Origin of the sequence: Tepidimonas taiwanensis, assembly GCF_020162115.1 — a bacterium.
Lineage (GTDB): Bacteria > Pseudomonadota > Gammaproteobacteria > Burkholderiales > Burkholderiaceae_C > Tepidimonas > Tepidimonas taiwanensis.
In genome coordinates this window covers 1,020,511-1,132,941 of the sequence record NZ_CP083911.1, presented here as the reverse complement: position 1 = coordinate 1,132,941, position 112,431 = coordinate 1,020,511, and the positions used below count along the sequence as shown (strand labels likewise).

Below are 112,431 nucleotides of genomic sequence, written 5' to 3'. Positions count from 1 at the left end.
GCGGCGCTGTTCGTGATGATCGCGGTGGGGGTGGCCCACGCCGCTCGCCAGGCGTGCGGTGACGGCGGGATGGGGGCCCCGTTGGGGTGGTGGGCGTTGACGCTCGCGCCGCTGCTGTGGGACGCGCCGCGCACGCTGACCCACAGCCTGTTGGCGACGGCTTGCATCGCGGTCTTGGTCGCGCTCTCGATGCCCCTGATCGTCGCGCCCGATCGCGCCGTGTCCCGTCGCCGCTGGGGGCTGATCGGCCTGGTGGCGGCCGCTGCCCTGCTGGCCAAATACAACGCGGTACTGGTGTTGGCGGGATGGTCAGTGACCGCGATGACGGCGTGGTGGCTCGACGGGCGCTCGTGGACGCGCTGGCGCGAGCGGGTGGTCCGCCACAGCCGCGGGCTGCCCTGGGCGTTGCTTGGCCTGCTGCCGTTCGGTCTGCACGTCGCCTGGGTCTGGGGACAGCGCTCGCAGGTCATCGACCCCATCCGGGCCAAGATGCAGGCCCCCACCGGAGGAGGAGGGGGGGTGCTGCTGGCGTTCGCGGAGGCGTGGCTGGCCACCGTGGGCACTGCAGTGCTCGTCGCGGTGGTGGCCGTGGTGGTGTCCGGCCGCCGCCAGCGGGGTGTGGTGCTCACCGCCAAGGGGGGCGGTGTCGGAGGCGGTGCCGCGACCGCCACGTCGTCGTTCTGGCTGGCGCTGCTGCTGGGTTACATGGCCGCGGTTGTCGTGGCTGTCGCTGTGCTGTCGTTGTCGGCGGGGCTCAGCGATATCAAACTGCGCTGGGTGATGCCGATGGCGGTGCCGGCGGTGGTGCTCGGCGGCGTCGCGTTACTGCGCGCCCGGCCTGCGGCCGCGACCGTGCTGCGGCGCGTGTCGGCTGCCGTGGTCGTCGCGTCACTGGTGTTGCTGGTGTGGCGTCCGACGCTGCTGGCGCAGCAGGGCCGCGCCTCCTGGAGCCAGCTGTCACCGGCGGCCGTGGCGCGTCGGCTCGATGCGATCGGTGCCGGGGGCGCCGTGGTGATTGCCGACCCGATCCACTTGGCGGGTGCGCTGGCGATACAGCGTGCGGCTGACATGGTCGTTTATCCCGGCAGCAGCCGCTTGGCCATCGATGCCGACCGTCCGGTCTGCGCGTTCTGGTGGGTCGGGACACAGCCGATCACGTCCTTCGCCGACCCTGAGAGCCCGACCGTTTACCGCGTGTCGGCCCCGAATACGATGCGCTGGCATGCCCACACCGACGGTCGTGCGCCGGGGGTTCTGTACGCGCAGGCGGTCACCGCGGCCAACGGCCCCTGTCCGACGCTGGGGCAGGTGTACGATCGCCTGCCATGAAAACCAAGCACGCGCCCCTGTTCATCACGTTCGAAGGCATCGACGGGGCCGGAAAGTCCACCCACATCGCGACGCTGGCACAGCGCCTGCGGGAGGCCGGGCGCACCGTACGGGTGACGCGCGAGCCCGGCGGCACGGCGTTGGCGGAACGGCTGCGTGAGCTGCTGCTGCAGGAGCCGATGGACGCGCTGACGGAGGCGCTGCTGATGTTTGCCGCGCGGCGCGATCATTTGGTGCGCGTGATCGAGCCGGCGCTCGCGGCTGGCGAGGTCGTGCTGTGCGACCGCTTTACCGACGCGACGTTCGCGTACCAGGGCTACGGGCGGGGCTTCGATCTGGTGGTGCTGGAGACGCTGGAGCGGTGGGTGCAAACGACCGGCACGGGCCTGCGGCAACCGGACCTGACGCTGTGGTTCGACGTGCCGCCGGCAACGGCGGCCGCCCGCTTGGCCGGCGCGCGCCAGCCGGACAAGTTCGAGGCCGAGCCGCTCGCGTTTTTCGAGCGCGTCGCAGCCGGCTACGCGCGGCGGGCGGCGGGGTCGCCCGAGCGCGTGGTGCGCATCGACGCGGTCCAGGACGTCGCGGGCGTGTGGGCGCAGGTGGAGGCGGTGTGCCGCCAGCGAGGGATGTGGTGATGGCGCTGCCACCGTGGTTGCAACGTCAATTGCGCGCGTTGTTGTCCCTGCGGGGGCACGCCGTGCTGCTGGCGGGGGCACCCGGCCTCGGGCAATACGAATTGGCGCTGGCGCTGACGCGCGCGTGGCTGTGCGAGCACCCCTCCGGCGACGGCGCGTGCGGTGCCTGCGACTCGTGCCACGCGATCGATGTGCGCGCGCACCCCGATCTTTTCGTGCTGATGCCCGAACAGCAGGCGATCGACCTCGGCTGGCCCTTGGACCCGGTCACGCAGGAGCGCATCGAGCGCAAGGAAATCAAACCCAGCCGCCAGATCCGCGTCGACGCTGCCCGCGCGGCCGTGGCATTCGCGCAGCTGTCGCACACCCGACCGCAGGGCCAAGTGTTGCTGATCCACCCGGGGGAGCGCCTCAACGTCGAGTCGGCCAACACCCTGCTCAAGACGCTGGAGGAGCCACCCGGACGGGTGCGCTTCGTGCTCGCAACAGAAGCGGCGCATGCGCTGCTGCCCACCATTCGCAGCCGCTGCCAGACGCACACGATGGCGTGGCCCACGGAAGCCGAAGGCCGGGCGTGGCTCGCGGCGGAGGGGGCCCAGGAGTGCCCGGGCCTCACCGATGCGGACTGGGCCGCGTGCTGGCGCATGGCCGGCGGGCGGCCGGACGAGGCGCTGGCGTGGGCGCGGCTCGGGGTCACGGAGCGCGTCTGGCGCGCGTTGCCGCGCCAGCTCGCGCAAGGCGATGCCGCCGTGATCGGTGACTGGCCCCTCGCGCGGCAAGTGCAGGTGCTGATGCAGCTGTGCCACGACGCGATGGCGGTCGCCGCCGGGGGAAAGCCGCGCTATTTCGACGCGGCGGCGCTGCCACCTGTGCCTGCTGTAGCGCGGTTGTCGGCCTTCTGGCGGGTGTTGCAACAGGCGTGGCGCACGGTGGAGCATCCCTGGCAGCCAGGCCTGTGGACCGAGGCCTGGGCCCAGCGCACCGCAGCGGTGTTTGCGCCGGGCGCCGCTGCCGGTGCGGCGCTACACTCGTGCCCATGACGACGGTTTCAGCAACAGAAGCGGGTGCCGGCACGTCGCCGCGTCCGACGGTCATCCAGCTCTCGATCAAGGAAAAAGGGGCGCTCTACGCCGCCTACATTCCCCTGTTCAAGGAGGGGGGCATTTTCGTGCCCTCGTCACGCCAGTACACCCTGGGACAGGATGTGTACGTGCTGCTGACGTTACCGGAGGACCCGCAGCGCTACCCCGTCGCGGGCAAAGTGGCCTGGATCACCCCCGCCGGGGCCACCGGCGCGCGCACGCAAGGTATCGGCGTGCGCTTTCCGGACGATGAGAAGTCCCGCGCGCTGCGGGCCCGGATCGAGGAAATCCTGGGAGCCCACCTCGCTTCCGACCGCCCCACCCAGACCCTCTGAGCCTTCCGCGGCCGCATGTGCCGCGGCGATCCCAAGCGATGTACACGGATTCCCACTGTCACCTGGATTTTCCCGAACTGCAGGCCCAGTACGACGAGGTGCTGGCGGCGATGCGGCACGCGAACGTCACCCGCGCGCTGTGCATCGGCACGACGCTGGAGCGCTTCGACGACGTGCACCGGCTGGCGATGGCGGCACCGGCCGAGGGGCCGGCGCTGTGGGCGACCGTCGGCGTTCACCCGGACAACGAGGGGGTGGCGGAGCCGACGGTCGAAGGGCTGATCGCCTTGGCCCGCCGTCCGCGGGTCGTGGGGATCGGCGAGACGGGGCTGGACTATTACCGGCTGGGCGACCGCACGGTGGCGGACATGGGGTGGCAACGGGAGCGTTTTCGCGTGCACATCCGCGCCGCGCGGCAGCTCGACCTGCCGCTCGTCATCCACACCCGCAGTGCCAGCGACGACACGCTCGCCATCCTGCGCGAAGAGGGCGGCTTTGCCGGAGCGGGCGCTGATGGACTGCCCGTGGCGCGCGGGGTGTTCCATTGCTTTACCGAAACGCGCGAGGTGGCGCGCGCCGCGCTCGACCTGGGGTTCTACATCTCGTTTTCCGGCATCCTCACGTTCAAGAACGCGGCCGCGCTGCGGGAGGTGGCGCGCTACGTTCCGCTCGACCGCTGCCTGATCGAGACCGACAGCCCCTACCTGGCACCGGTGCCGCACCGGGGCAAGACCAACACCCCCGCGCTCGTACCGTTCGTCGCCGCGGTGCTGGCCGACATCCAGGGCGTCACGGTCGAGGCCGTGGCCGAGGCCACGAGCGCCAACTTCGAGCGGCTCTTCACCCGCGTGTGCGCGCCGTGACCGCCGTACGTCTCTCGTTTCGGCATCGTGCGTGGCCTCGCGCATTGCGGGCGTGGTTCGCCGGAGGGATGTGCGCGGTCGTCATGCTGGCGCTGCCCGCCGCCGCCTGGGCACAGGCGAGCTACGACCGTTTCATCACCGCCCTGGTCCGCGACGACGTCAGCACCGTCATCGCGTTGCAGTTGCGCGGGCTCGACATCAACACGCCGGATCCGGAGCTCAACCCCCCGCTCGTGCTCGCGCTGCAGCGCGACGCGCTTCACGTCGCGCGCCACCTGGTGGAGCAGCGCGACCTCGACATCGAGGCGACCAACCCCGCGGGCGAAAACGCGCTGATGATCGCGGCGCTGCGTGGACACCTCGACATCGTGCAGGCGCTCATCCGGCGCGGCGCGCAGGTGAACCGACCCGGCTGGACCCCGCTGCATTACGCCGCCACGGGCAAGTCGGACCAGGCCCTGGCGATCACGCGGCTGTTGCTGGAACACCACGCTTACATCGACGCCGAATCGCCCAACCGCTCCACGCCGTTGATGATGGCCGCCCGCTATGGACGCGCGGAGGTGGTGCGGCTGCTGCTGGAGGAGGGGGCCGACCCGACACTGCGCAACCAGCTCGGGCTGGATGCCATCGATTTTGCGCGGCAGGTCGGCCGTGAGACGATCGTGGAGCTGATCGCGGCGGCCATACGCGCGCGACAGCCGCGCGGTCAGTGGTAACGACCATTTCACCGAGGAGAACGGACGATGTCGACACCGGTCACGCGCCAGGACCATCGGGATCTGTTGGGCGGGCTGCTGATGGCGGCCGTCGGTTTCGCGGCCGCGTGGTACGCGTACGAGCACTACGAGTTGGGCTCCCCGCGCAGCATGGGGCCGGGGTTCTTCCCGTTCGGGTTGGGCATCTTGCTCGGCATCCTGGGGGTGCTGATCGCGCTGCCGGCGCTGGTGCGTCCCGGCGAGCGGCTACGCCTCGCATGGGGGCCGCTGGGGAGCGTCGTCGGCTCGATCGTGCTGTTCGCGCTGCTGCTCAAGACGGCGGGGCTGATCGTGGCGTGCGCGGCCAGCGTCCTGGTGGCGTCGCTTGCCGACCGGACGATCACGTGGCGCGGCCGGCTGGTCGCGGCCGCCGTGATCGCCGGGCTGTGTTGGCTGGTTTTCATCGTCGCGCTGGGCATGGTGTTGCCGGTGTGGCCCTGGAGCCCCTGATCCCCCACCCATCGACGACACCACGAGGGTTCCCCCATGGACATCGCCCAAGGCCTCTGGCTCGGCCTGCAACAGGCCATGCAGCCGATGATGCTGCTGTATTGCTTCGTCGGCGTTTTCATCGGCACGCTCATCGGCGTGCTGCCCGGTATCGGCGCGATGGCGACGATTTCGCTGCTGTTGCCGGTGACTTACCACATCCCCCCGACGGCTGCCATCATCATGCTCGCCGGCGTGTACTACGGCGCGCAATACGGCGGCTCGACGGCGTCGATCCTGCTGAACCTGCCGGGCACGCCTTCGTCGGCGGTGGCGTGCCTGGACGGCTACCCGATGTCCAAACAGGGCAGGGCGGGGGTGGCGCTGTTCATGACGACGATCGCCTCCTTCGTCGGCTCGATGCTGGGCATCGCCATCCTGGCAGGGTTCGCCCCGGCGATCGCAGAGCTGGGGCTCAAGTTCGGCCCGGCGGAGTATTTCGCGATGATGTTGCTGGGGCTGGTGGCGGCGTCGACGCTGGCGTCCGGCTCACCGCTCAAGGGCCTGGCGATGGTGGTGTTGGGGCTGCTGCTCGGCACCGTCGGCACCGATGTCAACTCGGGGCAGGCGCGCTACGAGTTCGGCATCCCGGAGCTGATGGACGGCATCAACATCGTCGCGCTGGCGATGGGGCTGTTCGGCATCGCGGAGGTCGTCGGCTCGATCAACCAGCCGCGCGAGGGCCAGATCAACGACCGCATCACGTGGCGCTCGATGCTGCCCACGCGGGCGGACTGGAAGGCGTCCGTGATGCCGATGCTGCGTGGCACGGGCATCGGCAGCTTCTTTGGCGCGCTGCCGGGCACCGGCGCGTCGATCGCGTCGTTCATGGCCTACGCCACCGAGAAAAAGATCGCGCGCGACCCGTCGCGCTTTGGCAAGGGGGCTATCGAGGGGGTGACGGCGCCGGAGGCAGCGAACAACGCAGCGGCGCAGACGGCCTTCGTGCCGACGCTGTCGCTGGGCATTCCCGGTGACGCCGTGATGGCGTTGATGCTGGGGGCCCTCATCATCCACGGCATCCAGCCCGGCCCGCTGCTGATGACCAACCAGCCGGACCTGTTCTGGGGCCTGATCGTGAGCTTTGGCATCGGTAACGTGATGCTGATGATCCTGAACCTGCCGCTGGTGGGCATGTGGGTGGCCATCCTGCGCATCCCGTACAGCGTGCTATACCCGGCGATCCTGGTGTTCATCGCGCTGGGGACGTACAGCGTCAACAACAATACCTTCGACATCTACATGGTCGCGATCATCGGGCTGGTCGGTTACGTGCTGGCGGTGCTGCGATTCGAGGCTGCGCCGCTGATGCTCGGGTTCGTGCTCGGGCCGCTGATGGAGGAAAACCTGCGCCGCGCGCTGCTGCTGTCGCGCGGTGACCCGATGGTGTTCGTCGAGCGCCCGATCAGCCTCGGGTTCATCATCGCCTGTGCGGCGCTGCTGGGCTGGAGCCTGTGGGGGATGCTGCGCGCCACGTTGCGGGCGCGTGAGCGGGCGCTGGACCAAGCATAAAGCGTGGCATGTCCGCGCCGGTAGCCCTTGGAGGCCATCGACGGTGATCACGTGAAAGTTCTACAATTTGTATTATGTTAAGTCGTGGCCGCGATAATGTTTCGGGCGCTGTTCCAACAGAGGGAAAACCATACCCGCCCGTGCCTCCGGGCGTGTCTACAATGTGAATATGTTCAACTTCGGGTGACCCCCTCATGAAGCGTCGTCACATTCTGCAGACCCTCGGGCTGGCCACGCTGCTGGCCACCGGTGCGGTTCAGGCCCAAAGCAACGAGCTCAAGGTCGCGATCGATGCCACCTACGAGCCGTTCACCTACAAAACCCCTGACGGTAAGCCCACCGGTTTCGACGTCGACATCGCCGAAGCGATCTGCGCCAAGCTCAACCGCAAGTGCGTCTTCGTCGAGCAGGTCTGGGACAGCATGATCCCGGGCCTGCAGGCGCGCAAGTACGACGTCATCATCAGCTCGATGTCGATCACGGACGACCGCAAGAAGGTTATCGACTTCAGCGACAAGTACTACAAGACGCCCAGCGGCATCGTCGTCAAGGAAGGCACGCCCTACACCGGCCCCGCGTCGCTGAAGGGCAAGAAGATCGGCGTCCTCAAGGGCAGCACGCAGGAGAAGTACGCGATGGGCGAGCTCAAGCCCGCCGGCGTGCAGGTCATCCCCTACGAAGCGCAGGATCAGGTGTACCTCGACATCAAGGCCGGCCGCCTGGACGGCACGGTCGCCGACAAGGTGGAGGTGTACGGCGGCTTTCTGCGCAAGCCCGAAGGCAAGGGCTACGGCTTCGTCGGCCCCGACCTGTACGACGTGAAGTATTTCGGTTACGGCGTCGGCGTCGGCATGCGCAAGGGCCAGGACAAGCTCAAGGCCGACATCAACGCCGCGATCAAGGCGATCCGCGCCGACGGCACCTACGACAAGATCGCGAAGAAGTACTTCGACTTCGACCCGTACGGCAACTGACCCGTGACGCGGTGAGCCCGGCGCGTCGCCCGGTTGCTGGGCCGGGCGGCGCGTTTTTCGTTGGCCCATGCTGGACTACATTCCCGCCATTCTGCAAGGTGCGCTGCTGACGGTGGCGGTGTCGCTGCTGTCGCTGGTCGTCTCCATCGCGCTGGGGTTGCTCGGTGCCACGGCCAAGCTGTCGGGCCGGCGCGCGCTCGTCGCCCTCGCCACGCTCTACACCACCGTCGTGCGCGGTGTGCCGGAGCTGGTGCTGATGCTGCTCGTGTTCTACGGGGGCACCATCGGCCTCAACGCGCTGCTCGAGGCGCTCGGCCATACCGAGCCAGTCGACATCAACCCCTTCGTCGCGGGGGTGCTGACGATCGGGTTCATCTACGGCGCGTACATGACCGAGACGTTCCGCGGGGCGATCCTCGCCATTCCTCGCGGCCAGATGGAAGCGGCGTGGGCGTTCGGCATGGGGCGGCTACAGACGTTCGTGCGCATCACGTTGCCGCAGATGGTGCGCTACGCCCTGCCCGGCTTCACCAACAACTGGCTGGTGTTGATCAAGAGCACCGCGCTGGTCAGCCTCATCGGTTTGAAGGACATGACGTTTCTGGCCAAGCAGGCGTCTGCCGCCACACGCGAGCCGTTTTTCTTTTTCCTGTTCGTCGGCGCGCTGTTCTTGATCTACACCTCGGCGTCGCTGTGGGCGCTGCGCCGGCTCAACGACCGCTTCAGCCTGGGGGTGCGCCGTGCCACCTCGTGGCAGGGTTGACGTGACGGGGCCGATGCCGTGAACTGGTCGGTGATTTTCGAGCCCGCCCAACTGCAGCTGTATGCGCAGGGGCTGGTCACGACGCTGAAGCTGCTGGTGAGCTCCGTCGTGGCGGGGGGCGTGTTGGCACTGTTTCTCGCCCTCGCGCTCAACAGCCGCCACGCGTGGCTGCGCTGGCTCGTGGGCAGCTACACCTACGTCATCCGCGGCACGCCGCTGCTGATACAGGTGTACCTGATCTACTACGGGGTCGCGCAGCTGGAGTGGATTCAGGCCCGCTGGGACGAGATCTGGCCGTGGACGTGGTTCAAGGAGGCCTTTTTCTGCGCGTGGCTCGCGTTCACGCTCAACACCGCGGGCTACACCGCCGAGATGCTGGCCGGCGCGATCCGCGAAACCCCGTACGGGGAGATCGAGGCCGCCCGCGCGATGGGCATGTCGCCGCGTCAGGTGCTGTGGCGCATCGTGATGCCCAGCGCACTGCGCCGCACGCTGCCCGCCTACAGCAATGAGGTGGTCATGATGCTGCACAGCACGAGCCTCGCAAGCACGGTGCCGGCGATGACCGACCTGACCGCGGCGGCCAGCCGCGTGTACTCGGACTTCTACCTGCCCTTCGAGGCGTATCTGTTCGCCGGGGCGATTTATCTGTGCATCACGTTCCTGCTGGTGGGGCTGTTCAAGCTGGCTGAGCGCCGCTACCTGGCCCACCTGGCACCGCGCCGATCCTGAATGGACGTCCGTCACCACCCCCTGCCCCGCACCAGCCTCGGCAGTGCCCGTTCGGTCACCAGCCTGCACTTCGGCACGCCGGGGGCACGCCCCAAGGTCTACGTCCAGGCCAGCCTGCACGCGGATGAGCTGCCGGGCATGCTGGTGGCGCACCATCTGCGCCAGCGGCTGCTGGCGGCCGAAGCCGACGGCGCGCTGCGTGGGGAGATCGTCCTCGTTCCGGTGGCCAACCCGATCGGGCTCGCGCAGCGCATCGACCATCGGCCAATGGGGCGCTTCGAGCTCAACACCTCGGAAAACTTCAACCGCGGCTACCCCGATCTTGCCCGCGTGGCGTTCGAGCGGGTCGGTCGTTCGCTGGACGCGGACGCCGCCGCCAACGTGCAGCGGGTACGCGCGGCGGTCGTGCAGTGGTTGGCCGAGCAGGCCCCGGTGACCGAGCTCGAGGGCCTGCGTCTGACGCTCTTTGGGCTCGCCGCGGACGCCGACGTGGTGCTCGACCTGCACTGTGACAGCGAGGCGGTCGTGCACCTCTACAGCGAGACGGCGTGCTGGCCGACGCTCGAGCCGCTGGCGCGCTGGCTGCAGGCCGAGACGGTGCTGGTGGCGGACTACGGGGCCGGTGGTCAGCCGTTCGACGAGCAGCTCTCGGGGTTGTGGTCGCAGCTGCGCGCCCAGCTGGACGCGGCGGGCATCGCGGCACCCCTGCCGCAGGCTTGCGCGAGCGCGACCGTCGAGCTGCGCGGCGAGGCCGATGTCGATCACACCCTGGCCGCGCGCGACGCGGATGCGATCTGGCGTTACCTGCAGCACCTTGGCGCGGTGGCGGGGGATCCGGGGCCGATGCCCGCGCCCCGCTGCGAGCCGACGCCGCTGGCCGGGTCCGAAACCCTGAAGGCCCCCTGCCCCGGCGTGCTGGTGTTTCTCGCCCCCGTCGGCGCGGCGCTGCGGCCCGGCGACGCGGTGGCCGAAATCCTTGACCCGATCGACGGGAGCAGCGTGACGCTGCGCACCGCACACGGCGGGCGCCTCTACGCACGGGCGCGTGAGCGCTACGCGCCGGCAGGCCTTACGGTCGCGAAAGTCGCCGGCCGCACGGCGTTTCGCACCGGCATGCTGCTGTCCGAATGAACCCCCTCCCGACTGACTGATACGCTGCGATGAGCGACGCTCCCATCAAACTCCAGGTCGATGACATTCACAAGCGCTACGGCACGCACGAGGTGCTCAAGGGCGTTTCGCTGACCGCGCGCGCCGGCGACGTCATCAGCATCATCGGCAGCTCCGGCTCCGGCAAGAGCACGTTCCTGCGCTGCATCAACCTGCTGGAAAAGCCCCACGCCGGCCGCATCGTCGTCGCGGGGGAGGAACTGCGCCTCAAACCCGGCGCCGATGGCGAGCTGCACGCCGCGGACCCCGCGCAGCTGCAGCGCCTGCGCACGCGGCTGGCGATGGTGTTCCAGAATTTCAACCTGTGGGCCCACATGACGGTGCTGCAGAACATCATCGAGGTGCCCATCCACGTGCTGAAGATCCCGCGCGACGAGGCCGTGGCCACGGCGCGCAAATACCTCGACCGCGTGGGGCTCAAGGGGGTCGAGGACCGCTACCCCGCCCACATGAGCGGCGGGCAGCAGCAGCGCGTCGCGATCGCGCGGGCACTCGCCGTCGAGCCGGAAGTGATGCTGTTCGACGAGCCCACCAGTGCGCTCGACCCCGAGCTCGTCACCGAAGTGCTGCGGGTGATGCAGGGCCTGGCGGAAGAACATCGCACGATGGTGGTCGTCACGCACGAAATGGGTTTCGCACGCGAGGTGTCCAACCACGTGATCTTCCTGCACCAAGGGCGCATCGAGGAACAGGGCGACCCGAAGCAGGTGCTGACGAGCCCGCGCAGCGAACGGTTGCAGCAGTTCCTCAGCGGAAACTTGAAATAATCACGATATCCCGTTGTATCAAAACGGGATATTGGGCGATCACAGGAACCGGTCCAGCAGCCGGCGGCTGTGCCGGTCGAGTTCCAGCGGACGGCGGATCAGGTACTGCACCCCGTGGCTGTCCTGGATCAGCAGCACGTCGCGGGCCAGGCGCCGGATGTCCTCCTCGCCCTTGAGCACGAAGCGCGTGATGCCACGGTCCGTCTCCACCGTCCACGTGCTTGGCGTGGCAAAGGCGCTGACCTCCAGCAGCCGCCGAATCACCGGGGTGAATTCGCGTTCCTGTAACGCCTCCTCGATCAACGCACGGGTCGGTGTGTCTAGCACGTCCAGCGATGGGATGAACGCCACCTCGTGCCCGTCCGGGCCGACCAGCGACACGTAGCGGTCTGGCGCTTGGATCGGGAACGCCCGCACCGGTACGACGCCTTCGACCCACTCGCCGCCAGGCGCGCGCCACGCGAGCCGACCCAGCGGGGTGCGGCGCAGCGTCCACGTCGGGTTCGGTTCCACTTCGGTCGTCATCACGTCAGTCCTTCAGCCATTCGCGCTCGGCTTCGGCCTGCCGCGCCTGCGCCTGATACAGGCGCCAGTACGCGCCCTGCCGCGCTATCAGCTCGTCGTGGGTGCCCTCCTCCACCTTGCGGCCCTTGTCCATCACGACCAGCCGGTCCGCCCGGCGCAGCGTGGAGAGGCGGTGCGCGATGGCGATCGTCGTGCGGCCGCGCACGAGGTTGTCCAGCGCTTTCTGGATCTCTTTCTCGGTTTCGGTGTCCACGCTCGCCGTGGCTTCGTCCAGGATCAGGATGCGCGGGTTGATCAACAGGGCGCGCGCGATGCTGATGCGCTGGCGCTCGCCGCCGGAGAGCCCCTGCCCGCGCTCGCCCACCAGCGAGTCGTAGCCTTGCGGCAGGCGCAGGATGAACTCGTGCGCGTGCGCGGCGCGGGCGGCGGCGATGATCTCCTCGCGCGTGGCGTCTGGCTTGCCGTACGCGATGTTCTCGGCGATGGTGCCGAAAAAGAGGAACGGCTCCTGCAGCACCAGGCCGATGTGGCGACGGTAGTCGGCCACGCGCAGGCGGCGGATGTCCACCCCGTCGACCAGGATGTCCCCTTCGGCCACGTCGTAGAAGCGGCAGATCAGGTTGACCAACGTACTCTTGCCCGAACCGCTGTGGCCCACCAGCCCGATCATCTCGCCCGGGCGCACCTCGAGGTTCAGCCCCTGGATGACCGAGCGGTTGCCGTAGCGGAAGCTCACATTGCGCAACTGGATGTGCCCACGAATTTCGGGCAATGGCACCGGGTCGGCGGGTTCCGGGACGCTGGAGACGTGGTCCAGAATGTCGAAGATGCGCTTCGCGCCAGCGGCGGCTTTTTGCGTGACCGAGACGATGCGGCTCATCGAATCCAGCCGCGTGTAAAACCGCCCGATGTAGGCCAGAAACGCCGTGAGGACGCCCACGGTGACCGAGCCACGCGCGACGAGCCAGATCCCAAAGCCCCACACCACCAGCAGGCCGACCTCGGTCAGCAGCGACACCGTCGGTGAAAAGAGCGACCACAGGCGGTTGAGCCGGTCGTTGACCTCCAGGTTGTGGCGGTTGGCCTCGCGGAAGCGCTGCGCCTCGCGCCCTTCCTGCGCAAAGGCTTTGACCACGCGGATGCCGGGGATGGTGTCGGCGAGCACGCTGGTGACTTCGGCCCAGACGCGGTCGATCTTTTCGAACCCGGTGCGCAGCCGGTCGCGCACGACGTGGATGAGCCAGCCGATCAGCGGCAGCGGCAGCAGCGTGGCCAGCGCCAGCGTCGGGCTGATCGAAAACAGGATCACCGCCGTCATCAGGATCATCAGCACGTCGGTGGCGAAGTCCAGCAAGTGCAACGACAGGAAGATGTTGATGCGGTCGGTTTCGGAGCCGATGCGCGCCATCAGGTCGCCGGTGCGCCGGTTGCCGAAATACTCCAGCGACAGGCCCAGCAGGTGCTCGTAGGTCGTGGTGCGCAGGTCGGCCCCGATGCGCTCGGACACCAGCGCGAGGATGTAGGTCTTGGCCCAGCCCAGCCCCCACGCGAGCAGCGCCGCGCCCAGCAGTCCGCCCAGCAGCATCGCCACCAGGCCGACGTCGATCGGCTGCCCGTTCTGGTACGGGATCAGCACGTCGTCCATCAGCGGGATCGTCAGATACGGCGGCACGAGCGTCGCCGCGGTGGCCGCGAGCGTCAGCAAAAAGCCCGCCAGCAGTTGCCAGCGGTACGGGCGTGCGAAGCGCCACAGGCGCAGCAGCGTCAGCGTCGATGGGGGCGTGTGGACCACCTGTGCGCACACCGCGCACTCGTCATCGTCCGGCTCCATCGGCGCGTGGCACGCCGGGCAGTGCAGTGGCGTCGCCTCTTGGTTGGGCAGTTCGCTGCCCGCCGCGTCGCGCACGGCTTCGAAGCGCTCGATCAGCCGTCGGGCCGCGACCTGCCGGCCGAGCGTGTAGCGCCACACCGCGAGCCGCTCGGCCGGCTGACCGTCGCGCGCCTCGCGCACGAGTTCCAGCGCGGCCACGCCGTTGTGGTCGCTCACCCACAGCGCGAGGCCACGCTCGATCGGCCAGCACCGCGGCGCCGCCTCCGGAGCGTCCGCCCAGCACAGCGTCCGCCCGGCGATCCACAGCAGCCCGTCGCGGAAATGCAACTGCGCATCCAGATCGACCTGCAGCCACACGCCCTCCTCGCCCGCCGCGGCCGGTGTCTGCTCGACGGCGCGACGCCACGCGGCCGGCAATCCGGGCCAGGCCGTCGTCGGGGCGGTGGAGGGGGATGGATACGACATGTTGCAATTTCCGGGGCGGTCGGCGTCACGGGCGGTGAACGAATCCCTCACAATAGCGAACCGTGCCGACGCGCGGGCGACGCATTCTACGGCGCCATGGCGGCCTTGGATCGTGCCCGGTGCATCGCGCAGCCATTCCGCCCCGACCACCACGACCCTCCATGTCGCACAAGACCATCCGGATCCTGCGCATGCACCACCTGCGCGGGCCCAACCTCTGGACCTACCGGGCCGCGATCGAGGCGCTCATCGACATCGGTGAACTCGAAGACAGCCCCTCCAACACCGTCCCCGGCCTGTACGAGCGCCTGACGGCGTGGCTGCCCGGGCTCGTCGAGCACCACTGCGGGGTCGGCGAGCGTGGCGGCTTTCTGCTGCGGCTGCGCGAGGGCACGTGGCCCGGCCACATCATGGAGCACATCGCCATCGAGCTGCTCAACCTGGCGGGCATGGCAACGAGTTTTGGGCAGACGCGCTCCACGTCCCGGCGCGGGGTGTACAAGCTCGTCATCCGGGCGCGGCAGGAGGAAGTCGCCCGACAGGCGCTGCTGGACGCGCGCGACCTGCTGATGGCGGCCATCGACGACCAGCCCTACGACGTGGCGGCAGCCGTCAAGCGGCTCAAGGGCCTGATCGACCGCCACGCGCTGGGGCCGAGCACTGCGGCCATCGTCGATGCGGCCACGGCGCGGCGCATTCCCCACATCCGGCTGACGGAGGGCAACCTGGTGCAGCTCGGCTATGGGGCGCGGCAGCGCCGGATCTGGACGGCCGAGACCGATCGCACCAGCGCCATCGCGGAGACGATCTCGCGCGACAAGGACCTGACCAAGCGGCTGCTGGCCGAGTGCGGTGTGCCGGTGCCGGAGGGGCGCGTCGTCACCAGCCCCGACGATGCCTGGGAAGCGGCGCAGGATATCGGCCTGCCGGTCGTCGTCAAGCCGGTGGACGCCAACCACGCGCGCGGCGTGTCGCTCGACGTGCGCACGCGCGAGGAGGTGGAAGCCGCCTACGCGCTGGCCGAGCGCGAGGGCTCCGAGGTGATGGTCGAGCGCTACATCCGCGGCCACGAACACCGGGTGCTGGTCATCGGCGGGCGCGTGGTGGCGGCGTCGCGCGGCGAGCGGGCGGTGATCGTGGGCGACGGCATTCACACGGTACGGGAACTCATCGAGCGCGACATCAACAGCGACCCCCGCCGCGGCGAGGAGGAAGAGTTTCCGCTGGACACGATCCGCCTGCCGGAAAACCGCGACGTGATGCTGGAGCTGCGCCGCCAGGGCCTGACGCCCGAGAGCGTGCCGGAGGCGGGTCGCGAGGTGCTGGTGCAGCGCACCGGGCTGCTCACCGACGACGTCACGGACCTCGTCCACCCGGACGTGGCCGAGATCGCCGGGATCGCCGCGCGTGTCGTGGGGCTCGACATCGCCGGGATCGACCTGGTGGTCGAGGACATTGGCCAGCCGCTTGCGGCCCAGGGCGGCGCGATCGTCGAGGTCAACGCAGGACCGGGGCTGTTGCCGCACCTCAAACCGGCCAACGGCAAGCCGCGGCCGGTGGGCGAGGCGATCGTCGAACACCTGTTCCCGGGCGCTGAGGACGGCCGCATCCCCGTGGTGGGCATCACCGGCACGCGCGAGACGACCGCGCTGGCGCTGCTGGTGGGGGCGCTGCTGCAGCGCAAGGGGCCGGCCACCGGCGTGTCGTGTGGCGGGCGGCTGTATCTGCAGATGCACCCGGTGGATGCGAGCGTTCCCTCGGATTGGGAAGCGGGCCAACGGCTGCTGATGAACCGCTGCGTCGAAGCGGCGGTGATCGAAACCTCCCCGCGCTGCATCCTCGACGAAGGACTGCCGTACGACCGCTGCCTGGTGGGCGTGGTGACCGACGTGCCCGAACCGCAGGGGCTGGAGGACCACGACATCCGCACGCGCGACGACATGCGCAAGGTGCTGCGCACGCAGGTGGACGTCGTGCTGCCCCAGGGCTGCGCCGTGCTCAACGCCGACTGCGAGGTGTGCGCTGGGCTGGCCGAGCTGTGCGATGGGGACGTGTTGCTTTACAGCACCGATCCGCGCCACGCCCTCGCAGAGGCGCACATCGCCGATGGCCGCCGCTTCGTGACGCTCGACGGGCAGCAGGTGGTGTTGCTCCAGGGCAGCCGCCGTACGCCGTTGCTGTCGCTGGAGCAGCCGGGTGTGGCGGCGCTGCTGGGCCGCATCGGCGTGCCCACGCTGCTCGCCACGCTGGGCACGGCCGTGGCGCTAGACCTGCCGGCCGAGCTGATCCGTGCTGGTATCGAGACCGCCGCGCCCCTGCTGGACACCCTCTGACGCTTACGCTGCCCCACCCCGCCCATCGCCATGGACATCATCCGCCTGCGGGCCCTGCGCGGCCCCAACCTGTGGAGCCGCTACACGGCCATCGAAGCCACCGTCCGCTGCGAGCCGCCCGAGTTGGATTTGCATCAGCTCCCCCACTTCGAAGAGCGGCTGCGCGAACGCTTTCCGGAGCTGGGCGTGTTGCCGGAACCGACCGCGGACGGCGTGGTCACGATGGCGCACGCGCTGGAGATCTGCGCCCTGGCGCTGCAGACGCTGGCGGGCTGCCCGGTGAGCTTCAGCCGCACCATCGCCGCGCCCGAGGGTGGCGTGTACCAAGTCGTCATCGAGTACACGGTCGAGGAAGTCGGCCGCCTGGCCTTCGAGACCGCTGTGGCGTTGCTACAGGCGGCGCGCGATGACCGGCCGTTCGACACGCCGGGTGCGATCGCGCGCTTGAAGGAGCTGGACGAGGACCTGCGCCTGGGCCCCTCCACCGGCTCCATCGTCGAAGCGGCCGTGGCGCGCGGCATCCCCTACCGGCGCCTGACGACGGGCAGCCTCGTGCAGCTCGGCTGGGGCAGCAAGCAGCGCCGCATCCAGGCGGCGGAGTGCGACACGACCAGCGCGATTGCCGAGTCCATCGCCCAGGACAAGGAACTGACCAAAAAGCTGCTGCACGCCGCCGGCGTGCCGGTGCCGCTCGGGCGGCCCGTGCGCGACGCCGAAGACGCGTGGCGCGCGGCGCAGGAGCTGGGGGGCGCCGTCGTCGTCAAGCCCCGCGACGGCAACCAGGGCAAAGGCGTGACGGTCAACATCCAGACGCGCGAGCAGGTGCTGGCGGCCTTCGAGGCGGCCAGCCACTACGGCAGCGAGGTGATGGTCGAGCGCTACCTGCCCGGCATCGACTTTCGCCTGCTGGTGGTCGGGCGCCAGCTCGTGGCGGCCGCCCGGCGCGATCCGCCGCTGGTCATCGGCGATGGCGTGCACACGGTGCGGGAACTCGTGGACGCGGTCAACGCCGATCCGCGCCGCGGCGACGGGCATGCCACGCCCCTGACCCGCATCCGGCTCGATGACATCGCCATCGACCGGCTCGCGCAGCAAGGTTTGACGCCCGAATCGGTACCGCCGCGCGGCATGCGCGTGGTGCTGCGCAACAACGCCAACCTCTCCACCGGCGGTACCGCCACCGACGTCACCGACGAGGTGCACCCGCTCGTCGCGCAGCGGGCGGTGGCCGCCGCCGTCACGGTGGGGCTGGACGTGTGCGGGGTGGACGTGGTGTGCCAAAGCGTCGTGCAGCCGCTGGAGGCGCAGCAAGGGGGCATCGTCGAGGTCAACGCCGCCCCGGGGCTGCGCATGCACCTGAGCCCCTCGTTCGGCAAGGGGCGCAACGTCGGCAAGGCGATCATCGACCACATGTTCCCGCCGGGCGAGGATGGCCGCATTCCGCTCATCGCCGTCACCGGCACCAATGGCAAGACCACCACCGTGCGGCTGACCGCGCACCTGCTGCGGCAGCGCGGCTGGCGCGTGGGCTTTACCGACACCAACGGGGTGTACGTCAACGGCCGGCAAATCGACAGCGGCGACTGCAGCGGCCCCAAGAGCGCGCGCCGGGTGCTCGCGCACCCGGATGTGGACGCGGCGGTGCTGGAAACCGCGCGCGGGGGCATCCTGCGCGAGGGGCTGGCGTTCGACCGTTGTCAGGTGGCGGTCGTCACCAACATCGGTACGGGCGACCACCTGGGCCTGAACTACATCACGACCGTGGAGGATGTCAGCGTCCTCAAGCGCGTGATCGTGCAAAACGTCCCGGTCGGCGGCATGGCGGTGCTCAACGCGGCCGATCCGCACTGCGTGGCGATGGCGGAGTTCTGCGCCGGGCAGATCACGTATTTCGGCCCGTCGGCGCACCATCCCGTGATCGCCACCCACCGGGCATTGGGCAAGCGCGTCGTGTTCGTGGAGGACGGCCACATCGTCGCGGCCGAAGGCGGGTGGCAGGTCCGGGTGCCGCTGGCGCAGATTCCGCTCACCGAAGGCGGGGCGATCGCTTTTCAGGTCGAAAACACCATGGCCGCCATCGCCGCGGCCTGGGCCGTCGGCGTGCCGTGGGAGGCAATCGCGCGCGGGCTGGAGACCTTCACGGCGGATGCCCACACCGTCCCCGGGCGATTCAACCGGTTCACCTACCGCGGTGCGACGCTGATCGCCGACTACGGCCACAACCCGGACGCGATTGCCGCGCTGTGCCGCGCCGTCGAGGCGATGCCGGCCGGCAAGCGGGTGGTGGTTATCAGCGCCGCCGGCGACCGGCGGGATCAGGACATCGTGGACCAGGCCCGGCTGATCGGCCAGGTGTTCGACGAAGTGGTGCTGTTCGAAGACGCGTGCCAGCGCGGCCGCGCCGACGGCGAGGTCATCGCGCTGCTGCAGCAGGGCCTGCAGGGTGCGCCGAAGACCCGCTGGCAAACGGCCATCCGCGGCGAGTTCGTGGCCATCGACACGGCGCTGGCGCGCCTGCAGCCGGGCGATCTGTGCCTGATCCTCGTCGATCAGGTGGAGGAAGCCTTGGCGCACATCGCGCGGCGGGTGGCGCAAGCCGACAAAGCGCCTGCGGCGGCAGGCTGAAGCGGCGGCAGCCAGCATCAGAGCGCCTTCCCACGGGCTGCGACGCCGAAGCGGTTGGGGAGGCAGGCCCAACCGTCGGCAGCACCCCGGCTGCCTTCAGCGAAAGGTGTGCGACGCGCAGCGCGGCGTGCTTCAGTCCCAGAACAGCAGCACCTCGCGCTCCTGGACCACCGCCTCGATGCGGCGGCCGACCGGCAGGATCACCTTGGTCGGGACATGCCCAAACGGCAGGCCCGTGAGCACCGGCACGTCCGGCAGCTGCGCGCGCAGCCAATCGACCACCGTGGCGAGCCGGAAACCCCGGTCGTGCGGCGTGAGCGTGAAGCGGTTGAACGCGCCCAGCAGGATCGCCCGCTGGCGGCCGAGTACCCCGGCGAGCAGCAGTTGCGTCAGCAGCCGCTCGATGCGATACGGGTGTTCGCCGACGTCCTCCAAAAAGAGCACCCCGTCCACCACGGCCGGCAGGTAGGGTGTGCCCACAAGACCCGCGAGGATCGACAGGTTGCCGCCCCACAGAACGGCGTCGTGCAGGTGCCACGCCTGCGCCAGCGCGGGATACGCGCGCAGGTCCGCCAGCGGCAGCCGCCAGCCCGTCCCCTCCCCCACGCCTTGCGCGAGGTCGTCGAAACACGCCATCGTGATCTCGTCCGGCGTGTCGGTGGCCCAGTCCTCCATCAGCGCCGGGCCTGCCCAGGTGAGCGTGCCCCGTTGCGCCAGCACGGCCATCTGCATCGCGGTGAAGTCACTCAAGCCCACCCAGGCCATGCCGCGCTCGACCGACGCGGCGATCGCGTCGTACGGCAGGCGCGGCAGCAGGCGCGTCAGGCCATAGCCGCCGCGTGTGGTCAGCGCGATATCGGCGCCGCTTGCGGCCGCCCGGCCGATCGCGGCGAGCCGCGTCTCGTCGTCCCCGGCAAAGCGCTGGTGGCTGGCCAATACAGCCGGATCTACTTCGACCGCGTGGCCGGCGGCCTCCAACCGCCGCAGCGCGCGCCGGAACGCAGCCCGGTCACGCACCGCGCCGCTGGGGGAATACACGTAAAGATGCGCCATCACGCGATTATCCAGCCAGCGCCGCCAGCGCCTGCGGCCCCGCTCGGTGGCCCCGGTCGGGAAACGGCGCTCCCAGCCAGTCCGCCGCCGGGGGCAGCAGCGCGTCGGGCCCCACCGGGGTGACGCCGTGCAGCCGCGGCCCCAGCGTGGCCTGCAACGCGGGCAACAGCCAGTCCGCGCCGGGCGCCAGCGCCAGCCGGCACGCCCCCACACCCAGCGCCTCCAGCCATTCGGCCAGCACGGCCGCATGGCGCTGCGGCGTGTGCCACGCTGTCTTCTTCGGCTTGTCGCTCTGGCCAAAGCCGATTAGATCGGGCACGAGGCAGCGCTCGCCACGTTCGCGCGCGCCGACCAGCCAGGGCAACCACTGCGGCCACCACGCATCCGGTCCGTGCAGGCACACCCACGGCAGCGGCGCATCGGCGGGCCCCACGTCCAGCCAGTGCAGGCGCAGTCCCGCCAGTGCGGGCAAATCTTGCCGTGTGTGCGAGGCGGTCACCGGAATCCCCAACGCCTGCGCCCGCTGCCAAACGGCCGCGAACGCCGCGTCGGGTGTGCGCAGTGCGTCCGAGCGCAGCGGTTGCGCACTGGCGCGTTGGCTCGCCCGCCGACGTTGGAAAAATGCCTGCATCAGCGCCGCGGCCGCCTCGGCCATCACCCCGCCCTGCACGGTGGTGTGGGCGTTGAGGCGCCGGTCGGCAAACAGATCGACCACCGAGCCCGCCGCCCCGGTGCGCGGCTCCGGCGCCCCGTACACCACGCGCGCCAGCCGTGCGTGCAGCGCTGCCTGCGCGCACATCGGGCACGGCTCCACCGTCACATACAGCGTGCAGCCCTCCAGCCGGTAGTTGCCCAGCGCCTGGGCCGCCTCGCGCAGCGCGACGATTTCGGCGTGCGCCGTGGGATCATGGCTCGCCACCGGCTGGTTGTGCCCACGGCCGATGACACGCCCCGCGTGAACGACCACGGCACCGACCGGCACCTCGCCGCGCTCGGCCGCCCGGCGCGCCAGCGCCAGCGCCTCGGCCATGTGGAGTTCGTCCTGGGTTGTCACATCGTGGCGTCGGGTGACTGTTCGCGCGGCAGACCCAAGCGGTCCTTACGGTCCAGATAGACGGCGGGCGCCAAATAAGCGTGGGGTCCCAGAAATGTCACCACTGCCCAGGGCCGCGCCTGCAGATGCCGCCCGTGCGGATTGCCTTTGGCGACGTGACCCAACAGGACCCAGCCGCCCTCATGCTCCTGCAGGTGCAGCGCAAGGTGGGTCACGAACGGCAGACCGTCGTGGTCCGCGCTGATGAGGCTGGCAAACGGGTGCGCACGCATCAGCTCGGCTGCGATGGCGGGATCGTCACAGCGAAACTGTGGTGGCAGGTACATCCGACCAGTGTAGCAGTAGTGGACGATCGCGCCGCGTTCACCCACGACACCACAAAGAAATGCTTTGCGAGCCCAACCTGGGGGTCATATCTTACGCAGTCGTTCCAGCAAATCCGGGAGCGCGATCTGAACCGTGTCCCAAACCACCTCCAGGTTGATCTCGAAGTAACCATGGGCGATACGGTTGCGCATGCCGCGCATCGCGCGCCACGGCACCTCCGGATTCTGCTCGGCGAATGCCGCGTAGCCGTCCATGATCTTGGTGGCTGCCTCGCCGATGATGAGGAGGCTCATGATGACCGCCTGTTGCGTGCGCTTGTCCGCCAGAAAGTCATCCTTCCTCATGCCTTCGACAAAGCCGCACGCGTCGGCCGCCGCCTGTCGCATGTGAGCGAGGTAGTCGTCCAGGCGACTCGGCGTCATAGGGGCCTAGCCTGCGCCAGTGCCTGTTGGCGGAATCGGAGTGGCAGATCCCCCGGTGTCAGTACTTCGACCCGCACCCCGAGCAAGGCTTCCAGTTCTCCTTGCAGATCACCCAGATCGAACAGGGTCGTACCGGGAAGGGCATCCACCAACAAGTCCAGATCACTGCCTTCCCGGTCGGCGCCATGGAGGACCGACCCAAAGACACGCGGATTCGCCACGCGAAACCGACCGACTGCTGCGCGCACGGCCTCACGTTTTTGGTCAAGGGCAACGGAAGGTCTCATCGGCGTGCCTCCATCATGAACGGGCGAATCGAAACCCTTTTCATGATAAACCCCAAACTCCCGCTAGGCGTCGCCGACTGCACGATACCAACCAGGCGGTCATCCCCCCGGAGGGTTCACTCCCACTCGATCGTCGCCGGTGGTTTGGAGCTGACGTCGTAGGTGACGCGGTTGATGCCGCGCACCTCGTTGATGATGCGGCTGGAGACGCGCTTGAGCAGGCTGTAGGGGAGTTCGGCCCAGTCGGCGGTCATGAAGTCGCTTGTCTGCACGGCGCGAAGTGCCACGACGTAGTCGTAGGTGCGGCCGTCGCCCATCACGCCCACGCTCTTGACGGGCAGGAAGACCGCAAAAGCCTGGCTGACCAGGTCGTACCACGGTTTGCCGGTGTTGGGCTCCAGCGTCGAGCGCAACTCCTCGATGAAGATGGCATCCGCGCGGCGCAGCAGGTCGGCGTACTCTTTCTTGACCTCACCCAGGATACGCACGCCCAGCCCCGGCCCCGGGAAGGGGTGCCGGTACACCATGTCGTGCGGCAGGCCCAGCGCCACGCCCAACTCGCGCACCTCGTCCTTGAACAGGTCGCGCAGGGGCTCCAGCAGCTTCAGGCCGAGTTGCTCTGGCAGGCCGCCGACGTTGTGATGGCTCTTGATGGTGACGGCTTTTTTGCTCTTGGCGCCACCGGACTCGATGACGTCGGGGTAGATCGTGCCTTGCGCGAGCCACTGCGCGCCCTTGGAGCCCGGGCGCGCGGCCTTGAGCTTTTCGGCCTCGGCCTTGAAGACGTCGACGAACAGGCGGCCGATGATCTTGCGCTTTTGCTCCGGATCGGTGACACCGGCGAGCTCGCGCAGGAACAGGTCGCTCGCGTCGACGCGGATGACCTTGGCGTGCAGCTTGCCGGCGAACATGTCCATCACCATGTCGCCCTCGTGCAGGCGAAGCAGGCCGTGGTCGACGAAGACGCAGGTCAACTGGTCGCCGATGGCGCGGTGGATCAACGCCGCCGCCACGGACGAATCCACCCCGCCCGACAGGCCGAGGATGACCTCTTCGTCGCCCACCTGCTCGCGGATGGCGGCGACCGCCTCCTCGATGTGGTCGCGCATGATCCAGTCGGGCTTGGCCCCGCAGATGTCGAGCACGAAGCGCTCCAGGATCGCCCGGCCCTGCACCGTGTGCGTGACCTCCGGGTGGAACTGCACGCCGTAGAAGCGCCGGGTCTCGTCCGCCATGCCGGCGATGGGGCACGCGTCGGTGCTGGCCATGAGCTTGAAGCCCGGTGGCATCTCGACCACCTTGTCGCCGTGGCTCATCCAAACCTTCAGCATCCCGTGCCCTTCGGGCGTGTGGAAGTCGGCGATGTCGCGCAACAGCGCCGTATGACCGCGCGCGCGCACCTCGGCGTAGCCGAACTCGCGCGTCTGCCCCGCCTCGACCCGGCCGCCCAGCTGCTGCGCCATGGTCTGCATCCCGTAGCAGATGCCCAGCACCGGCACGCCGAGTTCGAAGACCGCATCCGGCGCCTTGTCGTCCACCTCGTAGACGCTGGCGTGGCTGCCCGAGAGGATGATGCCCTTGAGCCGTCCGTCCGCGGCGTACTGGCGCACCCACTCACTGCTGACGTCGCAGGGGTGCACCTCGCAGTAGACGTGCGCCTCGCGCACACGGCGCGCGATCAGCTGCGTCACCTGCGAGCCGAAGTCCAGGATGAGGATTTTGTCGTGTTGCATAAGCGAGTGGAGGGAATGCGGTGTCCGTTGGAGATCGAGACATCCGGTCAGCAACCGGGGGCGGCTCAGCCCGATCGTCGCGGCATGGTCCCGATCATCTGTGCGGGTGTCAGAATGGCAAAGCAACCCATGGCCTGGGCGGCGGGCGCCAAGGTCAAAAGATCATCGTCACCCGTGACCAGGGCGTCCGCATGAGCATCGAACGCGAGTTCCAAAAAGATTTGATCGTGTGGATCGCGGCACACCAGTCCTTTGCGTTGTGCGTCGTTGGCACCGGCGGGTAACGGATGCGCCTGTGCATGCGGCAACCACTCCGCGAGCACCACGCCAATCTCTGGTGCAGTCAAACGAAATTTCGGGTATGCGAGCACGCGCGAAACTTCCTGAACGGTCTGGCGGCAAACGACCGGGATGATCCGTCCCGTTTGCCACGCCAAGCGCAATGGTGCCAACCGGCCCGCACGAAACAACAGCGCCGACAAGACGACGTTCGTGTCGAAAACGACGCGCGGTGCCGCAGTTGAACCCGCCGTCATGATCGGTCAGCCGCCGAACCGCGTCCCCACTGCACAGCGGCGTCAAGATCCTCCTCGGTCAAGCCCAGTGCTTCGAGTTTGTCCCACACCTTGTCCATGTGCGTGAGCTGAACCGGCGTCAGCACGATGCGGCCGTTCTCCACGCTAACGTCGTAATACTCAGCCGCCGGGCATCGGGCCAACACCGACCGCGGTAACGTGATCTGGTTTTTGCTCGTCAGCTTGGTCAGCACGGCCATCTCCACTGGTTTCGACGCAACACCGATGCCGGCCGGGGGGTGACTCAATCCAGCCGGTAGTTCGGCGCTTCCTTGGTGATCTGCACGTCGTGGACGTGGCTCTCGCGGATACCGGCGGCGGTGATCTCGACGAATGCCGCCTTGTCGTGCAGCTCGGCGATGGTGGCGCAGCCGCAGTAGCCCAGCGCCGCGCGGATGCCGCCGGCCATCTGGAAGATGATCGCAACGACCGAGCCTTTGTAGGGCACGCGCCCCTCGATGCCCTCGGGGACGAGCTTGTCGGCGTTGGGGTTGGCGGTCTCGTCGTTTTCCTGGAAGTAGCGGTCGGCGCTGCCGGCTTTCATCGCGCCGATCGAGCCCATGCCGCGGTAGCTCTTGTAGCTGCGGCCTTGGTACAGGATGACCTCACCGGGCGCTTCTTCGGTGCCGGCGAACATGCCGCCCATCATCACGCTGTGCGCACCCGCGGCCAGCGCCTTGGCGATGTCGCCGGAGTAGCGGATCCCGCCGTCGGCGATCAGCGGCACGCCGCTGCCCTTGAGCGCCTGCGCGACGTTGTCGATCGCCGTGATCTGCGGCACGCCCACGCCTGCGACGATGCGCGTGGTGCAGATGGACCCCGGCCCAATGCCGACCTTGACCGCGTCGGCACCCGCATCGACCAGGGCGCGCGCGGCTTCGCCGGTGGCGATGTTGCCGCCGACCACCTGCACCTGCGGGTAGTGCTGCTTGACCCAGCGCACACGGTCGATGACGCCCTTGCTGTGGCCGTGCGCGGTGTCCACGACGATGGCGTCGACCCCGGCACGCACCAGCGCCTCGACGCGCTCCTCCGTCCCCGGGCCGACGCCGACCGCCGCCGCCACCCGCAGGCGGCCGTTCTCGTCGCGCGCCGCGTTGGGGAAGTTGAGCTGCTTCGTGATGTCCTTGACGGTGATGAGCCCCTTGAGCTCGAAGGCGTCGTTGACGACCAGCAGGCGCTCGAGCTTGTGCTTGTTGAGCAGCGCCTTCGCGGCCTCGGGCGTCGTGCCTTCGGGGACGGTGACGAGCCGCTCGCGCGGGGTCATGATCTCGCGCACGGGGGCGTCCATGCGCGTCTCGAAGCGCAGGTCGCGCCCGGTGACGATGCCGACGACTTTGCCGCCCTCGACCACCGGAAAGCCCGACACGCCCAGCTCGTCCGAGAGCTTGGCCACCTGCCGCACGGTCGTGTCCGGCGTGATGACGACCGGGTCGCGCAGGACACCGGATTCGTAACGCTTGACCTTGGCCACCTGCGCGGCCTGCTCCGCGACCGAGAGGTTCTTGTGGATGACGCCGATACCACCCTCCTGCGCGATGGCGATCGCGAGGCGCGCCTCGGTGACGGTGTCCATCGCCGCCGATACGAGCGGCAGGTTGAGCGTGATATCGCGGGTGAAACGGGTGGCGAGCGACGTGTCTTTGGGCAGGACCTGCGAGTACGCGGGCACCAGCAGAACGTCGTCGAACGTCAACGCTTTTCCGAGCAGGCGCATGGGGATGGCTCCAAAAAGCGTATTGTATTCGCCGGTCCTGCGCCGCCGCTCCATGCTCACCGCCGTGGGCGGCGCGCAAACAACCCCGCCGCCCGCGCGCCCTGCTGGCGGAAGCGCTCGCGCCGCGCGACCTTGGGGTCCACGCGCAGCGCCCGCGTGACTTCGACGCGGTCGTCGTCGCGCAGCACGGTGTCGGGCGGTACGCGCCGGCCCCAGATGCTGAGCGCGCGTGGATCGGCCTCCAGCGCCGCGATCGCGTCGGCCCAGCCGGTCTCCCGCACCGCTTGCGCCGCAGTGGCGCCCTGCGGCAGCGTCACGGTGTGCTCGCGCACGTCTTGCGGTCCCGGCGACCAGACGACGGTGACGCGCACGCAGGCGCCGGCCTCAGCCCTCATGCGCCGTACACCTGGTCGGCGCGTTTGACGAAGGCGTCCACTAGCGAGTCGGCGACGCGGTCGAACACCGGCCCGACCAGCGCCGCCAGCACGCTGCTGGAAAACCCGTACACGAGCGCAAAGTCGATGCGGCACGCACGCTGGCTGTCGTCCCCGACGGGGGTGAAGCGCCAGTCCCCCTCCAGTTGGGAGAACGGCCCTTCGACGAGCTGCAGGTGGATGTGGCGGTCGGGCTCGTGCACGTTGCGTGTGGTGAAGTGCTTGTGCACGCCGCCGAAGGCCATGCCGATGGTGGCCACCATGCCGTCGGGCGTGCGCTCGACGACACGGCCGTACTCACACCACGGCAGAAAGTCGGGATAGTGTTCCACGTCGCTGACCAGCTCGAACATTTCGTGCGGGCTGTGCCAGACGAGGACGGACTTGCGGACGGTCTTGGGTTTCATACAATCGTCGGCCCTGCCGCGATTGTAGGTCCCATGTCCGCCACCAAGCCCAAAACCGCCACCGACGGCCGCATCGCCGAAAACAAAAAGGCGTTTTTCAACTACCACATCGAAGAGCGGCACGAAGCCGGCATCGTGCTGCAGGGGTGGGAGGTCAAGGCCATCCGCGAAGGCAAGGTGCAGATCACCGAGGGCTACGTCGTCGTGCGCGACGGGGAGCTGTACCTGATCGGCTGCCTGATCCACCCGCTGCGCAGCACCTCCACCCACATCCGCGCGGACAGCGACCGCACGCGCAAGCTGCTGATGCACAAGGCGGAGATCCGGCGCTTGATCGGCAAGGTGGAGCAAAAGGGCTACACCCTCGTGCCGCTGAACCTGCACTGGAAGAACGGTCGCGTCAAGTGTGAAATCGCGCTGGCGCGCGGCAAGGCGCAACACGACAAGCGCGACACGATCAAGGAGCGCGAAGGCAAACGCGAGGTCGAGCGCGCGATGAAGCAGCGCCTGCGCTAGCGGGAAGCCGCGCCCGAAGTCCCACCGGCGACGCCGGGGCAGTACGCGCGATATTCGGGCAGGGGGCGGCGGGACACCGCTCCCTACCCCACGCCGGACGGCCCCAGCCGGTGGTTCAGAGATCGCGCAGCGGGTGCGCGTGGGCGGGCCAGGGGCTGACGAAGAAGCCCTCCACCATCGCGGGCGTGACGTCCTCGATGCGCGCGGGGTTCCAGCGCGGCTGGTGGTCCTTGTCCACCGCGAGCGCGCGGATGCCCTCCACCGTCTCGCTCTGGGCGGGGCCGCGCCCGAGGTGATGCGGGTGAAAGCAGTGCCGCACCATGTCGCGCTCCAGGCGCAAATCGTCGGCCAGCGACAGCGTGCGGGCGCGGCGGATCTGCTCCAGCACCACGTGCAGCATCAGCGGGCTGCGCTGGCGCAGCAGGGTGAGCGCGTCGGCTGCGGCCTCCGTCCCGGCGGCCTGCAGGCGCTCGACGATCCCGGCCACGGTCGGCGCGCCGAACGCGGCTTCCACCTCCGCGGCGAGGGGCGCGACCGTGCGCTCACCGGAGAACCGCCAACCCGCCTGTTGCATCCAGTCCCGCCAGCACGTGGCAAAGGCGTCGGAGGTAGTACCCGGCATCGTCGCCAGCGCCTCCCACGCCCGCGGCAGGTCGGCCGCCGGTGCCACCACGTCGGCCAGCCCCCACGCCACCGCCGCGTCGGCCCCGATCACGGCACCGGTCAGGCCCAGGTATTCGCCGACATGCCCCGGGCAGCGGCCGAGGAAATACCCGCCCCCGACGTCCGGAAACAGCCCGATGTTGGTCTCGGGCATCGCCATCTTCGTGCGTTCGGTGACGATGCGACACGAGCCGCCCTGGCTGATGCCCATCCCACCGCCCATCACGATCCCGTCCATGAACGCCAGGTACGGCTTGGGGTAGGTGAAGATCAGGTGGTTGAGGGCGTACTCCTCGGTGAAGAAATCCTCCAGCCGCGCGTCACCGGCCAGCGCCGCCTGGTGGAAGAAGCGAATATCGCCACCCGCACAAAACGCCCCGAACGGCCCCTCCTTGCCGCTGCCGCGGATGGCCACCGCGACGATACCGGGGTCGTCACGCCACGCGCGCAGCGCGTCGGCGAGCGCGCGGATCATCCCGATGTCGAGGGCGTTGAGCGCGCGCGGCCGCTGCAGCGTGATGCGCCCCACCCCGTTGGCGGTGCGCTCGATATGGACATGGGCATGCGATGCATCGGTCATCGGGTCATCTCCTTGCGATAGGTCAGCCACAAGTTTGCCAGCAGCGCCCCGAGCACCAGCGCCCCGCCCTGCCACACCGCGGGTGCCGGCACCTCACCCGCGCCCAGCCACGCCAGCGCGATGCCGAACAACATCTCCAGCAGGCCGAGCAGCGAGACCTCCGCCGGTTTGAGCACGCGCGCGCGCACCACCGCCAGCACACACGGCACGGCGAGCTGCCCCAGCCCCAGCCCGGCGAGCCACGCCACGTCGTGCGCGCTGGCGCGCAGCGGCCACGCCAGCGGCAGCGTCACGCCCCCTCCCGGCTGGCGCGCTTGCGCTCGTGCTCCTTCAGGTAGCGCTTGCGCAGGCGGATGCTCTTGGGCGTGATTTCGACCAGCTCGTCGTCTTCGATGAACTCGACCGCGTACTCCAGCGTCAGGTCGATCGGCGGCGTGAGCTTGATCGCGTCGTCCTTGCCGCTGGCGCGGAAGTTGGTGAGCTGCTTGGTGCGCACCGGGTTGACGACGAGGTCGTTGTCGCGGCTGTGGATGCCGACGATCATGCCCTCGTACACCGGGTCACCGGGGCGCACGAACATCCGCCCGCGGTCGTCCAGCTTGCCCAGCGCGTAGGTGACGATCTCGCCGTCGTCCTGACTGATGAGCACGCCGTTCTTGCGCCCGCCGATTTCGCCCTTGTACGGCTCGTAGCCGTCGAAGATGTTGGACATCAACCCGGTGCCGCGCGTGAGGTTGAGGAACTCGGTCTGAAAGCCGATCAGCCCGCGCGCCGGGATGCGGTATTCGAGCCGCACGCGCCCGCGCCCATCGGGCTCCATGTTGACCAGCTCGCCCTTGCGCTCACCCAGCGCCTGCATCACGGCCCCCTGGTGCGGTTCCTCGATGTCCACGGTGAGCAGTTCGATGGGCTCGTGCCGCACGCCGTCGATTTCCTGAAACACCACGCGCGGCTTGGACACGGCCAGCTCGTAGCCCTCGCGGCGCATGTTCTCGAGCAGGATCGTCAGGTGCAGCTCGCCCCGGCCGGAGACTTCGAACACGCCGTCCTCGCCCGTCTCGCGCACGCGCAGCGCGACGTTGCTTTGCAGCTCGCGCTGCAGGCGGTCCCAGATTTGCCGGCTGGTGACGAACTTGCCCTCACGCCCCGCCAGCGGCGAGGTGTTGACGCAGAAATTCATCGTCAGCGTCGGTTCGTCGACCTTGAGCATCGGCAGCGGCCGCGGATCGAGCGGGTCGCACACCGTCACGCCGATGCCGATGTCCTCGATGCCGTTGATCAGCACGATGTCGCCGGGGCCGGCGCTGTCGGTGAGCACGCGCTCCAGCCCCTCGAAGGTCAGCACCTGGTTGATGCGGCCCTTGCGGCGGGGACCGTCCGGCCCCTCACACACCAGCACCTCCATGCCGCCGCGGATCGTGCCCGCGTTGATGCGTCCGACGCCGATGCGCCCAACGTAGGACGAATAGTCCAGCGACGAGATCTGCAGTTGCAGCGGGGCCGCCGGGTCGCCGCGGTGTTCGGGCACGTGCCGCAGGATCGTCTCGAAGAGCGGCGCCATGTCGGTGCCCCACGCCTGGCCGGGCTCGCCTTCGGTGAGCGAGGCCCAGCCGTTGAGGCCCGAGGCGTACACCACGGGGAAGTCGAGCTGCTCGTCCGTCGCCCCCAGCTTGTCGAAGAGGTCGAACGCGGCGTTGATGACGTGGTCCGGTCGCGCGCCGGGCTTGTCGACCTTGTTGACGACGACGATGGGCTTGAGCCCCAGCGCCAGCGCCTTCTTGGTCACGAAGCGCGTCTGGGGCATCGGGCCTTCCTGCGCGTCGATCAGCAGCAGCACGCCATCGACCATGGAGAGCGCCCGCTCCACCTCGCCGCCGAAGTCCGCGTGACCGGGGGTGTCGACGATGTTGATGTGCGTGCCCTGCCAGCGCACGGCACAGTTCTTCGCAAGGATCGTGATGCCGCGCTCGCGTTCGAGGTCGTTGCTATCCATCACGCGCTCGCCTACGGCCTGGTTCTCGCGGAAGGTGCCGCTCTGGCGCAGCAGCTGGTCCACGAGGGTCGTTTTGCCGTGGTCGACGTGGGCGATGATCGCGATATTGCGGATCGGGGGACGGGTGCTCATGGGAAACTCGGTTGCAGGGATTGGGCAATTTCGGTGGGCGACAGCAGCCGCACCGGGATCAGTTCGCCGGCGACACAGCGCGCCGTGCCCAGCAGGGCACGCGGCCGCTCGCCAAAGACGGCCACCAGCGCCGCATCCGGCCAGGGGCCGCGGCGGCGCAGGCCGCTCAAAAACCGCCCCGCGTCGCGCTCGCCGAGCGCGACCGTGGGCAGTCCGCGCAGCAGCGCTTCGGTGGGCAACAGGTGCCGCTGGCGCTCCTCGGGCGGCAGGGCTTGCAGCGCGTCCAAGGTGATGGCGTCGTCGAGCGACAGGCCGCCGGTGGCGGTGCGGCGCAGCGACAGCAGGTGTGCGCCACAACCCAGCGCGGCGCCGATATCCTCGGCCAGCGTGCGCACGTAGGTGCCTTTGCTGCAGCGCACCGTCAGGCGCAGCGCGGCCGGATCATCGGCGACGGGCTCGAGGGTCAATGCGTGGATCGTGACCCGGCGCGGGGCGCGCTCGACCTCGATGCTGGCGCGCGCGTATTCGTACAGCGCCTTGCCGTCCTTTTTGAGCGCGCTGTGCATCGGGGGAATCTGCTCGATCTCGCCGGTAAAGCGCTGCGCCAGCGCCCGCAGCCGCTCGGGCGCGAGCATCACCGCATCCACGGGGGCGACGGTCACCACGTCTCCTTCCGCGTCGCCGGTGGTGGTGCGCACGCCCAGGCGCAGCGTCGCCTCGTAGGCCTTGTCGGCGTCGAGCTGCAGCTGCGCAAACTTCGTGGCCGCGCCGAAGCACACCGGCAACAGGCCGCTGGCCAGCGGGTCGAGCGTGCCGGTGTGGCCGGCCTTTTCGGCGGCGAGCATCCCTTTGGCGCGCGAGACCGCCGTTTGCGCCGACAGGCCCACCGGTTTGTCGAGCAGCAGCACCCCGTGCACGGGGCGCCGCGGCACCCGTGCACGGGGCTCGGCCGTCATGTCGCGTCCTCGTCCTTGCCGCGCGAGGCGACGGCCTTCGCGATCAGCGCGTTCATGTCGGCCGCGCGCTCGATCGAGCGGTCGTAGATGAAGTGCAGCGTCGGCACGGTGTGGATGTGCAGCCGCTTGAACAGCGCGTTGCGCAGGAACCCCGCCCCCTGGTTGAGGGCCTCCTCGGTTTCCTGGGGGTCACCGACCAGCACGCTGAAATACACCTTGGCGTGGGCGTAATCGGGCGTCACCTCCACCGCCTGGATCGTGACCATGCCAATGCGCGGGTCCTTGAGCTCGCGCGGGATGAGCTCGCTCAAGTCGCGCTGGATCTGATCGGCCACCTTCAGGCCGCGGTTGGGGATCTTGCGTCGCACCATCGGGGTGATCCTCACAGCGTGCGGGCGACTTCCTTGATCTCGAAGAACTCCAGCACATCGCCTTCCTTGATGTCGCTGTAGTTCTTGAGCTTGATGCCGCACTCGAAGCCTTCTTTGACCTCGCGCACGTCGTCCTTGAAGCGCTTGAGCGACTCCAGCTCGCCGGTGTAGACCACCACGTTGTCGCGAATGAGGCGGAAGTGCGCGCTGCGCGTGACGTAGCCCTGGGTGACCATACAGCCCGCCACGGTGCCGATCTTGGAGGCGACGAAAACACTGCGGATCTCGGCCATGCCGATGACCTCCTCGCGCTTCTCCGGCGCCAGCAGCCCCGCCATCGCCGCCTTCACGTCATCCACCGCGTCGTAGATGATGTTGTAGTAGCGGATCTCGACGTCGTTGGCTTCGGCCACCTTGCGCGCATTGGCGTCCGCGCGCACGTTGAAGCCGATGATGACCGCCCGCGAGGCGATCGCCAGGTTGACGTCCGACTCGCTGATGCCGCCGACACCGGCGTAGACGAGCTGCACCCGCACCTCGTCGGTCGAGAGCTTGAGCAACGCGGCTGACAGCGCCTCCTGCGAGCCCTGCACGTCCGCCTTGATGATGATCGGCAGCGTCTTGACTTCGCCCGCCGCCATCTCGGCGAACATGTTCTCGAGCTTGGCGGCCTGCTGCTTGGCAAGCTTGGTGCTGCGGTATTTGCCCGCGCGGTAGGTGGCGATTTCGCGCGCGCGGCGCTCGTCGGCCATCACCATGAACTCGTCGCCCGCCTGCGGCACCTCGGCCAGGCCCTGGATCTCCACGGGAATCGACGGGCCGGCTTCCTTGACCGGGCGGCCGTTCTCGTCGAGCATCGCGCGCACGCGGCCGTAGGTCTGGCCGGCGAGCACGACGTCGCCGACGCGCAGCGTGCCCGATTGCACGAGGGCGGTGGCCACCGGGCCGCGCCCCTTGTCCAGGCGCGCCTCGATCACCAGGCCCTTGGCCTTGGCGTCCACCGGTGCCTTGAGCTCGAGGATCTCGGCCTGCAGCAGGACGTTTTCCAGCAGTTCGTCGATCCCCTGCCCGGTCTTGGACGACACGCCGATGAAGGGCGAGTCGCCACCGTACTCCTCGGGCACGACCTCCTCGGCGACCAGCTCCTGCTTGACCTTTTCCGGGTTGGCGTCGGGTTTGTCGATCTTCGTCAGCGCCACGACGATCGGCACGCCGGCGGCCTTGGCGTGCTTGATGGCCTCACGCGTCTGCGGCATCACGCCGTCGTCAGCCGCCACGACCAGGATGACGATGTCGGTCGCCTGCGCGCCACGGGCACGCATCGCGGTAAAGGCTTCGTGACCCGGCGTGTCGAGGAACGTGACGACGCCGCGCGGGGTTTCCACGTGGTAGGCCCCGATGTGCTGCGTGATGCCACCGGCCTCGCCCGCGGCCACCTTGGCGCGGCGGATGTAGTCGAGCAGCGAGGTCTTGCCGTGGTCCACGTGGCCCATCACCGTGACCACCGGCGGGCGGGGCTTGGCCTCGCCCTGGTACAGCACGGCTTCCTCTTCCGAGAACGCCTCCGGGTCGTCCAGCGCCGCGGCCACGGCCTTGTGGCCGAGCTCCTCGACCACGATCATCGCGGTGTCCTGATCCAGCGACTGGTTGATGGTGACCATCTGGCCGAGCTTCATCAGCACCTTGATGACCTCGGACGCCTTGAGTGCCATCTTGTGCGCCAGCTCCGACACGGTGATCGTCTCGGGCACGTGCACTTCGATGACGCGCTGCTCCACCGCGGCCGGGGCCGACGAGCGCTCGTCGCGCCCACCCTTTCCGGGCTTGCCCTTGGGGCCGGCGCGCCAGTTGCTGCCGCCGCGGCCTGCGCCGCTGTCGCCGCGGGTTTTCAGCTCCTTCTTCTTGCCGGCTTCGTCCTTCCAAGAAGACGACAGCGCCTCAGACTTGATTTCCTTCTTCGCGGGCGCGGGTGCCGGGGTCGCGGCGGCCTTGCCGGGTGTGGCCGCGGGTTTGTGCAGCGTGCCCTTGAGGCCAGGGCGGGCTTCGGCCGGTGCCGCGGGCTTGGGCTCTTCCGGCTTCTTGGCCACCAGCACCTTGCGCGGCTGGGCCATCATGGCGCGGATCGCTTCCGCTTCGGCCAGTGCCTTGCGACGGCGCTCCTCAAGCTCGCGCGCGCGGGCCTCTTCGGCAGCGCGCTCCGCTTCCAGGCGCGCGCGCTCGGCGCGTTCGGCCTCGGCCCGCTCGGCCGCTTCGCGGGCCGCGTCGGCGGCCGGAGCCTCGGCCGCGGGTTCGGTCGTTGCCCCGCCGGCTGTCTCCGTCACCGCCGCACGGGCGGCCATCGCCTCGCGTTCGGCGCGGGCGCGGGCCTCGGCCGCCTCGCGCGCCAGGCGCGCTTCCTCGGCCGCGCGGGCCTGGGCTTCCTCGCGCTCGCGGCGCTGACGGGCCAGCGCTTCCTCTTCCTGGCGCAGCTTTTCGGCTTGCAGCCGGGCTTCTTCCTCGCGGCGCGCCAGCTCGGCGGCGCGGGCCGCCTCTTCGGCTGCAGCCGCTGCGGCATCGGCGCTGCGCTCACCGGCACCTTCCGTGCCCGCGTCCTCGTCGCGCTTGATGAAGGTGCGCTTCTTGCGCACCTCCACCTGGATGGTGCGCGCCCGCCCAGTGGCGTCCGCCTGCTTGATCTCGGTCGTGGAGCGCTTGGTCAGCGTGATCTTGCGCCGCTCCTGCCCCTGCGTGCCGTGGGCGGCCTTCAGGTGCGCGAGCAGCCGCTGCTTGTCCGCTTCGGTGACGGGATCGGACCCGGCGTGCTTGGTGACCCCGGCGGCGGCAAACTGCTCCAGCAGCAGCGAGACGGGTTTGTTGAGTTCGGCGGCGAATTCGGCGACGGTGTTGCTCGACATAGGGTGTCCTTCTCCTCGGCTGGGCTGCTCATGAACGCGCGTCCGACGCGTCGTCGGCGAACCAGTGTTCGCGCGCCTTCATGATCAGGGCCGTCGCTTCCTCGCGGCTTTGCCCCGTGATGTCCATCAGTTCGTCGACCGCCAGGTCCGCCAGGTCGTCGAGCGTGTGCACGCCGGCCTCGGCGAGCTTGGCGATCAGGTCGGTGTTGAGGCCTTCCAAGTCGCGCAGGTCCTGCGAGACTTCCTCGACGCTCTCTTCCTTGGCGATTTCCATCGTCAGCAGCGCGTCCTTGGCGCGGGCGCGCAGCTCGTTGACGGTGTCCTCGTCGAAGGCTTCGATTTCGAGCATTTCCTGCAGCGGCACATAGGCCACCTCCTCCAGGCTGCTGAAGCCTTCCTCGATCAGGATGTCGGCGATTTCCTCGTCGACGTCGAGCTTGCTCATGAACAGCTCGCGCAGCGCCTGGCGCTCCTGCGCCTGCTTCGCCGCCGACTCTTCCGCCGTCATGATGTTGATCTTCCAGCCCGTCAGCTCGGAGGCCAATCGGACGTTCTGGCCGCCACGGCCGATCGCGATCGCGAGGTTTTCCTCGTCCACCACGACGTCCATCGCGTGGCGCTCCTCGTCGACGACGATGGACTGCACGTTGGCCGGCGCGAGCGCGCCGATGACGAACTGTGCCGGGTCGTCGCTCCACAGCACGATGTCGACGCGCTCGCCGGAGAGCTCGTTGGTGACCGCGTTGACGCGCGAGCCGCGCACACCGACGCAGGTGCCGATCGGGTCGATGCGGCGGTCGTGCGACAGCACCGCGATCTTGGCCCGACTACCCGGGTCACGCGCACACGCCTTGATCTCCAGCAGCCCCTGCTCGATCTCCGGCACCTCCTGACGGAAGAGTTCGATCATGAACGCCGGCGACGCGCGCGACAGCAGGATCGGCGCGCCGCGCAGCGTCGGGTCGACCTCGATGATGAGCGCGCGCACGCGGTCGCCGGTGCGGAAGTTCTCCTTCGGGATCATTTCGCTGCGCTTCAAGCGCCCTTCGACACGGCCGCTCTCGACGATCACGTCGCCCTTGTCCAGGCGCTTGACCGTGCCGACGAAAATCTTGTCGCCACGCGAGAGGAAGTCGTTGAGCAGCATTTCGCGCTCGGCGTCACGGATCTTTTGCAGGATGACCTGCTTGGCCGCCATCGCGCCGATGCGCCCGATGGGCACGCTCTCGATCGGTTTTTCGATCACGTCGCCGACCTGGATGCCCGGGTATTCGTCGACGACGTCCGAGTACAGCTCCTCGGCGTCCGGATTCTGCAACCCGGCTTCGTCCGGCACGACCTTCCAGCGGCGGAACGTCTCATACGCACCGGTGTCCGGGTCGATCGAGACGCGGACATCCACGTCGCCGCCCAGCAGCTTCTTGGTGGCCGATGCGAGCGCGGACTCCACCGCCCCCAGCACGACGCGGGGCTCGACGTTCTTCTCGCGCGAGATGGCATCGATCAACATCAACATTTCGCGATTCATGGCTCTGGCCTACCTTTCACTGCCTGCTTGTGTCATCCCTGGCCGGCAGCGCCGCGCGCACGCCGTCCCTTGAAATCCACGATGGGCGCCAGCCGCGCCTCCCGCACCTCGTCGAGCGTGAACCCGAGCACCTGCACGGTGGTGGGTTCGCCGCGCCGACGTGCGGGTTTGGCGCCGCCCGGCGGGGCCGCTTCGTCTTCGAGGAGTTCGAGCTGCCACGTCCCCGGGGCCTCACCGGCGCGCAGCGTGCCGCGGAATTTCTTGCGGCCGGGCGCCACCGCCCCGCCCGCCGCCGCGCCGATCGGCGCGCGCAGCGTGACGTCCACCACCTCACCGACGAAGCGTTCGTAGTCGCGCGGCTGCCGCAGCGGCCGGTCGATGCCGGGTGAGCCGACCTCCAGCCGCTTGTAATCCACGCCTTCGACTTCCAACACGTACTGCAGCTGACGCGTGACGCGCTCGCAGTCGTCGACGGTGATGTAGCGCTCCTGCGGCGCCGCCGGGTCCCACGGCCAGTCGATCGTCACGCGCAGCAGCCCCCCGGTGGACCGCTCCAGATCCACCAGCTCATACCCGAGCCCGACCACCGTCTGCTCGATCACCTGTTGCCAACCCATGCGCGCTGCGTCCACCCTCGAAGTTGCGTGACCAAAAAAAATGGGCCGGTGTGCACCCGCCCATTCGGTCGTGAGCTGCTATTCTAGCACCGCGGTCTGCGATTGTGTACCGCCCAACCCCCTCTTTTGCCAGCGGAGGCCCTGCCCATGATCGACGTCTATTCCTGGCCGACCCCGAACGGACACAAGGTCCATATCGCGCTGGACGAATGCGGCCGGCGGTGCAGCGCGGGCTGGCGGTGCTGGCCGATGCGCGCAAGCCACTGGACGATCGCGCGCGGCAGGTGCTCTTCGGCACGGCGCAGGCGGCCAAGCCGTGACGCCTGCGTCGGACGCAATGACCCGGTACAATCGCCGCCTGTCGTCGGAGCGTAGCGCAGTCTGGTAGCGCATCTGCTTTGGGAGCAGAGGGTCGAAGGTTCGAATCCTTTCGCTCCGACCATCCATTCACCCCTGCCGTCCGTAGCTCAGCTGGATAGAGCAACGGCCTTCTAAGCCGTGGGTCGGGGGTTCGAGCCCCTCCGGACGGGCCAGCCGCCCACGCACGCAACGACGCCATGACAGTCACCATCAAGGATGCCGCCGGCATCGAAGGCATGCGCACCGCAGGGCGGCTTGCGGCCGAGGTACTCGACTACCTCGCGCCCTACGTGCGCCCGGGCGTCACCACCAACGAGCTGGACCGGCTCGCGCACGACTACATCGTCAACGTGCAGCGCGCCGTGCCGGCACCGCTGAACTACGCACCCAGCGGCTACACGCCCTACCCCAAGAGCATCTGCACCTCGGTCAACCACGTCGTCTGCCACGGCATCCCGAACGACAAGCCGCTCAAGAAAGGCGACATCGTCAACATCGACGTGACGGTCATCAAGGACGGCTGGCACGGCGACACCAGCCGCATGTTCTTCGTCGGCGACGTCGCGCCGCACGCGCGGCGGCTGTGCCAGATCACCTACGAGGCGATGTGGAAAGGCATCGCGATGGTGCGCCCCGGCGTGCACCTGGGCGACATCGGGCACGCGATCCAGAGCTATGCGGAAGCCGCGGGCTACAGCGTGGTGCGGGAGTTCTGCGGCCACGGCATCGGCCGCAAGTTCCACGAGGACCCGCAGGTTCTGCACTATGGGCGGCCGGGCACCGGAATGGTGCTGCAACCCGGCATGACCTTCACGATCGAGCCGATGATCAACCAGGGCCGGCGCGAGATCCGCGAGCTGGGTGACGGCTGGACCATCGTCACCAAGGACCGGTCGCTCTCCGCCCAGTGGGAGCACACGGTGCTGTGTACCGAGGACGGCTACGAGGTGCTGACCTGCTCACCGGGCATGCCCGCGCCGCCGGCGTTCGTCACCCCGGCCGCATCGGAGGCGTGACGGCGCGGTGCCCGCGGACCGGTGCGGCGTGGCTGGCCCAACGCTTGCTTGCGCTTGCGTCATGCGCTCCCCCTCCGCTTCCACCCCGCCCACCGCACTGGATCTGACCGCGCTGCGCCAGCGCTACCGCGACGGCAAGGCCGCGGTGCTGGCCGCGATCGAAGCGTTGCCCGGTCGCTCGCGGGGCGTGCGCGGCTGGCTGCGGCGGCTCAGCCGTCTGACCGACGAAGTGCTGCACACGCTCTGGGCGCACGCGGGGTTACCGCCCACGGCGGCGCTGGTGGCGGTTGGCGGCTATGGCCGCGGCGAGTTGTTCCCGTATTCTGACGTCGACGTGCTCGTGCTGCTGCCCGACGGGATGCGCCCGGACGCGGACCCGACCGTGCAAGCGGCGCTGGAGCGCTTCATCGGCCAGTGCTGGGACGTGGGGCTCGAAATCGGCTCCAGCGTGCGCACGGTTCCCGAATGCCTGCAGGAAGCGGCCGCCGACATCTCGGTGCAAACGGCGTTGCTGGAGGGCCGCTGGCTCGCCGGCAGCCGGGAGCGTTTCGGCGCCCTGGCCCGGGCGATGGCCGAGCACATCGACGCGCGCACCTTCTGCCGCGCCAAGATTTTCGAGATGCAGCAGCGCCACCAGCGCTACGAAAACACCCCGTACGCGCTGGAGCCCAACTGCAAGGAATCACCCGGCGGCCTGCGCGATCTGCAGGTGATCCTGTGGGTGGCCAAGGCCGCGGGGCTGGGGCACACGTGGGACGAGCTCGCCCGCCGGGGGCTGGCGACGGCACGCGAGGCGCGCCAGCTCAAGGCCAACGAGGCGTTCCTGAGCCTGATCCGCGCCCGATTGCACGTGATCGCGCGCCGGCGTGAGGACCGGCTGGTGTTCGACCTGCAGACGGCGCTGGCCACCTCCTTCGGCATCGAAGCGGAGGGTGTCGGCACGGAAGGCAACCGCGAGCTGACCGCGCGTCGGGCGCGTCGGGCCAGCGAGCGGCTGATGCGACGCTACTACTGGGCCGCCAAGGCGGTGACGCAGCTCAACCAGATCCTGCTGCTCAACATCCAAGAACGCCTGGAGCGCGACGAGCGCGGCAACCGCCAGCCCCGGCGCCTCAACGAACGGTTTTTCGACAAAGACGGCCTGCTGGAAGTCGCGAGTGACGACCTGTACTGGCGCGAGCCGCACGCAATCCTCGAAACCTTCCTGCTCTACCAGCAGATCCCGGGCATCAAGGGCCTGTCGGCGCGCACGCTGCGCGCGCTCTACAACGCGCGTGCGGTGATGAATTCGGCGTTTCGCCGCGACCCCGTCAACCGCCGCACCTTCGTGCAGATCCTGCAGCAGCCGCAGGGGATCACGCACGCGTTCCGGCTGATGAACCAGACCTCGGTGCTCGGGCGCTACCTCTGGCCGTTCCGCAACACGGTCGGGCAGATGCAGCACGACCTGTTCCACGTCTACACCGTGGACCAGCACATCCTGATGGTGCTGCGCAATATGCGGCGCTTCTTCATGCCGGAGCACGCGCACGAGTACCCCTTCTGCTCGCAGCTGGCCGCGGGCTGGGACAAGCCGTGGGTGCTGTACCTGGCGGCGCTGTTCCACGACATCGGCAAGGGCCGCGGCGGCGACCACTCCGAGCGGGGGGCGCGCGACGTCGTGGTGTTCGCCCGTCAGCACGGGCTTGCGAAAGAGGACACGGAACTGGTGCGCTTTCTGGTCGCGGAGCACCTGACGATGAGCCGCGTCGCACAAAAGGAGGACTTGAGCGATCCGGCCGTGATCGAGGCGTTCGCGCGGCGCGTGGGCGACGAGCACCGCCTCACGGGCCTGTACCTGCTGACCGTGGCCGATATTCGCGGCACCAGCCCGAAGGTCTGGAACGGCTGGAAGGCCAAGCTGCTGGAGGACCTGTACCGCGCGACGCTGCGCGTGCTGGGCGGCGGCGCACCCGATCCGGACGCCGAGGTCGAAGCCCGCAAGCGCGAGGCGCTCGCGGCGCTGGCCCTGCACGCGCTGCCGCACCAGGCCCACCAGTCGCTGTGGTCACGGCTGGACGTCGGCTACTTCATGCGCCACAGCGCCGACGAGATCGCCTGGCACACGCGGCATCTGTCGCGCGCGCTGGCGCAGACCGGCGCGGCCGGGGCCGGCGCCCCCACGGTGGTGCGGGCGCGCCTGTCTCCCGCCGGCGAGGGGTTGCAGGTGCTCGTGTTCACCCCGGATCAGCCCGATCTGTTCGCGCGCATTTGTGGCTACTTCGACCAGGCGGGCTTCTCCATCCTCGACGCGAAGATCCACACTACCGCCGACGGTTACGCGCTCGACACGTTCCAGGTCACGACCGACACCCTGTCGGAACATTACCGGGAGCTGGTGGCGATGGTGGAAAACGGCCTGCCGCGCGCGCTCGACCCATCGACGCCGCTGCCGCCGCCCGGGCGCGGGCGTGTGTCGCGGCGGGTGCGCAGCTTCCCGGTCGTGCCGCGCGTGCAGTGGCAGCCGGACGAGCGGGGCCAGCGCTGGCTGCTGAGCCTGAGCGCCGCCGACCGCAAGGGGCTGCTGTACCGCATCGCCGCCGTCTTCGCGCGCCATCAGGTGCAGGTGCAGCTGGCGAAGGTCACGACGCTGGGCGAGCGGGTGGAAGACACCTTCGTCGTCACCGGCCCGGGGCTGCACGTGCAGCGGGAACAGGCCCAGCTGACGCAGGATTTGCTGGCGGTGCTGGACGAGCCCTGAGGGTCTGGCGTATAGTGGGGTGGCGACACGACGGTGTCGGCGATGCGGGTGCCCGATACCCGTGCGACACCCGCCTTGGCAACCGATCGTAGGGAGTAGAGTATGCGTCTTCGTTTCGCCTCCCCCATCCCGGACCGCCCCCACCGCAGGGGTCCGCGCGGTGCCTTGATGGCGTTGCTGATCGCGCTCACCGACGTGCCCGTGCGTGCCGAGGTGCCCGCCATCTTTCGCGATGCCGATCTGGCGCTGGGTGAACAGCTCATCCGCCAGCACCGCTGCACCGAATGCCACGCGCAAAAAGTGGGCGGCGATGGCAGCGCGATGTACCGGCCGCTCGGGCGCATCAACACGGCCGGGCTGCTGCGCGGCATGGTCGAGCAGTGCAACGCGGCGCTCAACCTGCAGATGTGGCCCGAGGAGGTCACCGCCGTGGCCGCGGTACTCAACCGCGACCACTACCGCTTCAAAGACTGACCGGCGACGGCGCCGGATCCCCGGCTAGCAGCGCGAGCAGCCCCGCCTCGTCGATCACGGCCACGCCCAGTTCGCGCGCCTTGTCGAGCTTGCTGCCCGGCGCGTCGCCGGCGACGACCCAGTCCGTCTTGCGGCTGACCGAGCCGCTGACCTTGCCGCCGGCGGCCTCGATGCGGGCCTTGGCCTCCTCGCGCGACAGCGTCGGCAGCGTCCCGGTCAACACGAAGGTCTTGCCGGCCAGCGGCAGCGCGGCCGCGTCGTCGGTGGCACCGTCGTGCTCGGGCCAGTGCACGCCACAGGCGCGCAGCTGCTCCACCACCTCGCGGTTGTGCGGCTGCTCGAAAAAGGTGCGCACGCTGCGCGCCACCACCGGCCCCACGTCCGGCACCGCCTGCAGCGCCTCGACGCTGGCGTCCATGATCGCGTCCAGCCGCCCGAAATGCCGCGCCAGGTCGCGCGCGGTGCTTTCGCCCACGTGGCGGATGCCCAGCGCGAACAGAAAGCGCGCCAGCGTCGTCGATTTGGAGCGCTCGATCGCCGCCAGCACATTGGCCGCGGACTTCTCGGCCATGCGCTCGAGTCCGACGAGCGCCGTCAACCCCAGCCGGTACAGGTCGGCCACGGTGCGCACCAGGCCCGTGTCCACCAGCTGATCGACCAGCTTTTCGCCCAGCCCTTCGATGTCCATCGCGCGTCGTTGGGCAAAGTGCAGGATAGCCTGCTTGCGCTGGGCCGGGCAGTACAGGCCCCCGGTGCAACGGTGGTCGACCTCGCCCTCCTCGCGCACGACGGCGCTGCCACAGGCGGGGCAGGTGGCGGGCATCTCGAACGGCTCACCGCGCGGCTCGGGCAGCGGCGGCGCGACCGCCACCACCTCCGGGATCACGTCGCCGGCGCGGCGCACGATGACCGTGTCGCCAACGCGCACATCCTTGCGCCGCACCTCGTCGGCGTTGTGCAGCGTGGCGTTGGTCACCGTCACCCCGCCGACGAACACCGGCTCCAGCTTGGCCACCGGGGTGAGCTTGCCGGTGCGGCCGACCTGCACGTCGATCGCCAGCACGCGCGTGAGCTGCTCCTGCGCCGGGTACTTGTGGGCAATGGCCCAGCGCGGCTCGCGCGTGACGAAACCCAGCCGCCGCTGCCAGTCCAGCCGGTCCACCTTGTAGACGACCCCGTCGATGTCGAACGGCAGCCGGTCGCGCTGCGCGCCGATGGCGCGGTGGTATGCCGCCAGCGCCTCGCCCCCCGCGCAGCGGCGCGCGAGGTCTGACACCGGAAAGCCCCATGCGCGCAGCGCTTGCAGCACCTGCCAGTGGGTGTCGAAATTCGGCCCGCCCGCCTCCGGCGGCGTGACCTCGCCCAGCCCGTAGGCAAAAAAGCTCAGCGGCCGCGACGCGGCCACCGCCGGGTCGAGCTGGCGCACGGCCCCGGCCGCGGCGTTGCGCGGGTTGACGAAGGTTTTTTCGCCGCGCTCGCGCTGGCGGGCGTTGAGCGCCTCGAAATCGTCGCGGCGCATGTACACCTCGCCGCGCACCTCCAGCCGCGGGATGCGGCTGCCGTCGCCCTGCAGCCGCAGCGGAATCTGGCCGATCGTGCGGATATTTTGCGTCACGTCCTCGCCCGTCTCGCCGTCGCCGCGGGTGGCGGCGCGCACGAGCACGCCGTGCTCGTACAGCAGGCCGATCGCCAGCCCGTCGAATTTGGGCTCGGCGACATAGTCGATCGGCGGATCGTCCGGCCCGAGGCCCAATTCACGCCGCATGCGCGCGTCGAACGCCAGGGCGGCTGCCGGCTCGGTGTCGGTTTCCGTGCGGATCGACAGCATCGGCACCGCGTGCCGCACGGGGACGAACCCGTCCAGCACGCGGCCGCCCACGCGCTGCGTCGGCGAGTCCGGCGTCACCCACTCGGGGTGACGCGCCTCGATCGCCTGCAGCTCTGCGAACATCCGGTCGTACTCGGCATCCGGGATTTCCGGGTCGTCGAGCACGTAGTAGCGCCACGCGTGGTGGTGCAGTGCCGCGCGCAGCGCCTCCAGCCGCTGCCGCTCGCGCGCCTCGGGGGAGGCCGCATCCGGTGCAGTGTCGGACGGTGCGAACAGATCTGCCTGCGCGGCGGGGGCGTGCGGTGACGTGGGGCGGGACATCGGCCGCGATTATGCCGCCCGGCGCGGTGCCGCTGGCACCCACGGGGGCGCTCCCCCGGCACTCCTCCGCCCACCGTGTCGTGTACGGTCAGCCGCTGGCGCTCCAGCGCGTCGCCACCAGCCGCTCGGGCGTCAGCGCCTCGTAGCGCTCGCTGTCCGACAGCGTGCGCAGCACCCGCAACACGTGGTGGAAGGACCGTTCGTCGAGCGAACCGTCGACCATCCACGACTCGCGCGTGTGGGTGACGACCGTCACGAACATTCCCGGATCGCCCGCCAGGTCGGCCAGATCCGCGTAGGGCACCAGATCCATGGCGCTGGCCGTCTGCAGCCAGCGCCCGGCCCGCTGAACCGCCCGCACCAGCGCCCGCAGCGTGGGGCCGTGTTCGGCGATGTCGCGCGCGGACGCGCTCAGACACGCACACACCACCGGGCCGCCGAGCAGCCGCTGGCTCTCCGCCGCGTACCGCGTATCGCTGAGGACGCGGATCGCTCCCGCCTGCTGCCAGCGCGTCAGCAGCGGATCGCCGACGCACACCGCGTCCACGTCCCCCTGCACGAGCGCAGTCTGGGCTTCGTCGGCGTCGGTCCACAGGACGAGCTGCCCCGGCCGGGGGCGCACGCCGTGGGCCAACAGCACCAACGACGCGACGTAGGCCGCCATTGGATCGTGCGCGGCCACGCCAATGCGCCCGTCGCGCAGCCGGGCCGCGACGCCGGCGTCCGCGCCGTTGCTCGCATGGCGCAACGCAAAGCCGAGCTGCGGCGTGCGCGCGAGCCCCCAGAAGGCGCGCTCCGCTTCGCCGTCGAGGTTCTGCCGCAACACGAAGTCGATACCCCCGGCGTGGACCCGGGGCCCGGATCCCGGTGCCACCGCGGCGCCGGGCCGCACGGCGCGGACCTGCAGCCCCTCGGCCGCGGTATACCCCAGCCGCAGGGCCAGCCGCACGGCGAGGGTTTTCCAGGGGGTATCGGCCGGCCATGACAGCCACACCGGCTGCGCCGCCTGGGCGCGCCGATACAGGGGGGGCAGCGCCGCTGCCGCGGCCGCCGCCACGCCTGCCCGCACGCATTGCCGTCTGTCCACCTTCGCCCCCTTCGGACCGTCGACGAACGGTCCCTGCCATGAGGGTACGCTGGGGCACGGGCCGTGGCCATCCGGAAATGCCCGATCAGGGAAGACCCGTGGGCGTTTCCCTCAGCGATGCACGACGGGCCGAAGACGGCGACACCGTGCGCCGGTACCCTGCGCCGCCGTCAGCGCCGGTCCGCCAGCGCGTGGGCGATCGTGCCCAGGTCGACGAACTCCAGCTCGCTGCCCACCGGGACACCGCGCGCCAGCCGGGTGACGGTGAGTCCCAGCGGACGGGCGAGCTGGGCGATGACGTGCGCGGTCGCCTCCCCCTCGGCGGTGAAGCTGGTGGCAAGGATCACCTCGCGCACCGGTGGCGGGGTCTGCAGCCGCTGCAACAACGCCCGCACGCCGATGTGCTCCGGCCCGATCCCGTCGAGCGGGCTCAAGCGCCCCATCAGGACGAAATAACGCCCCTGGTACGCACCCGTGCGCTCGAGCGCCGCCTGGTCGGCCGGTGTCTCGACGACGCACAACTGCGCCGCCTCACGCGTCGGGTCGGCACAGGTGGGGCAGACCTCCTCTTCGGCAAAGGTGTGGCACAGCGCGCAGTGGCGCACCCCCGCCACCGCGTCCTGCAGCGCCTGTGCCAGCCGCAGCGCCCCTTCGCGGTCGTGCTGCAGCAGGTGGTACGCCATGCGCGAGGCAGAGCGTACCCCGATGCCCGGCAGGCGCTGCAGCGCCTGCACCAGGCCGTCGAGCCGTCTCGAGGCAGGCGCGGTCATGGGCGCGCGTTTGCCGAAGGTGTCAGAACGGGAACTTGAGCCCGCCGGGCAGCCCCGGCATGCCCGCCGTGACCTTGGCCATGCGCTCCTGCGTCGTTTCCTCGACCTTGCGCACGGCGGCGTTGAAGGCCGCGGCGACCAGGTCTTCCAGCATCTCCTTGTCGTCCGACAGGAGGCTCGGGTCGATGCTGACGCGCTTGACGTCATGTTTGCCGGTCATGACGACCTTGACCAGGCCGGCGCCGGCTTCACCGGTGACCTCCATCGCGGCGATCTCCTCCTGCGCACGGCGGAGGTTGTCCTGCATGGCCTGCGCCTGCTTCATCAGGCCGGCGAGTTGTCCCTTGTTGAACATGGTGGGGCCTTTCTTTCCAAAAATCTCTACACGGTACCGGCGTCGGCCGGTCCCTCGTCGACGGGCTGGATGCTACCAGCGACGAGCGTGGCATCCCAGTCGCGCATCAGGGCCTGCACCAGCGGATCGGCCTGGATGGCCGCCTCGGCCGCCGCCTGGCGGGCGCGTCGCGCGGCCGCGCGGCGCTCCGCCGGCGCGTCCGGCGCGGGGCCGACTTCGGTTTCCAGGCACCAGCCGGGGCCGAACCCCAGGTGGTCGGCGAGCACCGCCCGCAGCCGCTCGCGCGCCGTGCCCTGCGCCAGGGTCGCCTGCGGCACGCGCAGCCGCCACACCGCGGGCGATCGCGCCACCAGCACCGACTGCAGCGCCAGCTCGCGCACCAACGCCTGAATGCGACCCGCCGCCTCCAGCGCGTCGACGAGGCGCTCCCACGCATCGGCCAGCGCCTGGGACGACTCGGGGATCGAAACCGATAACGAAGCCGAAGCCGAAGCCGAAGCCGAAGCCGGAGCCGGAGCCGGAGCCGGGGTCGGAGTCGGCGCTGCATCGTCCCACGGCGGCGTCTCGGCTGGGGTGGCCGGTTCAATGGCCGGTCCGGGGACGGCGGCACCGGTGGCTGGGGCAGCAAGCGGGCCGTCCGGCCCCGGCATCGGTGCGGTCGGGGGCTCCACGGTGGCGGGTGCGACGGCCGCTGCGGGAGGGAGCGACGGGGGCGACCCACCGGGTGCCGGCTCAGTCGCCGGCGTCAGGCTTTTTTTTTGAGCCGGGCTGTCGGGGGTGAACGCGAGTGCTCGCAGCAGCACCATCGTCAGCGCCGCGTACTCGTCGGGTGCCAGGCCCAGCTCCGCGCGGCCGTGCAGGCACAGGCTGTAGAGCAGTTGCGTCACGTCCGGCGCCAACGCCGTCGCCAGCGCGTCCAGGCGCGCGCCGTCCTCGTCCCCGCCGTCGTCCGCCGGTGCCTGCCCCGTCCACTGCCGCACCGCTAGGCGCTGCAGCGTGCCCGCGAGCTCCTCAAGCACCGCGGCGGGCGCGACCCCGTGTTCACGCATCGCATCCACCTGCGCGACCAGCGCCGCCGCGTCCCGTGCGGCCAGCGCCTCCAGCAGCGTCAGCACTGGGGCCGTTTCGACCACGCCGAGCATCTGCCGCACGGCCGCTTCGCTCAGCCGCCCGCCGCCGTAGGCGATCGCCTGGTCGGTCAGGCTGAGCGCGTCGCGCATCGACCCCCGTGCCGCCCGGGCCAGCAGCCGCACCGCCCCGGTATCCGCGGCGATGCCCTCGGTCTGCAGCACGCGCTGCAAATGTTCCGCCACGGTCTGCGGCGCCATCGGCCGCAGGTTGAACTGCAGGCAGCGGCTCAGCACCGTCACCGGCACCTTCTGCGGGTCGGTGGTGGCCAGCACGAACTTGAGGTATTCCGGCGGCTCCTCCAGCGTCTTCAACATCGCGTTGAAGGCGGTGTTGGTGAGCATGTGCACTTCGTCGATCATGAAAACCTTGAAGCGCCCCTGCACCGGCTTGTAGATGGCCTGCTCCAGCAGCGTTTGCACCTCGTCCACGCCCCGGTTGGAGGCGGCGTCGAGCTCCGTGTAATCGACGAAGCGGCCGGCGTCGATCTCGCGGCAGGCGTCGCACACCCCGCACGGGGTATCGGTGATGTCACCTTGCCCGTCCGGCCCCGTGCAGTTGAGTGACTTGGCGAGGATGCGCGAAACGGTCGTCTTGCCCACGCCGCGCGTGCCCGTGAACAGGTAGGCGTGATGCAGCCGGCGCGCGCGCAGCGCGTTGCCCAGCGCCTGCACCACGTGCTCCTGCCCGACCATTTCGGCGAACGTCTTGGGTCGGTACTTGCGGGCCAGGACCAGATACGACATGGCGGGGATTCTAGCGGTCGCATACAATGGCACCCGACGGGCCTTCCCGCATGGTCAAGTGGCCAACCGGGTCAGGTGGGGAACCAAGCAGCCCTAACCATGTAGCCAGTGCCGGGGTCGAGGCTCGTCACCTCCCCTTTTCGATTGCAACCGACCCGACACCCGAGGCCCCTTCACCATGGCGAGTGACCTGATCAAGCACGTGACCGATGCCACCTTCGAAGCCGACGTCCTGAAGTCGACGACGCCGGTGCTGGTGGACTTCTGGGCCGAGTGGTGCGGGCCGTGCCGCATGATCGCGCCGATCCTCGACGAAGTGGCGGCGGCGTACCAGGGCAAACTGCAGGTCGCCAAGGTCAACGTGGACGAAAACCGCAGCGTGCCGGCCCAGTATGGCATTCGCGGCATTCCCACGCTGATGCTGTTCAAGGACGGGCAGCTCGCGGCCACCAAGGTCGGCGCACTGAGCAAGGCCCAGCTCACCGCTTTCGTCGAACCCTTCCTGGCCTGACGCCGCTCGTGAGCGCGACCCGGCAGCGTGACCGACGCCGCCGGTGGTCATTTTGATGCCATAATCCCCATATGGATGGTCGGCCTGCGGGCTGACCGATCCGGTCCCGATCGGCCACTGCCCGGTCGGCCGACCCATCGATTCAGCCGGCGCGCCCGGCCCCCTTGGTCACTGTCCAACCCTTCGAGCGCATGCCCGCCCGACCGGTCTGCTCCGGTGCGCTGGCCATCCCGCTTTGGAGTTCCACCCCATGCACCTGAACGAACTGAAGGCCCTGCACGTCTCGGAACTGCTGAAAATGGCCGAGGCGCTCGAAATCGAGAACACCGGCCGCATGCGCAAGCAGGAGCTGATGTTCGCGATCATCAAAAAGCGCGCCAAGGCGGGCGAGCAGGTCTTCGCCGACGGCGTGCTGGAGGTGCTGCCCGACGGTTTCGGCTTCCTGCGCGACCCCAGCGCCAGCTACACCGCCAGCACCGACGACATCTACATCTCCCCGAGCCAGATCCGGCGCTTCAACCTGCACACCGGGGACATGGTCGAGGGGGACGTGCGCATCCCCAAGGACGGCGAGCGCTACTTCGCGCTCAACAAGCTCGACAAGATCAACGGCCTGCCGCCGGAGCAGAACAAGCACAAGATCATGTTCGAGAACCTCACGCCGCTGTTCCCGAAGGAACAGATGAAGCTCGAGCGTGAGGGCCTCAAGAGCGAGGAAAATATCACCGGCCGCATCATCGACATCATCGCACCGATCGGCAAGGGCCAGCGCGCGCTCATCGTCGCGCCACCCAAGAGCGGCAAGACGGTGATGATGCAGCACATCGCGCACGCGATCACCGCCAACTACCCGGAGGTGATCCTGATGGTGCTGCTGGTGGACGAGCGTCCCGAAGAAGTCACCGAGATGCAGCGCACCGTGCGCGGCGAGGTGATCGCCTCCACGTTCGATGAGCCCGCGGCGCGCCACGTGCACGTCGCCGAAATGGTGATCGAGCGCGCCAAGCGCCTCGTCGAACTGAAGAAGGACGTCGTGATCCTGCTCGACTCGATTACGCGCCTGGCGCGGGCCTACAACAACGTGCTGCCCTCCTCCGGCAAGGTGCTCACCGGCGGCGTGGACGCCAACGCGCTGCAGCGGCCCAAGCGCTTCTTCGGCGCTGCACGCAACGTCGAAGAAGGCGGCAGCCTCACCATCATCGCCACCGCGCTGGTCGATACCGGCAGCCGCATGGACGAGGTGATCTTCGAGGAATTCAAAGGCACCGGCAACTGCGAGCTGCACCTGGACCGCCGCCTGTACGAAAAGCGCGTCTTCCCCTCCATCCAGCTCAGCCGCAGCGGCACGCGCCGCGAGGAGTTGCTGCTGCCGCCCGAGATCCTGCAGAAGACCCGCATCCTGCGCCAGTTCTTCTACAACATGGACGAAATCGAGGCGATGGAGATGGTGCTCAAGAGCATGAAGCAGACGAAGAACAACCAGGAGTTCTTCGAACTGATGCGCCGTGGCGGCTGAGGCCCAACGGCGGGCTGGCTATAATTTCTACTTTTGCAGCAAGTGCGCCGGATGGGCCGGCCGTGGCTACTGCAGCAGGAAGCGACCATGAAAGAAGGCATCCACCCGAACTACCGCGAAGTCTGCTTCGTGGACCTGTCCAACGGCAGCCAGTTCATCATTCGTTCGTGCGCCAACACGAAGGAAACCATCAAGCTCGACGACGGCCGCGAGCTGCCGCTGTTCAAGCTGGAAACCTCGAGCGAATCGCACCCGTTCTACACCGGCACGCAAAAGAGCGTGGACACGATGGGTGGCCGCGTCGAGAAGTTCCGCAGCCGCTACGCGCGCGCCGGCAAATAATCCCGGCCGACACACCGGCCATGTCCCGCCATGGCACAAGGCGCGGCACACTGCCGGCGCCGTCAAAGCAGCCTGCGGGCTGCTTTTTTATTGCCACGCGTTGGTGTAGGCTGCCCCGTCGTGGATCGCCACCCGCCCCCGTCCGCCGTGTCACCGCCCAGCCCCGCCCTCGTCACCGCTGACGCCGCCCGCCGCCTGCCGCGCTGGGTGCCGTGGCTGCTGGTCGTTGCGTACGTGCTGCCGGGCTTCTGGGGGCGCGATCCCTGGCGGACCGAGGACCTCGCCGCCTTCGCCGTGATGCTCGACATGCGCGCGGGCGGCCCCTGGCTCGTGCCGCAGGTGCTGGGCGAGGCGGCCGCCACGCTGGCCTGGCTGCCCTACTGGCTGGGCGCGGCGGCGATGGCCGTGTGGCCCGAACCCGCGGTCTGGGCAGCGAGACTGCCGTTCATCGCGCTGCTCGTACTGACGCTGGCCGCCACCTGGTACGGCACGTATCGGCTGGCGCGCCTTCCGGCGGCGCAGCCGCTGCGCCTGGCCTTCGGTGGCGAGGCCCGGCCTACCGATTACGCCCGCGCGGTCGCTGATGGTGCCCTGCTCGCGCTGGTGGCGACGCTGGGCCTCGCATTGCTCGCGCACGAGGCCACGCCGACCGCTGCACAGCTCGCCTTCACGGCGCTGCTGTTTCACACCGTGGCGGGGGGTATCCCTCCCGCCGCGAACGAGGGGGGCGGCCGGACGTGGCCATCCATGCTCGCGTGGTGGGTGGCCGCGTGGGGGCTCGCGCTGTCCGGCGCACCGGTGTTGCTGCTGGCGCTGTCGGCAGCGGCGCTGATATGGTGGTGGCGCGCCGGTCGGCGTGGGGCGGCGCTTGGCTGGGCCGCCCTCGGCAGTGTCTCAGCGGTCGCAGTGGCCCAGCTCCTCGCGGTCGGCGCGGGGCGTGCCACCGAGTGGTGGGTGCCGCGCTGGACCCCATGGACCCACCTATCCGAATGGATCAGTCTCGGGCGGCTGCTCGCGTGGTTCTGGTGGCCCACGGCGCTGCTGGCGCTGTGGGCGCTGTGGCGCTGGCGCGGCCGCTGGCGCGAACCGCACATCGGCTGGCCGCTGTCGGTGGTAGCCATCGTCCTCGCGGCCACGCTGCTCGACGGCGGGGACGAGCGCACGCTGCTGTTGTCGCTGCCGGCGCTCGCCGCCTTGGCGGCCTTCGCGCTGCCGACGCTGCGGCGCGGCGTCAGCGCGTTGATCGACTGGTTCGCCGTGCTCTTTTTCAGCGGCGCGGCGGTGATCATCTGGATCATCTGGGTCGCGATGCAGACGGGCGTTCCGCCCAAACCCGCTGCCAACGTCGCCCGGCTCGTCCCGGGGTTCGAAGCCTCGGTCGAATGGTCGCTGCTGCTGCCGGCGCTGCTGGCCACCGTGGCATGGGGTGGCATCATCGCCTGGCGCGTGGGCCGCTACGCGCCGGCGTTGTGGAAGGGCCTGGCGCTGTCGGCGTCCGGCGTGACGCTCAATTGGCTGCTGCTGATGACGCTGTGGCTGCCGCTGCTCAATTACGGCATGGGGCAGGCACCGGTCTCACAGCGCATCGCGGCCCTGGCGCCTCCCGGAAGCTGTGTGCTGGTGCACGGGCTGGACGCCGCACGCATCGCCGGGCTGCAGTACCACGGCCGTCTGCAGGTGCGGCGAGCCGGACAGCCGGGCGGCGAAACCTGCGCGCTGCTGGTCGTCAATCCGCGCGACTACCCGTCGCTCACGCGGGCGGTCGACCTCACCGCCTGGACCCTGCGTACCGAAGTCCCCCGGTTGCGAGAAAACCGCGAGCGTTGGTTGGTATTTGAGCGCAAGCCGTAACACCGGCACAGCAGCTCCTCGCGGTTTCGAGAGAACCGCGAGCGCTGGTTGGTATTTGAGCGCAAGCAGTAATGCCGATACGCAAATCGCCGCGGTTTCGACAGAATCGCGAGCGTTGGATGGTGTTTGAGCGCTGGGACGCGCCGCTCATTTCGCGGCCGTGAGGGCCGGCGCGGCGGGGGCCGCGAGGCCGGGTTCCGGTGCGATCCGCCGCACGCGGGCGGGCGGCAGGCGCAGGCGAAACGTCGACCCTTCGCCCAGCCGGCTGTCGATCGCGAGTTGCCCGCTGTGGCGCTGGATGACGTGTTTGACGATTGCGAGCCCCAGACCGGTGCCGCCGCTGTCGCGGGATCGGCTGCGGTCGACGCGGTAGAAGCGCTCCGTCAGGCGCGGCAGGTGCTCCGGGGCGATCCCTGGCCCATCATCGGTAACGTAGATCTCGAGTTCGTCGTCAGCCAGCAGGCGCCAGCCGGCTTCCACCCGGCCCGTGGACGGTGTGTAGCGCACCGCATTGCTCAGCAGGTTGCCGATGGCGCTGAGCAGCTCGCCGCGTGCGCCTGCGACTTCGACGGGGGGCCCTTCGACGAGGACGAGCGACTGCTGGCCCGCGTGCAGCACGTCGGCGAGCGAGCGCGCCTGCGTGAACGCTTCGGCCATCACGTCCGCGATCACCACCCAGTGGCTGTCGTCGGGTATCGGGCTGCCCTCCAGGCGCGACAGCATCAGCAGATCGTCGATCAGCGTCTGCATCCGGCGCGCCTGCTGCTGCATCAGCTCCAGATAGCGCGCGCGCTCGCCCTCGGTCAGCGCCAGGTTCTGCAGCGCCTCGATAAAACCGACGATGACCGTCAGCGGACTGCGGATCTCGTGCGAGACGTTGGCGACGAAGTCGCGCCGCATCGCCTCGGCCAGCTCCACCGCGGTCACGTCACGGGTCAGCAGCAGCCGCCGCCCCTTCGCGTACGGAAAGATCTGGATCGCGATGTGCTGCGGGTGACCGGGCCGGGCGTGGCGTCCGTCGATTTCAAGCGGCTGGCTGAAGTCCCCCCGGTTCAGGTAGGCGATGAACACGGGGTCGCGCACGAGGTTGCGGATGCGCTGTCCCAGATCGCGCTTGGCGTCGAATCCCAGGTGCTCGCCCGCCATCAGGTTGCACCACTCGATTGTCCCCTCCTTGGACAGCAGCACGACACCGTTGGGCGAGGCCTGGATCGCGGCGAGAAACTCCTGCAGGCGGGCGTTGCTCTTGCGCGCCTTGCGGTTGGCGACCTTGAGCGCGCGGCGTGTCCGGTCCACGATTTCCCCCCACATGCCGTCGAGCGCCGGCGCCTGGTTCGGTGACGGATCGCGCAGCCAGCGCAGGATGCGGTTGGCCTGCACCCGGTCACGGGCCAGCCACACCAGCGCCCCGGCGACGCCCCCGGCCACGGTCGCCGCGGACGACGACGTCAGCAGCGTCGACAGCGTCCCGCCGGCCGCGGTCCAGAACGTCAGGGCAAGCGCGCGACGCATGGTGGGTCTCAGTCGGTCGCCGTGGCCGGCCGCAGCGCCTGGGCGGAAAAGCGGTACCCCGCCCCGCGAACGGTTTCGATCGCGACCCCGGCAGCCCCGAGGGCCTCGCGCAACCGCTTGATGTGCACGTCCACCGTGCGCTCTTCGATGAAGACGTGATCGCCCCAGATCCGATCCAGCAGCGTCGCGCGCGTGTGCACCCGCTCCGGGTGTTTCATCAGGTAATGCAGTAGCCGGAACTCGGTCGGGCCGAGCTTGAGTTCGCGCCCGTCGAACGACACGCGGTGGGCCGCGGCGTCGAGCGTCAGCGACCCGACGGTGACCGTGTCGGACACCGCCTCGGGTGCGCGGCGGCGCAGCACCGCCCGGATGCGCGCCAGCAGCTCCTGCGCCGAAAACGGCTTGGTGACGTAGTCGTCGGCGCCCGCGTCGAGTCCCTGCACCTTGTCGGACTCCTCGCTGCGCGCGGTCAGCATGATGATCGGCAGCGTGCGCGTGCGCTCGTCCGCCCGCCACGCGCGCGCGAGCTGCACGCCGCTGCCACCGGGCAGCATCCAGTCGAGCAGCACGACGTCGGGCAGCACCGCATCCACCTCGCGCTGGGCCGCCTGCGCGTCGAAGACGACGATCGGGGCAAAACCGTTGTGGCGTAGGTTGACCGCGATCAGCTCCGAGATCGCGGGTTCGTCTTCGACCACGAGGACACGGGGCAGTTTTTTCATTTCAGCGCGGACTCCCGCTCTTGCGGCGAGGCGTGGCGGATATCCTTGCCCATCGCGACGTACACCGCGGCTTCGGCAATATTTTTGGCGTGATCGCCCACGCGCTCGACCGCTTTGGCCAAAAAGAGCAAGCTCAGGCATGGGGTGATCATGCGCGGGTCTTCCATCATGTAAGTGATGAGCTTGCGCACGAACCCCTCGTACATCACGTCCAGCCGGTCGTCCTCCTCGATGACCTTCAACGCCGCCGACACGTCCAAGCGTGCGAACGCGTCGAGCGTCGCGCGGATCGAGTCGGCGGCCATCTTGGCCGCGTTCACCAGGTCGTCGATCGGCAGCGCGCGCGGGGCACCGGCCTCGATGAACTCCTGGGTCAGGCGGGCCACACGCGCGGCCTCGTCGCCTGCGCGCTCGAGGTTGACGATGACGCGCGAAACGCCCACGAGCAAGCGCAAATCGCGCGCCGTCGGCTGGCGCCGGCTCATGACCGATGTGATCTCGCGGTCGATCTCGATCTCGAGTCGGTTGACCCGCTCTTCCAACTCCAGCACCTGCTGGATGGCCCCGTGGTCGTGCTGGTACAGGCCGCGGATGACGCTGCGCAACTGGGACTCGACCACACCGCCCATCTCCAGAACCTGGGTGGAAATGCGGTTGAGTTCTTCGTCGAATTGGCTGGAGAGGTGTTTTTCCATGGAACGATACCGAGAATGAGGCCGGCGCCACGACGCCAGGCAAACGATGGACGGCGCGCCCGGTTAGCACTCACCGGTTGTACGCGCTTTGTATGACAACACCGTGACATTGTGCCGCGTGCCGGCAGCACCAAACAACCGCTACCACCGCGCGTCGCCGTTGTCACAAAGCCGTCACAAAGCGTGGGTATCGTTGCGCTCGCTCTCAACCGCAACCCTTGGAGGTTCTATGCAGCACACCCTCACCTCTCGACGCACGTGGGCGCTGGGCGCCGTTTTGGCGGGCGCCCTGTTGTCGCCGCTGGCGCATGCCAATTTGGTGAAGGTGGACGGCTCGTCCACCGTGTTCCCCATCACCGAGGCCGTGGCCGAGGATTTCCAGAAGGCCACGCAAGGCAAGATCAAGGTGACCGTCGGGATCTCCGGTACCGGTGGCGGTTTCAAGAAGTTCTGCCGCGGTGAGACCGATATCTCCAACGCCTCACGCCCGATCCTCGAGCAGGAGATGAAGGCTTGCGCGGAGGCCGGTATCAAGTTCATCGAACTGCCGGTTGCGTATGACGCGCTGACGGTCATCATCCACCCGAAAAACACGTGGGCCGGCGAACTGACCGTTGCCGATCTGAAAAAAATGTATGAGCCCGCCGCGCAGGGCAAGGTCAACAACTGGAACCAGATTCGTTCGACCTTCCCGAACGCGCCGCTGAAGCTGGCGGGAGCGGGCGCTGACTCGGGCACCTTCGACTACTTCACCGAAGCCATCGTCGGCAAGGCCAAGTCCAGCCGCGGCGACTACCAAGCCACCGAAGACGACAACGTCACCATCCAGTACGTCTCGCGCGACGTCAACGCGATCGGTTACCTCGGGCTGGCCTACTACCTGGAAAACAAGGACAAGGTCAAGGCGGTGGCGATCAAGAAGGACGACAAGTCGCCGGCCGTGCTGCCCTCGCTGGAAACCGTCAACAAGGGCACCTACCAGCCACTGTCGCGCCCCATTTTCATCTACGTTAGCACCAAGGCCGCGGAGCGTCCCGAGGTCAAGCAGTTCGTTGAGTATTATCTGAGGAACGCTGCGAAGCTGTCCAAGGAAGTGGGTTATGTGGACCTGCCGGCCAAGGCGTACGAGCTGGCGCTCGACAACTTCCGCAAGGGCAAGGTTGGCACCGCGTTCGGCGGGCACGCCGAAGTCGGTGTCAGCGTCGAAGAGCTGCTCAAGCGTGAAATGAAGCACTGACGCCCGGACAGCGATCCGGGCCGTTGGCACCGGGCGTGGGCCATCCAGTCCCGTCCGGTGCTTTTCGTTGCGCGATCACACCACACCACCATGGCCGAGGCATCGACCCGATTGCACATCAACCGCCAGCGACAGGCCCGTGAGCGCCTGATCGAAGGTATTCTTTTTCTTGCCGCGTCCTCTGCCGTCGCGGTCACCGTGGCCATCGTCGTCATTTTGCTGTACGAGGCGGCCGGCTTTTTCCAGCACGTCTCGATCGTGGAGTTCCTGACCAACACCCAGTGGACGCCCATGTTCGAGAACCCGCAGTACGGCATCCTGCCACTGGTAACGGGTACGCTCGTGACGGCGGGGGTGGCGCTGTTGGTGGCCGTTCCAACCGGCGTGGTGGTGGCGATTTACCTGTCGGAATTCGCGCCTGCCGCCGTGCGGGAGACCATCAAGCCGTTCCTCGAACTGCTCGAGGGGGTTCCGACGGTGGTCTACGGCTACTTTGCACTCTTGTTCGTGACGCCGCTCCTGCAGCGCCTCATGCCCGATCTGCCGGGCTTCAACATGCTCGGCCCCGGCATCGTCATCGGCATCATGATCATCCCTTACGTGTCATCGGTGTCGGAGGACGCGATGCGCGCCGTGCCGATGCACCTGCGTGAAGGCTCGTACGCGATGGGCGCGACGCGTTTTCAGACCGCCACGCGCGTGGTGTTCCCGTCGGCCATCTCCGGCGTGCTCGCGGCGTTCATTCTCGGTATCTCGCGAGCGATCGGCGAGACGATGGTGGTGGCGGTCGCGGCGGGTCAACAGCCCAACTTCACGTGGGATCCCCGTGAACCGGCGGCGACCATCACGGCGTACATCGTGCAGGTCGCGATGGGTGACCTGCCGCACGGCAGCATCGCGTACCAGAGCATCTTCGCCGCTGGGCTGGTGCTGGTTCTGATGACGCTCGTCTTCAACATCATCGGCCACCTGTTGCGCCGTAAGTTCCGCGAGGCCTACTGATGCAAGCCGCCGAACTGCAAACCCTGCGCCAGCAGATCGCTTGGCGCAAGCGTTACGACATCTGGTTTGGGATCCTGGGCCTGCTCGCCACCATGGTGGGCGTGCTGACCCTGGTAGCCCTGTTCGTCGATCTCATCATGGACGGCTACGGGCGTCTGTCGTGGCAGTTCCTGACCAGCTTCCCCTCCCGGCGGGCGAGCGAGGCGGGCATTCTGTCTGCCTGGGTGGGGACGGCGCTGGTGATGCTGGTGACCGCCGCCGCGGCCATCCCGCTGGGGGTGGCGGCCGCGGTCTACCTCGAGGAATACGCACCCCGCAACTGGATCACGGACATCATCGAGATCAACGTGACCAATCTCGCTGGCGTGCCGTCGATCATTTACGGGCTGCTGGCGCTCGGCTTGTTCGTCTACCTGCTGGACTTCGGGCAAAGCATCCTGTCGGCCGGATTGACGCTGGCGCTGCTGATCCTGCCGGTCATCATCGTCGCGACGCGCGAGGCCCTGCGGGCCATTCCCATCGGCATACGCGAAGCCGCCTACGCCCTGGGCGCGAGCAAGTGGCAGGTCGTCTCGCACCACCTGCTGCCCTACTCGTCCGGTGGCATCCTCACCGGCATCATCATCGGCATGGCGCGTGCGATCGGTGAAACCGCACCCGTGATCACCATCGGTGCATTGACCTTCATCGCGTTCCTGCCGCCCCTGCCCTTCACCACCGACCCGGCGACCGGCGCCACCGTCGGACCGTTCGAGTGGCTGTTCGCCCCCTTCACGGTGCTGCCGATCCAGATGTTCAACTGGGTGTCGCGCCCGCAGGCGGCCTTCCTGGAAAACGCTGCGGCCACCGGCATCGTCATCATCATTGCGACGCTGGCGATGAATGGCATCGCGATCTGGCTGCGCTACCGCATCCGCAAGACGATCAAATGGTAATGGCTCACGACATGAACATGCCCACCCACCCCGTGGTCGGCCCGCTCAAGGCCGAAACGAGCGGTTTCCACTTCTACTACGGCGACCATCACGCGCTGCGCAATATCGACATGCCGGTGGGCGACAAGAAAGTCACCGCCATCATCGGGCCGTCCGGCTGCGGCAAGTCGACGCTGTTGCGCAGCTTCAACCGCATGCACGATCTGTATCCCGGCAACCGCTACGAGGGCGAGATCCGGCTGTATCCGGACAACGTCAACATCATCGAGCGCGGCGTCGATCCGATCGAGGTGCGCATGCGCATCGGCATGGTGTTCCAAAAGCCCAACCCGTTTCCGAAGTCGATTTTCGAGAACGTCGCCTACGGCCTGCGCGTGCGCGGCGAGAAGCGCCGCTCGGTCATCGAGGAGAAGGTCGAGGAAGCACTGCGCGGCGCAGCGCTGTGGGACGAAGTCAAAGACCGGCTCGACAGCCTCGCCACCAACCTCTCGGGTGGCCAACAGCAGCGTCTGTGCATCGCGCGCGCGCTCGCGGCCGATCCGGAGCTGCTGCTCTTCGACGAGCCGACCTCGGCGCTCGACCCCATTGCCACCGCCGGGATCGAAGAGTTGATCGGGCAGATCAAGCACCGCGTGACCATCCTGATCGTGACGCACAACATGCAACAGGCGGCGCGGGTGTCGGACTTCACGGCCTTCATGTACATGGGCGAGCTCGTGGAGTTCAGCCCGACGGAAGAGCTGTTCGTCAAGCCGAAGAAACAGCAGACCGAGGACTACATCACGGGCCGCTTCGGCTGACGGCCGCTTGGGCGCCCGAGCGCCCGTGACGGGTTTGCTATGCTGGGGCCTGTCTCTACGGAACCCCACATGCAAGACGGAACCCTCCTCGCCGCGCTGGACCTCGGCTCCAACAGTTTTCGCCTCGAGATCGGCCGCTACCACGGCGGTCACATCGAGCGCGTCGAATACCTGAAGGAGACGGTTCGCATCGGCGCCGGGCTGGACGAGTCCCACAACCTCAGCCGCGCGGCGATGGAGCGCGGCTGGGCGTGCCTGGCGCGCTTCGCCGAAAAACTGCGCGGGTTCGAGCGGCGGCAGGTGCGCGCCGTCGCCACGCAGACCCTGCGCGAGGCGCGCAACCGCGACGTCTTTCTCGAGCGCGGGCAGGCGCTGCTCGGGTTCCCGATCGAGGTCATCGCCGGACACGAGGAGGCGCGCCTGATCTACCAGGGGGTCACGCACTTGCTGCCGCAGTCGGACGAGCGGCGGCTCGTGATGGACATCGGCGGCCGCTCGACCGAAATCATCCTCGGCCAGGGTTACAGCCCGCAGCGCATGGAATCGTACCCGCTGGGCAGCGTCACGTGGTCGACGCGCTATTTTCCGGAGGGGCGCTTCACCGAACGGGGGCTGCGTACCGCCATCGTCGCGGCGCAGGCCGTCCTCGACCAGGCGCTGGAAATCTTCGTGCCGGGGCAGTGGGACACGGTTTACGCGAGCTCCGGTACGGCGGGGGCGCTGTCCGAGATCCTGACGCTGGCCGGCTTCGAGCCGGGGCTGATCACGCGCGAGGGGCTCGACTGGCTGGTGCAGCGGCTGCTGCGGGTCGGCCGCGTCGACCAGATCCGGCTCGAGGGGCTGAAGGACGACCGGCGCCCCGTGCTTGCCGGGGGCCTCAGCGTGCTGCTCGCGGCGTTCGAGCTGTTCGGCTGGCGCGTCGTGCACCGGGCACAGGGGGCGCTGCGGCAGGGGGCGCTGTTCGACCTGATCGACCGCGCGTCGGACCAGACCGACGCGCGCGAGCGCACCGTGCGCTGGCTGGCCCAGAAATTTGCCGTCGATGCGGCGCAGGCCGAGCGGGTGCAGCGGGTGGCTACCGCGCTGTTCGAGCAGATCGCCACGCCCGACCCCCGCAACGGCCGCTATTCGCAAAAGCTGGCGTGGGCGGCGCGGCTGCACGAGATCGGCGCCCACATCTCGCACACGGATGCGCACAAGCATGGCGCCTACATCCTCGACCACGTCGATGCGCCCGGGTTCTCGCTGGCGGAGCTGCACCGGCTGAGCCTCCTGGTACTGGGGCAACGCGGCAAGCTGCGCAAGGTCGAGTCGGCGCTGGACGACGAGCTGTTCGTCAAGCAGCTCATCAGCTTGCGGCTCGCGGTCATCCTGTGCCACGCGCGCAAAGACCCGGATATGCCGGCGTTGCAACTCCGACAGGGCCCCGGCCCGGTCTTTACGCTGCGCAGCATCGCGGGCTGGGCGCAGCGCTACCCGCAGTCCGCATGGTTGCTACAGGAGGAGGCGCACGCCTGGGAGCGCGCGCCGTGGAAACTGCGCCTGGCGTTGGCGTGACCGCGACGGCCCTACCCTGCCATCGGCCCTCGCGCTCCGCGTACCCGTCGCACCCGATGGGGCGAGCGACGTGCGGGCTTACAGCAGCTCCGGCGTCTGCACGCTCAGCAGCACCGTCTGGCCGACGCCGTCGCGCTCGCGGTGGCGCAGCCACCACACCGCGCCCTTGCGCACCGAACACTCGCCGCTGGCGATGCCCAGCAGCTGCGCGATCACCCGCCCGAGCGTCGGCTGGTGCCCGATGATGAGCACGGGCTGTCGCGCGTGGGGCCACTGCGCCACGTCCAGCAGCGCCTGCGGCGACCCGCCTGGCGCCAGATCGGGGTGCACGCGGTAGCGCCGCCCCAGCGCGAGCGCCGTCTGCTCGGTGCGCACGGCCGGGCTGCTGAAGATGCGCACGCCCTCCGGCAGCCGCCGCTCCAGCCAAGCGGCGACGCGGGCCGCCTGTTTTTCCCCCTTGGCCGTCAGGCGGCGCGACAGGTCGTCCCCGCCGCCCTCGTCGGTTTCGTCCAGGTCCTCGGCCTCGGCGTGCCGCCACAGGATCAGGTCCATCGCCGTTCACCCCCGGGTGCCGTAGCGTGTCATCAGCGTCCCCTGCGCCGACGGCACGCCCGCGCGGGATCCCTTGGGCAGCGTCTCGATGGCCTTGACATAGTGACCGTCGGGCTGCAACAGCCAGGCGTCGCGCTGGTCGTTCAGGTACAGGCGCAGGCATTCGTCGATCAGCCGCTCGCGCAGGTGCGGATCGCGCACCGGCCACGCGAGCTCGACGCGGCGCAGCATGTTGCGGTTCATCCAGTCGGCGCTGGACAGCCACAGTTCCTCCTGGTCGCCCCAGCGGAAGTAAAACACCCGCGAGTGCTCCAGAAAACGTCCGATGACCGAGCGAATGCGCACGTGCTCGGTGAACCCGGGCACGCCGGCCGGCAGGATGCACGCGCCACGCACGATGGCGTCGATCTGGACCCCTGCCTGGGACGCCTGCACCAATGCGCGTGCCAGCGGCTCGTCGGTCAGCGCGTTCATCTTGAGCATGATCTGCGCCGGCTGACCCGCGCGCGCGGCCTCGATGCACGTCTCGATGCGTTCGAGCAGCCCTTTTTGCAGGTGGAACGGCGCCATCCACAGCCGGCGCAGCTTGGGCAGGCGGTTTTGGCTCGCCAGGTGGTGGAACACCGCGTCCACGTCGGCGGTGATGTCTTCGTCCGCAGTGAAGTAGGAAATGTCCGTGTAGAGCTTGGCCGTGCCCGGGTTGTAGTTGCCCGTCGAGAGGTGGGCGTAGCGCACCAGGCGGCCTCCCTCCCTCCGGGTGACGAGCAGCATCTTCGCGTGGGTTTTGAGGCCCACGACGCCGTACACGACCTGGGCCCCGACCGACTCCAGCCGCTCGGCGTGGTTGATGTTGGCCTCCTCGTCGAAGCGCGCCTTCAGTTCGACCACCGCCGTGACCTCTTTGCCGCGGCGGACCGCCTCGCGCAGCAGCTCGGTCATTTCGCCGCGCGTGCCGGTACGGTAGATCGTCTGCTTGATCGCAAGCACGTTGGGGTCTTCCGCCGCCTCGCGCAGGAAGGCGAGCACCGCGTCGAAGCTCTCGTAGGGCTGGTGGATGAGGACATCGCCCTGTTTCAGCCGCTCGAAGAAGGACTGCCCGGCCGGCAGCGACACCGGCCAGCCCGGCGTGAAGCGCTCGAAACGCAGCGCCGGGGCGTCGATCTGGTCGACCAGCTGGTTGAGCCGCACGAGATTGACGGGGCCCGGCACGCGGTACAGGCTCTCGGGGGGCAGCTCGAACTGCTCCAGCAGAAAATCGGCCAGAAAGTCCGAGCAGCCGGCCGACACCTCCAGCCGCAGCGCTTGCCCGAAGTGGCGCTGCTGCAACCCCAGCCGTAGCGCGGTGCGCAGGTTTTTCACTTCCTCCTCGTCCAGCGCCAGGTCCGAGTGGCGCGTGACGCGGAACTGTGAAAACTCGAGCACCGTCCGCCCCGGGAACAGGTCCGGCAGGTGCGTGCGGATGATGCTGGAGATGGAGACGAAATGCTGCTGCTTGGAGCCGGCCACCGGGGGCATGGCGACGAAGCGCTTGAGCGCCCGCGGCACCTTGACGATCGCGATCTCGTTTTCGCGCCCGAAGGCATCCCGCCCACCCAGCCGGACGATGAAATTGAGCGACTTGTTGGCCACCTGCGGGAACGGGTGCGACGGGTCGAGCGCCACCGGCAGCAGCAGGGGCTGCACCTCGTTGACGAAATACTCACGCACCCAACGCCGCTGGCGCGGGTTGCGCTGGCCGTGGGTGATGATGCGGATGCCGCGCTTTTCCAGCGCGGGTAGCAGCTCGTCGTTATAGAGCGCGTACTGGCGCGCCACCAGCGCGTGGATGCGATCGGTGAGCGCGCGGAAGGTCTCCACTGTCGCGATCCCGCGCTGCTCCTGCGACATGCGTGCCGCGTGGTGGGGGGCGAAGCGCACCTCGAAAAACTCGTCCAGATTGGACGAGACGATGGCCAGAAACCGCAACCGCTCCAGCAGCGGCACCTCGCGCCGGCAGGCCCAGTCCAACACCCGCTCGTTGAACGCCAGGATGCTCTGGTCGCGGTCGAGAAACGCGTGGCGGGTCGATGGGTGGGCGGGGGTTTGTGACATGGTCAAAGTCTATATCACGGCCGACTGCGGCCGGGGTGGACGGTGGATCGGGCGACGATCACGAAATCACCACTCCCGCCCCTGGTCTGACGCAAGCCCTCAGCATCCATCGCCGAGCAGGTGTCGCCGGTACCGCGCCGGCAGATCCGACAGCCGCATCATCATCGGCAGATCCGCGGTGTTGAAGTCCGGGTCCCACGCCGGCGGTCCCAACACCTTCGCGCCCAGGCGCAGATACCCCTTGACCAACGGCGGCGGCTCCACCGGCAGCGTGTCGTCCAGCGCCTCCACGGGCAGCGGCACGCGCGGCCGGACGTGGTACTCCACGGGGGCGAGGTAACGCTCGCGCACCTGGCGCCAGATGCTGGCGGCAGCGTGCCCGCCACCCGCCATGCCGTGCGGCCCCTCGTGGTGCATGGGGATGCTGGCGCAGCCGATCATGATGTCGAGGCGGTTGCGCTGCATGAACTCGGCCAGCGCGGCCCACAGCGCCATGATCACGCCCCCGTGCCGGTGGGCGGGATGGACACAGGAGCGTCCCAATTCCACCGTGCGGTCGCGCAGCGAGCGCAGGCGCGTCAGGTCGAACTCGGTGTCGCTGTAAAAACAGCCGACGCGGCTGGCCTGCACGGGCGTGAGGACGCGGTACGTCCCGACCACGTCCCCCGACTCGCGATCACGCACCAGGAGATGTTCGCAGTACTCATCGAACAGGTCCACGTCGTGGCCCGGCAGCGGCGTGCGCAGCCGCGCCCCCATCTCCAACGCGAAGACCTCGTACCTCAAGCGCTGGGCGGCGCGGACTTCGTCGAGGTGGCGCGCCCAGACGACCTCCAACGGTGTGTCGGCACGAGGCGCTTCCACCACGCCCGGATGAAGCCACCTCCCGGCCGCCCGGCCGTGGGGGGGCTCCCCCGTCGAAAACAGGTGCAGGGTGGGGGTCGGCAGCTCTTTCATCGATGACTTCTCCACGGGGTCGTCGCGCGCACTGACGGGTGACTCCACGCAGGCCGCGGTGCGTGGACCATTGTGAAAAGCCGCCGTGACGGTACCTTGACCGTTTCATGTCAAATCGACGACCGATGGTGGCGCGACCGGCCACCGCAGGCGGCTCATGGCGGGCGGGCCGGAAACGATGCCATGCCTGTGGACCGGCGCAGCCTTACCGGTCGTCGCCCCCGCTCTGTGCGATCGCGCGGTCTGTGCTAGCCTTTGCATCGAGCAACCGTGACCGCGCGCCCGTTCTTGCCATGTTCGCCCGCCGCCGCCCCGTCCACATCGGTCTGTCGGCCCGCATCTTCCACCCGGAAGCGGGCGGCACGGGGCTGCGCAGCAAGACACTGCAGGTGCTGGAGCAGTCGGTCGCGCAGTGGGCGGCGTCGCGCGAGACGCTGGTGCTGATGATCCCTTCCGTGTTGCAGGACGGCGCGCTGCAGCGCAGCAGCATCCGTGTGCGCGATTACGCGGCTTATCTCGACGGCCTGATCCTGCAAGGGGGCGCGGACGTCAGCCCGCGCGCGTATGGCGAGGAGCCGCTCAAGCCCGAGTGGAGCGGCGACCCCGTGCGCGACGCCTACGAGCTGGAGCTGGTGCACGAATTTCTGGAGGCCGGCAAGCCGATCCTCGGCATTTGCCGAGGCATGCAGCTGATCAATGTCGCGTTCGGCGGCAGCCTGTACCAGGACATTCCGACCCTGCTGCCAGAAGCGATCGCGCACGAGACGCCCCACTACGACCGCCATCGACACGCGGTCGTCCTTGCGGAGGGCAGCTGGCTGCAGCGCTGGAACGGCGCGCTGCCCGGCCGCGAGGTGGTGTCGGTCCACCACCAAGCCGTCAAGCGGCTGGGACGCGACCTGATGGTGGAAGCCTCCGCACCCGACGGCGTGATCGAAGCGATCCGACACACCGGCCGGACTTTCGTTTATGGGGTGCAGTGGCACCCGGAGTTTCACGCGCTCGATGATCCGGCGCTGCTCGACCCGACACCGATGCTCGACGCGTTTCTGGCGGCGGCGCGGGGTTGAGTAGCCCGCCTTGAAAGCGGGCACGCCGGCACCGACCCACCGGCGCGGTAGCCGCCCACCGGCAGCGTCAGGCCGGGGTCGCAGCCGCCACCAGCCGCTGCGCCCAGGCGTTGGCGCGCGCCTCGTCGCGTGCCTCCACCATCACGCGCAGCACCGGTTCCGTGCCGCTGGCGCGGATGAGCACGCGGCCGTCCGCACCCAAGTCCGCCTCGGCCGCGCGGATCGCGTCGGCCAGCGCTGCGTTGGCTTTCCAGTCCACGCCGGACGCGAGGCGTACGTTGCACAGGACCTGTGGAAACAGCGTCACCCCGCGCAGCGCGTCGGCCAGGCTGCGCTGCTGGCGCACGCACGCCTGCAGCACCTGCAGCGCCGAGACGATCCCGTCGCCCGTCGTCTGCTTGTCCAGGATGATCAGGTGCCCCGAACCCTCGCCCCCGAGCAGCCAGTGGTGGCGGTGCAGTTCCTCGAGCACGTAGCGGTCGCCCACCTTGGCGCGCACGAGACGCACGCCGCGGGCGGCCAGCGCCTGCTCCACGGCCATGTTGGTCATCAGCGTGCCGACGACGCCGGGCACGACCTCGTCGCGTCCCAGCCGGTCATCGGCCAGCAGATACAGCAGCTCGTCACCGTTGAACAGCCGGCCGCTCGCGTCCACCATCTGCAGGCGGTCGGCATCGCCGTCGAGCGCGATGCCCAGATCCGCCTCGTGCGCACGCACCGCGGCGATCAGCGTTTGCGGGTGTGTCGCCCCGACGCCGTCGTTGATGTTGCGCCCGTTCGGGCTGCAGCCGATCGGCACGACATCTGCCCCCAGCTCGTGGAATACCGCGGGTGCGATGTGGTACGCCGCGCCGTGCGCGGCGTCGACGACGATCTTGAGCCCGCGCAGCGACAGTTCCGTGGGAAAGGTGCTCTTGCAAAACTCGATGTAGCGCCCGGCGGCGTCCTCGAGCCGCCGCGCGCGCCCCAGCGCCGCCGAATCGGCCCACTGCGGCGCGTCCTGCAGCGCCGCTTCCACTGCCAGCTCCCACTCGTCCGGCAGCTTGGTACCCTGCGCGCTGAAAAATTTGATGCCGTTGTCGGGGAACGGGTTGTGGCTGGCGCTGATGACCACGCCGAGGCTGGCGCGCTGCGCCCGCGTCAGGTACGCCACCGCGGGCGTCGGCACCGGCCCGAGCAGCACCACGTCCACGCCGGCGGAATTGAAGCCGGACTCGAGGGCGGACTCCAGCATGTAGCCGGAAATGCGCGTGTCTTTGCCGATCAGCACGGTGGGGCGAGCCTCGGTGCGGCGCAGCACCTGCCCCACCGCGTGCGCCAAGCGCAAGGCGAAGTCTGGCGTGATGGGTGGCTGTCCGACGGTGCCGCGTATGCCGTCGGTGCCGAAATAGCGTCGCGTCATGGGGATTCCCTCCGGTTTTCTCTTTGGTTCAAGGCCAGCCAGACTTTGAGCGCCTGCACCGTGGGGGCGACGTCGTGCACGCGCACGATGCGCGCACCACGCTCCACCGCCAACAGCGCCGCCGCCACACTCGCGCCCACACGCTCGCGGGCCACGTCCACCCCCGTGATGCGCCCCAGCGTCGATTTGCGCGACCAGCCGGCGAGCAGCGGGTAGCCCAGCGCCAGCAGTTCGTCCTGCCGCGCGAGCAGGTCGAGGTTCTGTTCGACCGTTTTGCCAAAGCCGATGCCGTAGTCGAGCACGATGCGCTCGGGCGCGACGCCGCGTGCGCGCAACGATGCCGCGCGCTCGGCCAAAAAGTCCCGCACCACCGGCACCGCGTCGCCTTCCATCGGCCGCACCTGCATGTCCTGCGGCTGGCGGTACATGTGCATCAGGCACACCCCGCACGTGGGGTGCGCCGCCACCACCGCCTCGGCCGTGCGGCCGTCGGCCCCGGTGCGCCGCAGCGCCCACACGTCGTTGATGATGTCGGCCCCGGCGTCCAGACAGGCGGCCATCACCTCGGGCTTGTAGGTGTCGACGCTGATCGGCACGCCCAGCCGCACCGCCTCGCGCACCACGGGCAGCACGCGCGCGAGCTCCTCTTCCAGCGGCACGGGCGGTGCGCCCGGCCGGGTGGATTCGCCACCGATGTCCAGCATATCGGCGCCGTCGCGCAGCAGCGCCTCGGCGTGGCGCAGCGCGGCGTCACAGTCGGTCAGTGCCCCCCCGTCCGAAAACGAGTCCGGCGTGACGTTGACGATGCCCATTACGCGCGGGCGCGAAAGGTCGATACGGAAGCGGCTGGTCTGCCAGACCGGCGTCGGGCTGGCGGATGGGGGCGCGGTGTGCATGGGCGCTATTGTGCCGCGGGAGGATTGCGGAACCGCCCCGGCCATCGTGAACACTCCTGAGAACCGCTCCGGGCGCGAGCCGCCCCATCTTCAGACCGCTCGAGCGCTACCCATCGACAGAGCCAAGACGGCGAAAGGGACAAAAGAAAAGCCGGCGCGTGCGCCGGCCGCTTGAGACACGTTCTACCTCGCCCTTTCACGCAGCGGACGGCGCTTGCGGCGTGGGGTCGGCCTTGACCGGCTCGGCCGCCCCGCCGGAGCCACCATTGCCCCCGGCCGGCGGCGTGTTGGGCGTGGCGTCCTTCGGCGGACGCGGCGGACGACCGGCCATGATGTCGTCGATCTGCTCGCTGTCGATGGTCTCCCACTCCAACAGCGCCTTGGCCATCGCGTGCATCTTGTCGGCGTTTTGCTCGATCAGACGCCGCGCCAGCGCGTACTGCTCGTCGATGATGCGCCGCACCTCGGCGTCGACCTGGCGCATCGTCTCCTCGCTCATGTGCGTGGTCTTGGTGATCGAGCGGCCGAGGAAGATCTCGCCTTCGTTCTCCGCGTACACCATCGGACCGAGCTTCTCGGACATGCCGTAGCGCATCACCATGTCGCGCGCGATCTGCGTGGCGCGTTCGAAGTCGTTGCTCGCGCCAGTGGTCATCTGGTTCATGAACACTTCTTCGGCGATGCGGCCGCCAAAGAGCATCGCGATCTGGTTCAGCATGTACTCCTTGTCGTAGGAGTATCGGTCCTTCTCCGGCAGGCTCATCGTCACGCCCAGCGCCCGGCCGCGCGGGATGATCGTGACCTTGTGCACCGGGTCGCACTTCGGTAAAAGCTTGCCGATGAGCGCGTGGCCGGCCTCGTGGTACGCCGTGTTGCGGCGCTCCTCCTCGGGCATGACCATCGACTTGCGCTCCGGACCCATCAGGATCTTGTCCTTGGCGCGCTCGAAGTCCTGCATCTCGACCACGCGGGCGTTGCGGCGCGCGGCCATCAGCGCGGCCTCGTTGCACAGGTTGGCCAGGTCGGCACCGCTCATGCCGGGCGTGCCGCGCGCGATCACCTCGGGGCTGACGTCCGGGCCGACCGGGATCTTGCGCATGTGGACCTTGAGGATCTGCTCACGGCCGCGGATGTCCGGCAGCGTCACGTACACCTGCCGGTCGAAGCGCCCCGGGCGCAACAGCGCCGCGTCCAGGATATCGGGACGGTTGGTCGCCGCGATGACGATCACGCCCAGGTTGGTCTCGAAACCGTCCATCTCGACCAGCATCTGGTTGAGCGTCTGCTCGCGCTCGTCGTTGCCGCCGCCCAGGCCGGCACCGCGCTGACGGCCCACGGCGTCGATTTCGTCGATGAAGATGATGCACGGGGCGTTCTTCTTGGCCTGCTCGAACATGTCGCGCACGCGCGCCGCCCCGACACCGACAAACATTTCGACGAAGTCCGAGCCCGAGATGCTGAAAAACGGCACCTTGGCTTCGCCGGCAATCGCCTTGGCGAGCAAGGTTTTGCCGGTACCCGGTGGCCCGACCAGCAGCAAACCGCGCGGAATGCGCCCGCCGAGCTTTTGGAACTTCTGCGGGTCTTTCAGGAAGTCGACGACCTCCTTGACCTCCTCCTTGGCCTCGTCGCAGCCGGCCACGTCGGCGAACGTCACGGTATTGGCGTTCTCGTCCAGCATGCGCGCCTTGCTCTTGCCGAAGCTGAACGCCCCGCCGCGGCCGCCACCCTGCATCTGGCGCATGAAGTAGATCCACACGCCGATCAGCAGCAGCATCGGCCCCCAGCTCACGAGCAGGGTCATCAAAAGCGACCCCTCCTCGCGCGGGCGCACATCGAACTTGACGTCATTGGCCAGCAGGTCGCCGACCAGCCCGCGGTCGAGGTAGGTCGCGTTCGTGCGCACACGCCGGTCGTCGGTCGTGACGGCGATGATTTCGGTGCCGTTGCTGCCTTCCTGGATCGTCGCGCTCTTGATGCGCTGGGCCTTGACTTCGTTGAGGAAGTCGGAATACGCCATGTAGCCCGCGCCGGCGGTCGCACGGCCGTCGAATTGCTTGAAGACCGTGAACAGCACCATGGCGATCACCATCCAGATCGCCACCTTGGAAAACCACTGGTTGTTCAACGAACGCTCCTGTCTCGTCACCCGAGGGCCGACCCGCTGCGGACGGGCGACCCAAACTCCATATGCGCCCCATTGTAGGACGGTTCAAGCCCCGTCCTCCTCGACCCGTCCGAAACCCTTTCGATGGCCCGGATAGTGCGGACACTATCGCGCCGCGGGCGCTCCATGTTCACTCAATGGCGCTTGAGACCACGGCCGACGAGGAAGGTTTCAGCCGACTGCGGCCGCGAGGCTTTGGGCTTGTGCGCCTTGACCGTGCGGAAGTGCACGCGGAACAGCCGCACCGCCGCGTCGTATGCACCACCGTGAAAGACCTTGGCCACCAGCGCGCCTTCGGGTGCGAGGTGATGCACGGCGAAGTCCACCGCGAGTTCGATCAGCTGCTCGATCCGGGCCGCGTCCACCGCTTCCACGCCCGACAGGTTGGGGGCCATGTCCGACACGACCAGATCGACGCGGCTCTCGGCGTCGCCCCCGAGGGCGTCGGCCAGCGCCGACTGAATCGCGACAAGCGTGCCCTCCTCGCGGAAGTCGCCCTGGATAAACCGCACGCCGTCGACTGGCTCCATCGGCAGCAGGTCCACCCCGACGATGACACCCTGCAGCCGCGGCTGCCCGTCTGCACCGGGGCGCGTGCCCAGACACCGGCGCAGGTATTGGCACCACGCCCCGGGCGCGCAGCCCAGATCGACGATGCACTGCCCCGGCCGCACGAGCCCGAACGCCTCGTCGAGCTCCTGCAGCTTGTAGGCGGCGCGGGAGCGGTAGCCCTCCTTCTGCGCCAGCCGCACCCAGGGGTCGGTCACGTGCTGGTGCAGCCACGCCTTGTTGACTTTTTTACTTTTGGTCTGGACTTTCATGGCACCGACTATACTGGTTCGGCGCAATCTGAAGCGCCACCGAGCTGTCTGACAGCAGCGGGCCGCCGCCGCCCCTTGCTGGGATAATCGCGACATGCCCTGCATCGAACTCACCCCCGCCCAGCGCGCCGTCCACCGCGGCGCGGCCCACCACCTCGAGCCGGTCGTGATGATCGGCTCCGACGGCCTCACGGACGCCGTCAAGGCCGAGGTCGACGCGGCGCTCAAGGCCCACGGCCTGATCAAGGTGCGCGCGCTCGAAGGCGACCGCGCGCAGCGCGAGGCGTGGCTGCACACCCTCGCGGACGAACTCGGCGCGGCCCCCGTACAACACATCGGCAAGCTGCTGGTGCTGTGGCGGCCGATCCCGCCCAAGCCCAAGGCGGTCGACGACGACCGCAAGCCCGGTCCGCGCGAATACAAGGTCATCAAATACAGCAAGAAGGGTGGCCAGCGGCCGGAGATCAAGACCGTGCGCGTGCTGGGCAACCAGCGCCTGACACCCGGCGGCCTGGTGAAGAAGGCCAAAAAACGCCAAAAGAGCGCGAAGAAGTCCGCCGCGGCAAGCGGTTGATCGCCCCGGCGCCGGCGCCGCCGCCCCGTCCGTGGCATGCTAGCGGTCATGAATGACCGACTCGATCCTGTCCTGCTGGACAATCCGCTGCTCGACTTCGAGGGGGTGCCGCGCTTCGACGCGGTCGAACCCGTCCACATCGAGCCTGCCATCGATGCCCTGCTGCAGCGGGCCGACGCCGCGCTGGAGCAGGCGGTGGCCGACGACTTCCCCGCCGACTGGCACGCGCTCGAAGCGACGCTCGACGTCGCTACGGAGCGCCTTGCACGCGCCTGGGGTGTGGTCAGCCACCTCAACGCCGTGGCCGATACGCCGGCGCTGCGCGCCGCGTACAACGCGCTGCTGCCGCGCGTCACGGAGTTCTGGACCCGGCTGGGTGCGGACGAGCGGCTGTACGCCAAATACAAAGCGATCGACCCCGCGACGCTCGACCCGGCGCAGCGCCGCGCGCACGCCAACGCCCTGCGCGACTTCGTGCTCGGGGGGGCGGAGCTGCAGGGGGCAGCAAAAGCCCGCTACGCCGCGATCCAGGAGCGGCAGGCGGAGCTGGCGCAAACCTTCAGCGAGCACGCGCTCGACGCCACCGACGCCTACGCATACTACGCCAGCGAGGCCGAGATGGCGGGCGTGCCGCCGGACGTCCGCGCCGCCACGCGCCAGGCAGCGCAGGCCGAGGGGCGCGACGGCCACAAGCTGGGCTTGAAGCTGCCGGTGTACCTGCCGGTGCTGCAGTTCGCGCACGACCGCGCGCTGCGCGAGCGGCTCTACCGCGCCTACGGCACGCGCGCCAGCGACCAGGCCGAGGGTGACCTGCGGCGCTTTGACAACAGCGACATCCTGCGTGAGATTCTGGCGCTGCGTGCGGAGGAAGCCGCGCTGCTCGGCTACCCGACGTTTGCACACCTGTCACTCGTCCCCAAGATGGCCGAGTCGCCGCAGCAGGTGATCGACTTCCTGCGCGACCTGGCGCGCCGTGCACGACCGCACGCCGAGCGCGACGTCGCGGACATGCGCGCCTTCGCGCGGGCAGAGCTGGGGCTGGACGACCCGCAGGCGTGGGACTGGCCTTACATCGCCGAGCGGCTGCGACAGGCGCGCTACGCCTACAGCGAGCAGGAGGTCAAGCCGTACTTCCCGCTGCCGCGCGTGCTCGATGGCCTGTTTCGCATCGTCGAGACGCTGTTCGACGTCCGCATCCGCGAGGATCGCGCCCCGGTGTGGCACCCGGCGGTGCGGTTTTTCCGCATCGAGCGCGACGGTGCCCTCATCGGCCAGTTTTACCTGGACCCGTCCGCGCGCGCCGGCAAGCGCGGCGGCGCGTGGATGGACGATGTGCGCACGCGCTGGCGGCGGCCGGACGGCGCGGGGCTGCAAACGCCGGTGGCGCACCTGGTGTGCAACTTCGCCGACGGCGTGGACGGCAAACCGGCGCTGCTGACGCACGACGACGTGATCACCCTGTTCCACGAGTTCGGCCACGGCCTGCACCACCTGCTCACCCAGGTGGACGAGCACGCGGTGGCGGGCATCAGCGGCGTCGAGTGGGATGCGGTGGAGCTGCCCAGCCAGTTCATGGAGAACTTCTGCTGGGAATGGGCCGTGCTGCAACAGATGACCGGCCACGTGGACAGCGGCGAGCCGCTGCCGCGCGAGCTTTTCGAGAAGATGCGCGCCGCGCGCCACTTCCAGAGCGGCCTGCAGCTGCTGCGGCAGGTGGAGTACGCGCTCTTCGACATGCGGCTGCACCTGGAGGGCGCGCCGGGTGGCGACGTGATGGCGCTGCTGCGCGAGGTGCGCGACGAAGTCGCCGTGCTGCAGCCCCCGGCGTGGCACCGCATGCCGCACACCTTCAGCCACATCTTCGCCGGTGGCTACGCGGCGGGGTATTACAGCTACCTGTGGGCAGAGGTGCTCAGCGCCGATGCGTACGCGGCGTTCGAGGAAGCGGCCGCACAACGCGGCTCACCGCTCGACGCCGAGGTGGGGCGGCGCTACCGGCAGGAGATACTCGAGGTGGGCGGCAGCCGGCCGGCCATCGAGTCATTCCGCGCGTTTCGCGGGCGCGAGCCGCGCATCGACGCGCTGCTGCGCCACCTCGGGCTGGCCTGAACCGGGCCTCAGGCGGCGCTGCCGTCGAACGCGATCGTGCGCACGCCCTCCGGCGTGCCCAACAAGCAGACGTGCGCGCGCTGGTGGGCGAACACGCCCACCGTCACCACGCCCGGCCAGTCGTTGACCATTGACTCGAACGCCAGCGGGTCGTCGATGCGCAACCCGTGCACATCCAGGACGTGCTGCCCGTTGTCGGTCACGAGCGGGGCACCATCGCGCAACCGCAGCCGGGCCTCGCCCCCCAGCGCCGCGAATTGGCGCATCAAGCGTCGCGCAGCCATCGGGATTACCTCCACCGGCAGCGGGAAACGCCCCAGCGTCTCGACCCACTTCGACTGGTCCGCGATGCAGACGAACCGCCGCGCCATCGCCGCCACGATCTTCTCGCGCGTCAGCGCCGCGCCGCCGCCTTTGATCATGTAGCCCCTCGGGTCGATCTCGTCGGCCCCGTCGATGTAGACCGCGAGTTCGTCGACGTCATTCGCGTCGAACACACGGATCCCATGCGCGCGCAGCCGCTGCGTCGAGGCTTCGGAGCTGGAGACCGCGCCGGCGATGCGGTCGCGCATCGTCGCCAGCGCGTCGATGAAGCAGTTGACCGTCGAGCCCGTGCCAACGCCGATGATCTGGCCCGGCTCGACATAGGCGAGCGCGGCGCGGCCCACCAGGGCCTTGAGTTCGTCTTGGGTCATCGTCGTCAGGGGCGTGGTCGGTGGCATCGGCGGGGATTCCTGCGTTGGGGAATGCGACAATCGGACGGATGGCGGCGTGACTGGGGCCGCCACCCCGTTCACCGAGCGATTATCCGATGACTTGGTTGCCCTACGCGCCGGCCCGTGCGGCGCTGTTCCGTCTGGACCCCGAAGCCGCGCACGACCTGACGCTGCGGACGCTGGAGCGCCTGCAACAGGGGCCGCTGCGCTGTCTGCTCGCGCAGCCGCGCATCGACGACCCCGTCACGGTGGCGGGACTGCGCTTTCCCAACCGCGTGGGACTGGCGGCCGGACTGGACAAAAACGCGCGCTGCATCGACGCGTGGGCGACGATGGGCTTCGGCTTCGTCGAGGTCGGCACGGTCACGCCGCGGCCGCAACCCGGTAACCCGCGCCCGCGGCTGTTTCGCTTGCCGGCCGCCGAGGCGCTGATCAACCGGTTCGGCTTCAACAACGAAGGGCTCGAAGCCTTCATCGCCAACGTGCAGCGCTCGCGCGTGCGGCAGGAGCGTCGCGTGCCGCTCGTGCTCGGCCTCAACATCGGCAAAAACGCCAGCACCCCGATCGAGCGCGCGACGGACGACTACCTGGCCGGGCTCGAGGGGGTGTACCCGCACGCCGACTACATCACGGTCAACATCTCCAGCCCCAACACGCAAAACCTGCGCACGCTGCAGAGCGACGCTGCGCTGGAGGGCCTGCTCACGGCCCTCGCGCAGCGGCGCGAGGCGCTGGCCGACCGCCACGGAGTGCGCCGACCGCTGTTCATCAAAATCGCGCCAGACTTGGACGAGACGCAGATCGCCACGATCGCCGACGCGCTGCAGCGGCACGGGATGGACGGGGTGATCGCCACCAACACGACGCTGGCGCGCGACGCCGTGCGGGGGGTGCCCCATGCGGAGGAAGCGGGCGGCCTCTCGGGCCGCCCGGTGGCCGAAGCGAGCAACCGCGTGATCGCGGCGCTGCGCCGACGGCTGGGTGCGGGCTTTCCCATCATCGGCGTGGGCGGGGTGATGGACGCCGACGGCGCACGCGCCAAGCTCGCCGCCGGGGCCGATCTGGTGCAGGTCTACACGGGTCTCATCTACCACGGCCCGGCGCTCGTGACCGAGGTTGCCCGCGCCCTGCGCGAGGCACAAAGGGAGGGACGGCAATGATCGATGCGGCAGTGGCGGCCGCCTTTTTCGGCGCGGCGGTGTTATTGGCGCTCAGCCCCGGGCCGGACAACCTGTTCGTGCTGATGCAGTCGGCCACGCACGGACGGCGCGCGGGCCTGCTCGTCACGTTGGGGCTGTGCACCGGGCTGTTGGGCCACACGGCCGCGGTGGCGCTCGGCTTGGCGGCGGTGCTGGCCGCCACCCCGTGGGCGTTGTGGGCGGTCAAGCTCGTTGGGGCGGCGTATCTGCTGTACCTGGCCTGGAGGGCGTGGCATGCACCCGTCGGGCCGCTCGCGTCGGCCCATGTGACGCGTCTGACGCCGCTGGCGGCGTACACGCGCGGTATCGTGATGAACCTGACCAACCCCAAGGTCGCGCTGTTTTTCCTCGCCTTTTTGCCGCAGTTCGTCGATCCCGCGCGGGGCGGTGTGCCGTGGCAGATCGTGCAGCTCGGCGCGCTGTTCATGTTGGCGACGCTCCTGACCTTCGGTGCGTTTGCCCTGTTTGCGGGCTGGATCGGCAGCGGCCTGCGGCGCTCGGCCCGGGCGCAACGGTTGCTCAACCGGGCGGCGGCGCTGGTCTTTGCGGGTCTGGCGGCGCGGCTGGCGCTGGCGCGCTGAGGCAACACACCCCACGACAACCCCACATCACCGCCACCGCGGGGACCCGCTCAAGGCCCCAGGGCCTGCGCCACCGCCTCCGCAACGGCCAGCGCGCTGGTGAGGCCCGGCGACTCGAACCCCAGCAGGTGCACGAGCCCTGCCCAGCCGTGTTCGGCCGGCCCATCCAGCCGGAAATCGGGTGCCGGCTCGTCGGGGCCGTGAATCTTGGGCCGCACCCCGCTGTAGGCGGGCTGCAGCGCCCCGTCGGGCAAACCGGGCCAGTAGCGGCGGATGGCCGCGTAGAAGGTGTCGGCCCGCCCCGGGTCGACCGCGTAGTCGATCGCCTCCGGGGTATCGACGGCGAGCCACTCCAGGTCGGGGCCAAAGCGCGCCTGTCCGGCCAGGTCCAGCGTCAGGTGCACGCCGAGCCACGCGTCCTGCGGCGCGGGGTACACCAGGCAGTCAGCCGGCGCGCGACCGCTCAAGGCAAAGTAGCTGCCTTTGGCGTAACGCGGCGCGGGCCAGCGCGTGGGATCGGGTCCGGCGATCGCGCGCGCCACGTGGCAGGCCCACAACCCCGCGGCGTTGATCAACACGTCCGCCGCCAGCGCGAACGGCTCCCCACGGTGCGTGTGACCGCGCACGCGCCAGCCACCCTCCCCCCGTGCGCCGATCGGCTCCGCCGCGTCGAATACCGACGCCAGCGCCACGCTGCCGCCAGCGGCCTCCATATCGGCCCGCAGCGCCTGCATCAGCCCGTGGCTGTCGACGATGCCGGTGGTGGGCGACCACAGCGCCGCCTGAACCCGCAGCGCCGGCGCGCGCTGCCGGACGTCGGCAGCGCTCAGCCACTCGACCGGCACGCCATTGGCCGCGGCGCGATCCGCCAGCCGCTGCAGCGCCTCGATTTGCTCCGCATCGGTGGCAACAATGAGCTTGCCGCAGCAGCGGTGGGCGACGCCGCGTGCCGCGGCGTAGTCGTACAGCAGCGCCTTGCCGCGCACGCACCAGCGCGCCTTGCAAGAACCGGGCGTGTAGTACAACCCTGCGTGAATGACCTCGCTGTTGCGCGCGCTCACCCCGGTGCCGATGGCCGTTTCGCGCTCCAGCACGACGACCTCCCGCCCCGCGAGCGCCAGCGCACGCGCCACCGCCAGGCCGATGACGCCCGCCCCGATGACCAGCGCCCCGACCCGCTCCATCGGGCGTCACCCGCGACGCCGCACCACCAGCAGCGCGACCAGCAGCGCCGCGATGGCCACGAAGTTCAAAAACGACCAGTTGGCGATCGTCAGCCCGAGGAAGGTCCAGTCCACCGCCGAACAGTCGCCGCTGCCGCGGAAGATCATCGGGATCGCGCGCTTGAGCGGAAACGCCTCGATCATCCCGTAAAAATCCCGCCCGCAGGTCAGGATCTCCGGCGGAAACCACTGCAGCCATGACTGCCGCGCCGCGACGAACGCGCCGCCGACGGCCAGCACCGCCGCGACCCCCGTGAGCGCGGCGCGCCCCCGCCCCCCGAGCGCGGCGGCCAGCGCGACGCTGAGCGTCACCAGCACCAGCGCATAGCGCTGCACGATGCACATCGGGCACGGCTCCAGTCCGACGACGTGCTGCAGATACAACCCGAACGCGAGCAGCCCCACGCACCACATGGCCACGCCCGCGAGCCACGCCCGCGGCCGCTCCGCCATCGCGCCCGTCACCCGGCGCCACAACCCGTCAGTTGGCATCGGCAAACGCCCGCTCGATCACGAACTGCCCCGGCGTGCTGGTGTTGCCCTCGACGAAACCGTAGCGCTCGCACATGGCCTTGAGGTCGCGCAGCATCGCCGGGCTGCCGCAGATCATCACCCGGTCCGTCTCCGGGTTGAGCTGCGGCAGTCCCAGCTCGCGTGCCATCTGGCCGCTTTCCACCAGTTGCGGGATACGCCCCTGGCGCTCGAACGGCTCGCGCGTCACCGTCGGGTAGTAACGCAGCTGCTTTTGCACCATCTCACCCAGAAACTCGTGCTGTGGCAGCTCGCGCGTGATGTAGTCGCGGTAGGCCAGCTCCGCCACCTGCCGCACGCCGTGCACCAGCACCACCTGCTCGAAGCGCTCGTACGTCGCGGGGTCGCGGATGATGCTCATAAACGGAGCCAAGCCCGTGCCGGTGCCCAACAGGTACAGGTGCTTGCCCGGCAGCAGGTAGTCGATCACCAGCGTGCCGGTGGGTTTGTGGCCGACGATGACCGTGTCCCCGGGCTGGATGTGCTGCAGCCGGCTGGTGAGCGGCCCGTCCGGCACCTTGATGCTCAGGAACTCGAGGTGCTCCTCGTAGTTGGCGCTGACGATGCTGTAGGCGCGCAGCAGCGGCTTGCCACTTTCCAGGCGCAGGCCGATCATCGTGAACTGGCCGTTGAGGAAGCGCAGCCCCGGGTTGCGCGTCGTGGTGAAACTGAATAGACGATCGGTCCAGTGGTGTACGGTCAGAACCCGCTCTTCGTCGAAAGCACTCATGATGGGGTGAACGAATGGCAACAATACTAAAGTAACAGCAGAGGCGGCCCCGGGCCTTGATGGGCCTCAATGCCCCGCAGCCCCTCGATGAAAAGTGGCATTGGGTTACAGTACTCGGTGGGTGACTGAACGGCCGATGGGCCCGGGCGTCACGCAATCGTATCAAAGCCTACATGCCGGTCTGATGCATTCATTCATAACTTCAAGCAATGAAGAGTCGATCGGCTTCAAGTACCAAGACAAGTAGAGATCTTCACCATGGCGCGCACCGTCCGTTGCATCAAGCTGGGCATCGAAGCCGAAGGGCTGGATTTCCCTCCGTACCCAGGCGAACTCGGCAAACGCATCTATGAAAACGTCAGCAAGCAGGCGTGGCAGGACTGGCTGCGCCATCAGACCATGCTCGTTAACGAAAACCGCCTGAACCTCGCCGACGCGCGCGCCCGCCAGTACCTGGCACGCCAGATGGAAAAACATTTCTTCGGCGACGGCGCGGATGTCGCCGCCGGGTACGTGCCCCCCACGACGCCTCAAGGGTGAGATGTCGGCTGCGGAGGTCGAGTGGCTGCCGGACGGCACGCCACGCAGCACGCGCTACGGCGACATCTACCGCAGCCGCGGCGCCGATGGCGCGGGCGGACTCGCGCAGGCGCATCACGTTTTTCTCGGCAGCTGCGGGCTGTGGCCGGCCGAAGGGGCGGTCTGGCGCGGACAGCCGCGCTGGCACGTGCTGGAAAACGGCTTTGGCCTCGGGTTGAACTTCCTGGCCACCTGGGCGGCGTGGCAGGCGGACCCGCACGCCCCTGCGGCCCTCTTTTACACCGCCACCGAAGCGCACCCCGCCACGGCGGACGATTTACGCCGCAGCGCCGCGCCCTATCCCGACCTCGCACCGCTGGCCGAAGCGCTGGCACAGCGCTGGACGGGTCTGCTGCCGGGTGTGCACCGCTGGACGTGGAACCCAACAGGCCCCGGGAAGACGCGCCGGCTGCACCTGACGCTGTGCGTGGGTGACGCCATGCACTGGCTGCCGACACTGGACACACCCGTGGACAGTGTGTTCCTGGATGGCTTCGACCCCGCGGTCAACCCCGCGATGTGGTCACCGCCGCTGCTGCGAGCCATCGCGCGGCTGTGCCGCCCCGGGACGCGCCTGGGCACCTGGACCGTCGCCCGTGCGGTGCGCGATGCGTTGACCGACGCCGGGTTTCGCGTGGAGAAGGCCCCGGGCCTGCCGCCCAAGCGTCACTGTCTGCGCGCGGTGTATGCGCCTGGGTGGTCGCCGCGGGCAACGCTGCGCCAGCCGCTGGTGGGACCATGCGGTAACGGTCGGCAGGCCGTCGTCGTCGGCGCGGGGCTGGCCGGCTCGGCCGTCGCGTGGAGCCTGGCGGCGCGCGGCTGGCAGGTCACGGTGCTGGACGGCGCGGACACACCGGCCGCGGGGGCGTCGGGGCTGCCGGTGGGGCTGGTGGCACCGCACGTCTCCCCGGACGACGCGCCGCTGTCGCGCCTGACCCGCGCGGGCCTGGTGTGCACGCGCGAGCGGGCACAGGCGCTGTTGACCGCGGGGGTTGACTGGGGGCCGAGCGGCGTGTACGAGCACCGGGTGGAGGACAAACACCGCCTGCCCGACACCCCCGAATGGCGGCTCCACGGCACGGCATGGAGCCATCCTCCCGAAGCGGAGCAAACCGCGCGCGCCGGGCTGCCACCCGATGCTCCGGCGCTGTGGCACCCCCGCGCGGCGTGGCTGCGTCCGGCCCGGCTGGTCGCGGCACAGCTCGCCCATCCGGCGGTGCGCTTCGTCGGCGGAGTGGCAGTCGGCGCGCTGGCGCGGCAGGACAGCGGCCGCTGGAACGTGCACACACCCGACGGCCGCGTATGCGCCGAGGCGGACATTGTGGTCGTGTGCGCGGGGTTTGACACGCGCGCCCTGCTCGCCCCGCTGGGCGTGACGGCACTGCCGCTGCACGCGCTGCGCGGGCAGGTCTCCTGGGGGCCGATGCCCGCGCTCGACGCCGATGCCCGCTCGGCGCTCCCCCCGTTTCCCGTCAACGGCCATGGCTCCCTGATCACCGGGGTGTCGGGCCCCGCGGGCGAGCCCATCTGGTGCATGGGCTCGACCTTCGTACGCGGCAGCACCGACCGCACGCCGCACCCGGACGAGCACGCCGCCAACCACGACAAACTGCGCCGGCTGCTGCCGAAGGCGGCGGCCGCGCTGGCCCCGGCGTGGTCGCAGGCGCAGGGGTGGGCTGGCGTGCGCTGCACACTGCCGGATCGTTTTCCCGCGGTCGGCGCCCTCGATCCCGAGCGGCTGCCGGGCCTGCACGTTCTGACCGGACTCGGGGCGCGGGGGTTGACGCTGTCGGTGTTGTGCGGCGAGGTGCTCGCGGCGTCGCTGCACGGCGAGCCATGGCCGGTAGAGGCCCGGCTGGCCCGGGCGCTGCTGGCGTCGCGCTTCGCACAGCGTCATGTCGCGCCCGTGGACGGTGCCGTTGCCGCCCGTCAGTCGCCGTAGCGGACCATCACGTAGCGGCCGGGCGCGGGTCCGAGCGTGGGGTTCTCGGGCGGCGTGCGCGCGGGAACCTCGCCACTGCTGCGCGCGCGCAGCCACGCGGGACCGCGACAGCCACCAGGCCTGCTGCTGTTGCAGCGCCTGCCGCGCCAAGCGCCATTGCGACCCGGGCGAGCTCCACAGGTGCAGCGCCCAGTCGGTGGCCACCAGCGCAAGCGAAGTCGGCGAGATCCCGCTGCACAGCTGCACCATCAGCACGGACGCCTCGCGGTCGAGCACCTCGGTGGCGTCGTCGAGGTGCCAGCGCGGCGGTGACTTCGTCGTCCCTGAAAAATTCATTTTCACGCCGCCCTTAGCCGCAGCTGGGCAGGGTTGGCGCCACTGGACTCGGTTGGCCGCCGCTGGGCGAGCCACCGGCCGATGAGGCGCACGGCCGCAATGAGGCGCAAAAAAGCTCGCCTCAAGAAGGGCACGCCCTTCTTCGTGATCATGCGCAGCAGCCAGCGGATGTTGTAGCCCGCCGCGCACAGCACCGCGTGCAGTCGGTCACCCTGCTCGCCCTTGAGGTGGCACCTGTCCATGCGGTGATCCTGCTTCAAGTGCCCGATGACCGGCTCGATGGCCTGGCGGCGCTTGAGCAGCTTGCGCTCCTGCTGCGTGAGGCGCTTGATCTTGCCGCGGTGCACCAGGCGCACATCCGCAATGTCGGCTTCCACCCCGCGGTAGCCCAGATCGGCAAACGCTGTGCTGGGCTTGATGCCAGTGTCCTGCATCAGGATCGTGGCCTGCTCCAGCTGCGCTTGCAGCGTGTGCCCGTCGTAGGGGTTGCCATGGAAGGCCCGGGCTGCGACGATGAGGCTGTGCTTCAGGGTGCTGGCAATGCCGACCTTGACGCCGAACTCGTAAGGGCAGCGGGCCTTGCCCTTGTTGATGCACTCCACCTCCGGCGCGTGCCAGGCGTAGAGCTTTCGAGTCCCGTCGGCGGTCTTTCGGTTGGCAGTCTGCGCCACCAGACGCGCCGCCTTGTTGAGGGTGTGGCCAAGAGCACTCTGGATGGCCTGCCCCAGGCGGCTGGCCTTGCGCTCGATCTCGCGCTGCAGCCTGGCCACGATCGTGCGCTGGCGCTTGATGACCCGGCGCATGCGCGCAAACTGCCGCGCGTGCGCATAGCGTCCTGCCTTGCGGGCCAGCTCCTTGCCTTCCTTGGCAAAGGTCTGCTTCAAGGCGATGCCGGCGGCCTTGGCCGCCTCCACCAGCTTGGTGCGTGCCGTCTCCAGCAGCCGGCTGTCGGTGGGGTGCGCCACCGCCTTGGGTTGTACGGTGGTGTCCACCACCACGCGCTTGAGTTCCTGCGGCTTGATGAGTCCGGTTTCCACCGCCACGTTGATGGTCTGCGCCAAGAGTTCTTCCACGCCTTCTTCGCCCAGCAGCCGGCGAAACTTCACCAGCGTCGTGGCGTCGCACGGCCGGCGATGTTCAAAGTACGCCCGCCCCGAGAAGAACTGCCATGTGGGGGTTTCGCCCCAGCGCTCGACCACCCCTTCGTCCGACTCGTTGAAGGCGTGCTTCAGATACAGCAGCGCGATCATCACGCGCAGCGGCACGCGGGGTCGGCCTGCGTTGGACGCCCGAGCTGCGCGCACCGGAGATTCGCCAAAGAGGTCCAGATCGGGCATCGCGACACCTGCGCGCGCTTTGCGCATGAACAGGTGCGACAGCCTTGCTTCCAACTCCTGCCACGGCATGCGTGAGGACAACACCGCCAGCGGATGGCGCAGGTCGATCATCTGATCGAGCCGGGCGCGGAAGAAGTCCTCGGTGGCGGGGCAGGCAAACATCGCAAAACTCCCAGAAAACGGCGCATCAGACCATCAAATCTGGGGGAAATTGTACTCGCAAACAGACAATAACACAAGAAAAATCATGCTGTTATGAATATTTCAGGGGCGACGACTTCGGCGTGCCCGCGGGGAGGCGTTCCTGGAGGGCGGCCGGCGACGCGTCCGACGCCGCGGTATCGGGGGGAACGGCGGAACGGGCTCGGGATGGGGACATGGCAGGCGCGAATGCAGACGACACGATGCTTGCAACCATAGCCGCAAATGCCCCGATGGGGATGACCCACCTCAAAGAACGGTCTGCGCGGGGGGCCTACAATCCGGGCTCCGTCGAACGGCGGCGCGTGCCGCAGCGGGGCCCTACGGGCCCGACGAAAGTTTCAGTGCCATGACACACGTTGTTACCGAAGCCTGCATCGCCTGCAAGTACACCGACTGCGTGGACGTCTGCCCCGTGGACTGCTTCCGCGAGGGACCCAACTTTCTGGCGATCGACCCGGACGAGTGCATCGACTGCGCAGTGTGCATCCCGGAATGCCCGGTGGGTGCCATCTACGCGGAAGAAGACGTACCCAAGGACCAACAGCACATGATCGCCCTCAACGCGGAGCTGGCCAAGCTGCCGACGTGGAAGAGCATCACCAAACGCAAGGCGCCGCTGCCGGAAGCCGAGCAGTACAAGGACAAGACCGGTAAGCTCGCGCTGCTCAAGCGCTAAGCGCTTGGGGAGTGCCACGGGCCAGCGGCCATGCGTGACAACGCCCCTTTGCGTACCGACGCCGTTGTGATCGGCGCAGGGCCGGTGGGCCTGTTTCAGGCCTTCCAGCTCGGTCTGCAGGAAGTCGGTGTCCACGTGGTCGACGGCCTGCCGTACGCGGGCGGGCAATGCGCCGCGCTCTACCCGGACAAGTACATCTACGACCTCCCGGCCCTGCCTGGCTGCAGCGGTGAGGAGCTCGCCCAGCGGCTGTTGCAGCAGCTCGCCCCGCTGCGGGTGCCGGTGCACCTGGGTCAGGTCGTCAGTGCCTTGGAACGCCTGCCCGCGGACGCGGACGCGCGCTCGCCGCGCTTTCGGCTGCAGACGGACGGCGGGCTCACGTTCGAATGCCGCGCGGTCGTGATCGCGGCCGGCGTCGGGGCGTTCCTGCCGCGCAAAGTCCCGGTTCCCGAACTGCAGGCATGGGAAGGCCGGCAGGTGTACTACCACGACCTGCCACCCGCGCAATGGGTCGGCCAGCGGGTCGTGGTGATGGGCGGAACGGAAGCCGCCGCCCGGCTCGCGCTCACGCTGGCGCAGGGCAACGCCGCGCACGTCACGCTGCTGCACCGCAACGACCGCTTCGTGATCGACGCCCCGCTCGACGAGGAGCTGCAGTCCGCGATCGGCGCGGGCTGGATCCGCCTGTGCCTGGGCCAGCCGGTCGGGGCCATAGCCACCGACGACGGGCGGCTGGAGGCGCTCGAAATCGCCACCGCGGACGACCGCCGCCTCGCGCTGCCGCTGGACCTGTTGCTGCCGCGGCTGGGCCTCAGTCCCCGCCTGGGCCCGATCGCCGAGTGGGGGCTGGCCTTGGAGCGCAAACACCTGGTCGTCGAGACGGCCGGATATCAGACTTCCGAACCGGGCATCCACGCCGTCGGGGACGTCAACACCTACCCTGGCAAGCGCAAGCTGATCGTCTGCGGGTTTCACGAAGCGACGCTGGCCGCGTTCGCCATCGCGCAGGCGCTGCGCCCCGACGAGCGCATCGCGCTCGAATACACCACCACCAGCACGCGGCTGCAGCGCCTGCTGGGTGTCGTGGACGGTGCCGGGGGTCAGGCGAGTGGCACACGCCGCATCGGCACCGGCGCGTAGCCGTGGTTGAGCGGGCCGTTGCCGTTGCCGGTGCGCACGTGCGCCCCTTCGGCGATCGCCCCGCGCACCCACGCGTGGGCGGACTGCACGGCCTCTTCCAGTGTCTGGCCGATCGCCAGGAACGCGGCGATCGCCGACGACAGGGTGCACCCCGAGCCGTGCAGGTTGCCGCTGGCGATGCGCTCGCCCGTGAGCCGGATCCAGAACGCGGGGGCCTCGCCGCGCAGCGCCAGCAGGTCGCTGACGATCTCACCCGGCAGGTGGCCACCTTTGAGCAACACCGCCCCCGCCCCACGCTGCAGCAGCTCGGCCGCCGCCGCTTCCATCTCGTCCACCGTCGCCAACGGCCGACCCAGCAGCAGCGCCGCCTCGTCCAGGTTGGGGGTGACGAGGGTGGCGCGCGGAAACAACTCGCGCACCAGCACGCCGATGGTTGCATCCTCGATCAGCGTGTCGCCGCTGGTGGCGACCATCACGGGATCCAGCACGACGTTGGGCAGGCGGTAGGTGTCGATCGCCCACGCCACCGCTTCGACGATCTCAGGCGCGTGCAGCATTCCGATCTTGACGGCGTCGACCCCGATGTCCTCCACCACCGCGGCAATCTGCTCCTTCAGAAACGCGGCCGGCACCGCGTGGATCGCGCGCACGCCCAGCGTGTTCTGCGCGGTCAGCGCCGTGATCGCCGTCATGCCGTAGCAGCCCAGCGCCGCGATGGTCTTGAGGTCGGCCTGGATGCCCGCGCCGCCCCCCGAGTCACTGCCGGCGATGCTCAGCACACGGGGGTACCGCTGGGACAGGGGATGGGCGAGATCGTTCAGATGCGACATGCGGCACATTATCCGCAAGTCGCCGGCGGTTGCGGGGAAGCCGCGCCGGGCACGGGTTTTCCCTCGGGTAGGATAGCGCCATGGCACGCGAGCATTTCCTGATCCTAGGCGCGGGTTTGATGGGCCGGCTGCTGGCGGTGACGCTGGCGCGCGCCGGCCACCGGGTCGAGATCACCGACGCCGCTCCGGATGCCACGGCCGGCGGGGCAGCCCGCGTCGCCGCTGCGATGCTCGCGCCGCTGGCCGAATCGGCGGTGACCGAACCGAACGTCGTGGCCATGGGGCGCTACGCGCTGCCGCGCTGGCGTACGCTTTGCACCACGCTCGAGGCAACGGTGTTCTTCCAGCAAAACGGCACGCTCATCCTGTGGCACCGGCAGGACGCGCGCGAGGCGGTGCGCTTCGAGGCGCTGCTGCGCGCGACGGCCGCGCGTGTGCCCGGCCTGCCCACACCGCAGGCGCTCGACGCCACGACGCTTGCCGAGGCGGAACCCGCCGTGGCGGGGCGCTTCGCGCAAGGGCTGCTGCTGCCGGAGGAAGGCCAACTCGACAACCGCGCCCTGCTGGACGCGCTGCTGCGCACGCTGCAAACGCTGGGCGTGGCCCCGCGCTGGCACACGCCACTGACGCTGTCCCAGGCGCAGGAGTGGCAGCGCGACCACCCCGGGTCGTGGGTGCTGGACTGCCGCGGTCTGGGGGCGCGGGACGAATGGCCCGCCGGCGGCCCTGCGGCCGGCCCGCTGCGCGGCGTGCGCGGCGAGGTCGTGCGCCTGTACGCGCCGGACGTGACACTGCAGCGCCCCACCCGGCTGCTGCACCCCCGCTACCCCATCTACATCGCGCCCAAGCCCGACCACCTGTTCGTCATCGGTGCCACCGAGATCGAGTCCGACGACCTCTCCCCGGCCAGCGTGCGCTCCACGCTGGAGCTGCTCAGCGCCGCCTACGCCGTTCACCCCGGCTTCGCCGAGGGGCGGGTACTGGAGCTGTGCACACAGTGCCGCCCGACGCTGCCCGACAACCTGCCGGCCGTCGTCGAACGCGCGCCGCGCGTGCTGCAGATCAACGGGCTGTACCGGCACGGGTTCCTGATCGCCCCCGCGGTCCACGATGCGGTGCTGGAGTACGTGGACGGCGGCACGACCGCGCTGGCGCAGCGCCTCGGCCTTGCGTTCGCGCGCCGTGCCGCGGATGCCCCCGCGCCCCTTTCTGCCGCCACCGCATGAACGTCTGGATCAACGCACAACCCGTCGAACTGCCGGACGCGGCCACGCTCGCCGACGCGGTGGCACACGCGACCGCCCAGCGCCCGGCCGATGCGCCGTTTGCCGTCGCGGTCAACCTGCAGTTCGTGCCGCGCAGCCAATACCCCCACACCCCCCTGCGCGAGGGGGATCGCATCGAGATCATCGCCCCCGTCACCGGGGGCTGAACCCGCCATGACCCCGTCCGCCCCCGCCTCTCTCACCGAGCCCGCCCTTGACGACGCCCTCACGCTGTACGGGGAGACCTTTGGCAGTCGGCTGATGCTCGGCACGGCACGCTACCCCTCCCCCGCCGTGCTGGAGCAGGCCGTGCGGCGCGCGCAGCCGTGCATGCTGACCGCGTCGCTGCGGCGGCACGGGGCGCTGGGCGCGGACGCCTCGCACGGCTTCTGGGCGCTGCTGCAACGGCTGGGCGTGCCGGTGCTGCCCAACACCGCCGGCTGCCACAGCGTGCAGGAGGCCGTCACCACCGCCGAAATGGCGCGTGAGGTCTTCGGCACCGACTGGATCAAGCTGGAGCTGATCGGCGACGACTACACGCTGCAGCCCGACACGCTGCAACTGCCGGTGGCGGCGGAGCAGCTGATCAAGCGCGGCTTCAAAGTCCTGCCGTACACGACGGACGACCTCGTGCTGTGCCAGCGGCTGCTGGACGTGGGCTGCCAGGCGGTCATGCCGTGGGCCGCGCCGATCGGCACGGGCCTGGGCCCCGTCAACCCCCACGCGCTGCGCACGCTGCGGGAGCGGCTGGACGTCCCGCTGATCGTCGACGCGGGGCTGGGCCTGCCATCGCACGCCTGCCAGGTGATGGAATGGGGGTTCGATGCGGTGCTGCTCAACACCGCGGTCGCGCTGGCCCAGGACCCGGTCGCGATGGCCGGCGCGTTCGCCGACGCGGTGGCCGCCGGCCGCGCGGCCTTTCGCGCCGGTGCGATGCCCCCGCAAACCACGGCGCAGCCCAGCACACCGGTGCTCGGGACGCCGTTCTGGCACCAGACGTGATCCCTATGCCCGCCACCGATCCCCGCGCTCCGAACGCCCCCTTGGCCCATTCGCACAGCGAGCCGACCGTCGACGACCCCGTGGCGGTGGTCGAGGCCGTCGTGCGCCTCCATGCCGATCTGGCGATCGCCCGCGATGCCGATCCGCATGCCCTGCCGGCCAGCCCCCGCGTTGCCGACGTCGCGTATGCGGCGGCGCGTCGCCTGGGTTTCATCGAGGCCGACGCACGCTGTGTCGCGCAGGCGTGGACGCACCGCTGTGCGCGCCGCGCTTTCGACCCGGCCGACTGGCCCGATGACCCCGAGGATTTCGGCTGGCACGCGACAGGGCCGGCGTTTGCGCCCTGTCCGGCCAAACTGGGCCTCTACGCCGTGCTGCCGGACGCCGAGTGGGTGGGCCGCATGGCACGCGCGGGTGTCCCCACCGTGCAGCTGCGCTTCAAACACACCGACCCGAAGCGCATCGCCGAAGAGGTTGAGGCTGCCGTACGGGCCGTTGCTGGCACGCCAGCTCGCCTGTTCATCAACGACCACTGGCGTGCCGCGATCGCGGCGGGCGCCTACGGCGTGCACCTGGGGCAGGAGGACCTCGACGCCCTCACGCCGGACGACATCGCGCAACTGCGCGCGAGCGGCGTGCGGCTGGGCATCAGCACCCACGGTTACGCCGAGATGGCACGGGCGCTGGCCGTGGGCCCCAGCTATATCGCGCTGGGTGCCGTCTTTCCAACGACGCTCAAGGCCATGCCCACCGCCCCGCAGGGCCCGGGACGGCTGCGGCGGTACGCCCGCGCCGCGCGGCACCTGCCCACGGTGGCGATCGGCGGCATCGGCCTCGCGGAACTGCCGGCGGTGGCCGCCAGCGGCGTGGGGTCCTTCGCGGTTGTGCGCGCCATCACCGGCACTCCCGACCCGGAAGCCGCAGCGGCCGAACTGATGGCGGCCTGGGCGCGCCTGCAGCGCACCCCGTGACCGTCCGCCATGGCGGCGACTCACAAGCGGCGCTCTACGAACGGCGTCCCAAGCGGATTTGGGGCGTTTCCGATGCGCTATAATTTTGTTCTCTTCCCCGATAGCTCAGTCGGTAGAGCGCCGGACTGTTAATCCGTAGGTCCCTGGTTCGAGCCCAGGTCGGGGAGCCAATGAAATCAAGCACTTAGCCCGCCACCCGGTGGGCTTTTTTGCTGGTAGAGCCATTTTTTGCTGCATTTTTGCTGCACTGAAAAACAGCTGCAGCGGCGTCGCTACACGTCCAGTCGTAACAAACGGAGTAGCGATTCCATGGCAAGCATCATCAAGAGGGGCCCCTACCAGTACCAAGCGACCGTGCGTCGCCGGGGCTACAAGACCCAGTGCAAGACGTTTGAGAGCCGCGCGGACGCCGAAGCCTGGGCGCAGGCGGTCGAGTCGTCCATGCACCGCGGCAAGTTCCGCGACCCAAGCGGCATCAAGCAAATCACCCTCGAGCAAGCCCTCAGGCTCTACGAGGAGAAGGTGACGGCCCACAAAAAACGGCCCCAGCAAGAGCGCTCGCGCATCAACAGGCTGTGCCGTCACCCCATGGCGCAGCGCTACATCGCCGAGATGCGGGCCTGTGACTTTGCCGAGTACCGCGACGAACGTCTGAAGCAAGTGGGCGCCAACACGGTCCGCCTGGAACTCGCGCTGCTGTCCCACCTTTACACCATTGCCATCAAGGAGTGGTCCTGGCCGTTGGAACACGAGGTGCGCAACGTCCGCAAGCCCAAGCCCCCCGCGGTCGGGAGCGGCGGCTGGAAGATGACGAGGAACAGCGCCTGCTCGCGGCCATCCGGCTGCCGAGCCGGCGGCAATGCTCGCTCTGGCTGGACGCGTGCGTTCGCCTTGCCATCGAGACCGGGATGCGGGCGGGTGAGATTCTCGACCTGGAATGGTCCCACGTGAACCTGAGGGTCGTGTCCGTCGTAGGGGTTGCCGTGAAAGGCGCGCGCGCCCACGATGAGGTTGTGCTGCAAGGTGCTGGCCACACCGACCTTCACCCCGAACTCGTACGGGCTGCGCGCCTTGCCGCGGCTGATGCACTCGACCTCCGGGGCGTGCCAGGCGTAGAGCCGGGGGCGATCCTCGTTAGCCCTGCGCTGGCGGCTCTGCGCCACGATCTGGTGCGCCTTGGCCAGCGACTCGCCCAGGGCCACCGAACCATTCCGTGCCACCAACGGCGGCGGGGTCGAACGCCGCTCGAACACGCCGTCGAGGCCGCCCAGGACCGCAACGAGAACATTGACACCAAGCCACACAGAGGCAGCCCAGGACTGGCGTCAGGCCCATCCGCCGATAGAACGATGCCATCGGTAGTACATCTGTCCCCGAATTTGGGCTCACGATCGGTGTCCAATATCGCCGTTGACTGGTCCGTTTGCCCAAGGAGCCCCCGGATGGAACCCGCACGGTCTGCCGACTTCACCCCCGAGCTGCCGCCGCAGCCGATCAGCCTCGACGTGCTGCGCGAGAAATACCTCAAGGACGGCGAGGCCGACGCGGAGGCGCTGTTCGACCGCGTCGCCCGCGCGCTCGCCAGCGTCGAGGTACCCGCACAGCGCGACGCGTGGACGGCGCGCTTTCGCGCCCACCTGGCCGCGGGCGCGATCGGGGCCGGGCGCATCATGAGCGCCGCTGGCACCGGCATCCAGGCCACGCTCATCAACTGCTTCGTGCAGCCGGTGGGCGACTGCATCCAGGGCGTGGACGAAGACGGCCTGCCCGGCATCTACGAGGCGCTGCGCGAAGCCGCGGAAACCATGCGCCGCGGCGGCGGCGTCGGCTACGACTTCTCACGCATCCGCCCGCGCGGCGCGCGCGTGCGCGGCACCGCCTCCACCGCCAGCGGCCCGTGCAGCTACATCAACGTCTTCGACCAGTCATGCGCCACCGTGGAGAGCGCCGGCGCGCGCCGCGGCGCGCAGATGGCGGTGCTGCGCATCGACCACCCGGACGTGCTGGAGTTCATCACCGCCAAGCGCACGCCGGGGCGCTGGAACAACTTCAACGTCTCGGTCGGGGTCACCGACACCTTCATGCAGGCCGTGCAGGACGACGCCGAGTGGGAGCTGGTGCACCGCGCCGAGCCGTCGGACGAGGCCAAAGCGGCTGGCGCCACGCGGCGCGCTGACGGCCTGTGGGTGTACCGGCGCGTGCGCGCCCGCGAGCTGTGGGACACCATCATGCGCTCGGCCTACGACTTCGCCGAGCCCGGCATCCTGTTTCTGGACCCGATCAACCGCGACAACAACCTGCGCGCCATCGAGCGCATCGAGGCGACCAACCCGTGCGGCGAGCAGCCGCTGCCCGCCTACGGCTGCTGCTGCCTCGGGCCGATCATCCTGCCGCGCTTCGTGCGGCACCCCTTCGGCCACGGCGGCGAGGCGGGCTTTGACTTCGCCGCGTTCGCCGACGCGGTGGCGGTGCAGGTGCGGCTGCTGGACAATGTGCTGGACGTGACGCACTGGCCGCTGCCGCAGCAGCAGGCCGAGGCGCAGGCCAAGCGGCGCATCGGCGTGGGCTTCACCGGGCTGGGCGATGCGCTGGTGATGCTCGGGCTGCGCTACGACCGCGAGGAAGGGCGCGCGATGGCCGCGCGCATCGCGCAGACGATGCGCGACGCCGCCTACCGCGCCTCCGTCGCGCTCGCCCAGGAAAAAGGCCCCTTCCCCCTGTTCGACGCCGACGCCTATCTGGCCGAAGGCACCTTCGCCAGCCGGCTGCCGGCGGAGTTGCAAGCGGCGATTCGCGCCCACGGCATCCGTAACAGCCACCTGCTGTCGATCGCGCCCACCGGCACGGTGAGCCTGGCGTTCGCCGACAACGCCTCCAACGGGATCGAGCCCGCGTTCTCGTGGACGTACACGCGGCGCAAGCGCGAGGCCGACGGCCGCCACAGCACCTACGAGGTGCAGGACCACGCGTGGCGGCTGTACCGCACGCTCTTCGGCGCGGACGCGCCGCTGACCCCGGCCTTCGTCAGTGCGCTGGAGATCGCCCCGGCCGACCACGTGGCGATGATGGAGGCGGTGCAGCCCTACGTCGATTCGGCCATCTCCAAGACCGTCAACGTGCCCGCCGACTGCCCGTACGAGGCGTTTCGCGACCTGTACCTGCACGCGTGGCGCGCCGGGCTCAAGGGGCTGACCACCTACCGCCCCAACGATATCGTCGGCGCGGTGCTGAGCACCACGCCATCGGAGACCGCAACGCCGGCGGCGACGGCCACCGCGGCATCACCCACCCCGTCGACCCCACCCGTCGACCCGATGCGCGCGGTGATCGAGAAGCGCCCGCGCGGCGCGCTCGACGCGGTGGCGGAGAAGATCGAGTACTGGACCGCCGAGGGCCCGAAAACGCTGTACCTGATCGTGTCCTTCCTGCCGGTGACGCTGGCCGACGGCAGCCGGCGCCTGCGCGCGATCGAGTTCTTCATGCCGGTGGGGCAAAGCGGCGAGTCGCAGCAGTGGATCTCGGCCAGCATGCGGCTGCTGTCGCTGGCGGCGCGCGGCGGCTTCCTCGAGCGGGCGCTGGCCGACATGCGCAAGGTCGTGTGGGACCGCGGACCGGTGCGCCTGGGCCAGCGCCGGCGCGACGACGGCACGCTGGTGCCGCTGTGGCACGACTCCGAGGTGGCCGCGATCGCCTACGCGATCCAGCAGATCATCGAGCGCCAGGGGCGCCGGTTGCACCCCGCGGCCGATGACGTCGGGGACGGCGACGCCCCGGCCACGGCGACGGCGGAGCCCAACGGCCCCGCCGCCCCCAACGGCCACGGCCATCCCCTGTTGGCCGGGCGCAAATGCCCCGAGTGCGGCGCGCGCGCCGTGATCCGCCGCGACGGCTGCGAGTACTGCACCGCCTGCGGACACGTCGGGGCCTGCGGCTGAGGACCGCTCGCCGGGACACCGGGGGCGGCGACTGGGTTTTCGATACATAATATGCACATAATGTGCATATTATTGTGACGGCCACACCCCACCCTTCCCCTGGCACCGGCGTGCTGTACGAAACGCCGGTCAAGATCTACCCGCGCAGCGTACGCGGGCGTTTCGACCGTTGGCGTCGAGCCATGGTGGTCTTGACCCAGCTCGTCTTTCTCGGCCTGCCATGGCTGACGTGGAACGGGCGGCCCGCACTGCTGTTCGATCTGGAGGCGCGTCTGTTTTATGTCTTTGGCTGGGTGTTGTGGCCGCAGGACCTGATCTATCTCGTGGGGCTGTTGGTGGCCGCGGCGCTGGCCCTGTTTCTCTTCACGGCCGTCGCCGGGCGGCTGTGGTGTGGGTACGCCTGTCCCCAGACGGTCTATACCGAGATGTTTCTGGCGATCGAGCGCTGGACCGAAGGGGACCGGCAGGCCCGCATGCGGCTCGATGCCGCACCTTGGGGCATGGCGAAATTCGCCCGCAAAGCCGCCAAGCATCTGCTGTGGGGAGCCCTGGCGCTGGTGACGGGACTGACGTTCGTGGGCTACTTTACCCCCATCCGCGAGCTGGTCGCTGAGCTGACCACGGGCACGCTCGGCCCGTGGGAGACGTTCTGGATCGCGTTTTACGCCTTCGCCACCTACGGCAACGCGGGCTGGTTGCGCGAACAGATGTGCAAAACCATGTGTCCGTACGCGCGTTTTCAGAGCGCGCTGATCGATGCGGACTCGCTCATCATCGCCTACGACCACGGCCGTGGCGAGCCGCGGGGTTCGCGGGCGCGCGGCGCGAATGCCCGAGCGCAGGGGCTGGGTGACTGCGTCGATTGCACACTGTGCGTACAGGCGTGCCCGACCGGCATCGACATCCGCAACGGTCTGCAAAACGAATGCATCGGCTGCGCCGCCTGCATCGACGCGTGCGACACCGTGATGGACAAGCTCGGGTATTCCCGTGGCCTGATCCGCTACACGACCGCGCGGGGATTGGATACGGGGGGCGGCTGGCGGGGCATGCTCGCGCACTCGCTGCGCTGGCGCGTCGTCATCTATGGCGTGTTGCTGACGGGGGTGGTGGGGACGCTTACCGTGGCGTTGATGCTGCGCCCCGGCGTGGCCGTGGATGCCCTGCGCGATCGCGGCACGCTCGCAAGCCTCGGCCCCGAGGGCGTGGCAAACACCTATCAACTCCTCATCACCAACCGCACCGAGCAGGCCGCGCGCTACACCGTCACGGCCACGGGACTGTCAGGTGCGCGCGCAGACGTGGCGCACCAACCCATCGTATTGCCCCCGGCGGGTCAAAGCCGGGTGGCCATCCGCCTCGTGCTGCCCCATGCGATCGCGATTCAGACTCGACCGGGCACACACACCGTGACGTTCGTGGTACAGAATGACCTCGGCGAGACGGCCACGGCAGCAGCGACGTTTCTCGTTCCGCGCTGAGCAAATCCTGCCATGACCCGTTTCTGGTGGATCACTCACGTAACGGCAGTCACAGCGAGTCTGACGTTGTTCACGGCGCGCTGGTGCGCCATCTTGGCCGGTGCACACTGGCCCCTGCGTCCGGGTGTGCGGGGACTCAGCGTTCTCATCGACACCGTCTTGTTGACGGCGGGGGTGGGGCTGTTCATCTCCGGTGGCTGGGCGTATGCGCTGCCGGCATGGCTGTGGACCAAGTGGGTGCTGTTGTTGGTCTACATTGGTCTGGGAACCTGGGCGTTGCGCCGCGCGCGGACACGCGCCGGACATGCCTTGGCGGGAACATTGGCGCTGACCGTGGCGGCGCACATCGTCGGTGCCGCCGTCTGGCGTCATCCGGCGGGCTTCTGGACGCCGTTGACCGCGGCCAACTGAGGGGACATGGGCACCAGCGTGTGCCACCCGGTCGCCACGGTCTCGTCGGTGGTCAGGTCCGCCAGCGTATAGCCGTCCAGCACCGCCAGATAAGCCTGCAGGGCTTCGTGCAGCGCACCGCGCAGACGGCAGCCCGGCATCAGCAGGCACGCCTGCGATGCCCCCGGCGCCATGCATGCCACGAGCTGAAAGTCACGCTCCGCCCAGCGAATGACGTCCCCAATGCGGATGTCCGCGGGCGCACGTGCCAACCGCAGCCCGCCCCCGCGCCCGCGCTGCCCCTGTAACCACCCCCCGTGCACCAGCGCCACCACCACCTTGGTCAGATGGTGACGCGATATGCCGTGCAACCGAGCCATGTCGGCAATGGTCACACGCCGCCCGGCGGCCTCACCGGCCGCGCAGTGCATCAACACCCGCAGGCTGTAATCGGTCCAGAGGGTCAATCGCATGATGGCAGAGTCATGTTACACGCTACCGGGCATCGTCCAACAGGAGGATGGACACCCGACGGCGCCCGGCCCAATAATGTGCAATCCTTATACACCTTTATGGAATCTGCTTATCATGTCCACCCTCGATTGGGCCGCCCTTCCGGTCGGTGAAATCGCCGCCGCTCATCCCGGTGCGACGGCTGTCTTCCGCCGCTTCCGCATCGATTTCTGTTGCAGCGGACAGCGCCCCCTTGCCGAGGCCTGTGCGGCGCGCGGCGTGTCGCTGGATGAGGTGCGCCAAGCGCTGGAGCAGCTACCGCAGGCCGTCGCTGACGTACCGCAGGAGCCCACCGAACTGATCGAGCACATCCTGCACCGCTACCACGACGTCCACCGACAGCAACTGCCGGAGCTGATCCGCCTGGCACGCAAGGTCGAAGCCGTGCATGACGATCACCCCGAGGCGCCGCTGGGTCTCGCGCAATACCTCGAGGAGACGCAGGACGAACTCCTCGCCCACATGGCCAAGGAAGAGCAGGTGCTGTTTCCGCTGCTGGCCGCCGGTGGTGCGCCGATGGCCCGCCATCCGATCGCGGCGATGCGCCTGGAACACGATGACCACGCAGTGCGGCTGGACAACCTGCGCACCCTGGCGCACGGGCTGGTGCTACCGGCCGAGGCCTGCAACAGCTGGCGCGCACTCTACAGCGGCCTGCAGCAGTTCATCGATGACCTGATGCAGCACATCCATTTGGAGAACAACGTGCTGTTCCCGCGCTTCGAGCGCGCCTGAGCCCCAGCCCCGTGGTGCCATGACCACCGTCACCTCCTATCCCACGCGGGCGCTGGAGCTAATTTGTCCGGCCGGCTCGCTGCCCGCGTTGCAAGCCGCCATCGACAACGGCGCCGATGCGGTGTATCTCGGCCTGCGTGACGCCACCAATGCCCGCAATTTTGCCGGTCTGAACTTCGATGAGCGGGCGGTGCGGCAGGGCATCGCGTACGCGCATAGCCGTGGTCGGCGGGTGTTCATGACCGTCAACACCTACGCCCAGGCGGGGCGACTCGCGCAGTGGCAGCGGGCGATCGACGCCGCCGCGGATTGGGGAGTGGACGCCGTCATCCTCGCCGACATCGCACTGCTGGACTACGCCGCCACCCACCATCCGCTGCTGCGCCGACATCTGTCGGTGCAAGGGTCGGCCACCAACCACGAAGCGATCGAGTTCATGCGCCGTACCTTCGGCATCAGCCGCGCCGTGCTGCCACGGGTGCTGTCCATCGATCAAGTGCGGTACGTGGTGGAGCACACCGAAGCGGAGATCGAGGTATTCGGCTTTGGCAGCCTGTGCGTCATGGCCGAGGGACGATGCCTGCTGTCGTCATACGCCACCGGCGAATCCCCCAATACGGCAGGCGTCTGTTCGCCGGCACGCGCCGTGCGGTGGGTGGAAACCCCGCAGGGACGTGAAGCCCGGCTGGGTGGCGTGTTGATCGACCGTTACGTACCCGGCGAGCCCGCGGGATACCCAACCCTGTGCAAAGGCCGCTTCGACGTCGAGGAGCGCCAGGGCATCTACGCGCTGGAAGAACCGACCAGCCTCAACACCCTGACGCTGTTGCCGCAACTGGCCGAAATGGGCGTGCGCGCCATCAAGATCGAGGGTCGCCAGCGCTCGGCCGCCTACGTGGCCCAGGTCACGCGCACGTGGCGTGCCGCCATCGACGACTGCCTGCGTCACCCGGGACACTTCACCCCCCAAGGCAACTGGCTCGCCGCGCTGGATGCGGTCGCCGAGGGACGCCAGCACACCCTGGGTGCTTACCACCGCCCATGGAGGTGACCTGCATGACGACACCCACGGTGCGACTCTCCGTCGCCCCCATTCCCTACTACTGGCCGCGCGAGACGGTCTTCGCGTTTTACGAGCGCTTGGCCCACAGCCCGGTGGACATCGTCTACCTGGGCGAGGTGGTGTGCTCGCGTCGGCACGAACTGCGCGCCAGCGACTGGCTCGACGTGGCGACCCTGCTGCGTGACGCCGGCAAGGAGGTGGTGCTGTCCACGCTCGTGGTGTTGGAGCACGCTGCCGATGTCGCCGCGATGCGCCGCACCGTGCAGCAGCCCGAATGGCTGGTGGAGGTCAACGACCTCGGCGCACTGGGATGCGCCGCCGGGCGGCGCCCCTTCGTGGCCGGTGCTCACCTCAACGTCTATAACGAAGCCACGCTGCAGCGCCTGCATGCCTGGGGGGCGGTGCGCTGGGTGGTGTCGCCCGAAATGGGGCGAACGGCGCTGGCGCATCTGCAACGCCACCGCCAGGCGGGATTGCAAACGGAGGTGCTCGCCTTCGGTCGCCTGCCCTTGGCCTTTTCGGCGCGCTGCTTTACCGCCCGCCATCACGACCTGCCCAAGGACGACTGCCAGTTCCGCTGCATCGAACACCCGCAGGGGTTGACCGTGCGCACGCGCGAGGCGGACAAATTTCTCGTGATCAACGGCATACAGACCCAGTCGGCCGCGGTGCACAACCTGCTCGACGCCTGGCCCGATCTGGAGGAGCTGCGCGTCGACGTGGCGCGCCTGACCCCGATGCCGCAGCATTTCGATGCATGCGTCGAGCTGTTCGACGCCGTGCGACGCCACACGCTGGAGCCTGCCAAGGCGCGCACAGCGCTGCTGGCCCTGCTCGACAGCGCCGATTGCAACGGCTATTGGTTCGATCAGGCGGGCCTGCTGCGCATCGAACCAGATCACGTGGAGCCCGCACATGCGATCGCTTGATCTCGCCCGCACGCTGACGCTGCCCCCCTGGGTCGCGCGCCTGGTCGGGCGTCTGCCCATGTGGCCACCCAGCCGCTTGCTCGCGCTCGTGCTCAACCAGGTGGTACGCCCGCATCTGGCCGAAGACGTGATCCCGGCCATCGACGGTCGCACCCTGCGTGTGGAAGTGTACGACGCGGGCCTGCGACTCGACGTCGTATGGCAACAAGGGGCCTTTCGCCCCGCTGCCGCGGGGCAGTCGTGCGAACTCGTGATTCGCGCCAGCGCCTGGGACTTCGGTCGATTGCTGCTGCGGCGCGAGGACCCTGACACCCTGTTTTTTGCGCGTCGGCTGTGCATCGAAGGTGACACCGAACTGGGATTGCATGTCAAGAACACGCTCGATGCATTGCCCGCGGACGCGTGGCTGAGTCCCGCGCTGCCTGCGCCCGTGCGCCAGTGGCTGGCGCGCCATCTTCTCAACACACCATGAGCGACACAACTGTTCCTATTGTCTACGCATGCTCGGGCTGCTCCAGCGCGGCCCAGACCGCCAATCAGGTCGCACTGCGCCTCGACCGCGAAGGCGTTGCCGAAATGTCATGTATCTCCGGCGTCGGTGGTGACGTGCCGCAGCTCGTGCGGGTCGCCACCAGCGGACGTCCCATCATCGCCCTGGATGGATGCCCACTGTGCTGCGTCGCGCACTGCCTCAAGCGCCATGGTGTCACCCCGACTCAGCACCACCGCCTGCACGAGTACGGTGTGCGCAAGCGCACCCACGAGGATGCCGATCCCGAGGCGGTCGAACGCGTGCTCCGCCTCGTGCGCGCAGCGTGGCAGCAGCACGCCACGGTCGCGGTGTAAGGCCGTGCGCATCTTCGTCGCGATTACCGGGGCCAGCGGCGCCCTCTACGGGGTACGTTTGTTGCAGCGCCTGCACGGCAGCGGCGTGGCGGAGGTACACGCAGCCCTGTCGCACGCGGGCGAACGGACCCTGCGCCATGAACTCGATCTCACGCCCGATGATCTGCGCCCGCACGCGCACGTCTGGCATGGGATCGACGACATTGGTGCCGCCCCCGCCAGCGGCTCGGCACGGTTTGCCGCGATGGCGATCACGCCGTGCTCCATGCGCACCCTGGCCGCCATCGCCTGTGGACTGGCAGACAACCTGGTCACCCGTGCCGCCGATGTCATGCTCAAGGAACGCCGACGCCTGTTGCTGGCCCCGCGGGAAACCCCCCTGCACGCGCTGCACTTGCGACACATGCTGACCCTGACGGAAATGGGTGCCATCGTCAGCCCCCCCATGCCCGCGCTGTATTGGCGCGTGCGCACCGTGGAGGAACTCGTCGATCGCACCGTCGATCGCTGGCTCGATCTGCTCGACGCGGCGGACACCGACGTGCAGCGCTGGAACCCCCAGGATGCGCGGGCATGACGGACACATTCGACGACCTGCGGGTCTTCCTGCGCGCACTGCGCGACGACGGTGACTTACGCACCGTCGACGCCCCCGTATCGCCGCACCTCGAAGTCTCGGCACTGGCCGATCTCGTGCTGCGCCGCCACGGTCCGGCCCTGCTGCTGCGTCGCCCCCAGGGCTGCGACATACCGCTGCTGACGAATCTATTCGGCACCCGCAGGCGCATCGAACGGGCCCTGGGGGTGCAGGGCGTCGAGGGGTTGCGTGCCTTGGGCCGCCAGCTCGCCCAGTTGCGTGAACCACCCGTGCCGCATGGGTGGCAGGATCTGGCCCAGTTGCGCCCCTTGGCCGGTGCCGCCTGGCACATGCGCCCCAAGGTTGTCCGCAGCGGCCCCGTGCATGATCAGATCTGGCTCGACGAGGGCATCGATCTCGAACGCTGGCCGGTATGCACCTGCTGGCCCGGCGACGCCGGACCGCTCATCACGTGGGGTTTGGTCATCACACGTGGACCCCGGCATCCGCGCCACAACATCGGCGTCTACCGTGTTCAGGTGATCGATCGCCGGCGCGTTATCGTGCGGTGGCTGCCACACCGGGGCGGCGCGCTGGATTTCGCCGATCACCGCCAACGTCATCCGGGTGAACCGTTCCCCGTGGCCATCGCGATCGGGGCCGACCCGGCCACGATGCTCGCGGCGGTCATGCCCATTCCGGACACGCTGTCGGAATTCCAGTTCGCCGGCGTGCTGCGCGGCGCGCGCAGCGAGGTGGTGCGCGCGCGCACGGTACCGCTGTGGGTACCCGCGCGCGCCGAGCTGGTGCTAGAAGGCTGGATCCACCCCAAACCTTCGCACCCCAGCGGATGGGAACACGCGCTGGAAGGTCCGTTTGGTGACCACACGGGCTATGTGAACGAGGCCGCCGAGTTCCCGGTGCTGACCCTGTCCGCACTGACACACCGGGACGATCCGATCTATTTGAGCACCCACACCGGCCGTCCGCCGGACGAGCCATCGGTTCTGGGCGGTACCCTCAACGAGCTGTTCGTGCCGCTGCTGCAGCAACAACTTCCGGAAGTGGCGGACTGCTACCTGCCCCCCGCCGCCTGCAGCTACCGCATCGCCATCGTCGCCATCCGCAAGCAGTATCCCGGGCACGCCAAACGCGTGATGATGGGCCTGTGGAGCCTGCTGCGCCAGTTCCTCTACACCAAGATGATCGTCGTCGTGGACGACGATATCGATATCCGCAACATCGACGACGTCCTGTGGGCTATCAGCACCCGGGCCGACCCCGTGCGCGACAGCTGGTTGATCGAACGCACCCCCATCGACGAACTCGACTTCGCCGCGCCCAGCCCGGCGCTGGGCGGCAAACTCGGGCTGGACGCAACGCGCAAATGGCCAGACGAGGCCGCTCGCCGCTCGGCCCCCGAGATCACCCCCGACCCTCAGGTGCGCGCGCGCGTGGAGGCGCTGGCCGCGTCAATCGGTCTCGCCTGAGGCGACGCGGCACCACCGATTGCGCGCCGCCGCATCATGTCGTCGCCCATCGCGCGCAGCGCCGCGTCGTCCATGCATGCCTGCGCTGCCGGAAACACCGTTTGTTCCTCCAGGGCGATGTGAGCCTCGTAGCGCTCGGCAAAACGTTGCAGCAGCACCGCCTCGTCAGCCGATGTCTTCCACTGCGCGCCCAAGGGAGCGTCCACCACGCGCTGCAACCATGCCCGCACCGCCGGCCAATCCGCCGCCATCGCCACGTGATCGGCCTGTAGGCGCGTCACCGCCGCCAACAGTGCGGCGTCTACACCGGCGAGCAGCCGCGGAAACACATGCCTCTCCTCATCTTCGTGGTGCAGAGGCGCCGCCAAGTCGAAGTAGCGCTGTACCTGCTGTGCAGCCTCCTTCGCCTGGCGATCGACCGCGGCGCGCTGCTGCAGATGCACCTGCAGGCGCTGCAGCAGATGGGCCATGCGCTCCACCCGGTCGTGGCACGCGCGCAGCCACTCAAACGGGGCATCGTGGTCGGCCTGGGGAGCCGCGGGGTCACTCAACGCGATCATGCCGACACCCCAGTCGCCGCTGGCGGCGTCCACACCGAAAAGAAGGCCGCCGGCTGTGGCCGCTCACGCGGGGTTTTGGCCTGTCTCACGGTTCCTATGCTCAGAAAACACACCGGGATGTCGGTGTCGGACAGAGCAAACGCGCGACGCAACACCGCCGAGTCCAGCGCCTTGCCGCTGGTCAGCGCCGAACCATACCCCATCGCCGTGGCCACCAGCATGACGTTTTGCACCGCGCAACCCGCGCTGATAAGCCGCTCGCGCACGGGCACATCCTCGTGCGGCCGTCCATCGACCACCAGCAGCCATAGCAGGGGAGCGCGCGCGGCCTTTTCACGCGCCTGCGCCTGCTGCTCGGCGGTGGCGGTTGGATCCCGCTCGCGCAGCGCCTGCGCAAACACTTCGCCCAGCGCGGCGCGCGCACATGGCGGCACAGCGATCAAACGCCATGGCAGCAGCCGTTCGTGATCCGGAGCGGCCGCTGCCGCCTGCAGCAACGCCTCGCATTGCCGTGCATCGGGTCCGGGCGCGGTCAAACGCTTGGGCAGCACGGTCTGGCGCTGCTGGACCCATTGCAAGGCCCAGGCCGCCGACTCCTCGCGCCAAGGATCGCCCACAGACGTGTCACACATACTATTCAGCCTTTCCCACGCTCAGCCCGGTCTACCGTCCGGTCGCGGCCGCCCATACCACGACAGCAGGCGCGCCGACCACGGTAGCACAGCAGCCGTCCACAGCAGGGCGGCGACCCACACCCCCACCGACTCCACCGGCCAAAGGGCACTGCCCACCCGCAACACCACGGCGAGCTGCAGGATCCAGAACCCCCACCACGTCGCCTCGTCGGCCAACAGCTTGCGGCCGCCGTGGCCACACGATACGCGCGTCACCATCGCGTAGAGAATCGACCCGAAAAATCCCATCGTCAGCGCGTGCCAGGCCCCCAGCCCCAGCACCGGCACGCCCGTGCGCAAGCCCAGCAGCTGCGTCGCCCCGAGCAAGCAAAACGCCAACCCGAGCCACAACACGCCGAGATGCAGCATCGCCAGCAGCCGGATGCTCATCGCCTGCACCAACCCCCACACCAGGGCGAGCCAGATCACGATGGCACCGACGACCAGCTCGAACAGACCCCTGGCCAACATCAGCGCACGCGGGGCGGTGTCGGTCGTCAGGGCATGTCCCCAATCGAGGCCCGCCTCGACGCCGGCGGCGAGCAACAGCACGATCAGCACCCACCACGGCCGCCACACTTCCACCATCGGCAGGACGTTGGACGTAAAAAACGGCACCAGCCGATGCAACGCAGCGGCAAAAATGGGCAACACAGACAGCCACAGGGCCGAGCGCACCCATACCAGCGCCAGCGGCACCGCATCCGATACAAGCGCGAGCGCCAGCCCGAGCAGGTGGATCACCCCCGACCACCCCGCCACCGCGATGATGCCAGCGTGCCACCGGTCGGACGCCGGACTGCGCCAAACCAGCGCGGTAAAGCGCGCCGTGATCCACGCCTGACCCGCGGCCACCAGCAGCAGTCCACAGACCGCCCACACCAGCGCCAGATGGGTGCCCACGAGCCACATCGCCCAACCCGCCACCTGCCACACGACCGGGGCCAGCAACGTATGCGCCTCCGGTGGGGGCATACCCAGCCATTTCGGCCCCGCGGTAAACTGAAAGCCCACCACAAACAGCGGCATGAACCCCATCACCATGATGGCCGCGTGTCCGACGGTGGGGGGCAGGTGCCAGGCGGGGACCGCCCACGGCCACACGCGCAGCGTCAACACCCACACCCACCACAGCGTCGCCGCGAGCAACACCGCATGAGCCGCTGCAAAACCCAGCCGGTGCGGAGCCCACAACAGCGTGCTCCAGCGCCATGACGCATCCGACGGAGGCGCGGGCGGAGGTGCCGCTCCCGTGCGCAGCGGAATGCGTATCGCCCGTGGGTCCATGCGTGTACCCCAGGCCTCACGCGCCGAGCACGGCCCCGTTCACCGGCTGCCCCAGCAACCAGCGCAACAGATCCTGCACGGGGCGGATCGCCTCGCCGAAGGGCAGCCGCCCCGCGCCGCGGAAAAACAACCCGCGCTGCTGGTCGCCTTCCAGCGCGTGACCCAGCTGCTGGTCAATGCAGAACTGGCCCATCTCCGGCACGCCGTCGCGCAGACCACACTTGGCCAGACAGTCGAACCCCATGTTGCAGCGCCGCTTGGGATGCGCCATGGCCTGCATGCGCGCTTCCAGCCGCAGATATTTGTCCAGCCAGGGCGTACGCACCGCGCGCGCCGGCAACCCCGCCACGCTCGTGAACTCCACCAGATCGTCGGGTCGGGCGCGCGCCAGGACCTGCTTGAACGCTTCGGCCGCGTCCGACTCCACCGTCACGGCGAACGCCGTGCCGAGCTGCACCGCTGCTGCGCCCAAGGCCTGCATCCGCTGCACGTCGGCATGGGTGGCGATCCCCCCCGCCACGATGAGCGGAATCTCGCGCTCGATGCCCTCGCGCGCCAAAAAGGCCTGCACTTCGGGTACCGCGACATCGAAATCAAAGCGCCGATCCGACAGATCGGCCACACGCGCCGCACCCAGATGGCCGCCGGCCAACCGCGGATGCTCCAGTACGATCGCGTCCGGCAGTCGCCCCCGCTTCATCCAGCGCCGCACGACCACCTGAACCCCCCGCGCGTCGGACAGAATCGGGATCAACGCGACGTGTGGATGCTCCTGCGCGAGTTCCGGCAAGTCCAGCGGCAACCCGGCCCCCACGACGATGGCGTCCACCCCGCTGGCCAAGGACTGCCGCACGTAGTCGGCGTAGGCCGACAGGGCCCGCATCACGTTGACCGCGATCAGACCGTGCCCCCCCGATAGCGCACGCGCGCGACGGATTTCCCGGTCGAGCGCCTCGCAGTTGGCCGCATCGATGCGCTCGCGCGCGTCCGGCGCTTTTTCCAGATGGGCCGTGCGCTCCATCAGATCCGGGTGCAGCCGTCGCAGGTCCACCGAGGAAATCGTCCCCACGCCCCCCCAGGCCGCCACGGTACCCGCCAGCCCACCGGCCGAAATGCCGACCCCCATGCCCCCCTGCACGATGGGCAGCAACGTCCGGCCCGCCAAACGCAGCGGGCGCAATCCACTCTGCGCAAGCCACGCCTGGCTCTGCGTTGGTATGCTCAAAACGGCGCCAGCGGCGTTGTTCGGCTCCACGGTACCGTCCTTCCTTGCACCAGCGTTCATTGCACCAGCAGGCTTCCCGTTTCGCCAAGGTCGATGCCCGTGATCCGCGCCTCGGCCGCTAGGCGCTGCAGATAGTGGCGCAGAGCCACCGCACGGGCGCGCAACGTGAGGTCGCGCTCGATACGCGTGCGCACGGTCTCAAACGGGAGCAGTTTGCCCGGCCGTCGCCCCATCACCCGCACGATGTGCAACCCGAAGCGCGTGCGCACGAGCCGCGGATGCACACCCAGCGCCACGGCCGAGTCGTGCTGGTAGAACAGCTCATTGGCCAGCTCCGGCGCGCAGTCCGCCGGACCGATCCAGCCCAAATCCCCGCCCTGCGCCCCACTGGGGCAGTTGGAAAGCTCGGCGGCCATTTCCTCGAAGCGGCCGGGCGGCGTGTCCGGTCGCAGCAGCTCCAGCAGCGCCTGTTCGGCACGGCGTGTCAGCGCGTGCACGTCCACCCGCGGGGTCACGGCAAACAGGATGTGGCGCACGTGCAGTGCCTGGCCTTCGATGAAGCGGCGCCGGTTGGCCTCGTAATGACGGCGGCACGCCGCCTCATCCGGCTCCGGCGTGGTCACCTCGCGCTCCAGCAGGGCGTCGATGGCGGCGTGCGCCTCGGCGTCGAGCGCAGGCGCGATCGCCACACCGCGCGCCGGCAGCAGCCCCACGGCCACCGCGCGCTGCCGCAGCAACTCGCCCCACGCCCGCTCGCGCAGCTCCTCCAGCGGTAGCACCTCACCCGGCGCACACAGCGCCACATCGTTGATTCGAGGCGTCACCGACATCGTCGCGTCCTCGGCCGCAGTGGCCAGCACAGGGAGGAGTGGGGCATTCATCTCAGCGCTCCCCGGTTGCGCCGAGTCGGCGGCTGCGCACGACCTGGTACGGGCGCCAGAGGTACGCCACCGAGGCGAAGCCACTCCACACATGCACCAGGCGCGTGAACGGGAAGATCAGGAAGATCGTCATCCCGAGCACCATGTGGATTTTGAACACCCACCCGATGTCGGCCATCAATTCCGCCGTGCCAGGACGGAAGGTGACGATACGCTGCGCCCACTCGGCCAGCACCAGCATCACGCTTCCGTCCAAGTGCTCGGCAGAGAAGGGTATCGTCGCCAACCCGAGCGCGAACTGCACCCACAGCAACCACAGCAGCAGGATGTCGCTGGTGCGCGAGGTGGCGCGGATACGCGGATCGGACAGGCGGCGGTGCAGCAGCAGCGACACGCCGATAAAGCCCAGCAACCCGAACACCCCGCCCGACACCATCGCCAGCACCTGCTTGGCGCCGGCGCTGATGAAGGGTTCGTAGACGAAGTGCGGGGTCAGCATACCGACCGCGTGCCCGAAAAACAGGAACAGGATGCCGATGTGAAACAGATTGCTGCCCAGACGCAGTTGCCCCGCGCGCAGCAGCTGCGACGAGTCGCTCTTCCACGTGTACTGATCGCGGTCGAAACGCAGCAGGCTGCCCAGCAGGAACACCGCCAGACAGATGTAGGGGTAGTAGCTGAAGAAGAAGGTGTTGAGCGCATTCATGGCCTGGCTCCGTTGGGTGACTCTGTCTCAAGCGACGCCCGCCGCGGCCGGGTCGCGGCGGCGAACGAACTGGACCGGCTGTTCATGGCCCCGCACGGCCGTGCTGGGACAGTTGCCGAATGCCTCGGGCTCCTCCCAGCTCGCATCCAGCGCGGGCTCCTCCGCCGGCTCGGCGGGCTCGACGCGCTGGCCGCACGCCTCGAGCAGCGCCGCGAGCACCTCCGCGTAGGCGCTACGGCGCCGCTGCAGCGCACCGATGATCGCGTTGACGATGTGCGCCACCTCGGCCACCAGCGAACGCGCCACCGCCGGCGGCTGGGTGGAGGCAAACTCCAGCAGCACCGGCAAGTGGTCCGGCAGCTCCTGGCTGCGCAGCTGCAGCCCGGCAGCCTCGTAGGTCTGCAGCAGGTCGATCATGGCGGGGCCACGGTCGCGTGAGTCGCCGTGCACGTGCTCGAACAGGTGCAGCGAGGTGCTGCGGCCCCGGTCGAAGGTGTCGACGTATTCCGCCTCCACCGCGTAGCCATCGCGCCGCTGCCAGTCGGCCACCAGCGCTTGCAGGCGCTGCAAGCGCTCACGCGGCACGGCCCCTTCGTCGGCGAGTGCTTGCAACGCCTGTGGCGCCAGTGCGCGCACCTTGGCATCGGGATAGCGCAGCAGGAACGCCAAGGCACGCAGCGTGTAGGTCAAACGTGAAGAACGCATGGATGTCTCCCGCTGATCCATCAGGTCTCGACCTTGATGGGGATGGTGCGTGCGCGCTTGCTGCCAAACAGGCTGGTGCCGGTCTGCCCCTCCGAGCAGCCATTGCCAAACGAGAAGCCGCAGCCGCCACGCAGATCGAACGCGTCCTCCGCATACTCGCGGTGCGTGCTCGGGATGACGAAGCGATCCTCGTAGTTGGCGATGGCCATGATGCGGTACATGTCCTCCACCTGCGCAGCGGTGAGATCCGCCTGCGCCAGAACGGCGCGGTTCTCGACGCCCTCGACGTGCTTGGCACGCTGATAGGCGCGCATCGCCAACATGCGGCGCAGCGCCCGCACCACGGGCTTGGTATCGCCAGCGGTCAGCAGGTTGGCCAGATACTGCACCGGAATGCGCAGTTGTTCGACATCGGGCAGTTCGCCGTTGACCCCGATCTGTCCCGCATTCGCCGCCGCCGAAATCGGCGACAGGGGCGGCACGTACCACACCATCGGCAGCGTGCGGTACTCGGGGTGCAACGGTAGCGCCACCTTCCAGTCGATGGCCATCTTGTACACAGGGCTCTTGCGGGCTGCCTCCAGCCACGCCTCGGGCACGCCATCGGCACGCGCCTGCGCAATCACCTTCGGATCGTTCGGATTCAGGAAGATGTCGAGCTGCGCGTGATAGAGGTCACGCTCGTTCTCGACGCTGGCCGCCTCGGCGATGCGGTCGGCGTCGTAGAGCATCACGCCGAGGTAGCGGATACGGCCGACGCAGGTCTCCGAGCACACCGTCGGCTGACCCGCTTCGATACGCGGATAGCAGAAGACGCACTTCTCGGCCTTGCCGCTTTGCCAGTTGTAGTAGATCTTCTTGTACGGGCACCCCGACACGCACATGCGCCAGCCGCGGCACTTGTCCTGGTCGATCAGGACGATGCCATCCTCCTCGCGCTTGTAGATGCTGCCCGAGGGACACGACGCCACACACGCCGGGTTGAGGCAGTGCTCGCACAGGCGCGGCAGGTACATCAGGAACGTGTTCTCGAACTGGCCGAGCATGTCCTTTTGCACCTGGTCGAAGGTGCTGAGGTTGGCGTCCTTGCTGCGCTTGGCGAATTCGCCGCCCAGGATTTCCTCCCAGTTCGGCCCCCACTCGATCTTGTCCATGCGCTCGCCGGTGATGAGGCTGCGCGGACGCGCGGTGGGTGCCGCCTTGGACGACGGGGCGTTGTGCAGGTGCTCGTAGTCGAAGGTGAAGGGCTCGTAGTAGTCGTCGATCTGCGGCAGGTTGGGGTTGCTGAAGATCTTCATCAACAGGGACCACTTGCCGCCTTGCCGCGGCTCGATCGAACCGTCGGCCCGGCGACGCCAGCCGCCGTTCCAGCGATCCTGGTTCTCCCACTCCTTGGGGTAACCGATGCCCGGTTTGTTTTCGACGTTGTTGAACCACGCGTACTCCATGCCCGGCCGGTTGGTCCACACGTTCTTGCACGTCACCGAGCAGGTGTGGCAGCCGATGCACTTGTCGAGGTTGAGCACCATCGCGATTTGGGCGCGCACTTTCATGGGCATTCTCCTGGTCTGTCGTGGGGCTCAGGCTTGCACGGTGTCGCGGCGCTCCCCGTCGAGCCAGTCGACGCGGCGCATCTTGCGCACGATGACGAACTCGTCGCGGTTGGTACCAATCGTCCCGTAGTAGTTGAAGCCGTAGCTGAACTGGGCGTAGCCGCCGATCATGTGCGTGGGTTTGACGACCACGCGCGTCACGGAGTTGTGGATGCCGCCACGCGTGCCCGTGATCTCCGAACCCGGGGTGTTGATGATCTTTTCCTGCGCGTGGTACATCAGCGTCATGCCCGGCATGACCCGCTGGCTGACGACGGCGCGCGCCGCGATCGCCCCGTTGACGTTGAAGAGTTCCACCCAGTCGTTGTCGGCAATGCCGGCCTTCTTGGCATCCTCCTCGGAAATCCAGATCACCGGACCGCCGCGGTTGAGCGTGAGCATCAACAGGTTGTCGCTGTAGGTGCTGTGGATGCCCCACTTCTGGTGCGGGGTGATGAAGTTAAGCAGGATCTCGGGGTTGCCGTTGGGCTTGCGCTGGATCAGCTCATCCACGGCCTTGAGATCCACCGGCGGACGGTAGCTGCTGAAGTTTTCACCGAACGCCGTCATCCACGGGTGATCCAGGTAGAACTGCTGACGACCGGTCAGGGTGCGCCATGGGATGAGCTCGTGCACGTTGGTATAGCCGGCGTTGTATGAGACCTTCTCGCTCTCCAGGCCCGACCAGATCGGCGAACTGATGATCTTGCGTGGCTGCGCCTGGATATCGCGGTAGCGGATTTTTTCGTCCTCGCGGTGCAGCGCCAGGTGCGTGTGGTCGCGCCCCGTGACCTTGGAGAGCGACTCCCACGCCTTGACCGCCACATGACCATTGGTCTCGGGCGCGAGCTGCAACACCACCTCGCAGGCGTCGATGTCGCTCTCGATGCGCGGACGACCCTTGGTCGGCCCGTCGGCCAGCACCTCGCCGTTGAGTTCGGCGAGCTGGCGCACCTCCTCCTGCGTGCCCCATGCGAGACCTTTGCCGCCGTTGCCCAGCTTGTCCATCAGGGGCCCGAGCGCCGCAAAGCGCGCATAGGTGTTGGGGTAGTCGCGCTCGACCACCATGATCTGGGGTGCGGTTTTGCCCGGGATCAGCTCACACTCGCCACGTTTCCAGTCGCGCACCTCGAAGGGTTGGGCCAGTTCCGCCGGGGTGTCGTGCAGCAGGGGCAGCAGCACCACCTCCTTCTCGACCCCCAGGTGACCGCGCGCCACCTCGCTGAACGCCTTGGCGAAGCCCTTGAAGATCTCCCAGTCGCTGCGGCTTTCCCACACCGGATCGACCGCCGCCGACAGCGGGTGGATGAAGGGGTGCATGTCGCTGGTGTTGAGGTCGTTCTTCTCGTACCAGCTCGCCGTCGGCAGCACGATGTCCGAGTAGAGGCACGTCGTGCTCATGCGGAAGTCCAGCGTCACCAGCAGGTCCAGCTTGCCCTCCGGCGCCTTGTCACGCCAGACCACCTCGCGCGGGCGCGCAGACTCGTCGGACAACTCCTCGCCCTGCACGCCGTGGGTGGTGCCCAGCAGGTGCTTGAGGAAATATTCGTGCCCCTTGCCGCTGGAGCCCAACAGGTTGGAGCGCCACACGAACAGGTTGCGCGGCCAGTTGTCCGGGTGATCCGGGTCCTCCCACGCCATGCGCAGCGTGCCGGAACGCAACCCCTGCACCACGTGGTCCTTCGGATCCACGCCCTTGGCAGCAGCCTCGCGCGCCACCTCCAGCGGGTTGGTCTGCAACTGCGGGTTGGCTGGCAGCCAGCCCATGCGGGCCGAGCGCACGTTGTAGTCGATGAAGGTGCCTTGCCACTGCTGGCGGTCGGCCAGCGGCGACAGCACCTCGTCCACGCCCAACCGCTCGTAACGCCACTGGTTGGTGTGCACGTAGAAAAAGCTGGTGCTGTTCTGGTGGCGCGGCGGACGCACCCAGTCCAGCGCAAAGGCCAGCGGCGTCCATCCCGACTGCGGCCGCAGCTTTTCCTGGCCCACGTAGTGCGCCCAACCGCCACCGCTTTGGCCGATGCAGCCGCACATCATCAGCATGTTGATGATGCCGCGGTAGTTCATGTCGCTGTGGTACCAGTGGTTCATCGCCGCGCCGATGATGACCATCGACTTGCCGTGCGTCTTGTCGGCGTTGTCGGCGAACTGGCGCGCCACCGTGATGGCCTGCTCGCGCGGCACCCCGGTGATGCGTTCCTGCCACGCGGGGGTGTAGGGCACATCGGCGTCGTACGACGCGGCCCCGGTGTCGCCCGGCAGCCCACGCGGCACACCATAGTGCGCCGCCGTGAGGTCGAACACCGTGGCCACGAGGGCGTAGCGCTCCTCGCCCGCCTTGCCGAGCTTGACACGGCGCATCGGCACCGTGCGCAGCAGCACGTCACCGCCTTGGGCATTGGAGGGGAAGTGCGGGTTGTGCACCCCGCCGAAGTATGGGAAAGCCACGTGGCCGACTTCGTACTCGGGTTCGTCGCCCTCCATCACGCTGAGTTTGAGGCGCACGCCACGGCCGTGGATCGCCTCCTTGGCTTCCAGATTCCACTTGCCCAGGTCGCTGCGCCCCTCCGGCCCCCAGCGGAAGCCAATCGAACCGTTGGGCAGCACAACCTTGTCTTCCTCGTCGAAGGCGACCGTCTTCCACTCGGGGTTGTTGTCCTGGCCGAGCTTGCCGTTGAAGTCGCTGGCGCGCAGGTAACGCGCCGGAACCAGCGCCCGTCGGCCATCCGGCAGCGTCTGCTCCTCCAGCATCACGAGCAACGGCATGTCGGTGTAGCGGCGCACATAGTCGTCGAAGTAGGCGCTGCGCCGCTCGACGTGAAACTCGCGCAGGATGACATGCCCCATCGCCATCGCCAACGCCGCGTCCGTGCCCTGCTTCGGATGCAGCCACAGATCGCACAGCTTGGAGATTTCGGCGTAGTCGGGTGTGATCGCTACCGTCTTGGCGCCCTTGTAACGCACCTCCGTGAAGAAGTGCGCATCTGGCGTGCGCGTCTGCGGAACGTTGGAGCCCCACGCAATCAGGAAAGTGGAGTTGTACCAGTCGGCACTCTCCGGGACGTCGGTTTGCTCACCCCAGATCATCGGGCTGGCAGGCGGCAGGTCGCAGTACCAGTCATAGAAGCTCATGCACACGCCACCGATCAGCGACAGGTAGCGCGTGCCCGCGGCATAGCTGACCATGGACATCGCCGGGATCGGCGAAAAGCCGACGATGCGATCCGGCCCGTAGCGCTTGATCGTATAGACGTTGGCCGCGGCGATGAGCTGGTTGACCTCTTCCCACGTGCTGCGCACGAAGCCTCCGAGTCCGCGCTGGCTTTGCCATTCGCGGCGTGCGTCGGCGTTTTCGACCAGCGTGGCCCACGCATCCACCGGGCTCTTGGCCACCGACAGCGCCGCGCGCCAGTGCTTGAGCAGCGCGCCGCGCACCATCGGGTATTTCAGGCGGTTGGCGCTGTAGAGGTACCAGCTGTAGCTGGCGCCACGTGCGCAGCCACGCGGCTCGTGGTTGGGCAGGTCGGGGCGCGTGCGCGGGTAGTCCGTCTGCTGCGTCTCCCACGTCACGATGCCGCCCTTGACGTAGATCTTCCACGAGCAGGAACCCGTGCAGTTGACCCCGTGCGTGCTGCGCACGATCTTGTCGTGCGCCCAGCGGTCGCGGTAGGCGCGCTCCCATGTGCGGTCTTCCGCCGTCGTCACGCCATGGCCATCGGCGAACGGCTCTTTCGGCAGCGCGAAGTGCGTCAGTCGGTCCAGAAAGTGACTCATCGTTGTGCTCCTGGTTACGGGGGGCGCTCAGCAGGGATTGGCGGCACCGCGACGGGCGTACATCCACCAGTTCAGCGCGACGTTGAAGGCGAAGAACGCGGCCAACCCCCAGAACACCGGTGTGGCGGCCTTGAACTGGGCGAACGACCACGCGAACAGCATCCCGAAAAGGAAGGGACCGTATGCCGCGATCGCCGCGGTAAACCCGATCACGC

The 112,431-nt window shown here is 68.9% G+C and carries 104 protein-coding genes, 3 tRNA genes, 1 other RNA gene and 5 pseudogenes (2 of these 113 cut by a window edge); 58 read left to right on the top strand and 55 right to left on the bottom strand.

The annotated features are described in order from the left end of the window. The 13 genes from LCC91_RS05255 to LCC91_RS05195 form a co-directional block, all read left to right on the top strand. On the top strand, positions 1–1,329 hold the 3' portion of the coding sequence (locus LCC91_RS05255; RefSeq protein WP_143897734.1) for a hypothetical protein. It extends 234 nt beyond the left edge of the window; the window shows 1,329 of its 1,563 coding nt (coding positions 235–1,563); the start codon falls outside the window, past its left edge; the stop codon is at positions 1,327–1,329. Next, complete coding sequence (tmk, locus tag LCC91_RS05250) at positions 1,326–1,964, top strand: dTMP kinase (RefSeq protein ID WP_058616358.1); 639 nt, start codon at positions 1,326–1,328, stop codon at positions 1,962–1,964. The genes LCC91_RS05255 and tmk overlap by 4 nt, the downstream gene beginning before the upstream one ends. Continuing rightward, positions 1,964–3,004 (top strand): DNA polymerase III subunit delta', encoded by a 1,041-nt coding sequence (locus LCC91_RS05245; RefSeq protein WP_058616357.1) that lies wholly within the window; start codon positions 1,964–1,966, stop codon positions 3,002–3,004. Before tmk ends, LCC91_RS05245 begins: the two co-directional genes overlap by 1 nt. Further along, complete coding sequence (locus LCC91_RS05240) at positions 3,001–3,381, top strand: PilZ domain-containing protein (protein ID WP_043703352.1); 381 nt, start codon at positions 3,001–3,003, stop codon at positions 3,379–3,381. Before LCC91_RS05245 ends, LCC91_RS05240 begins: the two co-directional genes overlap by 4 nt. Positions 3,382–3,419: 38 nt before the next feature. Then, positions 3,420–4,244 carry a TatD family hydrolase gene (locus LCC91_RS05235; RefSeq protein WP_043703349.1) on the top strand — a complete coding sequence of 275 codons (825 nt, stop codon included), beginning with the start codon at positions 3,420–3,422 and terminating at the stop codon, positions 4,242–4,244. An 83-nt stretch (positions 4,245–4,327) separates the two neighbouring features. Continuing rightward, the gene (locus LCC91_RS05230) at positions 4,328–4,963 is read left to right on the top strand and encodes an ankyrin repeat domain-containing protein (protein WP_224441033.1); all 636 of its coding nucleotides are present in this window, start codon (positions 4,328–4,330) and stop codon (positions 4,961–4,963) included. A gap of 27 nt (positions 4,964–4,990) precedes the next feature. Continuing rightward, positions 4,991–5,452 carry a tripartite tricarboxylate transporter TctB family protein gene (locus LCC91_RS05225; RefSeq protein WP_043703346.1) on the top strand — a complete coding sequence of 154 codons (462 nt, stop codon included), beginning with the start codon at positions 4,991–4,993 and terminating at the stop codon, positions 5,450–5,452. 36 nt (positions 5,453–5,488) lie between these two features. Then, the gene (locus LCC91_RS05220) at positions 5,489–7,003 is read left to right on the top strand and encodes a tripartite tricarboxylate transporter permease (RefSeq protein WP_043703345.1); all 1,515 of its coding nucleotides are present in this window, start codon (positions 5,489–5,491) and stop codon (positions 7,001–7,003) included. A gap of 194 nt (positions 7,004–7,197) precedes the next feature. After that, positions 7,198–7,977, top strand: a complete 780-nt coding sequence (locus LCC91_RS05215; RefSeq protein ID WP_043703343.1) for an ABC transporter substrate-binding protein — start codon at positions 7,198–7,200, stop codon at positions 7,975–7,977. 67 nt (positions 7,978–8,044) lie between these two features. Then, positions 8,045–8,740, top strand: a complete 696-nt coding sequence (locus tag LCC91_RS05210; RefSeq protein ID WP_043703342.1) for an ABC transporter permease — start codon at positions 8,045–8,047, stop codon at positions 8,738–8,740. Positions 8,741–8,758: 18 nt separating this feature from the next. Further along, the gene (locus LCC91_RS05205) at positions 8,759–9,472 is read left to right on the top strand and encodes an ABC transporter permease (protein ID WP_052231769.1); all 714 of its coding nucleotides are present in this window, start codon (positions 8,759–8,761) and stop codon (positions 9,470–9,472) included. After that, positions 9,473–10,603, top strand: a complete 1,131-nt coding sequence (locus tag LCC91_RS05200) for a succinylglutamate desuccinylase/aspartoacylase family protein (protein WP_043703340.1) — start codon at positions 9,473–9,475, stop codon at positions 10,601–10,603. It abuts the gene before it with no gap. 29 nt (positions 10,604–10,632) lie between these two features. Next, positions 10,633–11,409: an ABC transporter ATP-binding protein gene (locus tag LCC91_RS05195; protein WP_043703338.1), complete on the top strand. Its 777-nt coding sequence runs from the start codon at positions 10,633–10,635 to the stop codon at positions 11,407–11,409. A gap of 39 nt (positions 11,410–11,448) precedes the next feature. Here LCC91_RS05195 and LCC91_RS05190 read toward each other — a convergent pair whose 3' ends face one another. Together LCC91_RS05190 and LCC91_RS05185 are read right to left on the bottom strand one after the other, a co-directional pair. Further along, positions 11,449–11,934 (bottom strand): cyanophycin metabolism-associated DUF1854 family protein, encoded by a 486-nt coding sequence (locus LCC91_RS05190; protein WP_043703337.1) that lies wholly within the window; start codon positions 11,932–11,934, stop codon positions 11,449–11,451. A 4-nt stretch (positions 11,935–11,938) separates the two neighbouring features. Continuing rightward, entirely contained in the window at positions 11,939–14,230 is a 2,292-nt protein-coding gene (locus LCC91_RS05185) for a cyanophycin metabolism-associated ABC transporter (RefSeq protein ID WP_082007722.1), read from the bottom strand. Between the two features lie 161 nt (positions 14,231–14,391). On the opposite strand from LCC91_RS05185, the gene LCC91_RS05180 reads away from it, so the two are divergent. Both LCC91_RS05180 and cphA read left to right on the top strand, forming a co-directional pair. Next, positions 14,392–16,563, top strand: a complete 2,172-nt coding sequence (locus LCC91_RS05180; protein WP_143897736.1) for a cyanophycin synthetase — start codon at positions 14,392–14,394, stop codon at positions 16,561–16,563. Positions 16,564–16,593: 30 nt separating this feature from the next. Further along, on the top strand, positions 16,594–19,188 hold the full coding sequence (gene cphA / locus LCC91_RS05175; RefSeq protein WP_043703334.1) for a cyanophycin synthetase: 2,595 nt from the start codon (positions 16,594–16,596) through the stop codon (positions 19,186–19,188). A gap of 132 nt (positions 19,189–19,320) precedes the next feature. Here cphA and LCC91_RS05170 read toward each other — a convergent pair whose 3' ends face one another. The 11 genes and pseudogenes from LCC91_RS05170 to LCC91_RS05120 form a co-directional block, all read right to left on the bottom strand. After that, positions 19,321–20,241 (bottom strand): LD-carboxypeptidase, encoded by a 921-nt coding sequence (locus tag LCC91_RS05170; RefSeq protein WP_043703332.1) that lies wholly within the window; start codon positions 20,239–20,241, stop codon positions 19,321–19,323. Between the two features lie 7 nt (positions 20,242–20,248). Next, positions 20,249–21,295, bottom strand: a complete 1,047-nt coding sequence (gene tadA / locus LCC91_RS05165; protein ID WP_052231767.1) for a tRNA adenosine(34) deaminase TadA — start codon at positions 21,293–21,295, stop codon at positions 20,249–20,251. A gap of 50 nt (positions 21,296–21,345) precedes the next feature. Further along, a pseudogene (locus LCC91_RS05160) lies at positions 21,346–21,621 on the bottom strand (FMN-binding negative transcriptional regulator); the annotation flags it as partial. An 84-nt stretch (positions 21,622–21,705) separates the two neighbouring features. Further along, complete coding sequence (locus tag LCC91_RS05155; RefSeq protein WP_043703330.1) at positions 21,706–22,044, bottom strand: HepT-like ribonuclease domain-containing protein; 339 nt, start codon at positions 22,042–22,044, stop codon at positions 21,706–21,708. Next, complete coding sequence (locus LCC91_RS05150; protein ID WP_082007719.1) at positions 22,041–22,331, bottom strand: nucleotidyltransferase family protein; 291 nt, start codon at positions 22,329–22,331, stop codon at positions 22,041–22,043. The genes LCC91_RS05155 and LCC91_RS05150 overlap by 4 nt, the downstream gene beginning before the upstream one ends. Positions 22,332–22,447: 116 nt before the next feature. Next, positions 22,448–24,064: a glutamine-hydrolyzing GMP synthase gene (gene guaA, locus LCC91_RS05145; RefSeq protein WP_043703329.1), complete on the bottom strand. Its 1,617-nt coding sequence runs from the start codon at positions 24,062–24,064 to the stop codon at positions 22,448–22,450. A 65-nt stretch (positions 24,065–24,129) separates the two neighbouring features. After that, a complete protein-coding gene (locus LCC91_RS05140; RefSeq protein WP_043703327.1) occupies positions 24,130–24,600 on the bottom strand; it encodes a putative toxin-antitoxin system toxin component, PIN family in 471 nt (156 codons plus the stop codon). Continuing rightward, positions 24,597–24,833 carry an AbrB/MazE/SpoVT family DNA-binding domain-containing protein gene (locus LCC91_RS05135; RefSeq protein ID WP_043703420.1) on the bottom strand — a complete coding sequence of 79 codons (237 nt, stop codon included), beginning with the start codon at positions 24,831–24,833 and terminating at the stop codon, positions 24,597–24,599. The genes LCC91_RS05140 and LCC91_RS05135 overlap by 4 nt, the downstream gene beginning before the upstream one ends. Positions 24,834–24,883: 50 nt before the next feature. Beyond that, complete coding sequence (gene guaB, locus LCC91_RS05130; RefSeq protein ID WP_043703325.1) at positions 24,884–26,356, bottom strand: IMP dehydrogenase; 1,473 nt, start codon at positions 26,354–26,356, stop codon at positions 24,884–24,886. Positions 26,357–26,412: 56 nt separating this feature from the next. Continuing rightward, positions 26,413–26,751 carry an RnfH family protein gene (locus LCC91_RS05125; RefSeq protein WP_043703324.1) on the bottom strand — a complete coding sequence of 113 codons (339 nt, stop codon included), beginning with the start codon at positions 26,749–26,751 and terminating at the stop codon, positions 26,413–26,415. Further along, positions 26,748–27,197: a type II toxin-antitoxin system RatA family toxin gene (locus LCC91_RS05120; RefSeq protein ID WP_043703322.1), complete on the bottom strand. Its 450-nt coding sequence runs from the start codon at positions 27,195–27,197 to the stop codon at positions 26,748–26,750. Before LCC91_RS05120 ends, LCC91_RS05125 begins: the two co-directional genes overlap by 4 nt. A 33-nt stretch (positions 27,198–27,230) precedes the next feature. Between LCC91_RS05120 and smpB the strand changes: the two genes are divergently transcribed. After that, entirely contained in the window at positions 27,231–27,713 is a 483-nt protein-coding gene (smpB, locus tag LCC91_RS05115) for an SsrA-binding protein SmpB (RefSeq protein WP_043703320.1), read from the top strand. Positions 27,714–27,828: 115 nt separating this feature from the next. On the opposite strand, the gene LCC91_RS05110 is transcribed toward smpB, so the two are convergent. Genes LCC91_RS05110 through rimP form a run of 8 tightly spaced genes read right to left on the bottom strand, consistent with a single transcriptional unit; the run spans position 27,829 to position 37,447 of the window. Next, positions 27,829–28,956, bottom strand: coding sequence for an enoyl-CoA hydratase/isomerase family protein (locus LCC91_RS05110; protein WP_052231766.1), 1,128 nt, complete (start codon positions 28,954–28,956; stop codon positions 27,829–27,831). Further along, a complete protein-coding gene (locus tag LCC91_RS05105; RefSeq protein WP_052231765.1) occupies positions 28,953–29,249 on the bottom strand; it encodes a hypothetical protein in 297 nt (98 codons plus the stop codon). Before LCC91_RS05105 ends, LCC91_RS05110 begins: the two co-directional genes overlap by 4 nt. Next, entirely contained in the window at positions 29,246–31,081 is a 1,836-nt protein-coding gene (typA, locus tag LCC91_RS05100) for a translational GTPase TypA (protein ID WP_043703319.1), read from the bottom strand. Before typA ends, LCC91_RS05105 begins: the two co-directional genes overlap by 4 nt. Next, entirely contained in the window at positions 31,078–32,037 is a 960-nt protein-coding gene (gene truB / locus LCC91_RS05095; protein WP_143897738.1) for a tRNA pseudouridine(55) synthase TruB, read from the bottom strand. Before truB ends, typA begins: the two co-directional genes overlap by 4 nt. Next, positions 32,034–32,408 (bottom strand): 30S ribosome-binding factor RbfA, encoded by a 375-nt coding sequence (gene rbfA / locus LCC91_RS05090; RefSeq protein ID WP_043703313.1) that lies wholly within the window; start codon positions 32,406–32,408, stop codon positions 32,034–32,036. Before rbfA ends, truB begins: the two co-directional genes overlap by 4 nt. Positions 32,409–32,419: 11 nt before the next feature. Beyond that, on the bottom strand, positions 32,420–35,302 hold the full coding sequence (gene infB, locus LCC91_RS05085) for a translation initiation factor IF-2 (RefSeq protein WP_143897740.1): 2,883 nt from the start codon (positions 35,300–35,302) through the stop codon (positions 32,420–32,422). A 28-nt stretch (positions 35,303–35,330) separates the two neighbouring features. Further along, the gene (gene nusA, locus LCC91_RS05080; RefSeq protein ID WP_043703307.1) at positions 35,331–36,830 is read right to left on the bottom strand and encodes a transcription termination factor NusA; all 1,500 of its coding nucleotides are present in this window, start codon (positions 36,828–36,830) and stop codon (positions 35,331–35,333) included. Positions 36,831–36,862: 32 nt separating this feature from the next. Next, a complete protein-coding gene (rimP, locus tag LCC91_RS05075) occupies positions 36,863–37,447 on the bottom strand; it encodes a ribosome maturation factor RimP (protein ID WP_043703303.1) in 585 nt (194 codons plus the stop codon). Positions 37,448–37,594: 147 nt separating this feature from the next. Here rimP and LCC91_RS05070 point away from each other — a divergent pair. The 7 genes and pseudogenes from LCC91_RS05070 to LCC91_RS05040 all read left to right on the top strand — a co-directional run. Continuing rightward, positions 37,595–37,663, top strand: a pseudogene (locus LCC91_RS05070) (glutathione S-transferase family protein); the annotation flags it as partial. Beyond that, a pseudogene (locus LCC91_RS05065) lies at positions 37,660–37,767 on the top strand (glutathione S-transferase family protein); the annotation flags it as partial. The pseudogenes LCC91_RS05070 and LCC91_RS05065, both read left to right, overlap by 4 nt. Positions 37,768–37,812: 45 nt before the next feature. Beyond that, positions 37,813–37,889: transfer RNA gene (locus LCC91_RS05060), tRNA-Pro, on the top strand. A gap of 14 nt (positions 37,890–37,903) precedes the next feature. Then, positions 37,904–37,980, top strand: a tRNA-Arg gene (locus LCC91_RS05055). Between the two features lie 24 nt (positions 37,981–38,004). Further along, positions 38,005–38,823 carry a type I methionyl aminopeptidase gene (gene map, locus LCC91_RS05050; protein ID WP_043703415.1) on the top strand — a complete coding sequence of 273 codons (819 nt, stop codon included), beginning with the start codon at positions 38,005–38,007 and terminating at the stop codon, positions 38,821–38,823. Between the two features lie 61 nt (positions 38,824–38,884). Beyond that, positions 38,885–41,563 (top strand): [protein-PII] uridylyltransferase, encoded by a 2,679-nt coding sequence (locus tag LCC91_RS05045; RefSeq protein WP_052231764.1) that lies wholly within the window; start codon positions 38,885–38,887, stop codon positions 41,561–41,563. Positions 41,564–41,665: 102 nt separating this feature from the next. Next, the gene (locus LCC91_RS05040; protein WP_224441032.1) at positions 41,666–42,037 is read left to right on the top strand and encodes a hypothetical protein; all 372 of its coding nucleotides are present in this window, start codon (positions 41,666–41,668) and stop codon (positions 42,035–42,037) included. Here the strand turns inward: LCC91_RS05040 and ligA are convergent. From ligA to dnaX, 5 genes are all read right to left on the bottom strand, one after another. Further along, positions 42,027–44,186: an NAD-dependent DNA ligase LigA gene (gene ligA / locus LCC91_RS05035; protein ID WP_052231763.1), complete on the bottom strand. Its 2,160-nt coding sequence runs from the start codon at positions 44,184–44,186 to the stop codon at positions 42,027–42,029. The genes LCC91_RS05040 and ligA overlap by 11 nt on opposite strands. Positions 44,187–44,274: 88 nt before the next feature. Beyond that, complete coding sequence (locus tag LCC91_RS05030) at positions 44,275–45,273, bottom strand: ABC transporter substrate-binding protein (protein WP_143897742.1); 999 nt, start codon at positions 45,271–45,273, stop codon at positions 44,275–44,277. 170 nt (positions 45,274–45,443) lie between these two features. Continuing rightward, complete coding sequence (gene recR, locus LCC91_RS05025) at positions 45,444–46,043, bottom strand: recombination mediator RecR (protein ID WP_143897744.1); 600 nt, start codon at positions 46,041–46,043, stop codon at positions 45,444–45,446. Positions 46,044–46,065: 22 nt separating this feature from the next. Next, positions 46,066–46,398, bottom strand: coding sequence for a YbaB/EbfC family nucleoid-associated protein (locus tag LCC91_RS05020; RefSeq protein ID WP_043703298.1), 333 nt, complete (start codon positions 46,396–46,398; stop codon positions 46,066–46,068). 26 nt (positions 46,399–46,424) lie between these two features. After that, entirely contained in the window at positions 46,425–48,272 is a 1,848-nt protein-coding gene (dnaX, locus tag LCC91_RS05015; protein ID WP_143897746.1) for a DNA polymerase III subunit gamma/tau, read from the bottom strand. Positions 48,273–48,307: 35 nt separating this feature from the next. Here dnaX and ffs point away from each other — a divergent pair. The 5 genes from ffs to LCC91_RS04990 all read left to right on the top strand — a co-directional run bounded on the left by ffs (position 48,308) and on the right by LCC91_RS04990 (position 52,492). Beyond that, positions 48,308–48,404, top strand: an RNA gene (gene ffs / locus LCC91_RS05010) — signal recognition particle sRNA small type. A 46-nt stretch (positions 48,405–48,450) separates the two neighbouring features. Beyond that, the gene (gene trxA / locus LCC91_RS05005; protein ID WP_043703295.1) at positions 48,451–48,783 is read left to right on the top strand and encodes a thioredoxin TrxA; all 333 of its coding nucleotides are present in this window, start codon (positions 48,451–48,453) and stop codon (positions 48,781–48,783) included. A 250-nt stretch (positions 48,784–49,033) separates the two neighbouring features. Then, positions 49,034–50,299: a transcription termination factor Rho gene (gene rho / locus LCC91_RS05000; RefSeq protein ID WP_043703293.1), complete on the top strand. Its 1,266-nt coding sequence runs from the start codon at positions 49,034–49,036 to the stop codon at positions 50,297–50,299. Positions 50,300–50,386: 87 nt separating this feature from the next. Next, entirely contained in the window at positions 50,387–50,641 is a 255-nt protein-coding gene (locus tag LCC91_RS04995; RefSeq protein ID WP_043703410.1) for a type B 50S ribosomal protein L31, read from the top strand. Between the two features lie 147 nt (positions 50,642–50,788). Beyond that, positions 50,789–52,492: an ArnT family glycosyltransferase gene (locus LCC91_RS04990; protein WP_043703292.1), complete on the top strand. Its 1,704-nt coding sequence runs from the start codon at positions 50,789–50,791 to the stop codon at positions 52,490–52,492. 147 nt (positions 52,493–52,639) lie between these two features. Here LCC91_RS04990 and phoR read toward each other — a convergent pair whose 3' ends face one another. The 3 genes from phoR to phoU are packed head-to-tail and all read right to left on the bottom strand — an operon-like array spanning position 52,640 to position 55,421. Further along, entirely contained in the window at positions 52,640–54,004 is a 1,365-nt protein-coding gene (phoR, locus tag LCC91_RS04985; protein ID WP_052231762.1) for a phosphate regulon sensor histidine kinase PhoR, read from the bottom strand. Positions 54,005–54,012: 8 nt separating this feature from the next. After that, on the bottom strand, positions 54,013–54,726 hold the full coding sequence (gene phoB / locus LCC91_RS04980; protein WP_043703290.1) for a phosphate regulon transcriptional regulator PhoB: 714 nt from the start codon (positions 54,724–54,726) through the stop codon (positions 54,013–54,015). Further along, positions 54,723–55,421, bottom strand: coding sequence for a phosphate signaling complex protein PhoU (phoU, locus tag LCC91_RS04975; protein WP_043703288.1), 699 nt, complete (start codon positions 55,419–55,421; stop codon positions 54,723–54,725). The genes phoB and phoU overlap by 4 nt, the downstream gene beginning before the upstream one ends. 229 nt (positions 55,422–55,650) lie before the next feature. Here phoU and LCC91_RS04970 point away from each other — a divergent pair, with 229 nt between their 5' ends. From LCC91_RS04970 to LCC91_RS04950, 5 genes are all read left to right on the top strand, one after another. Then, the gene (locus tag LCC91_RS04970; protein ID WP_043703285.1) at positions 55,651–56,658 is read left to right on the top strand and encodes a PstS family phosphate ABC transporter substrate-binding protein; all 1,008 of its coding nucleotides are present in this window, start codon (positions 55,651–55,653) and stop codon (positions 56,656–56,658) included. Between the two features lie 90 nt (positions 56,659–56,748). Next, positions 56,749–57,660, top strand: a complete 912-nt coding sequence (pstC, locus tag LCC91_RS04965) for a phosphate ABC transporter permease subunit PstC (protein WP_052231761.1) — start codon at positions 56,749–56,751, stop codon at positions 57,658–57,660. Then, complete coding sequence (gene pstA, locus LCC91_RS04960) at positions 57,660–58,595, top strand: phosphate ABC transporter permease PstA (protein WP_043703280.1); 936 nt, start codon at positions 57,660–57,662, stop codon at positions 58,593–58,595. Before pstC ends, pstA begins: the two co-directional genes overlap by 1 nt. Positions 58,596–58,612: 17 nt before the next feature. Beyond that, positions 58,613–59,395: a phosphate ABC transporter ATP-binding protein PstB gene (gene pstB, locus LCC91_RS04955; RefSeq protein WP_224441069.1), complete on the top strand. Its 783-nt coding sequence runs from the start codon at positions 58,613–58,615 to the stop codon at positions 59,393–59,395. A gap of 69 nt (positions 59,396–59,464) precedes the next feature. After that, positions 59,465–60,952 (top strand): Ppx/GppA phosphatase family protein, encoded by a 1,488-nt coding sequence (locus LCC91_RS04950; RefSeq protein WP_043703278.1) that lies wholly within the window; start codon positions 59,465–59,467, stop codon positions 60,950–60,952. A 78-nt stretch (positions 60,953–61,030) separates the two neighbouring features. Here LCC91_RS04950 and LCC91_RS04945 read toward each other — a convergent pair whose 3' ends face one another. The 3 genes from LCC91_RS04945 to LCC91_RS04935 form a co-directional block, all read right to left on the bottom strand. After that, positions 61,031–61,504: a SixA phosphatase family protein gene (locus LCC91_RS04945; RefSeq protein WP_043703276.1), complete on the bottom strand. Its 474-nt coding sequence runs from the start codon at positions 61,502–61,504 to the stop codon at positions 61,031–61,033. A gap of 6 nt (positions 61,505–61,510) precedes the next feature. Further along, on the bottom strand, positions 61,511–63,595 hold the full coding sequence (gene ppk1 / locus LCC91_RS04940; RefSeq protein WP_043703274.1) for a polyphosphate kinase 1: 2,085 nt from the start codon (positions 63,593–63,595) through the stop codon (positions 61,511–61,513). Positions 63,596–63,694: 99 nt separating this feature from the next. Continuing rightward, positions 63,695–64,552 (bottom strand): GNAT family N-acetyltransferase, encoded by an 858-nt coding sequence (locus LCC91_RS04935; protein ID WP_043703272.1) that lies wholly within the window; start codon positions 64,550–64,552, stop codon positions 63,695–63,697. Positions 64,553–64,845: 293 nt separating this feature from the next. Between LCC91_RS04935 and LCC91_RS04930 the strand changes: the two genes are divergently transcribed. Beyond that, positions 64,846–65,622 (top strand): gamma-glutamyl-gamma-aminobutyrate hydrolase family protein, encoded by a 777-nt coding sequence (locus LCC91_RS04930; RefSeq protein ID WP_043703271.1) that lies wholly within the window; start codon positions 64,846–64,848, stop codon positions 65,620–65,622. A gap of 67 nt (positions 65,623–65,689) precedes the next feature. Here LCC91_RS04930 and glmM read toward each other — a convergent pair whose 3' ends face one another. From glmM to LCC91_RS04910, 4 genes are all read right to left on the bottom strand, one after another. Further along, positions 65,690–67,024 (bottom strand): phosphoglucosamine mutase, encoded by a 1,335-nt coding sequence (glmM, locus tag LCC91_RS04925; protein ID WP_143897752.1) that lies wholly within the window; start codon positions 67,022–67,024, stop codon positions 65,690–65,692. After that, positions 67,021–67,920 carry a dihydropteroate synthase gene (folP, locus tag LCC91_RS04920; protein ID WP_052231759.1) on the bottom strand — a complete coding sequence of 300 codons (900 nt, stop codon included), beginning with the start codon at positions 67,918–67,920 and terminating at the stop codon, positions 67,021–67,023. Before folP ends, glmM begins: the two co-directional genes overlap by 4 nt. 196 nt (positions 67,921–68,116) lie before the next feature. Further along, positions 68,117–70,048, bottom strand: coding sequence for an ATP-dependent zinc metalloprotease FtsH (gene ftsH, locus LCC91_RS04915; RefSeq protein WP_043703269.1), 1,932 nt, complete (start codon positions 70,046–70,048; stop codon positions 68,117–68,119). Positions 70,049–70,221: 173 nt separating this feature from the next. Continuing rightward, positions 70,222–70,908 (bottom strand): RlmE family RNA methyltransferase, encoded by a 687-nt coding sequence (locus LCC91_RS04910; protein ID WP_043703266.1) that lies wholly within the window; start codon positions 70,906–70,908, stop codon positions 70,222–70,224. Positions 70,909–71,002: 94 nt separating this feature from the next. On the opposite strand from LCC91_RS04910, the gene LCC91_RS04905 reads away from it, so the two are divergent. Next, on the top strand, positions 71,003–71,482 hold the full coding sequence (locus tag LCC91_RS04905) for a YhbY family RNA-binding protein (protein ID WP_143897755.1): 480 nt from the start codon (positions 71,003–71,005) through the stop codon (positions 71,480–71,482). Between the two features lie 75 nt (positions 71,483–71,557). After that, the gene (locus tag LCC91_RS04900) at positions 71,558–73,591 is read left to right on the top strand and encodes a M3 family metallopeptidase (protein ID WP_143897767.1); all 2,034 of its coding nucleotides are present in this window, start codon (positions 71,558–71,560) and stop codon (positions 73,589–73,591) included. 8 nt (positions 73,592–73,599) lie between these two features. Here the strand turns inward: LCC91_RS04900 and rpiA are convergent, their stop codons facing one another. Next, on the bottom strand, positions 73,600–74,286 hold the full coding sequence (gene rpiA, locus LCC91_RS04895; protein WP_185974886.1) for a ribose-5-phosphate isomerase RpiA: 687 nt from the start codon (positions 74,284–74,286) through the stop codon (positions 73,600–73,602). A 116-nt stretch (positions 74,287–74,402) separates the two neighbouring features. Between rpiA and LCC91_RS04890 the strand changes: the two genes are divergently transcribed. Both LCC91_RS04890 and LCC91_RS04885 read left to right on the top strand, forming a co-directional pair. Further along, entirely contained in the window at positions 74,403–75,467 is a 1,065-nt protein-coding gene (locus tag LCC91_RS04890; protein ID WP_143897759.1) for a quinone-dependent dihydroorotate dehydrogenase, read from the top strand. Continuing rightward, on the top strand, positions 75,464–76,087 hold the full coding sequence (locus tag LCC91_RS04885; RefSeq protein ID WP_058615595.1) for a LysE family translocator: 624 nt from the start codon (positions 75,464–75,466) through the stop codon (positions 76,085–76,087). Before LCC91_RS04890 ends, LCC91_RS04885 begins: the two co-directional genes overlap by 4 nt. Positions 76,088–76,137: 50 nt before the next feature. Here the strand turns inward: LCC91_RS04885 and LCC91_RS04880 are convergent, their stop codons facing one another. Genes LCC91_RS04880 through LCC91_RS04870 form a run of 3 tightly spaced genes read right to left on the bottom strand, consistent with a single transcriptional unit; the run spans position 76,138 to position 78,571 of the window. Further along, the gene (locus tag LCC91_RS04880) at positions 76,138–77,271 is read right to left on the bottom strand and encodes an NAD(P)/FAD-dependent oxidoreductase (RefSeq protein ID WP_143897763.1); all 1,134 of its coding nucleotides are present in this window, start codon (positions 77,269–77,271) and stop codon (positions 76,138–76,140) included. A 6-nt stretch (positions 77,272–77,277) separates the two neighbouring features. Then, positions 77,278–77,763: a disulfide bond formation protein B gene (locus tag LCC91_RS04875; protein ID WP_143897769.1), complete on the bottom strand. Its 486-nt coding sequence runs from the start codon at positions 77,761–77,763 to the stop codon at positions 77,278–77,280. Between the two features lie 28 nt (positions 77,764–77,791). Then, complete coding sequence (locus LCC91_RS04870; RefSeq protein WP_058615599.1) at positions 77,792–78,571, bottom strand: ferredoxin--NADP reductase; 780 nt, start codon at positions 78,569–78,571, stop codon at positions 77,792–77,794. Positions 78,572–78,829: 258 nt separating this feature from the next. On the opposite strand from LCC91_RS04870, the gene LCC91_RS04865 reads away from it, so the two are divergent. Beyond that, positions 78,830–79,111: an oxidative damage protection protein gene (locus LCC91_RS04865; protein WP_043703245.1), complete on the top strand. Its 282-nt coding sequence runs from the start codon at positions 78,830–78,832 to the stop codon at positions 79,109–79,111. A 1-nt stretch (position 79,112) separates the two neighbouring features. Then, positions 79,113–81,092, top strand: a complete 1,980-nt coding sequence (mnmC, locus tag LCC91_RS04860) for an FAD-dependent 5-carboxymethylaminomethyl-2-thiouridine(34) oxidoreductase MnmC (RefSeq protein ID WP_052231757.1) — start codon at positions 79,113–79,115, stop codon at positions 81,090–81,092. 174 nt (positions 81,093–81,266) lie between these two features. Here mnmC and LCC91_RS04855 read toward each other — a convergent pair. Continuing rightward, positions 81,267–81,428, bottom strand: a pseudogene (locus LCC91_RS04855) (poly-beta-hydroxybutyrate polymerase N-terminal domain-containing protein); the annotation flags it as partial. 2 nt (positions 81,429–81,430) lie between these two features. Beyond that, a complete protein-coding gene (locus LCC91_RS04850) occupies positions 81,431–82,927 on the bottom strand; it encodes an IS5 family transposase (RefSeq protein WP_224440884.1) in 1,497 nt (498 codons plus the stop codon). A gap of 388 nt (positions 82,928–83,315) precedes the next feature. Here LCC91_RS04850 and fdxA point away from each other — a divergent pair, with 388 nt between their 5' ends. Next, a complete protein-coding gene (gene fdxA, locus LCC91_RS04845; RefSeq protein ID WP_043703243.1) occupies positions 83,316–83,645 on the top strand; it encodes a ferredoxin FdxA in 330 nt (109 codons plus the stop codon). 30 nt (positions 83,646–83,675) lie between these two features. Beyond that, positions 83,676–84,785, top strand: a complete 1,110-nt coding sequence (locus LCC91_RS04840) for an NAD(P)/FAD-dependent oxidoreductase (protein WP_143898286.1) — start codon at positions 83,676–83,678, stop codon at positions 84,783–84,785. On the opposite strand, the gene thiD is transcribed toward LCC91_RS04840, so the two are convergent. Then, the gene (gene thiD / locus LCC91_RS04835; RefSeq protein WP_058615602.1) at positions 84,746–85,615 is read right to left on the bottom strand and encodes a bifunctional hydroxymethylpyrimidine kinase/phosphomethylpyrimidine kinase; all 870 of its coding nucleotides are present in this window, start codon (positions 85,613–85,615) and stop codon (positions 84,746–84,748) included. The genes LCC91_RS04840 and thiD overlap by 40 nt on opposite strands. Positions 85,616–85,695: 80 nt before the next feature. On the opposite strand from thiD, the gene LCC91_RS04830 reads away from it, so the two are divergent. The 6 genes from LCC91_RS04830 to LCC91_RS04805 all read left to right on the top strand — a co-directional run bounded on the left by LCC91_RS04830 (position 85,696) and on the right by LCC91_RS04805 (position 89,804). Beyond that, positions 85,696–86,841 carry an FAD-dependent oxidoreductase gene (locus LCC91_RS04830; RefSeq protein WP_143898284.1) on the top strand — a complete coding sequence of 382 codons (1,146 nt, stop codon included), beginning with the start codon at positions 85,696–85,698 and terminating at the stop codon, positions 86,839–86,841. After that, positions 86,838–87,047 (top strand): sulfur carrier protein ThiS, encoded by a 210-nt coding sequence (thiS, locus tag LCC91_RS04825; RefSeq protein WP_143898282.1) that lies wholly within the window; start codon positions 86,838–86,840, stop codon positions 87,045–87,047. The genes LCC91_RS04830 and thiS overlap by 4 nt, the downstream gene beginning before the upstream one ends. 7 nt (positions 87,048–87,054) lie before the next feature. After that, positions 87,055–87,882 (top strand): thiazole synthase, encoded by an 828-nt coding sequence (locus tag LCC91_RS04820; RefSeq protein WP_143898280.1) that lies wholly within the window; start codon positions 87,055–87,057, stop codon positions 87,880–87,882. Positions 87,883–87,923: 41 nt separating this feature from the next. Then, positions 87,924–88,853 carry a thiamine phosphate synthase gene (locus LCC91_RS04815; RefSeq protein WP_224441031.1) on the top strand — a complete coding sequence of 310 codons (930 nt, stop codon included), beginning with the start codon at positions 87,924–87,926 and terminating at the stop codon, positions 88,851–88,853. Positions 88,854–88,947: 94 nt separating this feature from the next. Next, positions 88,948–89,023 (top strand) — tRNA-Asn (locus LCC91_RS04810). 139 nt (positions 89,024–89,162) lie between these two features. Then, a complete protein-coding gene (locus LCC91_RS04805) occupies positions 89,163–89,804 on the top strand; it encodes a phage integrase (RefSeq protein WP_185974914.1) in 642 nt (213 codons plus the stop codon). Positions 89,805–89,818: 14 nt separating this feature from the next. Here the strand turns inward: LCC91_RS04805 and LCC91_RS04800 are convergent. Next, positions 89,819–89,977 (bottom strand): annotated as a pseudogene (locus LCC91_RS04800) (IS5/IS1182 family transposase); the annotation flags it as partial. A 318-nt stretch (positions 89,978–90,295) separates the two neighbouring features. Between LCC91_RS04800 and LCC91_RS04795 the strand changes: the two are divergent. From LCC91_RS04795 to LCC91_RS04785, 3 genes are all read left to right on the top strand, one after another. Continuing rightward, positions 90,296–92,788 carry an adenosylcobalamin-dependent ribonucleoside-diphosphate reductase gene (locus LCC91_RS04795; RefSeq protein WP_143898294.1) on the top strand — a complete coding sequence of 831 codons (2,493 nt, stop codon included), beginning with the start codon at positions 90,296–90,298 and terminating at the stop codon, positions 92,786–92,788. Between the two features lie 62 nt (positions 92,789–92,850). Next, positions 92,851–94,269: a cytochrome c oxidase accessory protein CcoG gene (gene ccoG, locus LCC91_RS04790; RefSeq protein ID WP_318010117.1), complete on the top strand. Its 1,419-nt coding sequence runs from the start codon at positions 92,851–92,853 to the stop codon at positions 94,267–94,269. A gap of 12 nt (positions 94,270–94,281) precedes the next feature. After that, a complete protein-coding gene (locus tag LCC91_RS04785; protein ID WP_143898275.1) occupies positions 94,282–94,680 on the top strand; it encodes a SirB2 family protein in 399 nt (132 codons plus the stop codon). Here the strand turns inward: LCC91_RS04785 and LCC91_RS04780 are convergent. Next, complete coding sequence (locus tag LCC91_RS04780; RefSeq protein ID WP_143898273.1) at positions 94,638–95,132, bottom strand: Rrf2 family transcriptional regulator; 495 nt, start codon at positions 95,130–95,132, stop codon at positions 94,638–94,640. The two genes, LCC91_RS04785 and LCC91_RS04780, sit on opposite strands and share 43 nt — an antisense overlap. Positions 95,133–95,247: 115 nt before the next feature. Between LCC91_RS04780 and ytfE the strand changes: the two genes are divergently transcribed. From ytfE to LCC91_RS04745, 7 genes are read left to right on the top strand one after another with little or no spacing between them, the layout of a single operon-like run. Beyond that, positions 95,248–95,907, top strand: coding sequence for an iron-sulfur cluster repair protein YtfE (gene ytfE / locus LCC91_RS04775; RefSeq protein WP_143898271.1), 660 nt, complete (start codon positions 95,248–95,250; stop codon positions 95,905–95,907). 19 nt (positions 95,908–95,926) lie between these two features. Continuing rightward, positions 95,927–96,958: a ubiquinone anaerobic biosynthesis protein UbiU gene (gene ubiU, locus LCC91_RS04770; RefSeq protein ID WP_143898269.1), complete on the top strand. Its 1,032-nt coding sequence runs from the start codon at positions 95,927–95,929 to the stop codon at positions 96,956–96,958. Between the two features lie 5 nt (positions 96,959–96,963). Next, on the top strand, positions 96,964–97,899 hold the full coding sequence (locus LCC91_RS04765; protein WP_224441030.1) for a U32 family peptidase: 936 nt from the start codon (positions 96,964–96,966) through the stop codon (positions 97,897–97,899). Continuing rightward, positions 97,886–98,371: a ubiquinone anaerobic biosynthesis accessory factor UbiT gene (gene ubiT, locus LCC91_RS04760; protein ID WP_143898267.1), complete on the top strand. Its 486-nt coding sequence runs from the start codon at positions 97,886–97,888 to the stop codon at positions 98,369–98,371. Before LCC91_RS04765 ends, ubiT begins: the two co-directional genes overlap by 14 nt. Continuing rightward, positions 98,368–98,745 carry a putative zinc-binding protein gene (locus tag LCC91_RS04755; protein ID WP_143898265.1) on the top strand — a complete coding sequence of 126 codons (378 nt, stop codon included), beginning with the start codon at positions 98,368–98,370 and terminating at the stop codon, positions 98,743–98,745. Before ubiT ends, LCC91_RS04755 begins: the two co-directional genes overlap by 4 nt. A gap of 4 nt (positions 98,746–98,749) precedes the next feature. Continuing rightward, positions 98,750–99,322 carry a UbiX family flavin prenyltransferase gene (locus tag LCC91_RS04750; protein WP_224441029.1) on the top strand — a complete coding sequence of 191 codons (573 nt, stop codon included), beginning with the start codon at positions 98,750–98,752 and terminating at the stop codon, positions 99,320–99,322. After that, positions 99,319–100,812, top strand: a complete 1,494-nt coding sequence (locus LCC91_RS04745) for a UbiD family decarboxylase (protein WP_143898261.1) — start codon at positions 99,319–99,321, stop codon at positions 100,810–100,812. The genes LCC91_RS04750 and LCC91_RS04745 overlap by 4 nt, the downstream gene beginning before the upstream one ends. Here LCC91_RS04745 and LCC91_RS04740 read toward each other — a convergent pair. The 10 genes from LCC91_RS04740 to LCC91_RS04695 form a co-directional block, all read right to left on the bottom strand. Continuing rightward, complete coding sequence (locus LCC91_RS04740; protein WP_143898259.1) at positions 100,761–101,372, bottom strand: hemerythrin domain-containing protein; 612 nt, start codon at positions 101,370–101,372, stop codon at positions 100,761–100,763. The genes LCC91_RS04745 and LCC91_RS04740 overlap by 52 nt on opposite strands. Next, the gene (locus LCC91_RS04735) at positions 101,369–102,004 is read right to left on the bottom strand and encodes a nitroreductase family protein (protein ID WP_052231754.1); all 636 of its coding nucleotides are present in this window, start codon (positions 102,002–102,004) and stop codon (positions 101,369–101,371) included. The genes LCC91_RS04740 and LCC91_RS04735 overlap by 4 nt, the downstream gene beginning before the upstream one ends. Before the next feature lie 21 nt (positions 102,005–102,025). Next, entirely contained in the window at positions 102,026–103,240 is a 1,215-nt protein-coding gene (locus tag LCC91_RS04730; protein ID WP_185974912.1) for an NnrS family protein, read from the bottom strand. Positions 103,241–103,349: 109 nt separating this feature from the next. Beyond that, entirely contained in the window at positions 103,350–104,459 is a 1,110-nt protein-coding gene (locus tag LCC91_RS04725; RefSeq protein WP_260680005.1) for an NAD(P)H-dependent flavin oxidoreductase, read from the bottom strand. 155 nt (positions 104,460–104,614) lie between these two features. Then, positions 104,615–105,439: a peptidylprolyl isomerase gene (locus LCC91_RS04720; protein ID WP_143898253.1), complete on the bottom strand. Its 825-nt coding sequence runs from the start codon at positions 105,437–105,439 to the stop codon at positions 104,615–104,617. 1 nt (position 105,440) lies between these two features. Then, positions 105,441–106,145, bottom strand: coding sequence for a respiratory nitrate reductase subunit gamma (narI, locus tag LCC91_RS04715; RefSeq protein ID WP_143898251.1), 705 nt, complete (start codon positions 106,143–106,145; stop codon positions 105,441–105,443). Positions 106,146–106,172: 27 nt separating this feature from the next. After that, complete coding sequence (gene narJ, locus LCC91_RS04710) at positions 106,173–106,850, bottom strand: nitrate reductase molybdenum cofactor assembly chaperone (RefSeq protein ID WP_143898249.1); 678 nt, start codon at positions 106,848–106,850, stop codon at positions 106,173–106,175. A 20-nt stretch (positions 106,851–106,870) separates the two neighbouring features. Next, a complete protein-coding gene (narH, locus tag LCC91_RS04705; RefSeq protein WP_143898247.1) occupies positions 106,871–108,403 on the bottom strand; it encodes a nitrate reductase subunit beta in 1,533 nt (510 codons plus the stop codon). Positions 108,404–108,430: 27 nt separating this feature from the next. Next, on the bottom strand, positions 108,431–112,216 hold the full coding sequence (locus LCC91_RS04700; protein ID WP_143898245.1) for a nitrate reductase subunit alpha: 3,786 nt from the start codon (positions 112,214–112,216) through the stop codon (positions 108,431–108,433). Between the two features lie 27 nt (positions 112,217–112,243). Then, positions 112,244–112,431: the 3' end of an MFS transporter gene (locus tag LCC91_RS04695; RefSeq protein ID WP_143898243.1), read on the bottom strand. Its footprint extends 1,183 nt past the window's final position; 188 of the gene's 1,371 nt are visible here — the last part of the coding sequence; its start codon lies beyond the right edge, outside the window; its stop codon occupies positions 112,244–112,246.

Bases quoted from the DNA above. Each gene is read 5' to 3' on its own strand.
- tmk (WP_058616358.1), top strand. From the start codon at position 1,326: ATGAAAACCAAGCACGCGCCCCTGTTCATCACGTTCGAAGGCATCGAC.
- LCC91_RS05245 (WP_058616357.1), top strand. From the start codon at position 1,964: ATGGCGCTGCCACCGTGGTTGCAACGTCAATTGCGCGCGTTGTTGTCC.
- LCC91_RS05240 (WP_043703352.1), top strand. From the start codon at position 3,001: ATGACGACGGTTTCAGCAACAGAAGCGGGTGCCGGCACGTCGCCGCGT.
- LCC91_RS05235 (WP_043703349.1), top strand. From the start codon at position 3,420: ATGTACACGGATTCCCACTGTCACCTGGATTTTCCCGAACTGCAGGCC.
- LCC91_RS05230 (WP_224441033.1), top strand. From the start codon at position 4,328: ATGCTGGCGCTGCCCGCCGCCGCCTGGGCACAGGCGAGCTACGACCGT.
- LCC91_RS05225 (WP_043703346.1), top strand. From the start codon at position 4,991: ATGTCGACACCGGTCACGCGCCAGGACCATCGGGATCTGTTGGGCGGG.
- LCC91_RS05220 (WP_043703345.1), top strand. From the start codon at position 5,489: ATGGACATCGCCCAAGGCCTCTGGCTCGGCCTGCAACAGGCCATGCAG.
- LCC91_RS05215 (WP_043703343.1), top strand. From the start codon at position 7,198: ATGAAGCGTCGTCACATTCTGCAGACCCTCGGGCTGGCCACGCTGCTG.
- LCC91_RS05210 (WP_043703342.1), top strand. From the start codon at position 8,045: ATGCTGGACTACATTCCCGCCATTCTGCAAGGTGCGCTGCTGACGGTG.
- LCC91_RS05200 (WP_043703340.1), top strand. From the start codon at position 9,473: ATGGACGTCCGTCACCACCCCCTGCCCCGCACCAGCCTCGGCAGTGCC.
- LCC91_RS05195 (WP_043703338.1), top strand. From the start codon at position 10,633: ATGAGCGACGCTCCCATCAAACTCCAGGTCGATGACATTCACAAGCGC.
- LCC91_RS05190 (WP_043703337.1), bottom strand. From the start codon at position 11,934: ATGACGACCGAAGTGGAACCGAACCCGACGTGGACGCTGCGCCGCACC.
- LCC91_RS05185 (WP_082007722.1), bottom strand. From the start codon at position 14,230: ATGTCGTATCCATCCCCCTCCACCGCCCCGACGACGGCCTGGCCCGGA.
- LCC91_RS05180 (WP_143897736.1), top strand. From the start codon at position 14,392: ATGTCGCACAAGACCATCCGGATCCTGCGCATGCACCACCTGCGCGGG.
- cphA (WP_043703334.1), top strand. From the start codon at position 16,594: ATGGACATCATCCGCCTGCGGGCCCTGCGCGGCCCCAACCTGTGGAGC.
- LCC91_RS05170 (WP_043703332.1), bottom strand. From the start codon at position 20,241: ATGGCGCATCTTTACGTGTATTCCCCCAGCGGCGCGGTGCGTGACCGG.
- LCC91_RS05155 (WP_043703330.1), bottom strand. From the start codon at position 22,044: ATGACGCCGAGTCGCCTGGACGACTACCTCGCTCACATGCGACAGGCG.
- LCC91_RS05150 (WP_082007719.1), bottom strand. From the start codon at position 22,331: ATGAGACCTTCCGTTGCCCTTGACCAAAAACGTGAGGCCGTGCGCGCA.
- guaA (WP_043703329.1), bottom strand. From the start codon at position 24,064: ATGCAACACGACAAAATCCTCATCCTGGACTTCGGCTCGCAGGTGACG.
- LCC91_RS05140 (WP_043703327.1), bottom strand. From the start codon at position 24,600: ATGACGGCGGGTTCAACTGCGGCACCGCGCGTCGTTTTCGACACGAAC.
- guaB (WP_043703325.1), bottom strand. From the start codon at position 26,356: ATGCGCCTGCTCGGAAAAGCGTTGACGTTCGACGACGTTCTGCTGGTG.
- LCC91_RS05125 (WP_043703324.1), bottom strand. From the start codon at position 26,751: ATGAGGGCTGAGGCCGGCGCCTGCGTGCGCGTCACCGTCGTCTGGTCG.
- LCC91_RS05120 (WP_043703322.1), bottom strand. From the start codon at position 27,197: ATGAAACCCAAGACCGTCCGCAAGTCCGTCCTCGTCTGGCACAGCCCG.
- smpB (WP_043703320.1), top strand. From the start codon at position 27,231: ATGTCCGCCACCAAGCCCAAAACCGCCACCGACGGCCGCATCGCCGAA.
- LCC91_RS05110 (WP_052231766.1), bottom strand. From the start codon at position 28,956: ATGACCGATGCATCGCATGCCCATGTCCATATCGAGCGCACCGCCAAC.
- typA (WP_043703319.1), bottom strand. From the start codon at position 31,081: ATGAGCACCCGTCCCCCGATCCGCAATATCGCGATCATCGCCCACGTC.
- truB (WP_143897738.1), bottom strand. From the start codon at position 32,037: ATGACGGCCGAGCCCCGTGCACGGGTGCCGCGGCGCCCCGTGCACGGG.
- rbfA (WP_043703313.1), bottom strand. From the start codon at position 32,408: ATGGTGCGACGCAAGATCCCCAACCGCGGCCTGAAGGTGGCCGATCAG.
- infB (WP_143897740.1), bottom strand. From the start codon at position 35,302: ATGTCGAGCAACACCGTCGCCGAATTCGCCGCCGAACTCAACAAACCC.
- nusA (WP_043703307.1), bottom strand. From the start codon at position 36,830: ATGAATCGCGAAATGTTGATGTTGATCGATGCCATCTCGCGCGAGAAG.
- rimP (WP_043703303.1), bottom strand. From the start codon at position 37,447: ATGGGTTGGCAACAGGTGATCGAGCAGACGGTGGTCGGGCTCGGGTAT.
- map (WP_043703415.1), top strand. From the start codon at position 38,005: ATGACAGTCACCATCAAGGATGCCGCCGGCATCGAAGGCATGCGCACC.
- LCC91_RS05045 (WP_052231764.1), top strand. From the start codon at position 38,885: ATGCGCTCCCCCTCCGCTTCCACCCCGCCCACCGCACTGGATCTGACC.
- LCC91_RS05040 (WP_224441032.1), top strand. From the start codon at position 41,666: ATGCGTCTTCGTTTCGCCTCCCCCATCCCGGACCGCCCCCACCGCAGG.
- ligA (WP_052231763.1), bottom strand. From the start codon at position 44,186: ATGTCCCGCCCCACGTCACCGCACGCCCCCGCCGCGCAGGCAGATCTG.
- recR (WP_143897744.1), bottom strand. From the start codon at position 46,043: ATGACCGCGCCTGCCTCGAGACGGCTCGACGGCCTGGTGCAGGCGCTG.
- LCC91_RS05020 (WP_043703298.1), bottom strand. From the start codon at position 46,398: ATGTTCAACAAGGGACAACTCGCCGGCCTGATGAAGCAGGCGCAGGCC.
- dnaX (WP_143897746.1), bottom strand. From the start codon at position 48,272: ATGTCGTATCTGGTCCTGGCCCGCAAGTACCGACCCAAGACGTTCGCC.
- trxA (WP_043703295.1), top strand. From the start codon at position 48,451: ATGGCGAGTGACCTGATCAAGCACGTGACCGATGCCACCTTCGAAGCC.
- rho (WP_043703293.1), top strand. From the start codon at position 49,034: ATGCACCTGAACGAACTGAAGGCCCTGCACGTCTCGGAACTGCTGAAA.
- LCC91_RS04995 (WP_043703410.1), top strand. From the start codon at position 50,387: ATGAAAGAAGGCATCCACCCGAACTACCGCGAAGTCTGCTTCGTGGAC.
- phoR (WP_052231762.1), bottom strand. From the start codon at position 54,004: ATGCGTCGCGCGCTTGCCCTGACGTTCTGGACCGCGGCCGGCGGGACG.
- phoB (WP_043703290.1), bottom strand. From the start codon at position 54,726: ATGAAAAAACTGCCCCGTGTCCTCGTGGTCGAAGACGAACCCGCGATC.
- phoU (WP_043703288.1), bottom strand. From the start codon at position 55,421: ATGGAAAAACACCTCTCCAGCCAATTCGACGAAGAACTCAACCGCATT.
- LCC91_RS04970 (WP_043703285.1), top strand. From the start codon at position 55,651: ATGCAGCACACCCTCACCTCTCGACGCACGTGGGCGCTGGGCGCCGTT.
- pstC (WP_052231761.1), top strand. From the start codon at position 56,749: ATGGCCGAGGCATCGACCCGATTGCACATCAACCGCCAGCGACAGGCC.
- pstA (WP_043703280.1), top strand. From the start codon at position 57,660: ATGCAAGCCGCCGAACTGCAAACCCTGCGCCAGCAGATCGCTTGGCGC.
- pstB (WP_224441069.1), top strand. From the start codon at position 58,613: ATGCCCACCCACCCCGTGGTCGGCCCGCTCAAGGCCGAAACGAGCGGT.
- LCC91_RS04950 (WP_043703278.1), top strand. From the start codon at position 59,465: ATGCAAGACGGAACCCTCCTCGCCGCGCTGGACCTCGGCTCCAACAGT.
- LCC91_RS04945 (WP_043703276.1), bottom strand. From the start codon at position 61,504: ATGGACCTGATCCTGTGGCGGCACGCCGAGGCCGAGGACCTGGACGAA.
- ppk1 (WP_043703274.1), bottom strand. From the start codon at position 63,595: ATGTCACAAACCCCCGCCCACCCATCGACCCGCCACGCGTTTCTCGAC.
- LCC91_RS04935 (WP_043703272.1), bottom strand. From the start codon at position 64,552: ATGAAAGAGCTGCCGACCCCCACCCTGCACCTGTTTTCGACGGGGGAG.
- LCC91_RS04930 (WP_043703271.1), top strand. From the start codon at position 64,846: ATGTTCGCCCGCCGCCGCCCCGTCCACATCGGTCTGTCGGCCCGCATC.
- glmM (WP_143897752.1), bottom strand. From the start codon at position 67,024: ATGACGCGACGCTATTTCGGCACCGACGGCATACGCGGCACCGTCGGA.
- folP (WP_052231759.1), bottom strand. From the start codon at position 67,920: ATGCACACCGCGCCCCCATCCGCCAGCCCGACGCCGGTCTGGCAGACC.
- LCC91_RS04910 (WP_043703266.1), bottom strand. From the start codon at position 70,908: ATGAAAGTCCAGACCAAAAGTAAAAAAGTCAACAAGGCGTGGCTGCAC.
- LCC91_RS04905 (WP_143897755.1), top strand. From the start codon at position 71,003: ATGCCCTGCATCGAACTCACCCCCGCCCAGCGCGCCGTCCACCGCGGC.
- rpiA (WP_185974886.1), bottom strand. From the start codon at position 74,286: ATGACCCAAGACGAACTCAAGGCCCTGGTGGGCCGCGCCGCGCTCGCC.
- LCC91_RS04890 (WP_143897759.1), top strand. From the start codon at position 74,403: ATGACTTGGTTGCCCTACGCGCCGGCCCGTGCGGCGCTGTTCCGTCTG.
- LCC91_RS04885 (WP_058615595.1), top strand. From the start codon at position 75,464: ATGATCGATGCGGCAGTGGCGGCCGCCTTTTTCGGCGCGGCGGTGTTA.
- LCC91_RS04880 (WP_143897763.1), bottom strand. From the start codon at position 77,271: ATGGAGCGGGTCGGGGCGCTGGTCATCGGGGCGGGCGTCATCGGCCTG.
- LCC91_RS04875 (WP_143897769.1), bottom strand. From the start codon at position 77,763: ATGGCGGAGCGGCCGCGGGCGTGGCTCGCGGGCGTGGCCATGTGGTGC.
- LCC91_RS04870 (WP_058615599.1), bottom strand. From the start codon at position 78,571: ATGAGTGCTTTCGACGAAGAGCGGGTTCTGACCGTACACCACTGGACC.
- LCC91_RS04865 (WP_043703245.1), top strand. From the start codon at position 78,830: ATGGCGCGCACCGTCCGTTGCATCAAGCTGGGCATCGAAGCCGAAGGG.
- mnmC (WP_052231757.1), top strand. From the start codon at position 79,113: ATGTCGGCTGCGGAGGTCGAGTGGCTGCCGGACGGCACGCCACGCAGC.
- LCC91_RS04850 (WP_224440884.1), bottom strand. From the start codon at position 82,927: ATGTTTGCCTGCCCCGCCACCGAGGACTTCTTCCGCGCCCGGCTCGAT.
- fdxA (WP_043703243.1), top strand. From the start codon at position 83,316: ATGACACACGTTGTTACCGAAGCCTGCATCGCCTGCAAGTACACCGAC.
- LCC91_RS04840 (WP_143898286.1), top strand. From the start codon at position 83,676: ATGCGTGACAACGCCCCTTTGCGTACCGACGCCGTTGTGATCGGCGCA.
- thiD (WP_058615602.1), bottom strand. From the start codon at position 85,615: ATGTCGCATCTGAACGATCTCGCCCATCCCCTGTCCCAGCGGTACCCC.
- LCC91_RS04830 (WP_143898284.1), top strand. From the start codon at position 85,696: ATGGCACGCGAGCATTTCCTGATCCTAGGCGCGGGTTTGATGGGCCGG.
- thiS (WP_143898282.1), top strand. From the start codon at position 86,838: ATGAACGTCTGGATCAACGCACAACCCGTCGAACTGCCGGACGCGGCC.
- LCC91_RS04820 (WP_143898280.1), top strand. From the start codon at position 87,055: ATGACCCCGTCCGCCCCCGCCTCTCTCACCGAGCCCGCCCTTGACGAC.
- LCC91_RS04805 (WP_185974914.1), top strand. From the start codon at position 89,163: ATGGCAAGCATCATCAAGAGGGGCCCCTACCAGTACCAAGCGACCGTG.
- LCC91_RS04795 (WP_143898294.1), top strand. From the start codon at position 90,296: ATGGAACCCGCACGGTCTGCCGACTTCACCCCCGAGCTGCCGCCGCAG.
- LCC91_RS04785 (WP_143898275.1), top strand. From the start codon at position 94,282: ATGACCCGTTTCTGGTGGATCACTCACGTAACGGCAGTCACAGCGAGT.
- LCC91_RS04780 (WP_143898273.1), bottom strand. From the start codon at position 95,132: ATGCGATTGACCCTCTGGACCGATTACAGCCTGCGGGTGTTGATGCAC.
- ytfE (WP_143898271.1), top strand. From the start codon at position 95,248: ATGTCCACCCTCGATTGGGCCGCCCTTCCGGTCGGTGAAATCGCCGCC.
- ubiU (WP_143898269.1), top strand. From the start codon at position 95,927: ATGACCACCGTCACCTCCTATCCCACGCGGGCGCTGGAGCTAATTTGT.
- LCC91_RS04765 (WP_224441030.1), top strand. From the start codon at position 96,964: ATGACGACACCCACGGTGCGACTCTCCGTCGCCCCCATTCCCTACTAC.
- ubiT (WP_143898267.1), top strand. From the start codon at position 97,886: ATGCGATCGCTTGATCTCGCCCGCACGCTGACGCTGCCCCCCTGGGTC.
- LCC91_RS04755 (WP_143898265.1), top strand. From the start codon at position 98,368: ATGAGCGACACAACTGTTCCTATTGTCTACGCATGCTCGGGCTGCTCC.
- LCC91_RS04745 (WP_143898261.1), top strand. From the start codon at position 99,319: ATGACGGACACATTCGACGACCTGCGGGTCTTCCTGCGCGCACTGCGC.
- LCC91_RS04740 (WP_143898259.1), bottom strand. From the start codon at position 101,372: ATGATCGCGTTGAGTGACCCCGCGGCTCCCCAGGCCGACCACGATGCC.
- LCC91_RS04735 (WP_052231754.1), bottom strand. From the start codon at position 102,004: ATGTGTGACACGTCTGTGGGCGATCCTTGGCGCGAGGAGTCGGCGGCC.
- LCC91_RS04725 (WP_260680005.1), bottom strand. From the start codon at position 104,459: ATGGGGGTCGGCATTTCGGCCGGTGGGCTGGCGGGTACCGTGGCGGCC.
- LCC91_RS04720 (WP_143898253.1), bottom strand. From the start codon at position 105,439: ATGAATGCCCCACTCCTCCCTGTGCTGGCCACTGCGGCCGAGGACGCG.
- narI (WP_143898251.1), bottom strand. From the start codon at position 106,145: ATGAATGCGCTCAACACCTTCTTCTTCAGCTACTACCCCTACATCTGT.
- narJ (WP_143898249.1), bottom strand. From the start codon at position 106,850: ATGCGTTCTTCACGTTTGACCTACACGCTGCGTGCCTTGGCGTTCCTG.
- narH (WP_143898247.1), bottom strand. From the start codon at position 108,403: ATGAAAGTGCGCGCCCAAATCGCGATGGTGCTCAACCTCGACAAGTGC.
- LCC91_RS04700 (WP_143898245.1), bottom strand. From the start codon at position 112,216: ATGAGTCACTTTCTGGACCGACTGACGCACTTCGCGCTGCCGAAAGAG.